The organism is Pseudomonas sp. 9_2_1 (assembly GCF_059295275.1).
In genome coordinates this window covers 1-111,447 of record NZ_CM181239.1, presented here as the reverse complement: position 1 = coordinate 111,447, position 111,447 = coordinate 1, and the positions used below count along the sequence as shown (strand labels likewise).

At 62.3% G+C, this 111,447-nt stretch carries 105 protein-coding genes and 1 pseudogene (1 of these 106 only partly in view); 48 read left to right on the top strand and 58 right to left on the bottom strand.

Features of this window, described 5'->3' with window-relative positions:
- Positions 1-678, top strand: the final stretch of a protein-coding gene (locus AC5O5I_RS00530) for a DUF7844 domain-containing protein (protein WP_172221807.1). 1,278 nt of this gene lie to the left of the window's left edge; 678 of the gene's 1,956 nt are visible here — the last part of the coding sequence; the start codon falls outside the window, past its left edge; the stop codon is at positions 676-678.
- A gap of 24 nt (positions 679-702) precedes the next feature.
- Here the strand turns inward: AC5O5I_RS00530 and AC5O5I_RS00525 are convergent, their stop codons facing one another.
- Positions 703-1,104: a GFA family protein gene (locus tag AC5O5I_RS00525; RefSeq protein WP_172221810.1), complete on the bottom strand. Its 402-nt coding sequence runs from the start codon at positions 1,102-1,104 to the stop codon at positions 703-705.
- Positions 1,105-1,371: 267 nt separating this feature from the next.
- Here AC5O5I_RS00525 and AC5O5I_RS00520 point away from each other — a divergent pair, with 267 nt between their 5' ends.
- The 9 genes from AC5O5I_RS00520 to AC5O5I_RS00480 all read left to right on the top strand — a co-directional run bounded on the left by AC5O5I_RS00520 (position 1,372) and on the right by AC5O5I_RS00480 (position 11,567).
- Entirely contained in the window at positions 1,372-2,679 is a 1,308-nt protein-coding gene (locus tag AC5O5I_RS00520) for a CitMHS family transporter (protein ID WP_172221813.1), read from the top strand.
- Between the two features lie 70 nt (positions 2,680-2,749).
- Positions 2,750-3,520, top strand: coding sequence for a TerC family protein (locus AC5O5I_RS00515; RefSeq protein ID WP_172221816.1), 771 nt, complete (start codon positions 2,750-2,752; stop codon positions 3,518-3,520).
- A gap of 195 nt (positions 3,521-3,715) precedes the next feature.
- Positions 3,716-5,374 carry a Na/Pi cotransporter family protein gene (locus tag AC5O5I_RS00510; protein WP_172221819.1) on the top strand — a complete coding sequence of 553 codons (1,659 nt, stop codon included), beginning with the start codon at positions 3,716-3,718 and terminating at the stop codon, positions 5,372-5,374.
- A gap of 29 nt (positions 5,375-5,403) precedes the next feature.
- On the top strand, positions 5,404-6,810 hold the full coding sequence (locus AC5O5I_RS00505; protein ID WP_172221822.1) for a M16 family metallopeptidase: 1,407 nt from the start codon (positions 5,404-5,406) through the stop codon (positions 6,808-6,810).
- Between the two features lie 125 nt (positions 6,811-6,935).
- Positions 6,936-7,958, top strand: a complete 1,023-nt coding sequence (locus AC5O5I_RS00500; protein ID WP_172221825.1) for a DUF5924 family protein — start codon at positions 6,936-6,938, stop codon at positions 7,956-7,958.
- A gap of 113 nt (positions 7,959-8,071) precedes the next feature.
- Positions 8,072-9,205, top strand: a complete 1,134-nt coding sequence (locus tag AC5O5I_RS00495) for an ABC transporter permease (protein WP_172221828.1) — start codon at positions 8,072-8,074, stop codon at positions 9,203-9,205.
- On the top strand, positions 9,202-9,993 hold the full coding sequence (locus AC5O5I_RS00490; RefSeq protein WP_172221831.1) for an ABC transporter ATP-binding protein: 792 nt from the start codon (positions 9,202-9,204) through the stop codon (positions 9,991-9,993). The genes AC5O5I_RS00495 and AC5O5I_RS00490 overlap by 4 nt, the downstream gene beginning before the upstream one ends.
- A 3-nt stretch (positions 9,994-9,996) precedes the next feature.
- On the top strand, positions 9,997-10,935 hold the full coding sequence (locus AC5O5I_RS00485; RefSeq protein WP_172221834.1) for an MlaD family protein: 939 nt from the start codon (positions 9,997-9,999) through the stop codon (positions 10,933-10,935).
- Positions 10,932-11,567, top strand: a complete 636-nt coding sequence (locus tag AC5O5I_RS00480) for an ABC-type transport auxiliary lipoprotein family protein (protein ID WP_172221836.1) — start codon at positions 10,932-10,934, stop codon at positions 11,565-11,567. The genes AC5O5I_RS00485 and AC5O5I_RS00480 overlap by 4 nt, the downstream gene beginning before the upstream one ends.
- On the opposite strand, the gene AC5O5I_RS00475 is transcribed toward AC5O5I_RS00480, so the two are convergent.
- The 7 genes from AC5O5I_RS00475 to AC5O5I_RS00445 all read right to left on the bottom strand — a co-directional run bounded on the left by AC5O5I_RS00475 (position 11,549) and on the right by AC5O5I_RS00445 (position 18,948).
- Positions 11,549-12,778, bottom strand: a complete 1,230-nt coding sequence (locus AC5O5I_RS00475; protein WP_172286867.1) for a nucleoside recognition domain-containing protein — start codon at positions 12,776-12,778, stop codon at positions 11,549-11,551. The genes AC5O5I_RS00480 and AC5O5I_RS00475 overlap by 19 nt on opposite strands.
- A gap of 245 nt (positions 12,779-13,023) precedes the next feature.
- On the bottom strand, positions 13,024-14,445 hold the full coding sequence (gene ltrA / locus AC5O5I_RS00470; RefSeq protein WP_494511905.1) for a group II intron reverse transcriptase/maturase: 1,422 nt from the start codon (positions 14,443-14,445) through the stop codon (positions 13,024-13,026).
- Positions 14,446-14,920: 475 nt separating this feature from the next.
- Complete coding sequence (gene gltP, locus AC5O5I_RS00465; RefSeq protein ID WP_172226574.1) at positions 14,921-16,249, bottom strand: glutamate/aspartate:proton symporter GltP; 1,329 nt, start codon at positions 16,247-16,249, stop codon at positions 14,921-14,923.
- A 743-nt stretch (positions 16,250-16,992) separates the two neighbouring features.
- Positions 16,993-17,463: an inhibitor of vertebrate lysozyme family protein gene (locus AC5O5I_RS00460; protein ID WP_494511904.1), complete on the bottom strand. Its 471-nt coding sequence runs from the start codon at positions 17,461-17,463 to the stop codon at positions 16,993-16,995.
- Positions 17,464-17,465: 2 nt separating this feature from the next.
- Positions 17,466-17,627, bottom strand: coding sequence for a DUF1328 domain-containing protein (locus tag AC5O5I_RS00455; protein ID WP_003252966.1), 162 nt, complete (start codon positions 17,625-17,627; stop codon positions 17,466-17,468).
- 34 nt (positions 17,628-17,661) lie between these two features.
- Positions 17,662-17,952, bottom strand: coding sequence for a hypothetical protein (locus tag AC5O5I_RS00450; RefSeq protein ID WP_172226580.1), 291 nt, complete (start codon positions 17,950-17,952; stop codon positions 17,662-17,664).
- 174 nt (positions 17,953-18,126) lie between these two features.
- On the bottom strand, positions 18,127-18,948 hold the full coding sequence (locus AC5O5I_RS00445; protein WP_494511903.1) for a BON domain-containing protein: 822 nt from the start codon (positions 18,946-18,948) through the stop codon (positions 18,127-18,129).
- 212 nt (positions 18,949-19,160) lie between these two features.
- On the opposite strand from AC5O5I_RS00445, the gene algB reads away from it, so the two are divergent.
- Together algB and AC5O5I_RS00435 are read left to right on the top strand one after the other, a co-directional pair.
- Positions 19,161-20,507 carry a sigma-54-dependent response regulator transcription factor AlgB gene (gene algB, locus AC5O5I_RS00440; protein ID WP_172226586.1) on the top strand — a complete coding sequence of 449 codons (1,347 nt, stop codon included), beginning with the start codon at positions 19,161-19,163 and terminating at the stop codon, positions 20,505-20,507.
- Positions 20,508-20,518: 11 nt separating this feature from the next.
- The gene (locus AC5O5I_RS00435) at positions 20,519-22,285 is read left to right on the top strand and encodes a KinB sensor domain-containing domain (RefSeq protein ID WP_172226589.1); all 1,767 of its coding nucleotides are present in this window, start codon (positions 20,519-20,521) and stop codon (positions 22,283-22,285) included.
- A gap of 184 nt (positions 22,286-22,469) precedes the next feature.
- Here AC5O5I_RS00435 and AC5O5I_RS00430 read toward each other — a convergent pair whose 3' ends face one another.
- The 7 genes and pseudogenes from AC5O5I_RS00430 to AC5O5I_RS00400 form a co-directional block, all read right to left on the bottom strand.
- A complete protein-coding gene (locus AC5O5I_RS00430; protein WP_172226592.1) occupies positions 22,470-24,074 on the bottom strand; it encodes an EAL domain-containing protein in 1,605 nt (534 codons plus the stop codon).
- Positions 24,075-24,161: 87 nt separating this feature from the next.
- On the bottom strand, positions 24,162-24,950 hold the full coding sequence (locus AC5O5I_RS00425; protein ID WP_494511902.1) for an N-acetylmuramoyl-L-alanine amidase: 789 nt from the start codon (positions 24,948-24,950) through the stop codon (positions 24,162-24,164).
- 79 nt (positions 24,951-25,029) lie between these two features.
- On the bottom strand, positions 25,030-26,970 hold the full coding sequence (locus AC5O5I_RS00420) for a GGDEF domain-containing protein (RefSeq protein WP_172226605.1): 1,941 nt from the start codon (positions 26,968-26,970) through the stop codon (positions 25,030-25,032).
- Positions 26,971-26,997: 27 nt separating this feature from the next.
- Positions 26,998-27,830: pseudogene (locus tag AC5O5I_RS00415) on the bottom strand (endonuclease/exonuclease/phosphatase family protein).
- 34 nt (positions 27,831-27,864) lie between these two features.
- Positions 27,865-28,500, bottom strand: coding sequence for a thiol:disulfide interchange protein DsbA (dsbA, locus tag AC5O5I_RS00410; protein WP_172226611.1), 636 nt, complete (start codon positions 28,498-28,500; stop codon positions 27,865-27,867).
- A 284-nt stretch (positions 28,501-28,784) separates the two neighbouring features.
- Positions 28,785-29,402, bottom strand: coding sequence for a c-type cytochrome (locus tag AC5O5I_RS00405; RefSeq protein WP_172226614.1), 618 nt, complete (start codon positions 29,400-29,402; stop codon positions 28,785-28,787).
- Between the two features lie 31 nt (positions 29,403-29,433).
- Positions 29,434-29,736, bottom strand: a complete 303-nt coding sequence (locus AC5O5I_RS00400) for a c-type cytochrome (protein ID WP_172288388.1) — start codon at positions 29,734-29,736, stop codon at positions 29,434-29,436.
- Between the two features lie 193 nt (positions 29,737-29,929).
- On the opposite strand from AC5O5I_RS00400, the gene yihA reads away from it, so the two are divergent.
- Positions 29,930-30,562, top strand: a complete 633-nt coding sequence (gene yihA / locus AC5O5I_RS00395) for a ribosome biogenesis GTP-binding protein YihA/YsxC (protein WP_172232757.1) — start codon at positions 29,930-29,932, stop codon at positions 30,560-30,562.
- Between the two features lie 426 nt (positions 30,563-30,988).
- Here yihA and polA read toward each other — a convergent pair whose 3' ends face one another.
- Complete coding sequence (gene polA, locus AC5O5I_RS00390) at positions 30,989-33,736, bottom strand: DNA polymerase I (protein ID WP_494511901.1); 2,748 nt, start codon at positions 33,734-33,736, stop codon at positions 30,989-30,991.
- A 75-nt stretch (positions 33,737-33,811) separates the two neighbouring features.
- On the opposite strand from polA, the gene AC5O5I_RS00385 reads away from it, so the two are divergent.
- Entirely contained in the window at positions 33,812-34,099 is a 288-nt protein-coding gene (locus AC5O5I_RS00385; RefSeq protein WP_010951520.1) for a DUF2782 domain-containing protein, read from the top strand.
- 69 nt (positions 34,100-34,168) lie between these two features.
- Complete coding sequence (locus AC5O5I_RS00380; protein ID WP_172231757.1) at positions 34,169-35,119, top strand: homoserine kinase; 951 nt, start codon at positions 34,169-34,171, stop codon at positions 35,117-35,119.
- Positions 35,120-35,279: 160 nt separating this feature from the next.
- On the opposite strand, the gene AC5O5I_RS00375 is transcribed toward AC5O5I_RS00380, so the two are convergent.
- Together AC5O5I_RS00375 and AC5O5I_RS00370 are read right to left on the bottom strand one after the other, a co-directional pair.
- Complete coding sequence (locus AC5O5I_RS00375; RefSeq protein ID WP_494510981.1) at positions 35,280-36,530, bottom strand: IS256 family transposase; 1,251 nt, start codon at positions 36,528-36,530, stop codon at positions 35,280-35,282.
- A gap of 122 nt (positions 36,531-36,652) precedes the next feature.
- Positions 36,653-37,609: a zinc ABC transporter substrate-binding protein gene (locus AC5O5I_RS00370; protein ID WP_172288885.1), complete on the bottom strand. Its 957-nt coding sequence runs from the start codon at positions 37,607-37,609 to the stop codon at positions 36,653-36,655.
- Positions 37,610-37,627: 18 nt separating this feature from the next.
- On the opposite strand from AC5O5I_RS00370, the gene zur reads away from it, so the two are divergent.
- From zur to AC5O5I_RS00350, 4 genes are all read left to right on the top strand, one after another.
- Positions 37,628-38,113: a zinc uptake transcriptional repressor Zur gene (gene zur, locus AC5O5I_RS00365; protein ID WP_172287023.1), complete on the top strand. Its 486-nt coding sequence runs from the start codon at positions 37,628-37,630 to the stop codon at positions 38,111-38,113.
- Positions 38,110-38,883 carry a zinc ABC transporter ATP-binding protein ZnuC gene (gene znuC / locus AC5O5I_RS00360; protein ID WP_172232158.1) on the top strand — a complete coding sequence of 258 codons (774 nt, stop codon included), beginning with the start codon at positions 38,110-38,112 and terminating at the stop codon, positions 38,881-38,883. The genes zur and znuC overlap by 4 nt, the downstream gene beginning before the upstream one ends.
- Complete coding sequence (znuB, locus tag AC5O5I_RS00355) at positions 38,876-39,658, top strand: zinc ABC transporter permease subunit ZnuB (RefSeq protein ID WP_172232155.1); 783 nt, start codon at positions 38,876-38,878, stop codon at positions 39,656-39,658. The genes znuC and znuB overlap by 8 nt, the downstream gene beginning before the upstream one ends.
- A 127-nt stretch (positions 39,659-39,785) precedes the next feature.
- Positions 39,786-40,493: a PA5502 family lipoprotein gene (locus tag AC5O5I_RS00350; RefSeq protein WP_172232152.1), complete on the top strand. Its 708-nt coding sequence runs from the start codon at positions 39,786-39,788 to the stop codon at positions 40,491-40,493.
- A 62-nt stretch (positions 40,494-40,555) separates the two neighbouring features.
- Here the strand turns inward: AC5O5I_RS00350 and katE are convergent, their stop codons facing one another.
- The gene (gene katE, locus AC5O5I_RS00345; protein WP_172287021.1) at positions 40,556-42,700 is read right to left on the bottom strand and encodes a catalase HPII; all 2,145 of its coding nucleotides are present in this window, start codon (positions 42,698-42,700) and stop codon (positions 40,556-40,558) included.
- A 226-nt stretch (positions 42,701-42,926) separates the two neighbouring features.
- Between katE and AC5O5I_RS00340 the strand changes: the two genes are divergently transcribed.
- The 3 genes from AC5O5I_RS00340 (at position 42,927) to AC5O5I_RS00330 (ending at position 45,440) form a co-directional block, all read left to right on the top strand.
- Complete coding sequence (locus AC5O5I_RS00340) at positions 42,927-43,934, top strand: methionine ABC transporter ATP-binding protein (protein WP_172287020.1); 1,008 nt, start codon at positions 42,927-42,929, stop codon at positions 43,932-43,934.
- Positions 43,934-44,605 (top strand): methionine ABC transporter permease, encoded by a 672-nt coding sequence (locus AC5O5I_RS00335; protein WP_010951513.1) that lies wholly within the window; start codon positions 43,934-43,936, stop codon positions 44,603-44,605. Before AC5O5I_RS00340 ends, AC5O5I_RS00335 begins: the two co-directional genes overlap by 1 nt.
- A 64-nt stretch (positions 44,606-44,669) precedes the next feature.
- Complete coding sequence (locus AC5O5I_RS00330; protein ID WP_172287019.1) at positions 44,670-45,440, top strand: MetQ/NlpA family ABC transporter substrate-binding protein; 771 nt, start codon at positions 44,670-44,672, stop codon at positions 45,438-45,440.
- A gap of 128 nt (positions 45,441-45,568) precedes the next feature.
- Here the strand turns inward: AC5O5I_RS00330 and AC5O5I_RS00325 are convergent, their stop codons facing one another.
- Genes AC5O5I_RS00325 through AC5O5I_RS00305 form a run of 5 tightly spaced genes read right to left on the bottom strand, consistent with a single transcriptional unit; the run spans position 45,569 to position 49,452 of the window.
- On the bottom strand, positions 45,569-46,201 hold the full coding sequence (locus AC5O5I_RS00325) for an SCO family protein (protein WP_172232691.1): 633 nt from the start codon (positions 46,199-46,201) through the stop codon (positions 45,569-45,571).
- Positions 46,198-47,091, bottom strand: coding sequence for a heme o synthase (gene cyoE, locus AC5O5I_RS00320; RefSeq protein WP_172287017.1), 894 nt, complete (start codon positions 47,089-47,091; stop codon positions 46,198-46,200). The genes AC5O5I_RS00325 and cyoE overlap by 4 nt, the downstream gene beginning before the upstream one ends.
- The gene (locus tag AC5O5I_RS00315) at positions 47,076-48,155 is read right to left on the bottom strand and encodes a COX15/CtaA family protein (protein WP_172232291.1); all 1,080 of its coding nucleotides are present in this window, start codon (positions 48,153-48,155) and stop codon (positions 47,076-47,078) included. The genes cyoE and AC5O5I_RS00315 overlap by 16 nt, the downstream gene beginning before the upstream one ends.
- A gap of 9 nt (positions 48,156-48,164) precedes the next feature.
- Entirely contained in the window at positions 48,165-48,746 is a 582-nt protein-coding gene (locus tag AC5O5I_RS00310) for a PA_0111/PP_0108 family redox-active disulfide protein (protein WP_172232294.1), read from the bottom strand.
- Complete coding sequence (locus AC5O5I_RS00305) at positions 48,715-49,452, bottom strand: SURF1 family protein (protein WP_172287015.1); 738 nt, start codon at positions 49,450-49,452, stop codon at positions 48,715-48,717. Before AC5O5I_RS00305 ends, AC5O5I_RS00310 begins: the two co-directional genes overlap by 32 nt.
- A 63-nt stretch (positions 49,453-49,515) precedes the next feature.
- Here AC5O5I_RS00305 and AC5O5I_RS00300 point away from each other — a divergent pair, with 63 nt between their 5' ends.
- The gene (locus AC5O5I_RS00300; RefSeq protein WP_054902213.1) at positions 49,516-49,719 is read left to right on the top strand and encodes a twin transmembrane helix small protein; all 204 of its coding nucleotides are present in this window, start codon (positions 49,516-49,518) and stop codon (positions 49,717-49,719) included.
- Between the two features lie 110 nt (positions 49,720-49,829).
- Here the strand turns inward: AC5O5I_RS00300 and AC5O5I_RS00295 are convergent, their stop codons facing one another.
- Genes AC5O5I_RS00295 through coxB form a run of 4 tightly spaced genes read right to left on the bottom strand, consistent with a single transcriptional unit; the run spans position 49,830 to position 54,071 of the window.
- A complete protein-coding gene (locus AC5O5I_RS00295) occupies positions 49,830-50,717 on the bottom strand; it encodes a cytochrome c oxidase subunit 3 (RefSeq protein ID WP_172287014.1) in 888 nt (295 codons plus the stop codon).
- Positions 50,718-50,733: 16 nt separating this feature from the next.
- Complete coding sequence (locus AC5O5I_RS00290) at positions 50,734-51,300, bottom strand: cytochrome c oxidase assembly protein (protein ID WP_494511900.1); 567 nt, start codon at positions 51,298-51,300, stop codon at positions 50,734-50,736.
- Positions 51,301-51,310: 10 nt separating this feature from the next.
- Complete coding sequence (ctaD, locus tag AC5O5I_RS00285; protein WP_172226565.1) at positions 51,311-52,900, bottom strand: cytochrome c oxidase subunit I; 1,590 nt, start codon at positions 52,898-52,900, stop codon at positions 51,311-51,313.
- A 43-nt stretch (positions 52,901-52,943) separates the two neighbouring features.
- Complete coding sequence (coxB, locus tag AC5O5I_RS00280) at positions 52,944-54,071, bottom strand: cytochrome c oxidase subunit II (protein WP_172226562.1); 1,128 nt, start codon at positions 54,069-54,071, stop codon at positions 52,944-52,946.
- Positions 54,072-54,439: 368 nt separating this feature from the next.
- Between coxB and AC5O5I_RS00275 the strand changes: the two genes are divergently transcribed.
- Positions 54,440-55,081 (top strand): hypothetical protein, encoded by a 642-nt coding sequence (locus tag AC5O5I_RS00275; RefSeq protein WP_172226559.1) that lies wholly within the window; start codon positions 54,440-54,442, stop codon positions 55,079-55,081.
- A gap of 133 nt (positions 55,082-55,214) precedes the next feature.
- Here AC5O5I_RS00275 and AC5O5I_RS00270 read toward each other — a convergent pair whose 3' ends face one another.
- From AC5O5I_RS00270 to prlC, 6 genes are all read right to left on the bottom strand, one after another.
- Complete coding sequence (locus AC5O5I_RS00270; RefSeq protein ID WP_172226556.1) at positions 55,215-56,747, bottom strand: SulP family inorganic anion transporter; 1,533 nt, start codon at positions 56,745-56,747, stop codon at positions 55,215-55,217.
- A 190-nt stretch (positions 56,748-56,937) separates the two neighbouring features.
- Complete coding sequence (locus AC5O5I_RS00265) at positions 56,938-57,657, bottom strand: carbonic anhydrase (RefSeq protein ID WP_172226553.1); 720 nt, start codon at positions 57,655-57,657, stop codon at positions 56,938-56,940.
- A 302-nt stretch (positions 57,658-57,959) separates the two neighbouring features.
- Positions 57,960-59,018 (bottom strand): PA0069 family radical SAM protein, encoded by a 1,059-nt coding sequence (locus tag AC5O5I_RS00260; RefSeq protein WP_494511899.1) that lies wholly within the window; start codon positions 59,016-59,018, stop codon positions 57,960-57,962.
- Positions 59,019-59,098: 80 nt separating this feature from the next.
- Positions 59,099-61,108, bottom strand: coding sequence for a M3 family metallopeptidase (locus AC5O5I_RS00255; protein ID WP_494511898.1), 2,010 nt, complete (start codon positions 61,106-61,108; stop codon positions 59,099-59,101).
- Between the two features lie 104 nt (positions 61,109-61,212).
- Complete coding sequence (locus AC5O5I_RS00250) at positions 61,213-61,494, bottom strand: YheV family putative zinc ribbon protein (protein WP_172226545.1); 282 nt, start codon at positions 61,492-61,494, stop codon at positions 61,213-61,215.
- The gene (gene prlC, locus AC5O5I_RS00245) at positions 61,491-63,578 is read right to left on the bottom strand and encodes an oligopeptidase A (RefSeq protein ID WP_494511897.1); all 2,088 of its coding nucleotides are present in this window, start codon (positions 63,576-63,578) and stop codon (positions 61,491-61,493) included. Before prlC ends, AC5O5I_RS00250 begins: the two co-directional genes overlap by 4 nt.
- Positions 63,579-63,644: 66 nt before the next feature.
- Between prlC and AC5O5I_RS00240 the strand changes: the two genes are divergently transcribed.
- Entirely contained in the window at positions 63,645-64,193 is a 549-nt protein-coding gene (locus tag AC5O5I_RS00240) for a gamma carbonic anhydrase family protein (RefSeq protein ID WP_172226539.1), read from the top strand.
- A gap of 114 nt (positions 64,194-64,307) precedes the next feature.
- Positions 64,308-64,958, top strand: a complete 651-nt coding sequence (locus AC5O5I_RS00235) for an HAD family hydrolase (RefSeq protein ID WP_172286172.1) — start codon at positions 64,308-64,310, stop codon at positions 64,956-64,958.
- A gap of 132 nt (positions 64,959-65,090) precedes the next feature.
- Here the strand turns inward: AC5O5I_RS00235 and AC5O5I_RS00230 are convergent, their stop codons facing one another.
- Entirely contained in the window at positions 65,091-66,164 is a 1,074-nt protein-coding gene (locus tag AC5O5I_RS00230; RefSeq protein ID WP_494512795.1) for an aminopeptidase, read from the bottom strand.
- An 85-nt stretch (positions 66,165-66,249) separates the two neighbouring features.
- Here AC5O5I_RS00230 and AC5O5I_RS00225 point away from each other — a divergent pair, with 85 nt between their 5' ends.
- Positions 66,250-66,663, top strand: coding sequence for a PA0061/PA0062 family lipoprotein (locus AC5O5I_RS00225; protein ID WP_172231985.1), 414 nt, complete (start codon positions 66,250-66,252; stop codon positions 66,661-66,663).
- 55 nt (positions 66,664-66,718) lie between these two features.
- Entirely contained in the window at positions 66,719-67,132 is a 414-nt protein-coding gene (locus AC5O5I_RS00220) for a PA0061/PA0062 family lipoprotein (protein WP_172231982.1), read from the top strand.
- A 36-nt stretch (positions 67,133-67,168) separates the two neighbouring features.
- Here AC5O5I_RS00220 and AC5O5I_RS00215 read toward each other — a convergent pair whose 3' ends face one another.
- Both AC5O5I_RS00215 and AC5O5I_RS00210 read right to left on the bottom strand, forming a co-directional pair.
- Complete coding sequence (locus AC5O5I_RS00215) at positions 67,169-67,402, bottom strand: DUF1161 domain-containing protein (protein ID WP_172231979.1); 234 nt, start codon at positions 67,400-67,402, stop codon at positions 67,169-67,171.
- Between the two features lie 73 nt (positions 67,403-67,475).
- Positions 67,476-67,901 (bottom strand): OsmC family protein, encoded by a 426-nt coding sequence (locus AC5O5I_RS00210; protein WP_172231976.1) that lies wholly within the window; start codon positions 67,899-67,901, stop codon positions 67,476-67,478.
- A 152-nt stretch (positions 67,902-68,053) separates the two neighbouring features.
- On the opposite strand from AC5O5I_RS00210, the gene AC5O5I_RS00205 reads away from it, so the two are divergent.
- Complete coding sequence (locus AC5O5I_RS00205; RefSeq protein ID WP_172286171.1) at positions 68,054-69,058, top strand: LLM class flavin-dependent oxidoreductase; 1,005 nt, start codon at positions 68,054-68,056, stop codon at positions 69,056-69,058.
- Positions 69,059-69,095: 37 nt separating this feature from the next.
- Here AC5O5I_RS00205 and AC5O5I_RS00200 read toward each other — a convergent pair whose 3' ends face one another.
- On the bottom strand, positions 69,096-69,317 hold the full coding sequence (locus AC5O5I_RS00200; protein WP_172228927.1) for a DUF1161 domain-containing protein: 222 nt from the start codon (positions 69,315-69,317) through the stop codon (positions 69,096-69,098).
- 100 nt (positions 69,318-69,417) lie between these two features.
- Positions 69,418-69,633: a dodecin gene (locus AC5O5I_RS00195; RefSeq protein ID WP_086976505.1), complete on the bottom strand. Its 216-nt coding sequence runs from the start codon at positions 69,631-69,633 to the stop codon at positions 69,418-69,420.
- A gap of 150 nt (positions 69,634-69,783) precedes the next feature.
- Here AC5O5I_RS00195 and AC5O5I_RS00190 point away from each other — a divergent pair, with 150 nt between their 5' ends.
- Positions 69,784-70,107 carry an ElaB/YgaM/YqjD family protein gene (locus AC5O5I_RS00190; protein ID WP_172228925.1) on the top strand — a complete coding sequence of 108 codons (324 nt, stop codon included), beginning with the start codon at positions 69,784-69,786 and terminating at the stop codon, positions 70,105-70,107.
- Here AC5O5I_RS00190 and AC5O5I_RS00185 read toward each other — a convergent pair.
- Positions 70,104-71,000, bottom strand: a complete 897-nt coding sequence (locus AC5O5I_RS00185; protein WP_494511896.1) for a LysR family transcriptional regulator — start codon at positions 70,998-71,000, stop codon at positions 70,104-70,106. The two genes, AC5O5I_RS00190 and AC5O5I_RS00185, sit on opposite strands and share 4 nt — an antisense overlap.
- A 110-nt stretch (positions 71,001-71,110) precedes the next feature.
- Here AC5O5I_RS00185 and trpB point away from each other — a divergent pair, with 110 nt between their 5' ends.
- The gene (trpB, locus tag AC5O5I_RS00180) at positions 71,111-72,328 is read left to right on the top strand and encodes a tryptophan synthase subunit beta (protein ID WP_494511895.1); all 1,218 of its coding nucleotides are present in this window, start codon (positions 71,111-71,113) and stop codon (positions 72,326-72,328) included.
- Positions 72,325-73,134: a tryptophan synthase subunit alpha gene (gene trpA / locus AC5O5I_RS00175; RefSeq protein WP_172228919.1), complete on the top strand. Its 810-nt coding sequence runs from the start codon at positions 72,325-72,327 to the stop codon at positions 73,132-73,134. The genes trpB and trpA overlap by 4 nt, the downstream gene beginning before the upstream one ends.
- Positions 73,135-73,252: 118 nt before the next feature.
- Here trpA and AC5O5I_RS00170 read toward each other — a convergent pair whose 3' ends face one another.
- Together AC5O5I_RS00170 and AC5O5I_RS00165 are read right to left on the bottom strand one after the other, a co-directional pair.
- A complete protein-coding gene (locus AC5O5I_RS00170) occupies positions 73,253-73,585 on the bottom strand; it encodes a DOPA 4,5-dioxygenase family protein (protein ID WP_172228917.1) in 333 nt (110 codons plus the stop codon).
- A gap of 205 nt (positions 73,586-73,790) precedes the next feature.
- A complete protein-coding gene (locus AC5O5I_RS00165; protein ID WP_494511894.1) occupies positions 73,791-74,690 on the bottom strand; it encodes a choline sulfate utilization transcriptional regulator in 900 nt (299 codons plus the stop codon).
- A gap of 108 nt (positions 74,691-74,798) precedes the next feature.
- Here AC5O5I_RS00165 and betC point away from each other — a divergent pair, with 108 nt between their 5' ends.
- From betC to AC5O5I_RS00150, 3 genes are all read left to right on the top strand, one after another.
- Positions 74,799-76,316, top strand: coding sequence for a choline-sulfatase (gene betC, locus AC5O5I_RS00160; protein ID WP_494511893.1), 1,518 nt, complete (start codon positions 74,799-74,801; stop codon positions 76,314-76,316).
- A gap of 14 nt (positions 76,317-76,330) precedes the next feature.
- A complete protein-coding gene (gene choX / locus AC5O5I_RS00155) occupies positions 76,331-77,260 on the top strand; it encodes a choline ABC transporter substrate-binding protein (RefSeq protein ID WP_172228911.1) in 930 nt (309 codons plus the stop codon).
- 115 nt (positions 77,261-77,375) lie between these two features.
- The gene (locus AC5O5I_RS00150; RefSeq protein WP_172286168.1) at positions 77,376-78,941 is read left to right on the top strand and encodes a SulP family inorganic anion transporter; all 1,566 of its coding nucleotides are present in this window, start codon (positions 77,376-77,378) and stop codon (positions 78,939-78,941) included.
- 31 nt (positions 78,942-78,972) lie between these two features.
- Here the strand turns inward: AC5O5I_RS00150 and aroE are convergent, their stop codons facing one another.
- The gene (aroE, locus tag AC5O5I_RS00145; RefSeq protein WP_172229395.1) at positions 78,973-79,797 is read right to left on the bottom strand and encodes a shikimate dehydrogenase; all 825 of its coding nucleotides are present in this window, start codon (positions 79,795-79,797) and stop codon (positions 78,973-78,975) included.
- 25 nt (positions 79,798-79,822) lie between these two features.
- Positions 79,823-80,734, bottom strand: a complete 912-nt coding sequence (hemF, locus tag AC5O5I_RS00140; RefSeq protein ID WP_172229397.1) for an oxygen-dependent coproporphyrinogen oxidase — start codon at positions 80,732-80,734, stop codon at positions 79,823-79,825.
- A 135-nt stretch (positions 80,735-80,869) separates the two neighbouring features.
- Between hemF and AC5O5I_RS00135 the strand changes: the two genes are divergently transcribed.
- A complete protein-coding gene (locus AC5O5I_RS00135) occupies positions 80,870-81,847 on the top strand; it encodes an NADPH:quinone reductase (protein WP_494511892.1) in 978 nt (325 codons plus the stop codon).
- Positions 81,848-82,292: 445 nt separating this feature from the next.
- On the opposite strand, the gene AC5O5I_RS00130 is transcribed toward AC5O5I_RS00135, so the two are convergent.
- From AC5O5I_RS00130 to dprA, 3 genes are all read right to left on the bottom strand, one after another.
- Positions 82,293-82,601, bottom strand: a complete 309-nt coding sequence (locus tag AC5O5I_RS00130) for a hypothetical protein (RefSeq protein ID WP_172229407.1) — start codon at positions 82,599-82,601, stop codon at positions 82,293-82,295.
- 459 nt (positions 82,602-83,060) lie between these two features.
- The gene (gene tsaC / locus AC5O5I_RS00125; protein ID WP_172229401.1) at positions 83,061-83,618 is read right to left on the bottom strand and encodes an L-threonylcarbamoyladenylate synthase type 1 TsaC; all 558 of its coding nucleotides are present in this window, start codon (positions 83,616-83,618) and stop codon (positions 83,061-83,063) included.
- A gap of 42 nt (positions 83,619-83,660) precedes the next feature.
- Positions 83,661-84,758: a DNA-processing protein DprA gene (gene dprA / locus AC5O5I_RS00120; RefSeq protein ID WP_172229403.1), complete on the bottom strand. Its 1,098-nt coding sequence runs from the start codon at positions 84,756-84,758 to the stop codon at positions 83,661-83,663.
- A 206-nt stretch (positions 84,759-84,964) separates the two neighbouring features.
- On the opposite strand from dprA, the gene def reads away from it, so the two are divergent.
- The 5 genes from def to AC5O5I_RS00095 are packed head-to-tail and all read left to right on the top strand — an operon-like array spanning position 84,965 to position 89,487.
- Positions 84,965-85,471: a peptide deformylase gene (def, locus tag AC5O5I_RS00115; protein ID WP_051097836.1), complete on the top strand. Its 507-nt coding sequence runs from the start codon at positions 84,965-84,967 to the stop codon at positions 85,469-85,471.
- Between the two features lie 60 nt (positions 85,472-85,531).
- On the top strand, positions 85,532-86,464 hold the full coding sequence (fmt, locus tag AC5O5I_RS00110) for a methionyl-tRNA formyltransferase (RefSeq protein WP_172286917.1): 933 nt from the start codon (positions 85,532-85,534) through the stop codon (positions 86,462-86,464).
- A complete protein-coding gene (rsmB, locus tag AC5O5I_RS00105) occupies positions 86,461-87,771 on the top strand; it encodes a 16S rRNA (cytosine(967)-C(5))-methyltransferase RsmB (protein WP_494511891.1) in 1,311 nt (436 codons plus the stop codon). The genes fmt and rsmB overlap by 4 nt, the downstream gene beginning before the upstream one ends.
- Positions 87,772-87,793: 22 nt before the next feature.
- Positions 87,794-89,167: a Trk system potassium transporter TrkA gene (gene trkA / locus AC5O5I_RS00100; RefSeq protein ID WP_016712794.1), complete on the top strand. Its 1,374-nt coding sequence runs from the start codon at positions 87,794-87,796 to the stop codon at positions 89,165-89,167.
- 11 nt (positions 89,168-89,178) lie between these two features.
- Positions 89,179-89,487, top strand: coding sequence for a tetratricopeptide repeat protein (locus AC5O5I_RS00095; RefSeq protein WP_172232063.1), 309 nt, complete (start codon positions 89,179-89,181; stop codon positions 89,485-89,487).
- Positions 89,488-89,665: 178 nt separating this feature from the next.
- Here AC5O5I_RS00095 and AC5O5I_RS00090 read toward each other — a convergent pair whose 3' ends face one another.
- The gene (locus AC5O5I_RS00090; protein ID WP_172232060.1) at positions 89,666-90,553 is read right to left on the bottom strand and encodes a lysophospholipid acyltransferase; all 888 of its coding nucleotides are present in this window, start codon (positions 90,551-90,553) and stop codon (positions 89,666-89,668) included.
- A gap of 41 nt (positions 90,554-90,594) precedes the next feature.
- On the bottom strand, positions 90,595-91,146 hold the full coding sequence (locus AC5O5I_RS00085) for a DNA-3-methyladenine glycosylase I (protein ID WP_172286915.1): 552 nt from the start codon (positions 91,144-91,146) through the stop codon (positions 90,595-90,597).
- Between the two features lie 83 nt (positions 91,147-91,229).
- On the opposite strand from AC5O5I_RS00085, the gene glyQ reads away from it, so the two are divergent.
- Genes glyQ through AC5O5I_RS00065 form a run of 4 tightly spaced genes read left to right on the top strand, consistent with a single transcriptional unit; the run spans position 91,230 to position 95,587 of the window.
- Positions 91,230-92,177 carry a glycine--tRNA ligase subunit alpha gene (gene glyQ / locus AC5O5I_RS00080; RefSeq protein ID WP_043198565.1) on the top strand — a complete coding sequence of 316 codons (948 nt, stop codon included), beginning with the start codon at positions 91,230-91,232 and terminating at the stop codon, positions 92,175-92,177.
- A complete protein-coding gene (gene glyS, locus AC5O5I_RS00075; RefSeq protein WP_172231281.1) occupies positions 92,174-94,225 on the top strand; it encodes a glycine--tRNA ligase subunit beta in 2,052 nt (683 codons plus the stop codon). Before glyQ ends, glyS begins: the two co-directional genes overlap by 4 nt.
- A gap of 3 nt (positions 94,226-94,228) precedes the next feature.
- Entirely contained in the window at positions 94,229-94,756 is a 528-nt protein-coding gene (gene gmhB / locus AC5O5I_RS00070; protein WP_494511890.1) for a D-glycero-beta-D-manno-heptose 1,7-bisphosphate 7-phosphatase, read from the top strand.
- A gap of 45 nt (positions 94,757-94,801) precedes the next feature.
- Complete coding sequence (locus AC5O5I_RS00065) at positions 94,802-95,587, top strand: lysophospholipid acyltransferase family protein (RefSeq protein WP_494511889.1); 786 nt, start codon at positions 94,802-94,804, stop codon at positions 95,585-95,587.
- Between the two features lie 177 nt (positions 95,588-95,764).
- On the opposite strand, the gene AC5O5I_RS00060 is transcribed toward AC5O5I_RS00065, so the two are convergent.
- On the bottom strand, positions 95,765-97,384 hold the full coding sequence (locus AC5O5I_RS00060) for an MFS transporter (RefSeq protein ID WP_494511888.1): 1,620 nt from the start codon (positions 97,382-97,384) through the stop codon (positions 95,765-95,767).
- Positions 97,385-97,481: 97 nt separating this feature from the next.
- Positions 97,482-99,128, bottom strand: coding sequence for a GMC family oxidoreductase (locus AC5O5I_RS00055; protein ID WP_172286498.1), 1,647 nt, complete (start codon positions 99,126-99,128; stop codon positions 97,482-97,484).
- 141 nt (positions 99,129-99,269) lie between these two features.
- Here AC5O5I_RS00055 and AC5O5I_RS00050 point away from each other — a divergent pair, with 141 nt between their 5' ends.
- Positions 99,270-100,157, top strand: coding sequence for a LysR family transcriptional regulator (locus tag AC5O5I_RS00050; protein WP_172286499.1), 888 nt, complete (start codon positions 99,270-99,272; stop codon positions 100,155-100,157).
- Here the strand turns inward: AC5O5I_RS00050 and AC5O5I_RS00045 are convergent.
- The 3 genes from AC5O5I_RS00045 to AC5O5I_RS00035 are packed head-to-tail and all read right to left on the bottom strand — an operon-like array spanning position 100,146 to position 103,155.
- Positions 100,146-100,964: a sulfite exporter TauE/SafE family protein gene (locus AC5O5I_RS00045; RefSeq protein ID WP_494511887.1), complete on the bottom strand. Its 819-nt coding sequence runs from the start codon at positions 100,962-100,964 to the stop codon at positions 100,146-100,148. The genes AC5O5I_RS00050 and AC5O5I_RS00045 overlap by 12 nt on opposite strands.
- The gene (locus AC5O5I_RS00040) at positions 100,961-102,232 is read right to left on the bottom strand and encodes an NAD(P)/FAD-dependent oxidoreductase (protein ID WP_494511886.1); all 1,272 of its coding nucleotides are present in this window, start codon (positions 102,230-102,232) and stop codon (positions 100,961-100,963) included. The genes AC5O5I_RS00045 and AC5O5I_RS00040 overlap by 4 nt, the downstream gene beginning before the upstream one ends.
- A gap of 38 nt (positions 102,233-102,270) precedes the next feature.
- Positions 102,271-103,155 (bottom strand): MBL fold metallo-hydrolase, encoded by an 885-nt coding sequence (locus tag AC5O5I_RS00035; RefSeq protein ID WP_172228418.1) that lies wholly within the window; start codon positions 103,153-103,155, stop codon positions 102,271-102,273.
- A gap of 221 nt (positions 103,156-103,376) precedes the next feature.
- Here AC5O5I_RS00035 and AC5O5I_RS00030 point away from each other — a divergent pair, with 221 nt between their 5' ends.
- Together AC5O5I_RS00030 and AC5O5I_RS00025 are read left to right on the top strand one after the other, a co-directional pair.
- Positions 103,377-104,669, top strand: coding sequence for a sigma-54 interaction domain-containing protein (locus AC5O5I_RS00030; protein WP_172228420.1), 1,293 nt, complete (start codon positions 103,377-103,379; stop codon positions 104,667-104,669).
- 122 nt (positions 104,670-104,791) lie between these two features.
- On the top strand, positions 104,792-105,166 hold the full coding sequence (locus AC5O5I_RS00025) for an RcnB family protein (RefSeq protein ID WP_494511885.1): 375 nt from the start codon (positions 104,792-104,794) through the stop codon (positions 105,164-105,166).
- Positions 105,167-105,227: 61 nt separating this feature from the next.
- On the opposite strand, the gene gyrB is transcribed toward AC5O5I_RS00025, so the two are convergent.
- The 4 genes from gyrB to dnaA are packed head-to-tail and all read right to left on the bottom strand — an operon-like array spanning position 105,228 to position 111,447.
- Positions 105,228-107,648: a DNA topoisomerase (ATP-hydrolyzing) subunit B gene (gyrB, locus tag AC5O5I_RS00020; protein ID WP_172286502.1), complete on the bottom strand. Its 2,421-nt coding sequence runs from the start codon at positions 107,646-107,648 to the stop codon at positions 105,228-105,230.
- A 4-nt stretch (positions 107,649-107,652) separates the two neighbouring features.
- Positions 107,653-108,756: a DNA replication/repair protein RecF gene (gene recF, locus AC5O5I_RS00015; protein ID WP_172225088.1), complete on the bottom strand. Its 1,104-nt coding sequence runs from the start codon at positions 108,754-108,756 to the stop codon at positions 107,653-107,655.
- Positions 108,757-108,770: 14 nt separating this feature from the next.
- Positions 108,771-109,874, bottom strand: coding sequence for a DNA polymerase III subunit beta (gene dnaN / locus AC5O5I_RS00010; RefSeq protein WP_016712777.1), 1,104 nt, complete (start codon positions 109,872-109,874; stop codon positions 108,771-108,773).
- A gap of 40 nt (positions 109,875-109,914) precedes the next feature.
- Entirely contained in the window at positions 109,915-111,447 is a 1,533-nt protein-coding gene (dnaA, locus tag AC5O5I_RS00005; RefSeq protein ID WP_172225091.1) for a chromosomal replication initiator protein DnaA, read from the bottom strand.

Below are 111,447 nucleotides of genomic sequence, written 5' to 3'. Positions count from 1 at the left end.
CTGAACGACCTCGACAGCATCATGCCCAATGGCTTGCTGGCGGTGCTCAAGGGCAGGGGGCTGGCCGATACCAGCGTGCTCGACGACCCGCGAGAGGCCCTGCGCCTGGGCTACCGCTTCGACTCCTACCGAGATCGCTACCAGGCCATGTTCGAGGTGCTGAAGAAGCAGTTGCCGATCAAGCAAGCGCTGGTGGAAGACTGGCTGGCCCAGGACGCCGAACAACGCCGCCCCTGGTTCGCCCAGGCCGACCTGCGCACCAGCGCGGCCTTGCTGCTGCTCGAGCAGGCCAGCTTGCGCCGGCAACTGCTGCTGGCCCAGGACGAGGTGAAACAGCGCTACCTGAATGCCGCCGCGCTGAAAGACGGCAGCATCAACAAAGCCGACGCGACGCTCAAGCAGATGCTTGCCAACAGCGGCTTCCTCAGCCGCCCGGCAGAATTGCTCGATGCCAAGGGCTATGGTTTGCCGCAGCCAGAGGAGCGCAAGCACCTGGAGAAGGTGAGCAGCGAGCGCCAGGCGCAGCTGTTGCGCTTGAGCACCAGCCTGGACAAGGAGGTGAGGGCGCTGCTGGAGCCTTCGCGCGCCAAGGAAATTGCCGCGGTCGAAGCCAATGTGAAGCAGATCGGCGAGCATTTACGGGCGCTGCATAAAGCCGCGGGTGGCCTGCAGTTGTAAGTATGGCTGTACCGGCACAATCCCTTACTGGATTTCGCCGTCCTCTTCTGGCAGATCCTCATCCAGATGCAACCACGGCAACCGGCTGCTTACCCAGATATGCCGGTTGGCCCGTACCCGCTCCGGGTGGTCCAGCGTCGCCACCGTCACATCGACCGTCTCCGGGCTGTGCGTGGTCACCAACGCCACATGCGCCCCGCAATGCCCACAGAAGTACCGGCTGCAACTGGCCGGCGCCACATAGCACCCCGGTTCACCTTGCAGCCACTGGAAACCTGAGCGGGGCAGGGTGAGCCAGGTCACCACCAGCCCGCCGCTCACCCGCCGGCAGATCGAGCAATGGCAATGGGCAATATCGGTCAGCTCACCCACCAACCGGTACCGCAATGCGCCGCAATGGCAGCCACCTTCGGTTACATCGTGCATCACCTACCTCTCGTCGCCTTTGCATCAGCGAAAGCTGGCTGAAAGCTTGTGCTCATAGGATAGCCCCCACTACCGGCACAAGACCGGTCAGCCAGGGCACCCGGTAAACACCGCGCCCGGCCCAATCAACAACAACAATGGTGATTCTGATGTATTCCTGTGCCCGCCTTTTCGCAGTCCCCCTTCGCATGCTCCCTGCACAGCGCCCCACGCGCTGATCCGCCCGAATCGACTTACCTTTCGCCGCGCCACGCCTGGAGTATTGCCATGCTGACCTTCCTCGGCTTTGCCATGGTCATCACCTTCATGTACCTGATCATGACCAAGCGCCTGTCGGCCTTGATCGCGCTGATCCTGGTACCGATCCTGTTCGCCCTGTTCGGCGGCTTTTCCGCCAAGATCGGCCCGATGATGCTCGAAGGCATCAGCAAGCTTGCGCCGACCGGCGTGATGCTGATGTTCGCCATCCTCTACTTTGCCCTGATGATCGACTCCGGCCTGTTCGACCCGGCCGTGCGCAAGATCCTCAAGCTGGTCAAGGGCGACCCGCTGAAAGTCTCTGTCGGTACCGCCGTGCTGGCCCTGGTGGTCTCGCTGGACGGTGACGGCGCCACCACCTACATGATCTGCTGCGCCGCCATGCTGCCGATGTACAGCCGCCTGGGCATGAGCCCGCGGATCATGGCCGGCCTGATCATTCTCGCCGGCGGGGTGATGAACATGACCCCCTGGGGTGGCCCCACAGCCCGCGCCGCCAGCGCCCTGCATGTCGACCCGTCGGACATTTTCGTGCCGATGATCCCGGCCATGCTGTTTGGCGTGCTGGCGATCCTGGCCATTGCCTACCTGTACGGCAAGCGTGAGCGGGCCCGCCTGGGCGAACTGCACCTGCCTACCGACGACATCGACCACAGCAAAATCAGCGTATCGCAGTACCCGGAAGCACGCCGGCCCAAGCTGCTGTACTTCAACGGTGCCCTGACTGCGGCGCTGATGGTGGCGCTGATTGCCGGTGTGCTGCCGCTGCCAGTGCTGTTCATGATCGCCTTCAGCATCGCCATGATCGTCAACTACCCGTGCCTGCAGCAGCAAAAGGACCGCATCGCCGCCCACGCCGGCAGCGTGCTGGCCGTGACCGGGCTGATCTTCGCCGCCGGTATCTTCACCGGTATCCTGTCGGGCACCGGCATGGTCGACGCCATGTCCAAGAGCCTGCTGGCAGTCATCCCCGAGGCACTGGGCCCGTACCTGGCGGTGATCACCGCGATCGTGAGCATGCCGTTCACCTTCTTCATGTCCAACGACGCCTTCTACTACGGCGTATTGCCGGTACTGGCCGAGGCCGCCAGCCACTACGGCATCACCCCGGTGGAAATGGCCCGTGCGTCGATCGTCGGGCAGCCGGTACACCTGCTCAGCCCCTTGGTACCCTCCACCTACTTGCTGGTGGCACTGGCCGGCATCGAGTTCGGTGACCATCAGCGCTTCACCTTGAAGTGGGCAGTGCTGGTGTGCCTGTGCATAATGCTCGCCGCATTGCTGATGGGCATTTTTCCGCTGTTCAGTAGTCTTTAATAAACGCGTATTACCTACCGCGACGCGCCCTGGTTAGGGCGCGTTGCCATTACCGCTTGAAGGAAAACACATGGAATGGCTGACCAGCCCGGAAATCTGGGTTGCCTTTTTTACCCTTACCGCGCTTGAGATCGTGCTCGGCATCGACAACATCATCATGATCTCGATCCTGGTCAGCCGCATGCCCAAGCACATGCAGCCTCGCACCCGGATCTTCGGCCTGGCCCTGGCCATGGTCACCCGCATCATGCTGTTGCTGTCGATCACCTGGGTCATGCGGCTTACCGCCGACCTGTTCGTGGTGTTCGGCGAGGGCATCTCCGGACGTGACCTGATCCTGTTCTTCGGTGGCCTGTTCCTGTTGTGGAAAAGCTCGCAGGAGATCTACCACGGCCTGGAGGGCGAGGACGAAAACGCCGACACGCCCAAAGGCGCAGGTGGCAAGTTCTTCTACACCATCATCCAGATCGCCATCATCGATATCGTGTTCTCGCTGGACTCGGTGATCACGGCGGTGGGCATGGTTTCCCACGTACCAGTGATGATCGCAGCCATCGTCGTGGCTGTGCTGGTGATGATGCTGTGCGCCGGTGCCATCAGCAACTTCATCGACAAACACCCGTCGCTGAAGATGCTCGCGCTTTCGTTCCTGATCGTGGTGGGTACCGTACTGATCGCCGAGGCTTTCGACGTGCATGTGCCGAAAGGCTACGTCTACTTCGCCATGGCCTTCTCGCTGGCGGTAGAGGCCATCAACATCCGCATGCGCACTGCGCTGGCCCGCAAGGACGGCAAGGAGCAAGACCCGGTGAAACTGCGCAAGGACATCCCGGGTCAGTAAGATCACGGAGCGCAGCATCTTGAGGGCCCTTCGGGGCCCTTTTCATTTTTGCCGTGTTTCAAATGGAAGACCTTCGTGCGAAGCTGGCGACAGCTGTGCAAAACAACTAAAGCTTTGAGTGAGCACTGAAAATTCTTCAACCGCTCACGCTTCTTCTCTTGGCCCGCTGGGCCTATGCAACAGGGGGCCTTCGCCATGCTGACCCTGCTCAACCTGCTTTCAGCCGTGACACTTCTGGTCTGGGGCACCCATATCGTGCGTACCGGCATCCTCCGGGTATTCGGCTCGGACCTGCGGCGCATCATCAGCCAGAACATGAACAAGCGACCGCTTGCGTTCATTGCCGGCATCCTCGTCACCGCCATGGTGCAGAGCAGTAACGCCACCGCCATGCTGGTCACCTCATTCGTCGGCCAGGGCCTGATGGCCATGACCCCGGCGCTGGCGATCATGCTCGGGGCCGATGTGGGTACCGCGCTGATGGCCCGAGTACTGACCTTCGACCTGTCCTGGCTGTCGCCGCTGCTGATCTTCCTGGGAGTCATCTTCTTTCTCTCGCGCAAGCAGACGCGCGCCGGGCAACTGGGCCGGGTAGGCATAGGGCTTGGCCTGATCATCCTGGCACTGGAGCTGATCGTGCAGGCAGCTGCGCCGATCACCCATGCCCAAGGGGTAAAAGTACTGTTCGCGTCGCTGACCGGCGACATTCTGCTCGATGCCCTGGTCGGCGCACTGTTCGCCATGGTTTCCTATTCCAGCCTCGCCGCCGTGCTGCTCACCGCGACGCTGGCCGGCGCCGAAGTGATCAGTCTGCCGGTAGCCATCGGCCTGGTGGTCGGCGCCAACATCGGCAGCGGTCTGCTGGCCTTCATCAGCACCAGCATGCAGAACGCCGCCGGGCGGCGAGTCGCCCTGGGCAGCCTGCTGTACAAGCTGATCGGCCTGCTACTGATAATCCCGGTACTGCATCCGCTGGTCGAATGGATGGACTCGCTGAGTTTCAGCCCGCAGGAACTGGTCATCGGCTTCCACCTGCTCTACAACACGCTGCGCTGCGTGATCATGCTGCCCACGGTCAAGCCCATGGGCCGGCTGTGCAACAGCCTCTTGCCGGAGCGGGAAGCCAGCAATGGCCAGGTGCGCCCGCGCCACCTCGACACCTCGGCGCTGGAAACGCCCAGCCTGGCACTGGCCAACGCCGCGCGCGAGACCCTGCGCCTGGGCGATATCGTCGACAACCTGCTCGAAGCCATGCTCGGCGCTTTGCGCGGCACCCAGACCGCGTTGCCGCAGCAGGTCCGCGCCCTGGGCGAGGATGCCGAAGCCCTCTACAGCGCGATCAAGCTGTACCTGGCGCAGATGTCGCGCGAAGACCTCAGCGAACAGGACAACCGCCGCTGGGCCGAAATCATCGAACTGGCAATCAACCTCAAGCTGGCCTGCGACCTGATCGAACGGATGCTGCGCAAGGTCCAGCAGCAGAAAACCAGTCAGCGCCGCGACTTTTCCCAGGTGGGGCTGGAAGAGCTGACCGGCCTGCAGGAACAATTGCTGGCCAACTTGCGCCTGGGCCTGTCGGTGTTCCTCAGTGCCGATCCGGAAAGCGCCCGTTTGCTGCTGCGCGAAAAACGCCGTTTCCGCGCCCAGGAACGGCGGCTTGCCCACGCCCATGTCAGCCGCCTGCAACGCAAGGTGGTGCAAAGCATCGAGACCAGTTCGCTACACTTGGAGCTGATCGCCGACATGAAGCGGTTGAACTCTTTGTTCTGTAGCAGTGCCTATGTGGTACTGGGCGGCTCGGACACGGGCGGGCTGATGCTCGACAGCGTGCCGGACGAAGCCCGATTGCCGTGATTTCTCCACCCGAGGACCTAAGCTCGCCCATGCGTTGCCTGATGTTCGTTTGCCTGCTGATCTGCAGCCTGCCCTCACTGGCCCTCGACCGCTCGCGGGTTGAGGGTTACTTGTTGCCCAACGGCCTGCAGGTCATCCTGAAAGACGGTTACGAGCGTGACCATGTGGCGATTCGCCTGGTGGTCGGGGTTGGCCTGGATGACTTTGACTGCGCGCAGAAAGAGCTGCCGCACCTGCTTGAGCACCTGCTGTTCAGCGGCATCGACGAAACCGGCGAAGGAGGCCTGGAAGAACGCCTGCAAGCACTGGGTGGCGAGTGGAATGCCTTTACCAGCAGCGCCGATACCACCTTCGTCATCGAGGCCCCGGCGCGTAATCAGCGCAAGGTACTGGACCTGCTGCTGGCGGTGATTCGCGACACCCGCATCGATGCCAAGGCCCTGGCCACCGCCAAGCGCATTATCGAGCGTGAGGATGGCGGCCATTATGGCCACCTGCAGCGCTGGCTCGACCGCCAGGACATCGGCCACCCCGCCAGCGACCAACTGGCCACCGAGCTGGGCCTGAAGTGCCCGGAACGCTCCGATGTCGACGACATGACCCTGGAGCAGGTACAAGCCTTGCGCGAGCACTGGTACGCGGCCAACAACATGACCCTGATCCTGGTCGGTGGCCTCGATCGCCTGCTGCCGGCCTACCTCGAGCGGACCTTTGGCGAGCTGCCGGCAACCGAGCCGGAAGAACGTCGCAACCTGGAAAGCATCACCCATCAGGCCGAGCAACGCCGCGACCTAAGCCGCGGCTGGCTGGGCGACAGCGTGAAGCTGCACTGGCTGTTCATCGAGCCGGTGCTGGACAACGACCACCAGGCCACCCTCGACCTGCTCTCGCGCTACCTTGACTGGGCGCTGTATGACCAGCTGCGCCTGCGCAACGGGCTGTCCTATGGCCCGTCGGTGCAACGCGAAAGCTTCGGCGACACCGGCCTGCTCAGCCTCAATGCCGACCTGGAACGTGACGATGTCGACAAGGCGGTCCAAGTCATGCAGGCGCTGTTCGACCACCTGCGCAAGGACGGCCTCGACCCGGACACCTTTGCCCGCATCAAGTACGCCAGCGCAGCCAAGGAAAGCTGGAGCACCCAGGGCAATAGCGCGCTGGCCGACTACTACTGGGGCGCGCTGAACGACTACACGGACGGGCGTTTTGCCAACCCGGTGCGCAAACTGCGCCAGGTCAGCCTGGAGCAGGCCAATGCGGCGTTGAAAGAGCTGCTCAAGGAACAGGGCTATGTGCGCATCGAGAAGCCGCTGTTGGGTTATGACGAGCTCTATGGGCTGGTCGCCTTGCTGGTCGGGCTGATTCTGGCTGCGGGCCTGTTGCGTTGGCGCCGCCAGGGCCCTCAACGGCCCAGTGGTGCTACACGGAAGCGGTGAATCGGCGGTATCCTTTTGCCAGTACCGGCCTCTTCGTGGGGTAACTCGCTCCTGCGCCACCTGCAGGGGCGGGTTTACCCGCGAAGGGGCCGGCACAGCCACCTCCTTCTTTGTTGTAGCCCCCAATGCCCCAGATCCCCCGCATCGTCCAGCGCATCATCGAACTGCTCAAACGCTACCCCGGCATCATCGCGCTCGGCGGTTTTCTCTCCGGCGTCGGCAGCTTCATCCTGGTTGACCGCCAAGCCGGCCTGGCCAGCTGGGTGGCCGTGCTCATGCTGGTCAGCTGGGTCTGGCTGATGCTGGAAAACACCCTCACCGGCCTGTTCGCTCGTACCTTCAACCGCGAAATCCCACAGCCACTGTTGCGCTATGCGACGCAGATGATCCACCAGGAAACGCTGTTTTTCGTGCTGCCGTTCTTCTTCATCACCACCACCTGGAACAGCAGCCAACTGGTGTTCACCGGGCTGCTGGGTGCCGCCGGGCTGGTTTCGATCATCGACCCGCTGTACTACAAGTGGCTGGCACCGCGGCGCTGGCTGTTCCTGGCATTGCACACCCTGACCCTGTTCGCCGCACTGCTGACCGCGCTGCCGATCATCCTGCACCTGACCACCGCGCAGAGCTTCAAGCTGGCCTTGATCACGGCGATGGCCTTGTCGTTCCCCAGCCTGGCGAGCAGCTTTCCGGTCAACAGCTGGCGCCGCGGCGTGGCTCTGGTGCTGGTGACCTTGTCGGTCGGCGCCGGCGGCTGGCTGCTGCGTTCCTGGGTGCCGCCAGCAACTTTATGGATGACCGAGGTGGCAGTGAGCACCGAAGTACTCAACCGCCAGCCTGGCGATTCGCTGGACGAAATCGCTGCCAGCCGCATCCGCAGCAGCGGGCTGTATGCCTACACCGCAATCAACGCGCCACGCGGCCTGAACGAGCGCATCTACCACGTGTGGCAGAAAGACGGTAAGGAAGTCGACCGCATTGCCCTGGACATCCATGGCGGGCGCAAGGAAGGCTACCGGGCCTGGACCCACAAGCAGAACTTCCCGCCCAACCCGGCGGGCAAGTGGCAGGTGAGGGTGCTGACCGAGGACGGGCAGGTGATTGGCGTGTTGCGCTTCAAGGTGGTCGACGACAACCCGACACAATGATTGAAAGGGGCTGCTTTGCGGCCCCAGCCCCTTCTAGACAGCACATAATCACCAAACAGCCCATGCCCGCTGCGCTATGATCAGCCCCTAAGCCTTAGCGCCGAGTCAATCGCATGGAGCCAATGACCACCCCCAGCGCCACCCTGGATACCAGCAGCCAGCCGGCTTGCCTGCGCATTACCGGTGACTGGACCCTGGCGCATTACGCCAGCCTCAAGCGCGAAAGCGAGCGCCTGCGCGCGCAATCCAGTACCGATACTGTTGCCGACCTCAGCCAGCTAGGCCGCCTGGACACCGCCGGCGCCTCGTTGCTGGCCGAACTGCTCGGCTCCGAGCGCCTGTCGCGCTGCACGGACGAGCTGCCCGAAGCCAGCCGCGCGTTGCTCAAGAACGTCTATTGCTCGGTCCAGGACTACTGTATTCCGGTCAAGGAGCCAGAGCGCAACGTGCTGCTGCTACTGCTGGAGCGCATCGGCCGCGCCGTCGGCACGCTGTGGCAAGACACCATGCAGTTGCTCGGCTTTATCGGTGTGATCCTCGAGACCGTGCTGCGCCGTGCCTTGCAACCCCATCGCTGGCGCTTGACCCCGGTCGTGGCGCACATCGAACAGACCGGCCTGGACGCCGCACCCATCGTCGCCCTGCTGACTTTTCTGGTCGGCGCAGTGGTGGCCTTCCTGGGTGCCACGGTACTGGCCGACTTTGGCGCAACCGTGTTCACCGTCGACCTGGTGGCATTCTCGTTCCTGCGCGAATTCGCCGTACTGCTCACCGCCATCCTGATGGCCGGGCGCACCGCCAGCGCCTTCACCGCGCAGATCGGCTCGATGAAGGCCAATGAAGAAATCGACGCCATCCGCACCCTGGGCCTGAACCCCATGGAGCTGCTGGTAGTGCCACGGGTGCTGGCCCTGCTTATTTCGCTGCCCTTGCTAACCTTCCTGGCGATGATCTGCGGCATCGTCGGCGGCGCGGTGGTGTGTGCCCTGTCGCTGGGCATTTCACCGGCTATGTTCCTGTCGTTGCTGCAAAGCGACATCGGTGTGCAGCACTTCCTGGTCGGCCTGGCCAAGGCGCCGTTCTTCGCTTTCCTGATCGCCGCCATCGGCTGCCTGGAAGGCTTCAAGGTCAGCGGCAGCGCCGAATCGGTAGGCGCGCACACCACCTCAGCGGTAGTGCAGTCGATTTTCGTGGTCATCGTGCTGGATGCGGTGGCCGCCTTGTTCTTCATGGAGATGGGCTGGTGAGTGGCAAGGAAACCGTGATCGAGGCCCGCGGCATCTGCAACCGTTTCGGTCGTCAGGTTGTGCATGAAAACCTGGACCTGGACCTGTATCGCGGCGAGATCCTGGCCGTGGTCGGCGGCTCAGGCAGTGGCAAATCGGTACTGCTGCGCAGCATCATCGGCCTGCGCCGGCCCAATGAGGGGCAGATCAAGGTATTCGGCCAGGACCTTGTCGGCCTCGGTGAACAGCAGCGCTCGCTGGTTGAACGGCGCTTTGGCGTATTGTTCCAGAAGGGCGCGCTGTTCTCTTCGCTGACGGTGACCGAGAACGTGGCCTTGCCACTGATCGAGCATGCAGGGCTGTCCCGCGCCGATGCCGAACACCTGGCCGGGGTGAAGCTGGCCTTGGCCGGGCTGCCGATCTCGGCCGCCGACAAGTACCCGTCCTCGCTGTCAGGGGGCATGATCAAGCGCGCGGCGCTGGCCAGGGCCCTGGCACTGGACCCCGATATCCTGTTCCTCGACGAGCCCACCGCCGGCCTGGACCCGATCGGCGCCGCTGCATTCGACCAGTTGATCCTGACCTTGCGCGACGCCCTGGGCCTGTCAGTGTTCCTCATCACCCACGACCTCGACACCCTGTACACCATCACCGACCGCATCGCGGTGCTGTCGCAGAAAAAGGTCCTGGTGGCCGGCCCGCTGGCCGAGGTCGAACAGACCAACGACGCCTGGATTCAAGAATACTTTCACGGCCCCCGCGGGCGCGCAGCCGAACAGGCTGCCACCCGTGCCGGGCAGGAGCGCTGAGCAATGGAAACCCGAGCCCATCACGTTCTTATCGGCCTGGTCACCGTTCTGGTAGTGGCTGGCGCCATGCTGTTCGGCCTGTGGCTGGCCAAGTCCAGCGTCGACGACGCTTTCAAGGATTACGAAGTGGTATTCAACGAGGCGGTGTCCGGCCTGTCGCGCGGCAGCCCGGTGCAGTACAACGGCATCAAGGTCGGTGACGTGTCCACCTTGCGCCTGGACCCGAAAGACCCACGCCGGGTACTGGCACGGGTGCGCCTGAGCGGCGACACCCCGGTAAAGGAAGATACCCAGGCCAAGCTCACCCTGGCCGGTGTTACCGGGAACTCGTTCATCCAGCTCAGCGGCGGCACCCCGCAAAGCCCGGAACTGAAAGGCAAGGATGGCAAGCTGCCGGTGATCATTGCATCACCCTCGCCAATCTCGCGCCTGCTCAATGACAGCAGCGACCTGGTGACCAATATCAACCTGCTGCTGCACAACGCCAACCAGATGTTCTCCGAGGACAACATCGGCCACCTCAGCAACACGCTGGCCAACCTCGACAAGACCACCGGCGCCTTCGCCGGCCAGCACGGCAGCATCGGCGAGGCCATCGAACAGCTGGTGCAGGTGGGCAAGCAGGCCAGCGCCACCCTGGCAGAAACACAAACGCTGATGCGCAATGCCAACGGCCTGCTGGGCACCCAGGGCAAACAGGCCATCGGCAGCGCCGAGCAGGCCATGCAGTCGCTGGCTGAAAGCACCGCCACCATCAACAGCCTGCTCAAGAACAACAGCGAGGCTATCGGCGACGGTGCCCAGGGCCTCAACCAGCTGACCCCAGCCATTCGCGAACTGCGCGAAACCCTCAACGCGCTCAAGGGCATTTCCCGGCAACTGGAGGCCGACCCCAGCGGCTACCTGCTCGGCCGCGACAACAACAAGGAGTTCCAGCCATGAAACCGTCGCTGCGCCTGCTGGCCCTGGCGGCCGCCCTGAGCCTGGCCAGTGCCTGCTCTATCCTGCCGCAGGCCGAACCTGTCGACCTCTACCGCCTGCCGGTGAACCAGGCCAGCCGCACCGTGGCGCCGCTGGACTGGTCGTTGCGCCTGAACAAACCACTGGCCAGCGAAGCGCTGGCCGGTCCGCGGATTGCCGTGATTCCGCAGGGCGATGTGATCAGCAGCTACAAGGGCGCCCGCTGGAGCGACGCGGTGCCGGTACTGCTGCGCAACCGCCTGCTCGACGGTTTCCAGCGGGACGGCCAGGTACAGCGGCTGAGCGCCGACGACAGCAACCTGCAGGCCGACTACGAGCTGGCGGGTGAGCTGCAGGCGTTCCAGAGTGAATACCGCCCGGACGGAACGGTGGAGGTGGTGATCCGCTACGACGCGCGCCTGGTGCAGGGCCGCACCCAGCGTATCCTCGCCAGCAAGCGCTTCGAAGTGCGCCAGCCGCTGGCCGACAGGCAAGTTTCAGCGGTGGTCGCCGGGTTCGGCTCGGCCAGCGACCAGTTGGTGGGGCAAGTGGTGGGATGGACCGTCACCCAGACCAATCAGGTGCCACGGCAGGCTCAGGCAAAGAACCAGTAGCAGACGAAGATCGCCGCGATCACCCCGGACAGCTCGGCCAGCAGTGCGCAACCAACCGCGTGGCGCACGCGCTGGATACCGACCGCGCCAAAGTACACCGCCAGCACATAGAAGGTGGTCTCGGTACTGCCTTGCACCGTCGCCGCTACCAGGGCCGGAAAACTGTCCACGCCCTGTGTCTGCATGGTCTCGATCAGCATCGCGCGCGCCGCGCTGCCGGAAAACGGCTTCACCAGCGCGGTGGGCAGGCCCTCGACGAAGCGGGTATCCAGGCCCATCCAGCCGACGGCATGGCGGATACCGTCCAGGGCCAGCTCCAGGGCGCCTGAAGCGCGCAGCACACCGACCGCCACCAGCATCGCCACCAGGTAGGGCAACAGGTTTTTGGCCACGTCGAAGCCTTCCTTGGCGCCTTCGACAAAGGCTTCATACACCTTCACCCGCTTCAAGGCGCCAATCACCAGGAACAACATGATCACGCCAAACAGCGTGAGGTTGCCCAGGATCGACGACAGGCTGGCCAGCGCAGCGGCCGACAATGTGCCGAGAAACGCCATGAAGCCACCCAGCAGCAAGGCGCCGGGGATGAAATAGGCAAGCACCACCGGGTCCCACAGGCGCAGGCGCTGCATTACCGCGACCGACAGCAGGCCGACCAGGGTCGAGACACTGGTGGCCAGCAGAATCGGCAGGAACACCATGGTCGGGTCCGGCGCCCCTTGCTGGGCCCGGTACATGAAGATGGTCACCGGCAGCAGGGTCAGCGATGAAGCGTTGAGCACCAGGAACAGGATCTGCGCGTTGCTCGCCGTGGTGCTGCTGGGGTTCAGCTCCTGCAGCGCGCGCATGGCCTTGAGGCCAATCGGGGTGGCGGCGTTGTCCAGGCCCAGGCCGTTGGCAGCGAAGTTCATGGTGATCAGGCCCAGGGCCGGGTGGCCGGGCGGCACTTCCGGCATCAGGCGGGCGAATAACGGGCCCAGCACCTTGGCCAGCCATTCGACGATGCCGGCCTTTTCGGCAATCTTCAGAAAGCCCAGCCACAGGGTCAGCGTGCCGAACAGCAACACCATCACCTCGACCGACAGCTTGGCCATGGCGAAGATGCTTTCGACCATTGAGGCGAAGATACCGGCATTGCCACCAATCACCCATTGGGCCAGGGCAGACACCGCCGCCACCAGGAAAAAGCCGAGCCAAAGGCCGTTGAGCATCCGCGTGTTCCCCCTGAAAAATGCCCGAATGATAGCGGAAGTTGCCTGCACCGGCCTCATCGCCGGCAAGTCAGCTCCCACAGGGGTATCACAAGGGCCGAGGCCAGCGGGTTACCGGTTGGAGCTGGCTTGCCGGCGATAGGGCCGGTGCAGGCCCCCGTGATCCTTACAGATATCGAGTAGGAGGCGGGCTCACACCCGCCGTCCTCTCACACCACCGTGCGTACGGTTCCGTACACGGCGGTTCAAGCTATGCGGCTAAGCCGGTTGATCGTATCCAGTATCGAGACCAGTCCGAGTCGATCCCATAGCTTCTTCGGCAGCGCCTGATTCATATGTGGCGCCCCCGAGTTCCACCACGGGCCTCGGCCGTTACAGACCGATTTACAGGCACGCTCTTCGCTCAAGCCCAGACGCATCAGGTTGCGCGCCCTCGTAGAGGGCTGCTTCCATTGGCGCCAGATGGCACAGCGGAGTTTGTGCCTGATCCAGCCATCCAGTTCCTCAAGTGGCCGTTTGCTCTGGCTAAGCTTGAAGTAACCCGCCCAGCCTCGCAGGACAGGGTTTATCCGCCCGATGGTATTCGTCATCTTGCGACCCCGTGCACCGCGTAGCAGCTCTGCGAGCCGGTCGCGCAGGCGACCCAGGCTCGTCGTTGCCACCCGCAGCCTTGGCTGCTGATGCCAGCTCATCCCATAGCCCAAGTAGTCACACTTCCAGGCTCTCGCGACTCGACTCTTCTTCTGATTCACCGTCAGTTTCAAACGTTGATTCAGGAAGCGTTCGACACTGGCCAGTACCCGTTCGCCAGCCCGAGGGCTGCGTACATAAATGTTCGCGTCATCGGCATAGCGCACGAAGCGGTTACCCCGCCGTTCCAGTTCGCGGTCAAGTTCGTCGAGCAGGATATTCGACAGCAGCGGCGAGAGCGGGCCGCCTTGCGGCGTCCCCTCCTGCCGTGGGCTGACGACACCGCCTGACATGACTCCCGCTTCAAGGTAGCGGCGGATAAGCCTGAGTACGCACTTATCTTTGACCCGGCGCTCGATACAGGCCATCAGGATGTCGTGGTTGACTCGATCGAAGAACTTCTCCAGATCGATTTCCACGCACCAGCGGTGTCCCGCGGTCACATGAGCACGAGCCATCTCGATGGCTTGATGCGTACTTCTGCCCGGACGAAAACCATAGCTGTAGTCCGAGAACAGTGGGTCGAAGATAGGTGTGAGCTGCTGCTGCAGTGCTTGCTGGATCAGGCGATCCACGACGGTGGGGATTCCCAGTTGCCGTGTGCCGCCCTGCGGCTTGGGAATTTCAACCGCTCGCACTGCTTGGGGATGGTATTCACCGGCCAGCAACCTGGCCTTGAGGGTTGGCCAATACTGTTTCACGTAGCCCGCCAAGTCAGCGACCGTCATGCCATCAGCACCCGGAGCCCCCTTGTTGCTAACCACGCGTTGATACGCACGCCTGAGGTTGGCCGGTGCAAGCACCCGCTCCATCAGCGTGTCCGGCTCTGCGTTCGTCCACGTCGCTGACGCCGCCGGCACCTTTGCACTGTCAGGCATCACCCTCGGCTTCTGGCCGGGATTCGGAGTGACAGATTCCGTTGTAGGAAATTTCTGCATTACGGCTACCAACGAGACAGTGACGCCTACTAGCGGCATAACCTGTTCGGCCCTTGGTGGCGCGGTTAACCGCCACTTACTACGGCTTCGGCTGACTTCTGCACGCTCATCCCGTCGCCTCTCGACGCTCGGTAGCACTATGGCAAGCGTACAGATCTCCCAGGGTAATTCGCGCGACCTTCCTGCTTATGCCTGTCGGATTTACGTCACAGCGCTCCGTGCAAGTATTGGGCTTTGGCGATTGTTGCCGCCTGACCCCGCTGTGCCGCCTGATCCGCTTCCTGTTCGTCAGGCCAGCATTTTGCCTCGGGCTTCCTTCAGATTCGCAGTCGCCCGCGACACCCTTGCCTCCGGCTAACACTTCCCCTTGCCGGGTGTGTAGAGGACTTTCACCTCCAAGTCACCCGCTCGGCCACCACAGCCAAGCAGGTTGCGCTTACGCGCAACGCGCCATGCCTGGCGCACAACAAAAAGCCCCGACAAGTCGGGGCTCTTGGTCAATCAGCCATCAGGCTCAGCGCTTGGCAGTTTCGCCAACCACCGCAGCTTCCTGCTTGTCGGCCATCAGCGAGGCGTAGTACTTCTCGCCCTTGGCCGCATCGTACATGCCTTCCCAACGGGAAATGACCAGTGCCGCCAGGGCGTTGCCGATCACGTTCAGCGCAGTACGCGCCATGTCCATGATGCGGTCGACACCGGCGATGAAGGCCAGGCCTTCCAGCGGGATGCCAACGCTGCCCAGAGTAGCCAGCAGCACCACGAACGATACACCCGGCACGCCAGCGATGCCCTTGGAGGTGACCATCAGGGTCAGCACCAGCAGCAGCTGCTGGCTCCACGACAGGTCGATACCGTACAGCTGGGCAATGAAGATGGCCGCGATGCTCTGGTACAGGGTCGAGCCGTCGAGGTTGAAGGAGTAGCCGGTCGGTACCACGAACGAGCAGATCGACTTCGGCGCGCCGTACTTTTCCATCTTCTCGATCACACGCGGCAGCACGGTTTCCGAGCTGGAAGTGGAGTAGGCCAGGATCAGCTCATCTTTCATGATGCGCATGATCTTGATCACCGAGAAGCCGAACAGGCGGGCGACCAGGCCCAGCACCATGAAGGCGAAGAAGGCGATGGCGAAATACACCAGCAGCACCAGCTTGGCCAGCGGCAGCAGCGAGCTGAAACCGAAGTTGGCCACAGTCACGGCGATCAGGGCGAACACGCCGATCGGGGCGTAGTTCATGATCATGTGAGTGACCTTGAACATGGTTTCCGAAACGGCCTGGAAGGTACGCACCAGCGGGTCGCGCAGCTCTGCCTGCAAGCTCGAAAGGCCCAGGCCGAACATCACCGAGAAGAAGATGATCGGCAGCATTTCGCCACGCATCAGCGCTGCGAAGATGTTCGACGGGATCAGGTTGAGCAGGGTTTCGATGAACGCGTGCTCATGCTGCACTTCGGCCGCAGTCGCCTGGTACTTGGAGATGTCCACGGTACCCAAGGTGCTCATGTCGATGCCGGCGCCCGGGTGGAACAGGTTGGCCAGCACCAGGCCCACAACGATGGCGATGGTGGTCACCACTTCGAAGTAGAGGATGGTCTTAAGGCCGATGCTGCCGAGTTTCTTCGCATCGCCAACCCCGGCGATGCCCACGATCAGAGACGAAATCACGATCGGGACGACGATCATCTTGATCAGGCGAATGAAGATGTCACCGGCGGGCTGGAGGACGTTACTGATCCACCAGGCCTTTTCCGCACTGAAGTGGTTCAGCAGCGCGCCGATTGCAACGCCAAGCACCAGACCGATAACGATCTGCCAGGCGAGGCTCAGTTTTGCCTTCTTCATGTCTTTACCCTTTGTTCTAGTGGTCATGGCACCGATGGAAAGGCGCGTAACAGAGCCGTTGGCCAGGTCACGGGCAGCAGATGCATCCATCCGGCGACTTCATGTAAGGACACCGCAGGCGAGCGACAGGGCGCTCAGGCCAGCGAAAAAGGCGGCAACTATTGCGATGGCAAGGGGGGAAATCTAATGCCGGAAACGCATGGCCCATGCCCATAATGCATAACGTTTTCGACCAACTCGATAGGTTCGCAAGTGCTTGATTTATAACGTTCGGAATCCCGAACAAGACCAAACCGCCATATTTCGGCAGATTTGACTGTAGGAAAAGGAGACAGAAGATGGCTTGTTCGACAATCCGAATGGCCGAAATGTCACTTGTACAAGCATCAGGGGATTTGAAAAAAAGTTGATGTACGGTCAAGACAAAATGTGTCTCGGAGGAAAAAACGCGCAAGGGAAGCGGCGTTTCGATATGGCTCCTCGGAAGTCAGGTCTGGCCAGGTGCCCCTATGACACCGCCGACCTGATACTTCCGATTCCGCCTTTCCTGACCCGGCCCATTGCTGGAGGCACTCCCTGTACCCCTAGGCCACTCCGATCCGGTAACAATCAGAACAGCCCGGCCCCTTGGTCATGTGCTGCCCCTCCTCGGGGCGGCGCATCATAGAAGGCTGAAATATAGAAAGGTTCAGCTTCTATTACGTGACAGTGCGTAACCTTTCGTCCGTACCGGCTGAAAAAGCTCAGTACCAGTTCGGGTCACGCTTGAGCTGCTCCTGCAGCATTCCCTTCATGCCGTCGTCCGGCTCGCCCAGCCACCGGTATTGCGCATGGCGGGTAGGCGACTTGTCGCTCGGCAACCCCTCGGGTACTTCGACGAGCATGCCGTAGGCATCTTCCTTGTCCCAGCTGAACGCCACGATCAGCCGCTTATAGGTACATTTTTCCTGAGCCTCGCACAGCGGGCCAACCAGGTATTTGTCGCCGTCCTCCGTAACGGCAGACATCTGTTGCTCGGCACTGCCGGTCAGGTTGACCACCCAGTCGGGCAGGCGTTCCTCGCCTTTGATCGCGTCCTGCCAGGCTTGCCGGTACTCAGGGTCCGACCCCAACAACTGGTCGGCCCGGACCTGGCCGTCATTGGCCGCCATCGCCGCTGCACTGCCACCCAGAAGCAGGGCGGCAGCCAGGGCAGTCGGGAGCATCCTGCTCATTTTCAACCTCGACCGCGTCCGAAGAAGAAGGAAGCTACGAACAGGACCAGGAAGACGATGAACAGAATCTTCGCAATACCTGTGGCAGCGCCGGCGATACCACCGAAGCCCAGAACGGCAGCGACAATGGCGATGATGAGGAAAGTGATAGCCCAGCTCAGCATGGTGTTTCTCCTTTCTTTTTCAAAACAGTCCGGCTCAGAACACCCAACGGTCCTGAGGCACGACATGTTCCAGAGTGGCCGGCGACGCGGCGTGGGTATCAGAAGGCAACGGCTCGGCTGCCTTGACGAAATTGTTTGTACGGGTCGACTGAATTTGCGCCAGCAGGGCGGTCTGCGCCGCTACCTGATCCGCAAGCCGCGCAGTCTGCAAGCTGTAATAAAACAGCCCGGCTGCCAAGGTCAGCAGCAGCGCCATGCCGAGTGTCAGCATCTGGCGCAGGGGCAGTGCGGCGACTTGCGAACGGTTGACGGATTGGCGATTCATGCCGGCTCCTCCTGCTGTAATTTTTGTTCAAACCTGAACAGGTAATTGCAGCCTGCATGCCAGCCTGGCGAATAAAATAAAATCCTCAAAAATCAATAGCTTATATAAGCGGCGTAGTGCACCTGAGGACGTATCCTGCACGATGGCACCCAAGCGCTCGTGCGAATTGCACGATCAGCCCTCGACCTTGGATGCTATTTTGAGCATGTCGGCATCCACCCCGCGCACGCCGATGATCTGGCGGGCGATCTCCTGGGCGATGGTCTTCTGCTCTGCACTGACGACTTCACCCGACAGCCGCACCATGCCTTCTTCACTGGCTACCTTGAGGTTCAGGCCATCCAGATTGCGACTGAAGCGGTAGCTGTTCTGGATCTTGTCGACGATCCAGCTATCACTGGGTTGCGGCCCGGTTGGCGCCCCGACCGGGGTTTCCCTGGCCTTGGCCATGGCAGCTGTATCAAGGCTGACAAGGTTGTTGACCAGGTGCACGCCATCGGTGGTCCGTGCCACCACACCCGCCAGTTCCTTGGCCTCGACACTGTCGACCCTGCCGCGAAGCGTCACCACGCCTTCACTGCTCTGGACTTCTATAGGCGCTTTCTCAGTGGTACGGCTCCACAACAGCCGTGCACGAATCACTGCTGCCAGGGTGGCATCCTCCAGGCGCCGGGCGTAGGCACGCAGCTCCAGCGGGCGCTCCACCAACTGGGCATTGACCTGCAGCTGGTTATCCACCTGCTCGATGCCCCGGGTGGCCAAGGCAACATGTTCGGCCAGTTGGCGTTCGACGTCGTTTTCTACCTCGCCGACAAGCCGCGCCTGCTTGCCCTCCACTTCGACCTTGATGCGGAACGGGTTGAGCATGCGGTTTAACGAAAGGGCGGTTTGCAGCGCGCCTTCAAGGCGGGCGTCTTGCACCGGGTCGGCAAACGCCGGGTTGATCAAGGGCAGCAAAACAGCAGCCACAACGGCTGTACGAAAGGAAGTGGACATGGCGAAGCCTCCTTTTTGTAGGCAAAAGCTGAAAATCGTCGCAACCAATGTGCCACCGCATGTCTCTAAGCAAATCATCGGAATATCGCGGCGTTCCGCCGTTATTTGGCCATTGGCTAGCATGCAAAGGACAGAATCCTTCAGAATTGACCATGCAACTTGCCCGATTTTTCCCACACTAATTGAAGATCTACCCTAAGGAGCGCAGGAAAATGGAATCAGCCCAGGACAACCAAGGCCGCATTCTGCTGGTGGATGACGAGTCCGCGATCCTGCGCACCTTCCGCTATTGCCTCGAGGACGAGGGCTACAGCGTGGCGACGGCAAACAGCGCGACTCAGGCCGAATCCTTGCTGCAGCGTCAGGTGTTCGACCTGTGTTTCCTCGATTTACGCCTGGGGGAAGACAACGGCCTCGACGTGTTGGCACAAATGCGTATTCAGGCGCCTTGGATGCGGGTGGTAATTGTCACCGCGCACTCGGCCATCGACACGGCCGTCGACGCCATCCAGGCCGGCGCCGCCGATTACCTGGTCAAGCCCTGCAGCCCGGACCAGTTGCGCCTGGCCACCGCCAAGCAGCTGGAAGTGCGTCAGCTTTCGGCGCGCCTGGAAGCCCTGGAAGGCGAAGTGCGCAAACCCAAGGACGGCCTCGACTCGCACAGCCCGGCGATGATGGCGGTGCTGGAAACCGCCCGCCAGGTCGCCACCACCGACGCCAACATCCTCATCCTGGGCGAGTCGGGTACCGGTAAGGGCGAGTTGGCCCGGGCCATCCACGGCTGGAGCAAGCGCGCGCGCAAAGCCTGTGTGACCATCAACTGCCCGTCGCTGAACGCCGAACTGATGGAAAGCGAGCTGTTCGGCCACACCCGCGGGGCCTTCACCGGCGCCAGCGAAAGCACCCTGGGGCGGGTCAACCAGGCTGACGGTGGCACACTGTTCCTCGACGAGATCGGCGATTTCCCGCTGACCCTGCAGCCGAAACTGCTGCGCTTCATCCAGGACAAGGAATACGAGCGTGTGGGTGACCCGGTCACCCGCCGCGCCGATGTACGTATTCTGGCCGCGACCAACCTCAACCTCGAAGAGATGGTGCGCGAAAGCCGCTTCCGCGAAGACCTGCTGTATCGCCTCAACGTCATCACCCTGCACCTGCCGCCCCTGCGCGAGCGCAGTGAAGACATCCTCACCCTGGCTGACCGCTTCCTCGCCCGCTTCGTCAAGGAATACTCCCGACCGGCCCGGGGTTTCAGCGATGAAGCCCGTGCGGCCCTGCTCAATTACCGCTGGCCCGGCAACATTCGCGAACTGCGCAACGTGGTGGAGCGGGCGAGCATCATCTGCCCGCAGGAGCGTGTCGAAATCAGCCACCTGGGCATGGGCGAGCAACCTGCCGGCAACGCCCCGCGGGTGGGCGCCGCGCTAAGCCTGGATGAGCTGGAGCGCGCCCATATCGGCGCCGTGCTGGCCGCCAGCGACACGCTGGACCAGGCCGCCAAGACCTTGGGCATCGATGCCTCAACGCTGTATCGCAAGCGCAAGCAGTACAACCTGTGAAGTGGCCACCCATGAAGCTGCGCACGCGGCTGTTCCTGAGCATCTCGGCGCTGGTCACGGTGGCCCTGCTCGGGCTGCTGCTGGGTCTGGTCAGCGTGCTGCAGATGGCCACGGTGCAGCAACAACTGGTACGCGAGACCACCCACGCCCTGGAAGTGGGGCTCAAGTTGCGCCAGAATCTGGGCGAGCAGCTTACCCTGATTCTCGACGAAGGCACCGCCCCGGAAAACCTGCGGCTGCTGCAGGAAAACTTCCAGGGCTTGCTCAACCAAGGGTTGGAACAAGGCGGCGAGCGCACCGGTTTCAGCAAGGCCAGTAGCCACTACCAGACCTTTCTCCAGGCTTACCGGGACAGCCCCGCGCCGGCTCGCAGCATGGCCGCCGATCAACCGCTTGGGGCCGCGTTCAACCAGGTTCGTACCGACCTGATCGATTCCCACAAACAGGCCCTGGACCTCATCACTCGCAACGAGGAAAACAGCCGTGATCAGGCCCTGCTGGTCAGCGGTGTGCTCGGCCTGATGGGCCTGGTGGTGCTGGTACTGGGCTTTATCACTGCGCACAACATCGCCCGGCGCTTCGGCCAGCCGATCGAAGCCTTGGCCAAAGCCGCCGACCAGCTGGGCAAAGGCAATTTCGACGTCACCCTGCCGGTCACCCAGGCGTCCGAACTGAACCAGCTGACCCGCCGCTTCGGCCTCATGGCAGATGCCTTGCGCAAGCACCAGGCCACCAATGTCGATGAACTGCTGGCCGGCCAGCAGCGCCTGCAGGCCGTGCTCGACAGCATCGACGATGGCTTGCTGATCATCGACCGCCAGGGCCGCCTGGAGCACCTCAACCCGGTAGCCCATCGCCAACTGGGCTGGAATGACAGCCGGGTTGGCAGCAGCCTGGCCGAAGCCCTGCAGCGACCAGAGCTGGAGCACCAGCTGCGCCAGGTGCTGCGCGGCGGTAGCCTGGACCGTGCGCCAGACGACCTGAGCATCGAGGTCGACGAGGAAACGCGCCTGCTCACCTATAGCCTGACCCCGGTCAGCCACCCGCAAGGCCCGATCCTTGGCGCGGTGATGGTGCTGCATGACGTAACCGAACAGCGCGCGTTCGAGCGCGTGCGCAGCGAATTCGTACTGCGTGCCTCACACGAGCTTCGCACCCCGGTCACCGGTATGCACATGGCCTTCGGCCTGTTGCGCGAGCGGGTCAAGTTTCCCGCCGAAGCGCGGGAAAACGACCTGCTGGAAACCATCGGCGAGGAAATGCAACGCCTGACCCAGCTGATCAACGACCTGCTCAACTTCAGCCGATACCAGAGCGGGCTGCAGAAGCTCGAGCTGGCGCCTTGTGCCATCGACGAGTTGCTGGAGCGCGCGCAGCTGCGCTTTGACCAGCAGGCGGCGCACAAGCAGATCGAGTTGATCAATGCCCTGGAGCCGCCGCTGCCGCGCATCCAGGCCGACGTTGCGCAACTGGACCGGGTACTGGACAACCTGTTGCACAATGCCATCCGCCATACCGCCAACGGCGGGCGCATTCGCCTGCATGCCCGGCGCCATGCGGAGCGGGTGATCATCAGCGTGGAAGACAATGGCGAAGGCATTGCCTATGGACAGCAGGGGCGCATTTTCGAACCCTTCGTGCAGGTAGGCCGCAAGAAGGGTGGCGCGGGGCTGGGGCTGGCGTTGTGCAAGGAGATCGTGCAGTTGCACGGCGGGCGCATGGGCGTGTTTTCCCGGCCAGGGCAGGGCACGCAGTTCTATATGGCACTGCCGGTATGAGTTTCTCCTGTGCCGGCCTCATCGCCGGCAAGCCAGCTCCCACAGGGATAGCGCCGCACTTGGCAGCTGTGCGGTACCTGTAGGAAATTCCATGGGCTTTGGCAAGTTGCATCAGGGCTGACAGGTGCTTGCCGCTAGGTGTGCAGGGCCTGTGAGCCCAGATGCGATCCCTGTGGGAGCTGACTCAATGCTCGACCCGCCGCGGCAGCTGTCCGCGGGTCACCAGCTCGGCGAATTGCCGGGCGTTCAATGGCCGGGCAAACAGCCAGCCCTGGCCATAGTTGACCCCTTCGCTGTTCAGCAGCACCGCCTGGTCCTCGCACTCGATGCCTTCGGCAATCACCCGCAGGTGCAGGTCATGGGCCATGCGGATGATATGCGGGGCGACACCGCTGCTGGCGGCATCATGCCCTAGCGCATCGATGAACGCCTTGTCGATCTTCAGGCAGTCCACCGGCAGGGTTTGCAGGTATGCCAGGCTGCAATAGCCAGTACCGAAATCATCGATCAGCACCTGGTGCCCAACGGAACGCAGCGCCTGCAGGTTATCGCGGGCGACCACCACGTCGATCAGGCCGCGCTCGGTCACTTCGAAGGCAATCTGGGTTGCCGATACCCGGTGAAGCGCCAACAGGCGCGCCGCCACCCGGCCAATCCGCGGCACCATCACATCGCACGCCGCCAGGTTTACCGAGATGTACAACTTGGGGTGCGAGCGCAGCAGCTGCCCCAGCTGCTCGAGCACGCGCTGCAGCACAAAGTCGGTGATCTGCCGAATCTGCCCGGTGTTTTCAGCCAGCGGGATGAACAGGTCCGGGCTGGTCAGGGTGCCGTCCGGGCGGCGCCAGCGCACCAGTGCTTCGGCCCCCACGCAGCGCCGGCTGTCGAGCTCGAAAATCGGCTGATACAGCACCTGCAGTTCTCCACGACGCAAGGCGTGCTGCAGTTCCGAGCTCATCGAGCGCCGTTGCAGGATCAACTGCAACACCAGCCAGCCAATGCAACAGGCCGCGAGCACGCTACCGGGGAACAGCAGCCAGAGCATGCCGTTCATTCTCAGCGGCAGGCTTGCCCGCGGCGCAATCAGTACCAGCTGGTAATCCGGTGACTTGGTGGGCATGCGGTAGATCAGTCGATCGCTGAGTTCGAGCAGCGACTTGTCGCTGTTGGACCAGGCCGAGGGCGGCGGCCATACCTGTGGCGGGCCCAGCACGGGAATGGCGCGCGCGCCGTTATCCAGCACCACTACCAGGCTGCCGCCCGGTGGCAGGTCCACCACATCGGTCAGGTGCCCACGGGATGTGGAAACCAGAAATTTGCCCCGACCCAGCATCAGTGCCGCCAGGTTCTCGTTCGGTTCGGTGGTGGTATTAAGCCAGTAGCTGTATGTCGGGCCCTGGATATCGGGGGCCCGCAGCGGCACGAACGCGCGCTCGTCACCCCGGTTGGAGCAGGCCACATCGCCATCTACATAGGCGGCTTCATAGATGAAGCGAGAACTCAGGCCGACTTGCTGCAAAGCCGTCAGCATTGCCGGGCTGCAGCCCCGCAAGGGCTGCGCCTGCAAAACATCCACGCCTTCGCGCAACTGGCCGAACACCTGCTCGAGGCGATCGAGAAACCGCTCGCCCTGGGCATTCATCTGTTCGCTTTCACTTTGCTTCATCTGTTGCAAGGCAATGCCGATGCTGGCAGACAGCAACAGAGCGGCGCTGGCCAATGCTGCCAAGGTGGCCAGCATCCAGGGGCGGTAGAAAATTTGGCGCAGCAAGGTGATGAGTGCTGACATCAAAGGCATCCAGTTGATTACTAAGGTATAGCAACTGAATCAATAATCACCCTCACCGTTTAGCGCCTCGCTTGGGCTGCTGCCGGCTCAACGCATCCGGTTGAGCACCTGCAACATCGCAGCGGTCTGGGCGTCAGGCATGCCGTCGAAGCGTTGTGGGCGGAAACGCATCTGGAACGCTGCAAGCGTATGGCGGGTGGCCACATCCAGCACCCCAGTCTGCTCGATGGCGTAGCCAAACCGGCGCAGCTCCTGCTGGTACCAGCCAATGCCTGGTGGGTTGACGCTGAAGTAAGCCTGCTGGCGTGCCACGGCATTGGCGTCCGGCCAGACACCCAGCCCGGCATCTGCCAAACGCTTCCAAGGGAACAACGGGCCTGGGTCCAGCTTGCGCGACGGAGCAATGTCGCTGTGGCCGATGATGTGCCGTGGTTCGATGTTGTTGCGCTTGACGATGTCCTTGAGCAGCGCGATCAGCGACTGCACCTGGGCCTCGCTGTAAGGGTGCCAGACCCGACCACTCGGCGTGTCGGTGAACCCCGGGTTGACGATCTCGATACCGATCGACGAGGAGTTCAGCCAGGTGCGCCCCTGCCATTGGCTATCACCGGCATGCCAGGCGCGGCGGCTTTCATCCACCAGTTGGTAGACCGTCGCCGGACCATCGCCGATCAGGTAATGGCTACTGACCTCACCCTGGGTAAGCAAGGCGAGGGAGCGCTCCAGCGAGGCATTGGTGTAATGCAGGACAACGAACTGGATGCGGTTGTCGTGGTTGGCGGAAGGGTGGCTGCGGTCTATTCGCAGGCCCGTGGAGCAACCTGCTACAAACAGCAGCAGCAAGGAAATCAGGGTTTTTTTCAGCGTGGAAAACACGTCGGTGGCCTCAGCGTATGAGCGCTACAGTATAACGTGCTGGCCGAGGGCGCGCTTGCCACGGGCCAGCCGCTTTGGGTCAACCCTGCTCGACGCGATTGCGCCCCTGCTCCTTGGCCCGGTACAACGCCGCATCGGCGCGTTTCAGCACCTGATCGCCGCGCTCGCCCGAACGGAACGCAGCCAGCCCGATGGAGGTGGTGATCACCACCCGTTCGCCCTTGAAGTGGAACGGGCATGCCTCGACGGCTGCGCGCAGCACCTCGGCCATCTGGGCGGCGGCGGCTGGCGGCGTCTGTGGCAGCAGCAGGACGAACTCCTCGCCGCCAAAGCGGGCGATGAAGTCACGGCCGCGCAAGCGCTTGCGCAGTTGGTCGGCGACAATCTTCAACACCTTGTCCCCGGCCAGGTGCCCGTAGCTGTCGTTGATGCGCTTGAAATGGTCAAGATCGAGGATCGCCATCGCCAGATGGCCGCCGTTTTCCTGCCATTCGAGCATTTCGCGTTCAACTCGTTCGCTCCAGGCCGCACGGTTAGGCAAGCCGGTAAGCGGGTCGAGCAAGGCTTTCTGGCGCTGCTCCTCGAGGTGCTCACGGTAGCCCAGCGCTTCTTGCTCCATGTTCGCCACCCGCTCCGACAACCCATGCAGGCGCCCCGCCAGTTCCAGCTCGCGGCGGTCACGTTCGTGCTTGTGCTCGTCCATGGTCACCAACAGGCCTTCCAGGCGGTTTTCCAGAATGTGCTTCAGGCTGTCCACGTCGGCGGCACCCTGCACGCTGCTCTGCAGGCCGTCGACGTGCTCACGCAGCTGCGTATCCAGCTCACGCGCAGCGCTACTGTTGTCAGCGTGGCCGGCGCTGGCCTCTTGCAGATGGCTCTGAAAACCCTCAAGGCGTTCGTTGATCTGCTGCAGGTAGGTTTCGAATTCGTGCTGGCCGCTGTCGTTGATTGCCAGCAGCAGCACTGCCAGGTCATCCAGTACCGGAATCAGCTCATACCAGTTCAAACCGCGGGCGACCCGCTCGCGCATTTCCAGGGCCTGGGCCTTGTGCCGCTCGGGCAAGCTGAGGTCGTCAAGCAGGCCGATCAAAGTCTGCTCGATGTGCGCGGCAACCTGACTGTACGGCGGCTCCACCGCGTAGGGCAGGGCGTAGGGCCCGTCTTCACCGAAGGTTTCTTCGAGGGTTGATAGAGGCTCTGCCGAAGGTTCGTCGTCGGCGCCAATCTGTAGCGCTGGCACTTCTGCCTGTGACGGCTGCGACTGCGAGGCTGACGGCATCTCCACCGACTCGATCAATGCCGGGCCTGCTGGCTCCAGCTCGGGGTCGCGGGTAACGACCAGCGCTTCTGCGGGGGCTGATGGGGCGGGCAGTGGCTGAAGCACATCGACGTCTTCGGGCTGCAATACCCCGATATTGGCTGGTGTGGCCTGGGGATGTGTGTCGGCAGCAGCCGGCACCACCGTTGCCAGTTCTGCCTCACCTTGGCCGTCGTCCTCGCGGCTGCCGAACAAGCGCTGCAAAAAACCAGGCCGGGCTTCCTCCTCCGGCTTGCCGAGGGCGGACAACGCGCGACCCTGCAAGCCGCTCAATTCGCCCAGCAACGGCGGCAGGTCGCGTGACTGGGCAACCCCGCCGTCGAGCTTCTTCGCCAGCTTTTTCAGGGGCCGGGAGATATCGTTGGGCAGCGGCAGGCCTTGCAGCTGGCCCACCAGTGCGGTCAACGCATCGCCGACCTGGTGCATGCGGTTTTCCCGGCGCTGTTCAGAGTCCAGCACGGCTTTTTCAAGGCGCGGGATCAACCCGGCGAGGCCGGCGTCCATGTTGTCGCTGCGGATGACCTCGCGCATTTCCTTCATGCACTCGTCCACCACCTTGTCACTGCCTTCGGCAGCCAGGGTGCTGCGCACCAGGCCGCGACGCAGCAGGTCGAGACGGGCGTCCCAGCGGCGCTCCAGCTTTTCCTGCTGCTCGATGCTCTTGAGGTATTTCTCTTTCCAGCGCTCAGCGTCTTCAGTCATGCCCGGGTCCGCAAACGGTGATGGCAATTAGCTCAAAACCGGCAGCGTATCCACAGTCAATGCATCAGGCAATCGAATCTCGACGGCAACGGGAAGGTGGTCTGAAATTGGCTGCGCCAACACCTCGACACGCTCCAGCGTGAGGCTTGGGCTGAGCAGGATATGGTCCAGGCAACGCTGTGGTCGCCAACTCGGGAAGGTGGCTTCGACCTGAGGCGCGATCAGGCCCAGGTCGCGCAGCGGCGAGTGCTGCAGCAGGTCGGTGGCATGGGTATTCATGTCGCCCATCAGCACCTGATGGCGGTAGCCGCCGATCAGCTCACGAATGTAGCCCAGCTGCAGGGCGCGGGTCTTGGCGCCCAGTGCCAGGTGCATCATCACTACGATCAGCGCATCTTCGCCCTCGCCAAACCGCACCAGGATCGCACCGCGGCCAGCCGGGCCCGGCAACGGGTGGTCTTCGAGCAGTTGCGGCTTCAGGCGGCTGAGCACGCCATTGCTGTGCTGGGCGAAACGGCCGAGGTTACGGTTGAGCTGCTGATACCAATAGGGGAAGGCGCCCAGATGAGCCAGGTGTTCGACCTGGTTGATGTAGCCCGACCGCATGCTGCCGCCGTCGGCCTCCTGCAAGGCCACCAGATCGAAGTCACCCAGCAACTTGCCGATCTTCTGCAGGTTGCCGGCCCGCCCGGTATGCGGCAGCAGGTGCTGCCAGCTGCGGGTCAGGTAGTGCCGGTAGCGCTCGGTGCTGATGCCCACCTGGATGTTGAAGCTAAGCAGCCGCAGGCGACCATCCTCGGGCAGGCCCGAGGCCTGCAGGTGATGCTCGTTGACCTGCGGCTGGTGCAGGCCAATGCCACGCGTGGTTCTGAAGCGGGGCATGGGTTACGCCGCCTACTTGGCGGCGCGCTCCTTGTCGATCAGTTGGTCGGCGACGTTCAGCACGCCTTCCGGCCCGCCAGCAGTGCCCAGGTCGAAACGGTACTTGCCGTTGACCACCATGGCTGGCACACCAGTAATTTCGTATTTTTTCGCCAGCTCTTTGGCCTTCTGTACCTGGCCCTTGATGGCGAACGAATCGAAGGTCGCGAGGAACTTGTCCTTGTCCACGCCTTGGGTTGCGAGGAAATCGGCCATGTCATTCTTGTCGGTCAGACGCTTGTGCTGGTTCTGGATGGCGTCGAACACCGCCGCGTGCACCTTCTGCTCGACGCCCATGGCCTCGAGGGTCAGGAACATCTGGCCGTGAGCGTCCCAAGGGCCGCCGAACATGGCAGGAATACGCTTGAAATTGACGTCGGCCGGAAGCTTATCGGCCCATGGATTGATGGTCGGCTCGAAATGGTAGCAATGAGGGCAGCCATACCAGAACAGCTCGACCACTTCGATCTTGCCAGGCACGGACACCGGAACAGGGTTGCTCAGCTCGATATATTCCTTGCCAGCCGTGGCAGGCTCGGCTGCCTGGACGGCAGCCATACCGAATACGCTGGCAGCGACCAGCGCAGCGCTGAGAATCAGTTTACGCATGCTTTACTCCTGAGCAGTCATGGGTCACCTCGACGCGACCTGAATTGAGACAGGCCGGGAAGGGCTCGAGTTCTGTAGTGTACCGGCAGCGGACGGAAAAAAGGGCAGCCCGGCCACCCTTTCATCATTGGCCTACAACATTAACTGAAAGTTAATGCAGTGCCCTTGACGGCCCTATCGCCGGCAAGCCGGCTCCCACAGGGATGGCGCAGGGCTTGAGGGCGGCGCGGTCCATGTGGGCGCTGGCTTGCCGGCGATAGGGCCATCACAGGCGGTCGAAAGCCTCAGTGCAGGCCCTGGATGTAGCTGGCCAACGCTTCGATATCATGGTTGCTCAGCTTGCCGGCGATGGTCCGCATGGTCATCGCATCGCCATCGTTGGTGCGCACACCCTCGCGGAACTCGGTCAACTGTTTGCTCACGTACTGGGAGTGCTGCCCGCCCAGGTGCGGGAAGCCAGCCAAGGCGATACCCGCGCCGTTCGGCGAGTGGCAGCCGGTGCAGGCAGGCATGCCTTTCTCCAGGTCGCCACCGTTGAACAGCGCACGGCCACGTTCCACCAGCTTGGGATCGGCGGCACCCACGCTGCCTTTCTGGCTGGAGAAATAGGCGGCGATGTCGGCCAGGTCCTGATCGCTGAACGCGGCCAGCATCCCGGTCATTTCCAGCACGGTACGCTTGCCGGACTTGATATCGTGCAGTTGTTTTTCAAGGTAGCGCTCGCCCTGCCCAGCCAGTTTCGGGAAGTTCGGTGCCAGGCTGTTGCCGTCGGGGTTGTGGCAGGCGCCACAGACGGCCGTCTTGGCCTGGCCGGCGGCGGCATCGCCTTTGACAGTTTGCGCAGCAGTGGCCGCACCCGCGACCCCCAGGGTCAACAGCAGACTCACGACTAGTTTGTTCATCAGCTAATCCAACACGGCTAAGGGTGAAATGTTATGTATCGGGACTGCCGCTCATCCAAAGGATGACCAAACGGTAGTCCTCGGCACTGCAGTCCATGCACAATCCACGCGGCGGCATAGCCTTGAAACCCTGATTCACATGCGCCATGAGTACCTCCATGCCTTGCGCCAGCCTTGGTTCCCAGGCTGCCCGGTCACCCTTCTTGGGCGCCTGCGGCAACTGCCCGGCGTGACAGGCCGCACACGTGCGGTTGTACAACGCCTCGGGATCCTGTGTAGCCTGTGCGCTGAAAAACGGCAGGAACATACCGACAGCTAGCAGCCATTTCGCCAGGCGAAACGACCTGACAGGGTTGGGGGACGCGCTGCGTTCTGATGCGCAAGCTATAGTTCGGCACCCCATGCCCGTTCTCCTTCGCTGGGAGAATGGGCACACAAAAACTGGGGCATTATATACTTCTGTCAGCCAAACGGAAATGACACCGCTTGCCGGCCTAGGCTTTGGCAACACCCACATCGGATATCCCATGCAAGTCAAGAACCCCATCCTCGGCCTCTGCCAGAAAGCCACATTCGCCCTTAGCGCAGCCAAGGTCGAACAATGCCCGGACGACCAGGGTTACGAGGTGGCTTTCGCCGGCCGCTCCAACGCCGGCAAATCCAGCGCCCTCAATACCCTGACTCATGCCAGCCTGGCGCGTACCTCGAAAACCCCCGGTCGCACCCAGCTATTGAATTTCTTCAGTCTGGACGATGAACGGCGTTTGGTCGACCTGCCGGGCTACGGTTATGCAAAAGTGCCGATTCCGCTCAAGCAACACTGGCAGAAGCACCTGGAAGCCTACCTGGGCAGCCGTGAGTGCCTGCGTGGCGTGATCCTGATGATGGACGTCCGCCACCCAATGACCGATTTCGACAAGATGATGCTGGACTGGGCCAAGGCCAGCCGCATGCCGATGCACATCCTGCTGACCAAGGCCGACAAGCTGACCCACGGCGCAGGCAAGAACACCTTGCTGAAAGTGCAGTCGGAAATCCGCAAGGGCTGGGGCGATGGCGTGACCATCCAGCTGTTCTCGGCACCCAAGCGCCTGGGTGTGGAAGACGCCTACCGGGTGCTGGCGGACTGGATGGAGCTGGAAGACAAGCCAGTTGCCTGAGGGCCTGCATGAATCCTTGTAGGAGCAGCCTTTGTGCTGCGAAGAGGCCACGACAGGCTGTAGACATCTATTGCTCATGCCGGCCATTTCGCAGCACAAGGCTGCTCCTACAGGTGTGAGCAGCAACTGCCGACCCAAATTCCGGGCAAAAAAAACCCCGGACTTCGTATGGGGAGGGGGAAGTTCGGGGTCCAAGTCCGGACCGCTAGGGCGGGGTCCAGATATCTGCCAACACTTAACACAACATAGGAGCATCGAAGGGCTTCACCAGCCATTCAGTTACTCTGAGTTCCGCTTCACTGGTTTAGTTCCGAAGCCCTGAAAACTATTTGCGATAATTTCAGGAATCTTCAGCACCAATGGCACTGGGCAGTGCCAGGATCCGCGTCCCTACGTCGCAGATCCTACACAGCTTTCCCCGTTCAATCAGTGAGCTTCATCCCAATTCGCGCCAATTCCTGCCTCGACCAGCAGCGGAACATCCAGCTGCGCGGCCTGGCTCATGTGCTGGCGAATTTCATCTTTGACCTGCTCCACCAGGTCTTCGCGCACCTCCAGCACCAGTTCATCGTGTACCTGCAGGATCACCCGTGCATCCAGCCCGCTCTCGCTCAGCCAGTTATCCACATTGACCATGGCCCGCTTGATGATGTCGGCCGCCGTACCCTGCATCGGCGCGTTGATCGCCGTACGCTCGGCGCCTTTGCGCAGGGCCGGGTTCTTGGCGTTGATGTCGGGCAAGTACAGGCGGCGACCAAACAGGGTTTCGACAAAGCCTTGCTCGGCCGCCTGGGCTCGGGTGCGCTCCATATAGGCCAGCACGCCCGGGTAGCGGGTGAAGTAACGGTCGATGTAGTCCTGCGACTGCTTGCGATCGACGCCGATCTGCTTGGCCAGGCCGAACGCGCTCATGCCGTAGATCAGGCCGAAGTTGATGGCCTTGGCGCTGCGCCGCTGGTCGGTGGTGACGTCTTCCAGTGCCACGCCGAACACTTCGGCTGCCGTGGCACGGTGCACGTCCAGGTCGTTGCGGAACGCATGCAGCAAGCCTTCGTCCTTGGCCAGGTGGGCCATGATGCGCAGCTCGATCTGCGAGTAGTCCGCCGCCAGCAACTTGTAACCCGGGCTGGCGACAAACGCCTGGCGAATGCGCCGGCCTTCGGCAGTGCGAATCGGGATGTTCTGCAGGTTAGGGTCGCTCGACGACAGCCGGCCGGTGGCGGCCACCGCCTGCTGGTATGAGGTGTGGATACGCCCGGTGCGCGGGTTGATCTGCCCCGGCAGCTTGTCGGTATACGTGCTTTTGAGCTTGCTCAGGCTGCGGTACTGCATCAGTACCTCGGGCAGCGGGTAGCCTTGCTCGGCCAGCTCGTCGAGCACCGCTTCGGCGGTGGATGGCTGGCCCTTGGCGGTCTTGCTCAGCACCGGCATGCCCAGCTTGTCGTAAAGAATGGCACCCAGCTGCTTGGGCGAGCCGAGGTTGAACTCCTCGCCGGCCAACGCATACGCGCGCTGCTCCAGCTCGGCCATCTTCACCCCCAGTTCACCGCTCTGCACCCGCAGCAGCGCGGCATCGACCAGCGCACCCTGGCGCTCGATCCTGGCCAGCACCGGCACCAACGGCATTTCGATGTCCATCAGCACCGGCTGCACGCTCGGCGTTTGCGCAAGGCGAGCCTGCAGTGCCTGGTGCAGGCGCAAGGTGATGTCGGCGTCCTCGGCGGCGTAGGGGCCGGCCTTGTCCAGGTGGATCTGGTTGAAGGTGAGCTGCTTCGCGCCCTTGCCGGCAATGTCTTCGAAGGCGATGGTGGTGTGGTCGAGGTACTTCTGCGCCAGGCTGTCCATATCGTGACGTGTGCCGGTGGAGTTCAGCACATACGACTCGAGCATGGTGTCGTAGGCCACGCCGCGCATTTCGATGGCAGGCGAGGCATTGGCGAGGATGTTGATATCGTACTTGGCGTTCTGCCCGACCTTGGCCTTGGACGGGTCTTCCAGCAGCGGCTTCAGCGCCAGCAGCACCGCCTCGCGGTCCAGTTGGGCGGGCGCGCCTTCGTAATCGTGGGCCAATGGCACATAGGCCGCCGCATGCGGCTCGACAGCGAACGACAGGCCCACCAGCTTCGCTTTCTGGGCGTCCAGGCCGGTGGTTTCGGTGTCGAAGGCGAACAGCGGCGCCTGGCGCAGCTTCTCCAGCCAGGCATCGAAACGGTCCTGGTCGAGGATGGTTTCGTACTTCGGCTCGACCTTGGCTGCCGGCTCCTCGACCGCTGCGATGGCCTCACCGGCCCGCGCCGCTTCGCGCTGTACATCCGCAACCCAGCTCTTGAACTCCATCTCGGTATACAGCGCCAGCAGCGCGTCGCGGTCAGGCTCGCCGCAGACCAGCGCCTCGACCTCGACGTCCAGCGGCACGTCGACCTTGATGGTGGCCAGCTCGTAGGACAGGAACGCCGCGTCGCGGTGTTCCTCCAGCTTGGCCGGCAGGGTCTTGGCGCCACGGATGGCCAGTGCAGGCACCTTGTCCAGGTTGGCATACAGGTCGCTGAGGCCACCGCCGATGCCGGTCAGCAGGCCCACCGCGGTCTTTTCGCCGACGCCGGGCACGCCAGGAATGTTGTCGACCTTGTCGCCCATCAGGGCCAGGAAGTCGATGATATGTTCCGGGCCGACGCCAAATTTCTCGTGCACGCCAGCCACGTCCAGCACGGTGCCGGTCATGGTGTTGACCAGGGTAATGTGCCCGTCCACCAACTGCGCCATGTCCTTGTCACCGGTCGAGATCACCACCGGACGGCCTTGGGCGGCACTGCTGCGGGCCAGGGTACCGATCACGTCGTCGGCCTCGACGCCCTCGACGCACAGCAGCGGGTAGCCCAGCGCCTTGACGCTGGCGTGCAGCGGCTCGATCTGCACGCGCAGGTCGTCCGGCATGCTGGGCCGGTTGGCCTTGTACTCGGCAAACATGGCATCGCGGAAGGTGCCGCCCTTGGCATCGAACACCACCGCAAACAGGCTGTCGGGGTATTGCTTGCGCAGGCTCTTGAGCATGTTCAGCACGCCCTTCACCGCACCGGTTGGCATGCCCTTGGACGTGGTCAACGGGGGCAGCGCATGGAAGGCGCGGTACAGGTAGGAGGAACCGTCCACCAGGACGAGGGGCGCTTGGCTCATGAGCAGAATCAACCTTTTCGACGGGTCCGGCGCTAGAATAGCCAGAATCATTGACGACAAAGGGACTAGGTTATCATGCGTACACTCAATCGCCTGTTACTGCTCGGCCTGTTGGCAACCATGCCTGTCGTCACCCTGGCGGCGGACGACGCGCCCTCGGCCGATCCCGAGGTAACCATTCGCACGGAAGGCGACAAAACCATCCAGGAGTACCGGCAGAACGGGTTCCTGTATGCGATCAAGATCACGCCGAAAAACGGCAAGCCTTATTTCCTGGTACGCGCCGATGGCACCGACGCCAATTTCATTCGATCCGACCAGCCGGACATGCTGATACCGTCCTGGAAGATCTTCGAGTGGTAATCTGACGCGCACCGTTCACATCAACCCGGCACTTCCCGGCGGAAGTGCCCGTATGGGCAATTTTTCATCATGTCAGTCTTCACCCCCGTGACCCGGCCTGAGCTGGAAACCTTTCTGGCGCCGTACGAGCTGGGCCGTCTGCTCGACTTCCAGGGCATTGCCGCCGGCACCGAGAACAGCAATTTCTTCGTCAGCCTCGAACAGGGGGAGTTCGTCCTGACGTTGATCGAGCGCGGGCCCAGCGAGGACATGCCGTTCTTCATCGAGCTGCTGGACACACTGCACGAAGCCGACATGCCGGTGCCCTATGCGATTCGTGACCGCGACGGCAACGGCCTGCGCGAGCTGTGCGGCAAGCCGGCATTGCTGCAGCCACGGCTGTCGGGCAAGCACATCAAGGCCCCGAACAACCAGCACTGCGCCCAGGTGGGCGAGCTGCTGGCGCACATCCACCTGGCCACCCGCGAGCACATCATCGAACGCCGCACCGACCGCGGCCTGGACTGGATGCTGGCTGCGGGGGCCGAGTTGCTGCCACGGCTGACTGCCGAGCAGGCTGCACTGCTGCAGCCGGCCCTGGCCGAGATTACCGCGCACAAGGCGCAGATCCTGGCGTTGCCGCGGGCCAACCTGCATGCCGACCTGTTCCGCGACAACGTGATGTTCGAAGGCACCCACCTGACAGGTGTGATCGACTTCTACAACGCCTGCTCCGGGCCGATGCTGTATGACATCGCCATCACCGTGAACGATTGGTGCCTGGATGAGCACGGCGCGATCGACATGCCCCGCGCTCAGGCGCTGCTGGCAGCGTATGCCGCGCTGCGGCCGTTCACTGCAGCCGAAGCCGAGCTGTGGCCAGAGATGTTGCGGGTAGGCTGCGTGCGCTTCTGGCTGTCGCGGCTGATTGCGGCGGAGTCGTTTGCCGGGATGGATGTGATGATCCATGACCCGAGCGAGTTCGAAGTGCGTTTGGCACAGCGGCAGCAGGTGGCTTTGCGCCTGCCGTTTGCTCTCTAGGGCCCGCCGACTGGATTGTGTGAGGGCTGACAGGTGCCCGCCTTGATGCTTTCTGCGCCTGTGAAATCGAGCGCCGCGCGGGCGGCGCTCGGTTTCACAGGGAGTGTCAGGTTTTTTGTGTGCGGGCCGGTAACGGCCTGCCGCCCGGCAGGCCTTGATTTCACCAGGTTGGCCTGATGAACCGATCTCCGTACAGAATCGCAAATTGATTCATCGCACTTTTCCAGTCATGCGCCGCTGACCCCCAGTTCGCTGTGATGTTGCGCAGCCCCAGCCAGATCAGTTTGGTCGCCGCGTCGTCGTTCGGGAAGTGACCGCGGGTTTTGATGATCTTGCGTAGCTGAGCGTTGATACTCTCGATGGCGTTGGTGGTGTAGATCACCTTCCGGATGGCCGGTGGGAAAGCAAAGAACGGAATCACTCGATCCCACGCCCGTCGCCAGGCAGTCACCACTGTTGGATATTGCGTGCCCCAAGGCCCGCTTTCAAACTCATCCAGTGCCTGTTCAGCCGCCTGGGCGTTGATGGCCTGATAGATCGGTTTGAGAGCCTTGGCCAAGGCTCGACGCTTGTCCCAGGCCGCATAAGCGAGGCTGTTGCGGATCAGGTGGACGATGCAGGTCTGCAGTGTCGTCTCCGGAAATACTGCACTGAGCGCTTCCGGCATGCCTTTGAGGCCGTCGGTTACGGCAATCAGCACATCCTCGACGCCGCGCGTCCTGAGGTCATTGAACACCTTCATCCAGAACTTCGCACCTTCGGTGTTCTCAATCCAGATGCCAAGAATATCGCGCGTTCCATCTGGCAAAACGCCCAGTGCCAAGTAGATCGCTTTATTGCGAACCAAGCCTTCTTCGCGAATTTTGACCCGCAGAGCATCAAAGAAAATGACCGGATACATCGGTTCCAGAGGCCGCTGTTGCCACGCGCCAATCTCCTCCATGACCTCGTCGGTCACGGAACTGATGAAGTCGGGCGAGACCTCTGTTCCATACTGCTCGGAGAGAAAGGCACGGATTTCTCTGACCGTCATACCGCGGGCATACATGGCGATGATCTTGTCGTCAAAACCGGTGTAACGGCGCTCATGTTTGGGGATCAAAATGGGCGAAAAGCTGCCATCCCGGTCACGAGGGATATCCAGCCTTAGCGGGCCATCACCAGTGAGTACCGTTTTGCCGCTCTTCCCATTTCGCTGGTTTGTTTCATCCTCCGGGCGCTGCGCGCCCGGTGGATAGCCCAGGTGATGACCCAGTTCGGCATTCAAGGCTCGCTCTATCAGCGCCTTCTTGAATGCCGCAGAGGCCTCTTCGATGGCTTCTGCGGTCATCAGCGGAACAGCGGAAAACTGTTCCAGCAGCTCTTGCGGAACCTTTGGTAACTCTCGGAGCGGTTTTTTTTTGGTTGGCATACATGCACCTCTTACTCATGTTATGCCCGAACACAAAATTTCTGACACCCTCGTTTCACAGGCGCTGCAAACCTTACGGCGAACACCTGGCCGCCCTGATGCAATCTCCTGCAAAACCCGGCTTACAACTGCTCCAAGCACCCAGCCAGGTCGCCACCCAGCTTCTCCAGCAAGCGCTCATAACCCTTGGCATCCACCGGGTCGGTACCACCCAGTGCATCCAGCTCAGCCAAGCGCACCGGCAGCCCGGCAGTCAGGGTCTCAGCCAACCGCGGCCGCAGTGGCGGCTCACTGAACACACAGGTCTTGCCCACTTCCTGCAGGCGCTTGCGCATCGCAGCCACATGCTGCGCCCCCGGCTGAACCTCGGATGCCACGCTGAACACGCCGGTGTGCTTCAGGCCATACTCCGCCTCGAAGTAATCGAACGCCTCGTGGAACACGAAGTACGGTTTGCTGGCAATACCGGCTACCCGCGCCTTGATACGTCCATCCAGTGCATCCATGCGCTCATTGAAAGCCTTCAGGTTGCTCTGGTAGCGGGCAGCATTGGCCGGATCGACCTGGGCCAGATCCGCAGCCATCTTCGCCGCGATTACCCGCGCGTTGACCGACGACAGCCACAAGTGCGCGTCCAGGCTGCCCGGGCGGTGATCATGATCGTGGTCGTCATGGTCTGCTTCCTCATGGGAGTGGCTGTCCTCGCCAAAGCGGCGCAGCTTCATGCCCGCCAGCGACTGCACGGCCACCGTGGGCTTGCTGCGGCTGCCCAGCACGCGCGGCAGGAAGCTCTCCATGTCCGGGCCAATCCAGTACAACAGGTCGGCATCGCCCACCCGCCGCACGTCGGACGGACGCAGCGCGTAGTGGTGCGGCGAGGCGCCCGGCGGCAGCAATACCTCGGGGCTGCCCACGCCGTCCTGCACGGCAGCAGCAATTTGCTGCAGGGGCTTGATAGTGGTGAGCACGCGCACATCGGCCTGGGCTGAAAATGCGATGAAAGCGACAAACAGAGCTAGGAATCGGGACACGGTGGATACTCGAGTCATCAGAAACAGGTAACATAATAACGTCTCCATCCAGAACCGTCGCTGCCCATGTCCATCACGCCGCTGGCCAACCGTCCCCACGATCACTCCCACTGCGTACACAGCGCACTGGCTGAAGCCGACGCCTTGTGCACCCGCCAGGGCCTGCGCCTGACCGCGTTGCGCCGCCGGGTGCTGGAGCTGGTGTGGCAAAGCCACAAGCCGCTGGGTGCCTACGACATCCTCGCCGTGCTCAGCGAGCAGGACGGCCGCCGCGCCGCGCCGCCGACGGTGTACCGCGCTCTGGACTTCCTGCTGGAAAACGGCCTGGTGCACCGTATCGCCTCGCTCAACGCCTTCATCGGCTGCAGCCACCCCGAGCATGTGCACCAGGGCCAGTTCCTGATCTGCCGCGTCTGCCACGTGGCCATCGAGCTCGAACAAAGCAGCATCAGCGACGCCATCATCAACAGCGCCAAAGGCGTAGGCTTCACCGTCGAGACCCAGACCGTCGAAGTGGTCGGCCTGTGCGGTACCTGCCGGAGCGCGGCATGAGCGACGCACTGATCCGCCTGGAGCAGGTCGGCGTCACGTTTGCCGGCGAAGCGGTGCTCGACAGCATCGACCTGTCGGTCGCACCCGGCCAGATCGTCACCCTGATCGGCCCCAACGGGGCAGGCAAGACCACCTTGGTACGCGCCGTGCTCGGGCTGCTCAAGCCGCACCGTGGCAAGGTCTGGCGCAAGCCCAGGCTGCGTATCGGCTACATGCCGCAAAAAATTCAGGTAGATGCCACGCTGCCGCTGTCGGTGCTGCGCTTTTTGCGCCTGGTGCCCGGAGTAGACCGTGCGGCAGCCCTGTCGGCGCTGCAGGAAGTGGGCGCCGAGCAGGTCATCGACAGCCCCATCCAGACCATTTCCGGTGGTGAGATGCAGCGCGTGCTGCTGGCCCGGGCACTGCTGCGCGAGCCCGAACTGCTGGTGCTGGACGAACCGGTGCAAGGCGTCGACGTGGTCGGTCAGACCGAGCTGTACAACCTGATCACCCGCTTGCGCGACCGCCACGGCTGCGGTGTGCTGATGGTCTCCCACGACCTGCATCTGGTGATGAGTGCCACCGACCAGGTGGTTTGCCTGAACCGCCATGTCTGCTGTTCCGGCCACCCCGAGCAGGTCAGCAATGACCCGGCCTTCGTCGAACTGTTTGGCCAGAACGCCCCAAGCCTGGCCGTCTACCACCACCATCACGACCACAGCCACGACCTGCACGGTTCGGTGGTTGCGCCTGGCACCCATGTTCACGGAGAGCATTGCAAGCATGGCTGATTTTCTTCTTTACGCCTTGCTCGCAGGCTTGTCCCTGGCAGTAGTCGCGGGCCCGCTCGGCTCGTTCGTGGTGTGGCGACGCATGGCGTACTTCGGCGACACCCTGTCGCATGCCGCGCTGCTGGGTGTGGCCATGGGCTTTGTGCTGGACGTCAGCCCGGCGCTGGCGGTAACCGTGGGCTGCCTGTTGCTGGCGATCTTGCTGGTGACCTTGCAGCAACGCCAGCCGCTGGCCTCTGACACCCTGCTCGGCATCCTTGCCCCCAGCACCTTGTCGCTGGGCCTGGTGGTGTTGAGCTTCATGCACGACGTGCGCATCGACCTGATGGCCTACCTGTTCGGCGACCTGCTGGCGATCAGTCCCACCGACCTGGCCTGGATCCTGGGCGGCAGCGCGCTGGTCCTGCTGCTGCTTGCGGCGCTGTGGCGGCCACTGCTGGCGGTGACCGTGCACGAAGAGCTGGCGATGGTCGAAGGCCTGCCCGTGGCCGGCCTGCGCATGGCATTGATGCTGCTGATTGCGGTGGTGATTGCCGTGGCCATGAAGATTGTCGGTGTACTGCTGATCACCTCGCTGCTGATCATTCCTGCCGCTGCGGCGCAGCGGCACGCCCGCTCCCCCGAGCAGATGGCTCTGGGCGCCAGCTTGCTGGGCGTGACGGCGGTTTGCGGCGGCCTGGCCATGTCCTGGTTCAAGGACACCCCTGCCGGCCCATCGATCGTGGTCTGCGCGGCGGTGCTATTCTTGCTGAGCCTGGCCCTGCCAAAACGCTGAAAAACCGGGCGTGTGATGGCACGCCCTGCAACCTTTGGCCGGGTAAAGGGTCTGTAAGACCTGTTTTCGAGCGTGCGCACCTGGGTGTAGACTTGCTCGCTTTTTGCGCAAATAGAGAGTCGCAGGAATGAAGCCGTTTGCCTCCCGTTATCTGCTTGTCGCCGCGTTTTCCCTGTTACTGGCTGCCTGTTCCAGCGCGCCGGTCGAACAGGCCACCGCACCTGCCCAAGCCGATGCCTGGCAGCAGTTGCAACAGAATATCGCCAGCAACGAGCTGGCCACCGCCGAAGACCAGCTGGCTGCGCTGCAAGCCCAGTCGCCGGATGACGCGCGCGTGGAACAATACCAGCGCCAGTTGGCCGAAGCCTACCTGCAGCGCAGCCAGATCGTGCTGCAGAAGGGTGATGTGAACGCGGCGGCCACCGCCCTGTCCCGAGCCCGTGCACTGATGCCGCAAGCCCCGGCAGTAACCGGTGGCGATGCCGTGACGCAGGCACGCAAGGCCGAGCTGGAAAAGGCCGAGGCGGCGCTGAAGGCTGCAGAAGCCAAGCCCAGGGCACGTATCATCGACCCGACGGCGCCAAGCACCGTGGTCGCCTTGAAGACCACCGACAGCCGCGCGCTGCGCCGCCAGCTCGATGATATTGCAGCGGATGTGGTGAGCTATGACTGCGAGGTGGTGTTCCAGGTGCCGCGCACCGAGGACGCGCCCTGGTTGAAGACCTTGCTGGAAAAGCGCGTGCGCAAACTCGACAGCGGCTTCGAGCTGCAGCAGAAACATCAGATCCAGCGTTCGCTACCGGCGCAGGTGGTGCTGGTCCCGCATCAGCGTTGATGTCTTCGCAGGTAAACCCGCCACATTCCTGTGGGAGCGGGTTTACCCGCGAAGAGGCCCGATCAGGCGGGAACAGATTCCGCAGCCGCCTCCCGCTCCCACACCCGATGCCCTTCGACAGCCTTGACGAAGGCGTCCACGGCGTTCTGGTCATCCCCCAGCAACAGCCCCTTGTCCTCCTTCAGCCCCAGCGCATCCACCAGCACCTTGCCCTCTTTGGCAAAACCTATCGCCTTCAGGTGCTTGTAAGCTTCGAGCAGGAAGTGCTTGGCCAGGCCACTGGCCCCCAGTGCATCCAGTGCCGCCTTACCAGCCGGCACCAGCACCCCGTCGAACATGATCGAAGGCATGCCTTCCATTGACGCGTCCACCGGCAGCGCCTTGCCATCGGCCGCCTTGACCGGCGCCGATGTGGGGCCAAGCAGCAGAATCCGAGCACTATGGGCCTCGAGGGCTTTGACCAGCCGGTCGACACTGCCGCCATCCACGCCATCGGCCAGCAGCACGGCGATCTTGCGCCCCTTGATGCCCACAACGCCCGGGTGGTTCATCTGGCTCAAGGCCGGCGAGGCGGCAAGCTTGCTGCCCTTGACCTTGACGGTACCTGCCTTGGGCGCTGGCAACCCGAGGTTCGCGGCCACGGCGGCGGCCAGCTTCAGGTCGATGTTGGCCAGAATTTCGTTCACCTCCCGTGCACGAATCGCCTCCCGCTCGACCTTGCCCAGTTCAAAGCTGTAGGCCTTGATGATGTGCTGCTGCTCGGTCGGGCTCATGCTCTGGAAGAACAGCCGCGCCTGCGAGAAGTGGTCGCCGAACGACTCGCTGCGCTGGCGGATCTTGTGCGCATCAATGCGTTCCTGGTAGCTCTCGAAGCCACCATCCTGCGCTGCAGGAGGCGTTTCCTTCGGCCAGCCGCCGTCGATGGAGTTCGGTTCGTAGGAGGCGCGGCCCTTGTGCACGACATGCTGGTGCAAGGCATCGCGCTGGTTGTTGTGGTTGGGCGCGACAGGGCGATTGATCGGGATCTGGTGGAAGTTCGGCCCGCCCAGTCGGCTTAGCTGGGTGTCGGTGTAGGAGAACAGCCGGCCCTGCAGCAACGGGTCATTGGTGAAGTCGATACCCGGCACGATATGGCCAGGGCAGAAGGCCACCTGCTCGACCTCGGCGAAGAAGTTGTCCGGGTTGCGGTTGAGCACCATCTTGCCCAGCGGGGTCACCGGTACCAGTTCTTCAGGAATGATCTTGGTCGGATCCAGCAGGTCGAAATCGAACTTGTGCTCGTCCGCCTCAGGCACGATCTGCACGCCCAGCTCCCATTCCGGGTAGTCGCCCGTTTCTATGGCCTCCCACAGGTCACGGCGCTGGAAGTCGGTATCCTTGCCGGCCAGCTTCTGCGCTTCGTCCCAGAGCAGCGAATGCACGCCATGGCTCGGCTTCCAGTGGAATTTCACGAAGCTCGCCACCCCTTCGGCATTGATAAGGCGGAAGGTATGCACGCCGAAGCCTTCCATCATGCGCAGGCTGCGCGGGATGGCACGGTCCGACATGGCCCACATCACCATGTGCGCCGACTCCGGCACCAGCGAGACGAAATCCCAGAAAGTGTCGTGAGCCGACCCGCCGGTGGGCATCTCGTTATGAGGCTCCGGTTTTACCGCATGCACGAAATCGGGAAACTTGATCGCATCCTGGATGAAAAATACCGGCATGTTATTGCCAACCAGGTCGAAGTTGCCTTCATCTGTATAAAACTTGACCGCAAACCCGCGCACATCCCGCACCGTGTCCCCCGAACCGCGTGGGCCCTGCACCGTGGAGAAACGCACGAATACCGGGGTGATCTTCTCCGGGTCCTGGAGGAAGCCGGCCTTGGTCAGTTCGGCGTGGTTGCCATAGCTCTGGAAGAAGCCGTGTGCACCGGTACCCCGGGCATGCACGATGCGCTCGGGGATGCGCTCGTGGTCGAAGTGGGTAATCTTCTCGCGCATGATGAAGTCTTCAAGCAGCGAGGGGCCACGGTCACCCGCCTTGAGCGTGTTCTGGTTGTCGGCGACCCGCACACCCTGATTGGTACGCAGGGCGTGACCAGTGGCATCGCTGCGCACGTCCTCGAGGCTCTGCAGCTTGGCATTGGTGTTGGCCCGGTCGGGGGTCTGGGTTCCGGCGGCCTCGCTGTGCTTGGGCGCGTCCGTGTTCTTGTTGGGCATGATCGGCTCTCCTCGTCAGTCTTCAGGCGTGCCCTGTTCGGGCTTGTTTCATTAGTGACTGGAGGGCTTTGACAAGCGTTCAATCAGGATTACCGGTTGTCGCGATATGCCTGAAGGATTGGTGCATTACGAAATAAATGCTAAGAACAGCTATGGGAAAAGGCTAAAATGCGCGACCCCAGCTAACCGCTGACCCAAATTCCATGCGCCCCACAAGGTTCGCTACGTGATCGAGTTCCAACATGTCCACAAGACCTACCGCGTCGCCGGTAGGGAAATCCCCGCACTGAATCCGACCAGCCTGACCATCGAGAATGGCCAGGTGTTCGGCCTGATCGGCCATTCGGGTGCCGGCAAAAGCACCATGCTGCGCCTGATCAACCGCCTGGAAGAGCCCTCCGGCGGCAAGATCATCGTTGACGGCGAAGACGTCACCGCCTTCAACGCCAGCCAACTGCGCGGTTTCCGTCAGCAGGTCGGCATGATCTTCCAGCACTTCAACCTGCTGGCGTCCAAGACCGTCGCCGACAACGTTGCCCTGCCACTGACCCTGGCCGGTAAATTGTCGGGCAGCGAAATCGACAAGCGGGTCACCGAGCTGCTGGCCCGCGTAGGCCTGTCGGACCACGCCAGAAAGTACCCGGCACAGCTGTCGGGCGGCCAGAAGCAGCGCGTCGGCATCGCCCGCGCCCTGTCCACCAACCCCAAGATCCTGCTGTGCGACGAAGCCACCAGCGCCCTCGACCCGCAAACCACGGCGTCGGTCCTGCAATTGCTGGCCGAGATCAACCGTGAGCTGAAGCTGACCATCGTGCTGATTACCCACGAAATGGACGTGATCCGCCGGGTCTGCGACTGCGTGGCGGTGATGGACGCCGGCCAGATCGTAGAGCAAGGCTCGGTGGCCGACGTGTTCCTGCACCCGCAGCACCCCACCACCAAGCGCTTCGTCCAGGAAGACGAGCAGGTCGACGAAGGCGAGCAGCGTGATGACTTCGCCCACGTGCCGGGCCGCATCGTGCGCCTGACCTTCCAGGGCGACGCCACCTATGCACCGCTGCTGGGCACCGTGGCCCGCGAAACGGGCGTGGACTACAGCATCCTCGCCGGGCGTATCGACCGCATCAAGGATGTCCCCTATGGCCAGCTCACCCTCGCCCTGATCGGCGGTGACATGGAAGCGGCGTTCGCCCGCTTCAAGGCAGCTGACGTACATATGGAGGTACTGCGTTGATGGACGCCCTGAATTTCTTCGCCAACGTCGACTGGGCCGAAATCTGGCTGGCCACCGTCGATACCATGATCATGCTGTTCGGCTCGCTGTTCTTCACCGTGCTGCTGGGCCTGCCGCTGGGCGTGCTGCTGTTCCTCTGCGGGCCGAAGCAGATGTTCGAGCAGAAGGGCGTGTATGCGCTGCTGTCGCTGGTGGTCAACATCCTGCGGTCGCTGCCGTTCATCATCCTGCTGATCGTGATGATCCCGTTCACCGTGCTGATCACCGGCACCTCGCTGGGCGTCGCCGGTGCCATTCCGCCGCTGGTGGTGGGTGCCACGCCGTTCTTTGCACGCCTGGTCGAAACCGCCTTGCGTGAAGTGGACCGCGGCATCATCGAAGCCACCCAGTCGATGGGCGCCACCACCCGCCAGATCATCACCAGCGCGCTGTTGCCAGAGGCCCGCCCGGGCATCTTCGCCGCGATCACCGTAACTGCCATTACCCTGGTTTCGTACACCGCGATGGCCGGTGTGGTCGGTGCCGGCGGCCTGGGCGACCTGGCCATCCGCTTCGGCTACCAGCGTTTCCAGACCGACGTGATGGTGGTCACCGTGGTGCTGCTGCTGGTGCTGGTTCAAGTGCTGCAGAGCGTGGGCGACAAACTGGTCGTGCATTTTTCCCGTAAGTAACCCCAATGGGGTCGGCCCGGCCGACCCGTTCGGGGGCCGTCGCGGCCCTCACAAGGAGTGATTCATGAAGAAGCTGCTTGCTGTTGCTGCCGCTGTTGCGGCCTTCTCGGCCCACGCCGATACCCTGACCGTTGCCGCCACCCCAGTGCCGCACGCCGAGATCCTCAACTTCGTCAAACCGCAGTTGGCCAAAGAGGGCGTGGAGTTGAAGGTGAAGGAATTCACCGACTACATCCAGCCGAACGTACAGGTTGCCGAAAAGCGCCTGGACGCCAACTTCTTCCAGCACCAGCCGTACCTGGATGAGTTCAACAAGGCCAAGGGCACCCAGCTGGTGAGCGTGGCCGGCGTGCATATCGAGCCGCTGGGCGTGTACTCGACCAAGATCAAGAAGCTCGACGAGTTGTCTTCCGGCGCCACCGTGGTCATCCCCAACGATGCCACCAACGGCGGCCGCGCCCTGCTGCTGCTGGACAAGGCCGGCGTGATCAAGCTCAAAGACAACAAGAACATCCTGTCCACCGTGAAGGATGTTGCCGAAAACCCGAAGAACGTGAAGTTTCGTGAGCTGGAAGCGGCCACCATCCCGCGCGTGCTGACCCAGGTCGATGCCGCCCTGATCAACACCAACTATGCGCTGGAAGCCAAGCTGAACCCTGAAAAAGACGCCTTGGCCATCGAAGGCAGCGATTCGCCTTACGTGAACATCCTGGTTGCCCGCCCGGACAACAAGGACTCGGACGACATGAAGAAGCTGGCGGCTGCACTGCACTCGCCTGAGGTGAAGCAGTTCATCATCGAGAAGTACAAGGGCGCTGTGGTTCCGGCGTTCTGATCCCACATCCCCGGGGCCGCTTTGCGGCCCATTCGCCGGCAAGCCAGCTCCCACAGGTACAGCGCCAACCTCAGGTTCTGTGAGGCCCCTGTGAGAGCTGGCTTGCCGGCGAAGCTTTCAGAGCCACATCAATCCCGTTTAACCAGCCCAGGCAACTGCGCCACCAGCTTCTGGTTGTTGAACGGCGCCCGAATGAACCCGCGCTGACGCCCGTCCGGCCCGACGATCGCCAGGTTGCCGCTGTGATCCACGGTATACCCCGGCTTGCTGGTATCCGCCGGAATGAACGGAATGCTCAAGGCATTGGCCAGTTTCTGGGTATCTTCGATCGACCCTGCCACGCCGACAAAATCCTTGTCGAAATAGCCCAGGTACTGCTTCAGCTGATTCGGCGTATCGCGATTCGGATCCACGCTCACCAGCACCACCTGCAGCCGGTCGACAGCTTCCTTGGGCAGTTCGCTCTTCACCTGACGCAGCTGGGCCAGGGTAGTCGGGCAGATATCCGGGCAATAGGTGTAGCCAAAGAACAACAGCGACCATTTGCCTTTCAGGTCATCCAGCTGCACCGGCTGGCCGTCCTGGTTGGTCATGCTTACATCCGCCACGGTGCGGCTCTGCGGCAGCAGGATAATGCCGGCGTCGATCAGCTCGGTGGGGTTGGGCTGGTCGCGGCCATTGAGCACCTTGTTGACGGTCAGGCCCATGATCAACGCGACCAGGGCGACGAGGATGAAGACGGTTTTCTGGGTTCGGGTCATAGGTTCAACAACAGGTAGTGGTCTAGAAGCAACGCGATGAACAGCGCGAACAGGTAGCCGATAGAGTACTTGAAGGTGCCGATCGCTGCGTGCGGCCGGCTGCCACGGTACAACACCCAGGCCCATTGCAGGAAGCGCAGCCCCAGCACCAGTGCACAGCCCAGGTACAGCGGGCCGCTCATGTGAATGGCATACGGCAACAAGCTCACCGCCAGCAATATCAAGGTGTACAGCAGGATATGCAGCTTGGTGTAGCGCTCGCCGTGGGTCACCGGCAGCATCGGGATCTCGGCCTTGGCGTATTCCTCCTTGCGGTGGATGGCCAGGGCCCAGAAGTGCGGCGGGGTCCAGGCGAAGATGATCAGTACCAGCAGCAACGGCTCGGCGCTGACATGGCCACTGACCGCGACCCAGCCCAGCAGCGGCGGCGCGGCACCGGCCAGGCCACCAATGACGATGTTCTGCGGCGTGGCACGTTTGAGGAAGCCGGTGTACAACACCGCGTAGCCCAGCAGCGAGGCCAGGGTCAGCCAGGCGGTGAGGGCGTTGGTGAACACCAGCAGCAAGGCCATGCCCAGCAACGCCAGCGCCAGGGCAAACAGCAGCGCCGGCAGCGGCTCGACGCGGCCTTGGGCCAGGGGCCGCTTGTGGGTGCGCGCCATCAGCGCGTCGATGCGCCGGTCCACCACGTGGTTGACCACCGCCGCGCCGCCGGCGCACAAACCTATGCCCAGGTTGCCGAACAGCAGCACGTTCCAGCTCACACCCGCGCGGGTGGCGAGGAACATGCCTGCGAGCGAGGTGATCAGCATCAGCACCACCACCTTGGGCTTGGTCAGCTCCAGGTAATCGCGCCAGCTGGCCCGCCGTGTACTCAGAAGCGTCGCCACGAGTCGTTCCTCATGTGATGGGAAATGCCCACGCCGACAACCGGCCGCAGGCGCCAGCCTTGGCCGACACCGACCCGAACCTTGTCGACCACGCGGATGCGGTAGTTCACCAGCACCATGCTCAGCAGCAACAGCGCCCCGCCGGCGTTGTGCGCAACGGCCACAGCCAAGGGCAGGTGCAGCAGCACATTGCTGATGCCCAGGCCGATCTGCACCGCCAGCGCCAGCAACACCAGCCGCCCCAGGCCGGGAAGGCCGCAGCGGTGCAGCTTCCAGCTGAGCATCATTAGCACACCGGTAACCAGCAGCGCGCCCAGGCGGTGGCTGATGTGGATGGCCGTGCGCGCATCACTGTCCAGTTGCCCACCCAGGTAATTGGGGCCGACATGCTGGGTAAGGTGGAAGCCGTTGCTGAAATCCGCCGCAGGCCACCATTGGCCATGGCAGGTAGGCAGGTCGATACAGGCGACGGCTGCATAGTTGGCGCTCACCCAGCCGCCCAGGGCAATCTGGCCGATCACCACCAGCAGGGCCAGGGCCGCAATGCGGCGCAGGCTCAACGGCAGCTTGGGCAATGGCGCAAAGGCCCGGGACAGCCGCAGGGACAACAGGAACAGCAGGCTCAATGTGGTGAAGCCACCAAGCAGGTGCGCCGTGACCACCTGCGGCCACAGTTTCAAGGTGACCGTCCACATGCCGAAGGCCGCCTGCGCCAGCACCACCCCCAGCAACAGCACGGGCAGGCGATAGGGCTGGCCGTCGCGGGCGTGCCGGCGCACCGCTTGCAAGGCAAGCAGGGCAATGACCATAGCCAGGGTGCCGGCGAAGTAGCGGTGAACCATCTCGGCCCAGCCCTTTGCGGCTTCCACGGGGTGCTCGGGGAAGTGCAGCTCGGCATGCGCCAACTGTGCTTCGCTCTTGGGCACGCTGATGAAGCCATAGCAACCCGGCCAGTCAGGGCAGCCGAGGCCGGCGTGGGTCAGGCGGGTATAGGCACCGAGCAGGACAACCACCAGTGCCAGCAAGGTGGCGAACACAGCTATGCGGAATCCAGGTCTGGCCATGGCAGGCTCCTAGCCGATATTGGACAGCTTGAGCAGGTGGCGCAGGTCGTCCAGCACGTGCTTGCCGTTGACCTTGCCGTCATAGCGCAGTACCAGGTTGCCGTGCGGGTCGACGATCCACAGCTTGGGGCCGGGCTCGCCGACCTTCTGCAGGTAGCGCGGAGCGTCCAGCGGGTAGCGTTGCAATTGTGGATATTCGCGACCGAGCAACGCCTGGTAGTCAGCGCTCAGCGGCTGGGCGGCAGCCAGCGCATGGCTGGCACGGCTGGCATCCCGGCCTAGCCCGACCTGGATCTGCCGGGCCAGGTAGACCAGGCGCTGGCAGTCCTCGGCACAGGCCTGGGGTGCGCTCACCAACAGCTGCCAGCGCTCGTCGTGGCCCGCCACGCCGAGGTCGGTACGGCTCTCGCCATTGCCGATCATGGCGCCGTGGTAGCTGCGGCCTTCCGGTACCCAGAACTTGAGCTTGTACATGCTGGTGGCCAGGATCATCGGCCCGAGCACCACCAGCAGAATCAACAACAGCTGCAAACGCCCGCGGGCTCTGGGTTTGCCGGGTTCAGGCAGGTCCAGTGGAGTGGCGGTGGCCATGGCGTTTCTCCTTGTTGTGGTGCCAGCCGAAATAGAGGTAAAGCAGCAGCAGGGCAGCCGCCAGGGCAAACCACTGCACGGCGTACCCCAGGTGTTTTTCCGGGCCCATGGCGACTACTGGCCAGTCCAGGCGATAGGTCGCCGGCCCTGGTTCCAGGCGCAGTTCATGGGCATAGCCTTCGCGGTCGAGCTGCTGCCACAGCTGGGCGGCGTCGACGGCAGTCAGCAGGTGCGGCCATTGGCCGCCGAGCGGATCGGGATGTAGCTGGAAGGTGTGGCCCGGCGATACATACACCGCAGCGTCCAGCGCCAACGCCTGGGTTGGGGTGCCGAAATGCACCGGCACGCGGCGGTCTGGCCATGGCAGCCAGCCACGATTGACCAGCAGCCACTGCCCGCTGGCCTGGTCATGGAAGGGTTGCAGCAATTCGACCCCGGCCTGGCCGTCGCGCATGCGGTTGTCCAGCAACACGCTGTGCCCGGCGTCGAAGCGACCGAATAGATGCACACGGCGGAAGGCATTGTCTTCATCCGCCGTCAGCTGGGTGGTGGCCAATGGCACCTCGACCCGCCGTTCGGCATAGCTGGCCAGCAGTGCGCGCTTTTCTTCGGCACGGCCGAGTTGCCAGCAGCCAAGCGCGACCAGCCCCGGCAGCAGTGCAAGCACCACCAGGGTGGGTACCCAGCCTGGGCGAAACGGCTTCATCGCAGCCTCGCCCGGTCGATCGCTATACTTATCCACATCACCGCATCCCCCCGGAGTGTCGCCATGCTCAAGGCCGCGATTGTCCTGATGCTGTTGGCCACGGTTGCCAGCCTGTTCAGTGGCCTGGTGTTTCTGGTCAAGGACGATGAAAACTCGACCCGCTTGCTCAAGGCGCTGACCGTGCGCGTGACCCTGGCTGCCCTGACCATCGGCCTGGTGGCCTGGGGCTTCATCAGTGGTCAGCTGGTTTCACACGCCCCCTTCTGAATCTGCATTTGCTTTGATGGCCTCATCGCCGGCAAGCCAGCTCGCACAGGAACCCCACATGCGCCAGGTCCAGTGGGCCCCTGTGAGAGCTGGCTTGCCGGCGATTGGCCCTAGAGCACATAGACAAAGATGAACAACCCCACCCACACCACATCGACGAAGTGCCAGTACCAGCTCGCCGCCTCGAAGCCAAAGTGTTTCTCCGGGTTGAAATGCCCGCGCAGGATGCGCACGAACATGACGATCAGGATGATCGTGCCCAAGGTCACGTGGGCGCCATGGAACCCGGTAAGCATGAAGAATGTCGCCCCGTAGATCCCCGAACCCAGTGTCAGCCCCAGCTTGGTGTAGGCCTCGTGGTACTCGTAGGCCTGCAACGTGATGAAGCAGATGCCCAGCAAGATGGTCAGCGCCATCCACAGTTTCAACGGGCCGCGGTGGTCCCGACGCAAAGCATGGTGGGCAATGGTGATGGTCACGCTGGAGCTGACCAGCAAGATGGTATTGATCAGCGGCAGATGCCACGGGTCGATCACTTCCTTGGGCGGCGGGAACAGCTTGGGGTCGGGCGTATGCAGCAGCGGCCAGGTGAACTCGAAGGTGGGCCACAGCATGTGCGCCACGCCCTTGGCACCTTCGCCCCCCAACCACGGCCCGGCCAGCACGCGCACATAGAACAGCGCGCCAAAGAAGGCCATGAAGAACATCACCTCGGAGAAGATGAACCAGCTCATGCCCCAGCGGAACGAGCGGTCCAGCTGCGGGCTGTACAACCCCGCGCGGCTCTCCTTCACCACCGCACCAAACCAGCCAAACAGCATGTAGGCCAGGAACAACGCGCCGACGAAGAAAATCAGCGGCCCGTGCGAGTCGGGGTGGCCGGCCTTCATGTCGTTGAACCAGGTGCCCAGGCCGAACACCGTGATGAACATACCGATGGTGGCGATGATCGGCCACTTGCTCTGCGCCGGAACATAGTAGTGCTGATGACTTGCCATTGCTGTTCTCCTTCCCTTAACGGGCGCCCTGGACGTCCTGGGCCGCAACATACGCGACCGGCGGGTGGCGAGCGGTGATGTCGAACAAGGTGTAGGCCAGTGTCAGGTGCTTCACGCTGGCCGGCAGGTCGCGGTCGACGATGAAGCGCACCGGCATCTCGATGCGTTCGCCGGGTTGCAGCACCTGCTGGGTAAAGCAGAAGCACTCGGTCTTGTGGAAATACGCCGCAGCCTCGGCCGGGGTGATGCTGGGAATGGCTTGCGCGCTCATCGGCCGGTCCGTCGGGTTGTGGGCAATGAAGATCATCTGGTTCACCGCCCCCGGGTTGACCTCCAGCTGGTCGGCGGTGGAGTAGAAATCCCAGACCATGTCGCTGGCATTGGTCGACATGAACTGCACCCGCACTGCGCGCGTCGGGTCGCTGACCTGGCTGCCCTCGTACTGCCCACCGGTCTTGCCGTTGATGCCGAAGGCCTTGCACATCACGTCGTAGATTGGCACCAGCGCAAAGCCGAAGGCGAACATCACCACCGTCAGCATCAGCAGGCGCGTTACCAGGCGTTTCAGCGACAGGCCGTTCATGGCAGGTTTCCTATTTCACTTCCGGCGGTGTCTGGAAGGTGTGGTAAGGCGCGGGCGAGGGGATCGACCACTCCAGGCCCTCGGCGCCATCCCAAGGTTTGGCCGGTGCCGGCGCCCCGCCACGGATGCACTTGATGACGATGAACAGGAAGAAGATCTGCGTGGCGCCGAACATGAAGGCACCGATCGAGGACACCATGTTGAAGTCGGCGAACTGCAGGTTGTAGTCGGGAATACGCCGCGGCATGCCGGCCAGCCCTACGAAGTGCATGGGGAAGAAGGCCATGTTCATGCCGATGAACGACAGCCAGAAGTGCAGCTTGCCGAGGGTTTCGTCGTACATGTAGCCGGTCCATTTCGGCAGCCAGTAGTAGGCCGAAGCGAAGATGCCGAAAATCGCCCCGGGCACTAGCACGTAATGGAAATGCGCCACCACGAAGTAGGTATCGTGGTACTGGAAGTCCGCCGGGGCGATCGCCAGCATCAGCCCGGAAAAGCCGCCGATGGTGAACAGGATCACAAAGGCGATGGCGAACAGCATTGGCGTCTCGAAGGTGAGCGAGCCTTCCCACATGGTGCTGACCCAGTTGAACACCTTCACCCCGGTGGGCACGGCGATCAGCATGGTGGCGTACATGAAGAACAGCTCGCCCACCACCGGGATACCGACCACGAACATGTGGTGGGCCCAGACGATGAACGACAGGAAGGCGATGGCGCCGGTGGCGTACACCATCGAGGTGTAGCCAAACAGCGGCTTGCGCGAGAAGGCCGGAATGATCGAGCTGACCGCGCCGAAAGCCGGCAGGATCATGATGTACACCTCGGGGTGGCCGAAGAACCAGAACACATGCTGGAACAGCACCGGGTCACCGCCACCTGCGGCACTGAAGAAGCTGGTGCCGAAATGAATGTCCATCAGCATCATGGTCACCACGCCCGCCAGCACCGGCATTACCGCAATCAACAGAAACGCGGTGATCAGCCAGGTCCAGACGAATAGCGGCATTTTCATCAGGGTCATGCCGGGTGCACGCAGGTTGAGGATCGTGGCGATCACGTTGATCGCGCCCATGATCGAGCTGATGCCCATCAGGTGAATGGCGAAGATGAAGAAGGTGACGCTGGCCGGTGCGTAGGTAGTGGAAAGCGGTGCGTAGAAGGTCCAGCCGAAGTTGGGCCCGCCACCCGGGCTGAACAGCGTCGAGACCAGCAGCAGGAAGGCCGCCGGCAACAGCCAGAAGCTGAAGTTGTTCATCCGCGGCAGGGCCATGTCGGGCGCGCCGATCATCAGCGGGATCATCCAGTTGGCCAGGCCGACAAAGGCCGGCATCACCGCGCCGAACACCATGATCAGCCCATGCATGGTGGTCATCTGGTTGAAGAACGCCGGCTCCACAATCTGCAGGCCGGGCTGGAACAGCTCGGCACGAATCACCATGGCGAACGAGCCACCCAGCAGGAACATCAAGAAGGCGAACCACAGGTACAGGGTGCCGATGTCCTTGTGGTTGGTGGTCAGCACCCAGCGCATCAGGCCCTTGGCCGGGCCGTGCGCGTGGTCATCGCCGTGGGCGTGGTCGTCGATCACTGCACTCATGTCCTGTCTCCTGCAACCCATTGATTGCCGCGAGTAACCCGGTTCACTTGGCTTGCGCCTGCTTCAGCGCCAGCACGTCCTTCGGCGTGACCATGTCACCTTTGTTGTTACCCCAGGCGTTGCGCTCGTAGGTGATCACTGCGGCGAGGTCGACTTCCGACAGCTGTTTGCCGAAAGCGGCCATTGCTGTGCCGGGCTTGCCGTGGAACACGATATTCAGATGGCCTTCCTTCGGCCCGGTGGCGATCTTCGAGCCTTTGAGCGCCGGGAACATCGGTGGCAGGCCCTGGCCTTCGGCCTGGTGACAGGCCACGCAGGTGGTGTGGTAGACCTTGTCACCACGTGCCACCAGTTCCTCCAGGGTCCATTCCTTGCTGGTCAGCTCCTTGAGCTTGGCGGCCTCGGCCTTGCGCTCGCCCAGCCAGGTGTCGTAATCAGCCTTGGACTTGACCTCGACCACCACCGGCATGAAGCCGTGATCCTTGCCGCACAGCTCGGTGCACTGGCCGCGGTAGATGCCGGGCTTCTCGATGCGGGTCCAGGCTTCGTTGACAAAGCCGGGAATGGCGTCGCGCTTGACCGCAAAGGCTGGCACCCACCAGGAGTGGATCACGTCGGCGGCAGTCACCAGGAAGCGCACCTTGGCGCCCACCGGCAGCACCAGAGGCTGGTCCACTTCGAGCAGATAGTGCTCGTCCTTGGGGGCTTGGTTGTGGATCTGCTCGGCAGGGGTGGCCAGGTTGCTGAAGAACTCCACATCCTGGCCCAGGTATTTGTAATGCCACTTCCACTGGTAGCCGGTGACCTGAATGTCGATGTCCGACTCGCTGGCGTCGTAAATGTCGATCAGGGTCTTGGTCGCCGGAATGGCCATGACCACCAGGATCAGGAAGGGCACCACGGTCCAGAGGATTTCCACCCAGGTGTGCTCGTGGAAGTGCGCGGCCTGCTGGCCGGTAGAGCGGCGGTGGACCACCATCGACCAGAACATCGCGCCGAACACCACGATGCCGATGATCACGCAGATCCAGAAGATGGTCATATGCAGATCGAAGACGGCGTTGGAGACCTCCGTCGCCCCCGGGTGCATGTTCACGGTCCAGGCTGCGTTGGCCTGACCAAAAACCGACCACAACAGGAGGCCCATCCAGACATGTGGATGTCGCATCATTGCGGGTTCCCCTTCTCGTTCTTGTTGTCCCGGAGGCGTGGCCTGCGGCAAGAGGGAACGGCGGTCAAGACTACCTGGCTTCGACGACCGAGCCCCTGCAAAAGCAGCTGGGCCTCATCAACGAATCACGTTCATCGGGAGTATAGTCAGCGACCAATGGCACGCAATGAAGCTAGTGAAATGAACTTCACCAAATGGCCAGATGCCCGGAAAAGCGCGTGTTTGATAGGGTATGGCCCAATAATGGCCACCCGATATGCCTGAGGATGCACACGTTTGCGCGACTTATAACAAATACGTCTTAGGTATTCTGTATACCGAGCTAATTTAGTGTCTTCCGTTTGAAACGTAATGTCCCTGGAGTTGTCATGAACATCGCTGCTGTACGCGAGCAGGTAAGCCAAGCCCATCAACACGAAGGCCAGACCGGCCAATTGAAAGCGCGTCTCGAGCTGCAACTGCCGCACCTGCACCCCTCGATCCAACTGCCTGAGCAGGACGCCCAGGGTACTTTGGCGCGCTTCGTCAGCGCCTACATCGAACAGGTCCCGGAACTGCTCGAGGCTGCCCACGAGGTTGCCCTGGAAGCAGGGATCGAATCGCAGATCAAACCTGTACTGAAAATTGCCGAGGCCTATTTCCTGCAGCCGCCAGAGGTCATGGACGGGCATGTCGGCCTGGACTGCCTGCTGGATGAGGCGTATCTGGCGCACCGGCTGGTGGAGGAGGTGAACGACCTGTACATCCGTCACTTCCAGCAGCCGCTGATTCCGTTCGATACCACCATGGCCAACCTGATTGCTCACCAGTTGATCGGCGAAGAATTTGCCAACCAGCTGGATGAAGTGGTGCACCACTCGGTGGATGAGATGCTCAATGAGCAGAGCTTTGCGGTGGAATCGGTAGAGGCATACCGCGAGAAATTGAGCAGCCCGGCAACGGGTGAGGCTTGGAAACGCTGGCCATGCCTGTCGCGCCAGCTGGGTGTTGAGCTGGGTCAACCGGCCTGATACTCCTGTCCCGGTCTCTTCGCGGGTGAACCCGCTCCCACAGGTACTGCACCGGCCTGTAAACCTGTGTTGAACCTGTGGGAGCGGGTTTACCCGCGAAGAGGCCAGTTCAGGCGATACAAAACTTCCGGCTTTAGGCCCCAACCCCCGCCGTAGTCCGCAACCGCCCCTCGATGCGCCGTTTCAACCGCCGCTGCTCGATCAGCAACCGCGACCCATGGGCTGCATTGCTGCGCCCCCAGTCCTCCAGCAACTCAAGGCACGAGTGGTCGATATAGCTCAGGTTGCCCAGCGGGACATGCAGCGTGGTCCCCGCCGGCACACCGTCCAGCACCTGGGTCAGCGCCGGCACCTTGAGGAACGTGGCCGCACCACTGAGCCGCAGCTCCATGTGCCCGGCCTTCTCCAGGCTGACCAAATTGATTTTCAGCCGCGCCGCCTTGAACGCCAGCTTGAGCAAGGTCAGGGCGAAGCCCAACAGCACCCCGGTCAGCAGGTCGGTGAAGATGATCGCTAGCGCAGTCGCTGCGTAGGTCAACATCGGCATGCGGCCATAACGACCCAGGCCACGAAACGCCTTGAAGTCGACCAGCTTGACCCCGGTAAACACCAGTACCCCCGCCAGGCTCGCCACCGGGATCTGCTGCAGCACGCTGCTCAACACCACCACGAACGCCAGCAACCAAAGGCCATGGAAGATCGCCGAAGCCCGCGTCTGTGCACCTGCCTGGACGTTGGCCGAGCTGCGCACGATCACCCCGGTCATCGGCAATGCACCGAGAATCCCGCAGAGCATGTTGCCGATGCCCTGTGCGGACAACTCACGGTCGAAGTCCGAGCGCTGGCCGCTGTGCATTCGGTCGACTGCCGCCGCCGACAGCAGGGTTTCAGCGCTGGCAATGAACGCCAGGGCAAAAGCGGCGACCAACAGCGTAGGGTCGGCCAGCTTCATCAGGTCATCCGGGCGCAGCCAGTCGATGGCTTCGGACAAGTCTGCCGGCACCTGCACGCGGTTCACCGGCAACGCCAGCCACATGGCGATGGCGGTCATCGCCGCCACACCCAGCAAGGCGCCTGGCACAAAGCGCAGCCGCTGCGGCCGCAGGCGCTCCCAGCCCCACATGATGACGATGGTACCCAGTCCCAGCGCACCGGCCATCCAGCCTGAGCCTGCGCTTTCCTGCGGCAGGGCGGCGGCCAGGGTAGCCGGGAACTCCAGCAGGTTCTGCAGGCCCGACGGCTGTGGCGCCGTGTCGAACATCACATGTACCTGGGACAGCACGATCAGCACGCCAATGCCGGCCAGCATGCCGTAAACCACTGCAGGCGCCGTAACCCGAAACCAGCAACCCAGCCGCAGGCGGCCAGCCAGCAACTGCAATACCCCGGCCAGCAGCAGGATCGGCCCGAGCATGGCCATGCCGTGCTGGCGCACCAGCTCGAACACCAACACCGCAAGGCCGGCAGCCGGACCACTGACCTGAAGCGGCGAACCTGCAAGGAAACCTACGACAACGCCGCCGATAATGCCGGTAATCAAGCCTTTTGCCGGCGGCATGCCGGAGGCAATGGCGATACCCATGCACAAGGGCAGGGCCACCAAAAAGACCACTACCGACGCCAGCAACTCTCGCGGCAGGGCCGCTTTCAACTGTGTAATGTTCACCGTGTATCTCCTTTTTTTGTCGCACGGCCGTTCCTCTGGCCGTGGGCACGTTGGCCCCTGACAAGCGCGCAGGCGCAGCCCGCCAGCGAAAATGCCGGCACGGCAGTCAGGGAATTCAGGGCAGCCGAAGGCCGCGCCACACCCTGCAGGGTGCGGCCGGCTATCAAGGTTCTAGTTGTGGACGGGTCGCTTAGTAGCGGCCTCTCGGAGTAGCGCAGGGGACCGGCTCGCCAGCAGCCAGGGGCAGGAAGCTGTCGCTGGCGGCGTCGTAAGCTTCGATCTTGCTGGTCTCGATGTCGTACACCCAGCCATGGATGTACAGCTCACCGGCTGCCAGGCGCGAGGCCACCGAAGGGTGGGTACGCAGGTGATGCAGCTGGGCGATGACGTTTTCCTTGGTCAGCACCTGCATGGTTTCGTGTTCGCTGCCGCAAGAGCAGTTGTTTTCAACAACGGTGCGAGCTACTTCAGCGTGGCGCAACCAGGCAGAAACGGTCGGCATCTTGGTCAGCGATTGCGGATTGAGCACGGCACGCATGGCGCCGCAGTCGGAGTGGCCGCAGACGATGATGTGGTGCACGCCCAGTGCCAGCACGGCGTACTCGATGGCGCTGGAAACGCCGCCGTTCATCTGGCCGTAAGGCGGTACCACGTTACCCACGTTACGGGTTACGAACAGGTCGCCTGGCGAGCTTTGGGTGATCAGCTCGGGGACGATGCGCGAGTCGGCGCAGGTGATGAACATGGCGCGTGGTGTTTGCGCAGTGGCGAGCTTCTTGAACAGCTGTTGCTGTTCGGGGAAGACGTCATGGTGAAAGCGCAGAAAGCCATCGACAATGTGCTTCAGGGCGGCATCGGCGCTCTCCGCGGGGACCTGCGGTACGGCCTTGGATGGGTCCTTGACGGGCATGATTCATCCTCTTGACGGTGTGTAGGTAAATCCATTTTACCGGTGAAAGATTCTGGCTATGCAGGGATTTAGATGACACGCACGGGCCATAGATCACAGTCGGTGTGGACTGATTTCCTACGCTAGCGGGGGAAACTTAACTGAAACTTAATTCGCAGGCTCTAGAACGGGTGTTCCAGATGAAATAGGCGGGAACTGGATAATAGCAAAAAAACATCAACTGCCAATATGTATTAGCGTCGTTATTGGCTGCTATTAGTTGGGTTGTGAGCAAAGAGCTGGGCCTGGGCAGGATCCGAATATCAGAACAGGGCCATCTGCCCACCGGGTACACAGAACGCAGAGCAATCCAGCGCCTGCGCTTCCCGCCCCTCGAACTCCAGGCGTTTCATGGCCTTGGCAAACCGCTGCGCCAGCAACTCGGCAAACACGCCTTCACCGCGCATGCGGGCGCCGAACCGACTGTCATACAGTTCGCCGCCCCGGCTCTGGCGGATCAGGCTCAGTACATGCGCGGCCCGCTGCGGGTAATGGTCTTGCAACCACTGCTCGAACAACGGCGCCACCTCCAGCGGCAGGCGCAACATCATGTAGGCCGCGCTCTGAGCGCCCGCCTCTCTGGCTGCCTCCAGCAAGCGCTCCAGTTCACTGTCATTGATCATCGGAATCATGGGCGAGCACAACACCCCAACCGGTACACCCGCCTCGCGCAACACCCGAATCGCCCGCAGCCGCGCTGAGGGTGACGCCGCACGTGGCTCCAGCACCCGCTTCAGGTCATCGTCCAGCGTGGTCAGGCTGATCATTACTCGCGCCAACCGTTGCCGTGCCATCTCGGCCAGCAGATCAAGGTCGCGCAGCACCAACGAACCTTTGGTAACGATGGTGACCGGGTGGCGAAAACGCAGCAGCACTTCAAGCAGACGCCGGGTCAGCAAGTGCTCACGCTCGATGGGCTGGTACGGGTCGGTGTTGGAGCCTAGGTTGATCGGCGCGCAAACGTACCCCGGCTTGCTCAACTGCTGGGCAAGCACCTCGGCAGCGTTGGTCTTGGCGATCAGCTTGGTCTCGAAATCCAGGCCCGGGGAAAGGTCCCAGTATGCATGCGAGGGACGGGCGTAGCAGTAGATGCAGCCATGCTCACAACCCCGGTACGGATTAATGGAGCGATCGAAGGGCAAATCGGGAGAAGTGTTGCGGCTGATGACTGTCTTGGCAGTCTCGATTCGCACTTCGGTCCCTTGGGTCGCCGGCACCTCCTGGTACCAACCATCGTCCTCAGCCGTCGACTGATGCAATGCAAAACGGTTATGCGGATTATGCGCAGTGCCGCGACCTTTCCGGGGTGCTGGAGTGAACATGGCTTGAGCCTCATACTGTATTTACATACAGTAATCACATGGCAGCTTTTTCTCCAGCACCACTGGTCATCAGATGGGCATCAAAGCAGCCCGTTGTGCTTCAAAAACCGCGAATTGTCCAAGGGCCGCCCGAGAAATGCTTCGTGACTCTGGGCGAATGGTCGCGAGGCGGCGGGCTCGAAGAATGTTTCAAGCAGCGACCTTCCGGCTGCTGCGTCAAGCAGCCCTGCTGACTCAAAACGTGTGAACAGGTCCCAGGCATGAGCATCGGCCCAGAGATAGGCGTAGAACCCGGCATCGTAACCCGCCACAAGGTAGTCGAAGCCGTGCAGCGGCTTTTCGAACCCGGCCAGCGGCCAGCGCCCCGCGCGGTTATTGGCATCCCGAACTCGGTCATCGAGGCTGCGGCCATCCCGGGGTGTCAGGTGCAAGTCGAAATCGAGAAGCGACAGGCTCAAGGTCCTGGCACAGGCGCGACTATGGTCGGCCCGCAATTGCACAAGAAGCGAGCGCAAGGCTGCCACCTCCAGCCGCTGGCCAGATTGATGATGAGCGGAGATGCTGGCGAGGTAGTCGGCATCCCATACCCAGCATTCGAACAGTTTGCCGGCTGCCTCAACGCCATCGTTGCCGAGCCGGCGAATATCGGACAAGACATGGTTGCTCGTGCGCACCAGCAGTGAATGCAACGCATGGCCAAACTCGTGGAACAGCTTTCTCAGCGCCAAGTGATCAAGCAGCGGAGGAACCCCGTCGGTACCCATGCGTACATCGCTGATCATCGCCACCACTGCACCATGGTACCGCCCCTCTGCATCTGTACGTCTATGCCTGTAGGCAAGGGTTTGCACAGTGTCTGGCTGCTTGTATTCATGCAGGAGAGCATCGAGATAAAGGTAGCCCAAGGAGGCATGGTCCTGGATGACCTCGAAGGCGCTCACACTTGGGTGCCAGGCTTTGGGCTCGTCAATTTTTTTCAGCTGCACACCAAACAAGTGCCTGGCTAAATCAATCAGCGCAGCAACCACCGTTTCGAGCGGGAAGTATTCCTGCATCTGGCTTTCGGTGAGCGCGCGTTCGCCACCGCGACCAACCTCATGCAGGTACTCCACGTCCCACGGCATGATCTGATCAATGCCTTGCTCGGCAGCCAGGCTATGCAGTCGGCTGTTTGAAGCCTCGATAACAGGCTTGATACGTTGCTCCAGCCCTCCAAGAAACGTCTGCAAATCAGCAACAGTGCCGATGCTCTTGCTGGCCAGGCTGAATGCCATGTGGCTGTCAAAGCCCAACAATCGGGCCCTGTCACTGCGGGCTTCGGCGATTTTCTGAATGACAGCACCGTTGTCAGTCTTAGTGTCACTGGCGCCACGGGTCAGGTAGGCGCGGTAGATATCTTCACGAAGTGATCTGTCCTCGGCGTATTTCAACACAGTAGTAAAATTGGCGAGGTCGCAGGTGATCAACCAGCCCGCGAGCGATGCCGCCTTGGCATTGTCTTCCAACTGGGTGACCAGGTAGTCGGGCAGACCCGTGAGCCGCCCCTTGTCTTCGACATGTACCGACAGGGACGATACAGAATCAGTGAAGTTGTACTGAAACTGGCCGATCAGCGCCTGAAGCTGTGCCTCCAGCGCCTGTACTTGCACCTTGACTTCGCTGCTCAACAGCACGCCCCCGCGGTGGTACTCCTTTAGAATCAGGGTCAAGGTAGCCTTCTTCTGAGTATCCAGGTTCTGACCGATAGCGCTGTCGGTCAGACGCTTGTACAGGGTGTAAAGCTCAAGGTTCTTGAACTTGTCCGTGAAACACGCTTCAACTTCGCCAAACGCCTGGCCCATCACGTCCTGCCACTGCTGATCGCGGTCGGCCATAGGCAGGAAGGCATAGAATGCACCTTGCAAGTCAGCATCAAGTTCATCTACGGCAAGCACGAGGTCGTCCCAGGTAGGGAGATCAGCCTGGTGCTTTATGACTCGCTCGATACCTTGCTGGTAGCGAGCAACACTGGCCTGGATTGCTGCCAGAGCGAGCTCGGGAGTGGTTTGCTCGTAATTCAGCAGCTGTTGGGAATTCAGCAGAACGTTCATGGTGCCGGCCTTTACGATTGCGAAAGAAGGCCAGGAATATCCGGCTTTCTTTCGCAACCACGGCGCGCAACATCTACCACCCATTGCAGGTGGCCTGAAACCCGTCACTCGGTCGGTTTTTTCAACTTCGGGTTCGGAAAGAACTGCACAGTCTGCACCTTGGCCGGCGCCGCCTTCGGCGCCAGGTGATTGACCCGGGTACCCAGCTCCTTGGGCACGGAAAGGCCCTGCTCGTTAAGCGTATCGGTGAAGCCGCAGGCCACGCACTCACGGTGCGGGACACCGTCCTCGTTCCACATCATCAGCTTGTCCGGCTCGCTGCACGCCGGGCATACCGCCCCGGCGATAAAGCGCTTCTTGGTCTTGTTCACAACTACCTCGCTCATGCTGCCGCAGCCTCGCTCAGGCCACAGTGACGCAGCAACGCATCGATGGAAGGTTCACGGCCACGGAAGTCGACGAACAGCTCCATTGGCTCGCGCGAGCCACCGCGGGCCAGGATCGCTTCACGGAAGGCACGGCCAGTCTCGGCATTCAGCACGCCTTCTTCCTCGAAGCGCGAGAAGGCGTCAGCCGACAGCACTTCGGCCCACTTGTAGCTGTAGTAGCCTGCTGCGTACCCACCAGCAAAAATGTGCGCGAAGCTGTTGGGGAAGCGGTTGTAAGCAGGCGGGTGCATGACCGACACCTCGTCGCGCACGCCTTCGAGCACCTGCAGCACGCTGCGGCCGTCACCGTGGCTGGCGTGCAGCTCGAAGTCGAATAGCGAGAACTCCAACTGGCGCACCATCATCATGCCGGACTGGAAGTTCTTCGCCGCCAGCATCTTGTCCAGCAAGTCCTGGGGCAGGGCGGCAGCGGTTTCGAAATGGCCGGAGATCAACGCCAGGCCTTCTGGCTCCCAGCACCAGTTTTCCATGAACTGGCTTGGCAGCTCGACCGCATCCCAGGCCACGCCGTTGATACCGGATACACCGGCATGTTCGATGCGGGTCAGCATATGGTGCAGACCATGGCCGAACTCGTGGAACAGGGTGGTGACTTCATCGTGGGTCAGCAGCGCCGGCTTGCCTGGGGCGGCCGGGGTGAAGTTGCACACCAGGTTGGCCACCGGGCTCTGCAACTCGCCGGCAGCGGTACGGCGACGGTCGCGGGCACCGTCCATCCAGGCGCCGCCACGCTTGTTGGCGCGGGCGTACAGGTCGAAGAAGAAGCGGCCCACGTGCTGGCCGTTTTCCTTGATCTCGAACAGGCGCACGTCCGGGTGCCAGGTGTCGAAGCCCTTGAGCTCCGCGATTTCGATGCCATAAAGGCGTTGCACGATGCTGAACAGGCCGCCCAGCACCTTGTCGATCGGGAAGTAGGCGCGCAACGCTTCCTGCGACACGCTGTAGCGCTGTTCACGCAGCTTCTCGCCGAAGTAACCGGCGTCCCAGCTGGCCAGCTCAGGGCAACCCTGCTCGGCGGCGTACGCCTGAAGCTGCTGCAGGTCCTGGGCGGCAAAAGGCTTGGAACGCTTGGCCAGGTCACGCAGGAAGCTAAGCACCTGGTCGCTGGACTCGGCCATCTTGGTGGCCAGGCTCAGCTCGGCGTAGTTCTTGTAGCCCAGCAGCTGTGCCAGCTCCTGGCGCAGGTCGAGGATTTGCTCCATCACCGGGCCGTTGTCGAACTGGCCGGCATTCGGGCCCTGGTCCGAAGCGCGGGTGCAATAGGCGGCGTACAGCTCTTCGCGCAAGGCGCGGTCACTGGCGTAGGTGATCACCGCGTAGTAGCTGGGGAATTCCAGGGTGATCAACCAGCCGTCGAGGCCCTTGGCCTGGGCTGCGGCAGCCATCTGCGCCTTGGCCGAATCGGTCAGGCCGGCCAGCGAGGCTTCGTCGGTAACGTGCTTGGTCCAGGCCTGGGTGGCATCCAGCAGCTGGTTGGAGAAGCGGCTGCCCAGCTCGCTGAGCTTGCTCTGCACCTCGGCATAACGCTGCTGCTGGTCCGCCGGCAGGTCGATACCCGACAGGCGGAAGTCACGCAAGGCGTGCTCGAGAATGGTCTTTTGCGCCACGTCAAAACCGCCGGCTTCCGGGCTGGCGATCAGCGCCTGGTACGCTTCGAACAGCGCACGATTCTGGCCCAGTTCGGTAGAGTAGGCGCTCAATGCTGGCAGGCAGGACTCGTAGGCCTCGCGCAGCTCGGCGCTGTTGCACACCGCATTGAGGTGGCTGACCGGGCTCCAGGCAGCGCCCAGGCGGTCATTGAGTTCGTCCATGGCCAGCACCAGGCCGGCCCAGGTGGGGTTCTTGCCCTGGTTTTCGAGGATCTCGGCAATGGCTTTACGGTTGTCGGCCAGGATCGCTTCGATCGCCGGCAACACGTGTTCGGCACGGATTTGCGAGAAGGGCGGCAGATCGTAGGATTGCAGAAGCGGGTTGTTCGCACTCACGGTTCGGATACCTTGGCAGAAGAAACACTTCCCCATCTTAATTACAATCGACGCCGACCGCAGCAGGCAGCCTGCCTATCGGCACAGATGAGAGACGCTATCATGGCCATCCGAAGCTTCCAGCAACACACTCCGAAAGTTGGACCACGGGCTTTCATCGACCGTTCGGCGGTAGTACTGGGCGACGTGGAAATCGGTGAAGACAGCTCTGTATGGCCCTTGACCGTGGTCCGCGGCGACATGCACCGCATCCGCATCGGCGCCCGTACCAGCGTGCAGGACGGCAGCGTGCTGCACATTACCCACGCCGGCCCGTTCAACCCGGACGGCTACCCGCTCATCATCGGCGATGAAGTAACCATCGGCCACAAAGTCATGCTGCATGGCTGCACCCTCGGCAACCGCATCCTGGTTGGCATGGGCAGCACTGTCATGGACGGCGCCATTGTCGAGGACGAAGTGATCATCGGCGCTGGCAGCCTGGTGCCGCCGGGCAAGCGCCTGGTCAGTGGCTACCTGTACATGGGCAGCCCGGTGAAGCAGGCCCGGCTGCTGAACGACAATGAACGCGCATTCTTTTCCTACAGCGCCGGCAACTATGTGAAGCTCAAGGACCAGCATCTGGCCGAAGGCTACGATCAACCTGAATGACCGCATTCGCGGGTAAACCCGCTCCCACAGGGATACCTCAGCCCCTGTGATGCCCAGTGGGAGCGGGTTTACCCGCGAATGCTGGCCACAGAGAACTCAAGTGGAACCCCGTACATGCATCAGCAAAACATCCTGTTCGACCTCGACGGCACCCTGACCGACCCGCGCCTGGGCATCACTCGCTCGATCCAGTACGCGCTGGCCAAGCTGGGCATCGACGAGCCGGACCTGGCCCGCCTCGAACACTTCATCGGCCCACCGCTGCTGCAGGCGTTCATGCAGTTCTACAGCTTCGACGAAGCCAAGGCCTGGGATGCGGTGAACTTCTACCGGGAGCGCTTTCGGGTCACCGGCCTGTACGAAAACCTGGTGTTCGAGGGCGTGCCCGAGCTGCTCGAGGCTTTGAACGGCCAAGGCCGCACTCTGTATATCGCCACCTCCAAACCGTGGGAGTTCGCCCGCGAAATCGCCCGCCACTTCGCCTTCGACCATCACTTCAAGGTGATCTACGGCAGTGAGCTGGACGGCACGCGCACCAACAAGGTCGAGCTGATTCGCCACCTGCTGGCTGAAGAAGGGCTGGACCCGGCGCAGACGCTGATGATCGGCGACCGCAAGCATGACCTGATCGGTGCCCGCAGCAATGGCGTGCAGGCAGTGGCTGTGGGGTACGGGTTTGGTAGCCAGGAAGAGTTGGTGGCGCAGGAGCCGGCATTCCACTTTGCCACCTTGGCCGAGATGCATCAGGCATTCGTCAAGGCTTGATAGCCATGGGGCTGCTTTGCAGCCCATCGCCGGCAAGCCCAACTCCCACAAGTACTGCATCCATCGCAAATCCTGTGCGGTCCCTGTGGGAGTTGGCTTGCCGACGATGGGCCGCAAAGCGGCCCCATAATCTCAAAGGCTTATCATCAACCGCTGCAACGCCACTTTCCTTTCTGCAATCGGCAATTTCCCCAGTTGCTCAACCCGCTGATAAAACTGCCCCCAATCCCCATCAACCTCGCGAAACACCGCCGCAAACGCCGGCACCCACTGGTCATACAGCCCGAATGGCAACAACTTGGCATTGTTCATCGGCCCATATATCCAGGTGTCATAGCGCTTGTCCCCGCCCCACTGACCATCCCGAACCTGCCGGTATTCCCGCCTCAGCCGCTCGAACTCCGCCCGTTTGGCCAGGCGCTTGTGCCCATCATCCAACGGCCCGGCATAGATCGCCTGCAACCGTTCACGGCTGGCCAATACCAAGCGGATGAATTCGTCACGCTGCTGCCCCTGGTCCCCGCCAACCGGCGCCAGCCCACGCGCCAAGCGCCATTGCCGGGTTCCCTCCTGCTCGACAAAGGAGGCAAACGACTCGTTGAACTCGGTATCGTCCTGCACGTAGAAACGCTGGTGGGCCAGTTCATGGAAGATCAGCGTGGCCAGCCGCTCGTCCCCCCAGCCCACCATCGACGACAGTATCGGGTCATCGAACCAGCCCAGGGTCGAATACGCTTCAACCCCACCCACATACACATCCAGGCCGTTCTGGCGCATCAGCGCCGCCGCGCCACGTGCCGCACCCTGCTGGTAATACCCGCGGTACGCCACGCATCCTGCAATCGGAAAACAGTGCGTGACTGGCTGCAACGACAGCTCTGGCGTGGCGAAGACATTCCACACCACATACGGGCGGCCGAGGTCGGCATAAACCCGATAACTGCGATTGTCCGGCAGTTTCAAATGCTGGCTGGCAAAAACCCGTGCCTGCTCGGCATGCTGCAGATGCGCACGCAATTTCGCCGGCGTGGTCGGGTCGGCCACTACCTGCTCCACGGGTTGCCGCGCCCGCAGCAGCTGCCACTGGCCCTCGGCCAACTGCCCATAGTAGGCAGCACCGCTGCAACCGTTCAGCAGAAGCGTCGCCAGCAGCGGAACCAATCGGGTGAAAACGCGGTCGAGTGCCCGATGGCCTGAGCGCTGCACAAGAAAAAGTCGAAGCATCCGGGACTGTCTGACTCGCTCAAGGTCGATTCGCTCCAAGACTATCTCGCCAAGGGGGAGTTTCGCCATGCGTGCATTGCTGGTCGCCGGCTCACTGCTGCTGATTTCCGCCTGTTCGACCCTGCCAGACGCAGACCCGAATCAGGCCTGGATCGACCTTACACCCTACGAAAACAGCTCGCTGGACGCCGTGCAGGTCGACGAACGCGACTGGGCTGACAGCCGCTACTTTGAGGTACAACCTGGTAGCCATGAATTGACCGTGCGTTACCAGTTCCCGGTCACCCCCAGCAATATCGGCCCGGTCGACGAGCCGCTGTGGCGCGATTGCCAGGTCAAGCTGACCTTCAAGGACTTCAGCGCCGGGCAGCGTTATCAGCTGCATGCTGGCAGCATTGGCTTCCGGCCCTGGATCAAACTCTATGACCACCAGCAAAGACTGCTTGGCCAAGGCCTGCCGGCGGGCTGCCAGCGCACCTGAGCCACGCAAACGGCGCTATGCTTGTAGGGTGTAAATCGCAAGTGGGAGTTTTGCCATGCGCCAGCCCATGATGCTGATCGCCCTCAGTGCACTGGGGGCCTGCGCCAGCCCCTTGCCGCCCGTCGACCCCAAGCAAGCGTGGATCGACCTTTACACCATGACCCCCGGCAGGGTGATCATGGCCGACCGCCTGGACGGCAAGCGCCTGGAGGACGGCCGCTACTTTCAGGTGACGCCGGGCAAGCACGAACTGGTGGTGCGTTTCGATTATGAAATCTACTCGGGCGGGATCATGTCCGAGCCCAGGGACCGTACGTGCTACCTGACCGTACGCTTTGACGACTTCAAGGCTGGAGAGCGCTATCGCCTGGAAGCGCGGGCGCCAGTCATGCAGCCGCAAGTGCTGCTGTACGACGCAAGCCGCACGGTGGTGGTGAACGAGCCTAGCGAAGTGTTCTGCATTCCGTGAATCCTGGGGCTGCATTGCAGCCCCAGGATTGCGAACCTAGCGATCATTCTTCTGATAAATGATCTTCTTGGTGCCGCCATCGCAAGTCCCGACCACCATGTTCTGGTCCTTTACCTCACTGTTCGGCACGATTTCCAAGGTATAAGAGGCAACCCCCTGCGCCTGGATCTTGGCCTCGATCTCGGCTTTGAGCTCTTCGCACGGCTTGACCGCCGCCAGCGCAGAGGTGGCAACCAGGGAAGCCAATACAGCGATTGCTACGCGGATCATGGAACGGCTCCTCAAAGGGCAGCGTGCTGCCGACGCTGTTTAGACTACCGCAAACTGCCCCTGTTGCACCGCTTCAGCCCACCAAGGCGGCATCCAGGCTGATTTTGGCGTTCAATACCTTGGACACCGGGCAACCTTCCTTGGCCTTGTTGGCGATTTCCAGGAACTGCGCCTCACTTGCCCCAGGCACCTTGGCCCTGAGCACCAGATGCACGGCGGTAATGGCAAAGCCATCTGCCAGCTTGTCGAGCGTCACCTCGGCAGCGGTATCGATCCGCTCTGCGGTCAGCCCCGCTTCGCCGAGCATCATCGACAGCGCCATCGAGAAACAGCCGGCATGCGCCGCGCCGATCAGTTCTTCCGGGTTGGTGCCGGGCGAACCCTCGAAACGGGTGTTGAAGCCATACGGGTTCTGCTTGAGCGCGCCGCTTTCCGTGGAAAGCAGGCCTTTGCCATCCTTCAGGCCACCTTGCCAGATCGCCGATGCTGTCTTTTTCATGATGCCTCCTGGTCGTGGTTTACATGCGTATGAGTTCAGAGGCCAGCCGCCTACGGCAAGTTCAGACCAATCGCACGGCAAACATTGAATCTGCCGAATATGCCCATACAGAGTTCAAAAGGCCGTTGGCCAACCACCTTTGCGGAGGCTCCATGACGCAGCTGCGTGACCTGAAGATTTCCACCCTCGACCTGGTACCGGTGCGTGCCGACGCCGGCCCGGCGCAGTCACTGCGCAACTCGCTGGACCTGGCACAACACGTCGAGCGCTTTGGCTACAACCGCTTCTGGGTGGCCGAGCACCACAACATGGACGGCATCGCCAGTTCGGCCACCTCTGTGCTGATTGGCTACCTGGCCGGTGGCACCTCGAGCATTCGTGTGGGTTCTGGTGGGGTGATGTTGCCCAACCATGCGCCGCTGGTAATCGCCGAGCAGTTCGGCACGCTGGCCAGCCTGTACCCTGGCCGTATCGACCTGGGCCTGGGCCGCGCGCCGGGCTCCGACCAGATGACCGCTCATGCCCTGCGCCGCGAACGCTCGGGCAGTGCCGACGATTTTCCCGACGATGTCGAGGAATTGTCGCGCTACCTGGGCCCGCGCACCGATGATCAGAAAGTGATCGCGGTACCGGGCCACGACACCGACGTACCGATGTGGTTGCTCGGCTCCAGCCTGTTCAGCGCGCAGTTGGCCGGCATGCGCGGCATGCCCTACGCCTTTGCCTCACATTTTGCGCCGCGCTACATGCACGAGGCCATCCGGGTATACCGCAACCACTTCAAGCCCTCCACCACGCTGGACAAGCCGTATGTGATGCTGGGCATTCCCATGGTGGTGGCGGAAACGGATGAGAAGGCCGAGTACCTGGCCACCTCCGTGTACCAGCGAATCCTTGCGCTTATTCGCGGCCAGAGCCTGATGCAGAAGCCGCCGGTAGAAACCATGGATGGCTTGTGGCTGCCCCATGAGCGCGATGCAGTGAGCAGTTTCCTGGGCCTGGCGATGATCGGCAGCCCGCAGAAGGTGCGAGCGAAGGTGGAAGTGCTGCTGGAGCAGACCGGCGCGGATGAGCTGATCTTCACTTGTGACCTGTATGAGCATGCGGACCGCATCCGGTCCTATGAACTGTTGGCGCAGGCCCTCAAGACCGCGTGACCGTCTTCGCGGGCTTGCCCGCGAAGAAGCCAGCACATCAGCCGCGGCGGTACACAATCTCCTTGGTCCCTGCCTCGCAGCTACCGATCACCTTGCCCGCGGGGTCGCCTTTGTTGACGATCTCAAGCTTGTAGCCTTTGACCCCTTTGGCATCCAGCTTGGCCGCAATTTCCGCCTTCAGCTCTTCACACGGCTTGCCTGCTGCCAGCGCACCGCCGGCCAGGGTCATCAGGCCGAGCGCCAGAATCAGTTTGTTCATCATTCGCTTTCCTTGTGCAGATGAAATCAGAAAGGGCGCCAGCCAAGGCGCCCTCTTCGTAATACCGCATCACGCCGGAATCATCCAGCCCGCTGGTGTTTCAGCTGTTGGCAATACGGAAGCCGACCTTCAGCGTGACCTGGAAGTGCGCCGCCTTGTTGTCGCGGATGTGGCCACGGGTATCGATCACTTCGAACCACTCCAGATGCTTGATGCTCTTGCCGGCTTCGGCCAGGGCGTTGTTGATCGCATCTTCGATACTGGTGGGCGAGGACCCTACCAGTTCGATCTTCTTGTAGGTGTGATGATCGGTCATGAGTGCTCTCCTTGGATGACAGTGAGATTGAGCCTAGCAGCGCAGGCCTGGTTTACCTGCGAGCCGTCAGCAAGCGCTAAAGTTCGATCGCACTTTCCCGCAGTTGGCAGGTCGCAACCCTTACAGCCCATACTGCAAAGGAGAGTCAACATGCACCGCAACTCGCTGCGTAAAACGTCCCTGGAAAGCATGGAAGCAGAGATCGAGAGCCTTCTGAAAAGCTTGGAGAACCTCAAGCACGATGCATCGGAAGAATCCCAGAAGTCGGTGAAGGCAATCCGCAGCAACGCCGAGAGCGCCCTTCGTCATTCGCGCAGCCTGCTGAGCGACGCCTACGAGGAAGTGAAGCAACGCACCCGCCAAACCGGCATCGCCACCCGTGATTACGCTCAGGAACACCCGTACACCACCGCCGGCGTTGCCATCGGCGCCTTGGGCCTGCTGGCGGCTTACCTGCTGACCAAACGCAACTAAGCGCCTTGGCGTGCCAGTTCGGCACGCAACCACTGGGCCAACTGCTCGGCGCGCCCATCTGCGGCGCGCCTGGGCACCCACAGAGCCAGCGCCGCCGGCGTCGGTGAAAAGCCCCACGGTGCACTCAAGCGGCCCGCACGCAGGTCATCGGCGACCAGCGGCTGCGGCGCAATCGCCACACCTAGTCCGGCCACGGCAGCTTCCAGCAGGTAATACAGGTGCTCGAAGGCTTGCCCGTATTGCATGGCCGTCGGCTCCAACCCCTGTTCCAGCGCCCAGGTCGGCCAGGCCTGCGGGCGCGAGGTAGTGTGCAGCAAGGCCTCACCCAGCAAGGCCTTGGGGGGTGCATCCTGCAAACGCTCGAAGTCGGCATAACGCGGGCTGAGCACGGGCCCGATACGCTCCTCTGCCAGTACATGCACCTGCATGTCCGCCGGCCACGGCGGCTCGGCATACACAAGAAGCGCATCAAGCCCGGGTCGCCGGGGGTCGAGGTCGCCTTCACCCGCCGACAAGTGCAGGCGCAATTCGGGCAAGTCCGCCTGTAGCCGCCCAAGTCGCGGGATGAACCAGCGCGCCAGCAGGCTACCCGAGCAGCCCAGCACGAACGGGGCTTGGCTGACATCACGGCTCAGTTCGGCACACACGCTGCGCAGGCGGTCGAAGGCTTCGCCACTGGCGTCACGCAGGCGCACACCGGCATCTGTGAGTTTGATGCCGCGCCCATCCTTCACGAACAGCGCAACGCTCAGGTGCTCTTCCAGCACTTTGATCTGCCGGCTGACTGCACCATGAGTGACATGCAGCGCTTCGGCTGCCTGGCTGACGCTGTTTAGCCTGGCGGTCGCCTCGAAGGCTCGCAGGGCATTCAGGGGAGGGAGGTCGTGGGCCATGATACCTGTGAGTTTTTCTGACAAGTGTTCGCAATCTTATCGGTTTTCAGCCGGCCTTGCCCTGTTTACAGTAAAGCCCATCACTCATTCATTACGCCCTGGAGCGACCCATGACCCAGTCCCAATACCGCCCCGGCCCCGACGCCAACGGCCTGTTCGGCTCGTTCGGCGGCCGCTACGTGGCCGAAACCTTGATGCCACTGGTGCTGGACCTGGCCCGCGAATACGAAGCGGCCAAGGCAGACCCCAAGTTCCTCGAAGAGCTGGCGTACTTCCAGCGCGACTACATCGGCCGCCCCAACCCGCTGTACTTCGCCGAGCGCCTGACCGAGCACTGTGGCGGCGCCAAGATTTTCTTCAAGCGTGAAGAGCTCAACCACACCGGCGCGCACAAGGTGAACAACTGCATCGGCCAGGTGCTGCTGGCCAAGCGCATGGGCAAGAAACGCCTGATCGCCGAGACCGGCGCCGGCATGCACGGCGTGGCCACTGCCACCGTGGCCGCGCGCTTCGGCCTGCCTTGCGTGATCTACATGGGCGCCACCGACATCGAGCGCCAGCAGGCCAACGTGTTCCGCATGAAGCTGCTGGGCGCCGAGATCGTTCCGGTCACCGCCGGCACCGGCACCCTGAAGGACGCCATGAACGAGGCCCTGCGCGACTGGGTCACCAACGTCGAAGACACCTTCTACCTGATCGGCACCGTAGCCGGCCCACACCCGTACCCGGCCATGGTGCGTGACTTCCAGTCGATCATCGGCAAGGAAACCCGCGCCCAGCTGCTCGAGAAGGAAGGTCGCCTGCCAGACAGCCTGGTTGCCTGCGTCGGCGGCGGCTCCAACGCCATGGGCCTGTTCCACGAGTTCCTCGAAGAGCCGAGCGTGGAAATTATCGGCGTCGAAGCCGGTGGCCACGGCGTGCACACCGACAAGCACGCAGCCAGCCTGAACGGCGGCGTGCCAGGCGTGCTGCACGGCAACCGCACCTACCTGCTGCAGGACGAAGACGGCCAGATCACCGATGCCCACTCGATTTCCGCCGGCCTGGACTACCCGGGCATCGGCCCGGAGCACGCCTACCTGCACGAAGTGAAGCGCGTGGAGTACGTCAGCATTACCGACGACGAAGCCCTGGACGCCTTCCACGCCTGCTGCCGCCTGGAAGGCATCATCCCGGCCCTGGAAAGCTCGCACGCCCTGGCCGAAGCCATCAAGCGCGCACCGAAGCTGCCCAAGGATCACCTGATGGTCGTGTGCCTGTCGGGCCGCGGCGACAAAGACATGCAAACCGTCATGAGCCACATGGCCGCCCAGGAGAAACAGGCATGAGCCGTCTTGAACAACGCTTCGCCGAGTTGAAGGCCGAAGGCCGCTCGGCACTGGTCACCTTCGTCACCGCAGGCGACCCGGGCTACGACGCCTCGCTGCAGATCCTCAAGGGCCTGCCAGCCGCTGGCGCCGACGTGATCGAGCTGGGCATGCCGTTCACCGACCCGATGGCCGACGGCGTGGCCATCCAGCTGGCAACCCTACGCGCCCTGGAAGCCGGCCAGACCCTGGCCAAGACCCTGCAGATGGTTCGCGAATTCCGGGTAGATAACCAGACCACGCCGATCGTGCTGATGGGCTACTACAACCCGATCCACCGCTTTGGCGTGGACAAGTTCGTGGAGGATGCCAAGCAAGCAGGTGTCGATGGCCTGATCATCGTCGACCTGCCGCCAGAGCATGACGCCGAACTGGCCACCCCGGCGCAGGCTGCCGGCATCGACTTCATCCGCCTGACCACCCCGACCACCGACGATGCGCGCCTGCCGCGCGTGCTGGAGCGCAGCTCCGGGTTTGTCTATTACGTGTCGGTGGCAGGTGTGACCGGAGCCGGCTCGGCAACCACCGAGCACGTCACCGAGGCCATTGCCCGCCTGCGCCGGCATACCGATTTGCCGATCAGCGTCGGTTTCGGCATTCGCACGCCAGAGCAGGCGGCGAATATTGCCCGCCTGGCAGATGGCGTGGTGGTGGGGTCGGCGCTGGTCGACAAGATTGCCCAGGCCAAGACTGCCGATCAGGCGGTGAACGAGGTATTGAGCCTGTGCTCGGCACTGGCTGAAGGGGTGCGCGGCGCCCGGCGCTGATCCGCGCCGCCTGCTTCGCGGGTAAACCCGCTCCTACAGGTCCCCACAGTTTCAGCATCTGTGCGGTCCCTGTGGGAGCGGGTTAACCCGCGAAAAGGCCGGTACAGGTTATAAAATTCTATCCACCGAAAATAGACAGCTTCAAAGGCCTCACAGCCCCCATCCAGATCGCATGATCCCGGTGGTCCGCCAGTTCATCCCCGGTTTCCGGGTGCATGAACACCACCAACCCCTTCCGGTACAGCGCCAGCCAAGGCAACACCACCCCAACCACCTCTGGCCCGAACGCCAGCTGACAGCTCCAGTCCGGGTGTGGCCCTACCGGTTTCTGGTGCATGCGCCCCATGGTCACCGGAAACAGCCGCGCCGCCTCCTCGCACAGTTCCCGGGCCTGCTCCATGGTCGATGCGTCGTAGTAAACGTGGGCGTGGTAACCCTTGATCCTCTGCACGGTAACTCCTGATTGCGGTCGAACCATCACCACCTGCCTGCAGGGGTGATGCAGTTGAAAAGGTGGGCGAACAGCTTAACTTCGTAGTCTAGATTGCCGGGGCTGCTGCGCAGCCCATCGCGACACAAGGCCGCTCCTACAGGGGCAAGCGATCTGTGTAGGAGCGGCCTTGCGTCGCGATGGGCCGCAAAGCGGCCCCAGAATCTCAAAGGCTGCGCTCATGCTCCAGCCACCCCACAAACCGGTCGATCAACGCACTACGCCGCTTGCGCGGTGGCAGCACCACATAATACCCCCGGGCCGAGCGCAAACTGCCGTCCAGCGGCCGACACAGCAGCCCTTGCTCGACTAGCCCATCCACCAGGTGCCCCCAGCCAATCGCCACCCCCTGGCCCGCAATCGCCGCCTGGATCAGCAAGGTGTAGTTATCAAATCGCAGTTGCCCCGCCGGCGGCGGGCTGGCCACGCCGAACCCGCGAAACACGCCAGCCCAATCGAACCAGCGGCTGGCCAGCTCGCCCTTCAGATGCAGCAATGGCAAACGTTGCAAAGCCACGGCTGACAAGGGTTTGCCATGAATCAGCCGGGGGCTGCAAACCGGGAACACTTCTTCATCGAATAGCCATCGGCTTTCGCCCTGGTGAAAGCGCCCGTCGCCAAACAGCACTGCCACATCGATGTCCGGGCGCAGCATGCCCTGGCTGCGCTCGCCGGTGACCAGGCTCACATCCACCTGTGGATAAGCCTGGTGAAAACGTTGCAGCCGTGGCATCAGCCAGAACGCGGCAAAGGCAAAGTCAGTGGCCACCTGCAGCACCTCGCGCTGGCCGCGCCCGCTGGCCAGGGCGATGCCGTCGTCCATGGCCTGCAGGCCCTGATGCACCTGTTCGAACAGGACCTGGCCGGCCTCGGTCAGCTCGATGCCCCGATAAATTCGGTCGAACAGGCGCGTACCCAGTTGCGCCTCCAGACGCTTTACCTGCTGGCTCACCGCCGGCTGTGTGGTGCCCAGCTCCAAGGCCGCTGCGGTGAAGCCGCGCAGGCGCGCTGCGGCCTCGAACACCCGCAGGGTATCCAGCGACACCTGCGCAAGCTGATCAAACATAAGTGTGGCTAATCCCAGTCATTGCCCGCCGTGGGCTTTACCCATGTTATCCACAGTCGCATCTTGGTAGGCAAGCGATTCGCATAATCCTCAACGATGGAAGCCAGCATGACGCGCCCGAATATCCTGTTCATCATGGCCGACCAGATGGCCGCACCCTTGCTGCCGATCTACGCCCCTTCGCCAATCCAGATGCCGCACCTCAGCCGCCTGGCCGAGCATGCCGTGGTGTTCGATTCGGCCTACTGCAACAGCCCGCTGTGCGCGCCATCGCGCTTCACCCTGGTCAGCGGCCAGTTGCCCAGCCGTATCGGTGCCTACGACAACGCCGCCGATTTCCCGGCTGACGTACCCACCTATGCCCATTACCTGCGGCGCATGGGCTACCGCACGGCACTGTCGGGCAAGATGCACTTCTGCGGGCCCGACCAGCTGCACGGCTACGAGGAGCGCCTGACCAGCGATATCTACCCGGCCGACTATGGCTGGGCGGTGAACTGGGATGAACCCGACGTGCGCCCAAGCTGGTACCACAACATGGCCTCGGTGCTGCAGGCCGGCCCGTGCGTGCGCACCAACCAGCTGGATTTCGACGAGGAAGTGGTGTTCAAGGCCCGTCAGTACCTGTACGACCATGTGCGTGAAAATGATGGCCGGCCGTTCTGCCTGACGGTATCCATGACTCACCCGCACGACCCCTACACCATCCCCAAACGCTACTGGGACCGATACGAAGGTGTGGATATCCCCATGCCAAGCGCCGAGTTCAGTCAGCAACAACTCGACCCGCACTCGCAGCGGCTGCTCAAGGTCTACGACCTGTGGAACAAGCCGCTGCCTGTGGACAAGATTCGCGACGCCCGCCGGGCCTACTTCGGCGCCTGCAGCTACATCGACGACAACATCGGCCAGTTGCTGCAGACCCTGGAAGAATGCAACCTGGCCGACGACACGCTGATCGTGTTCTCCGGTGACCATGGCGACATGCTTGGCGAGCGCGGCCTCTGGTACAAGATGCACTGGTTCGAGATGTCGGCACGGGTACCGCTGCTGATCCACGCGCCGAAACGCTTTGCCCCCGCCCGGATCGGCGCCTCGGTCTCGACCTGCGACCTGCTGCCAACCCTGGTCGAACTGGCCGGCGGGGCTGTGGATAACCACCTGCACCTGGACGGTCGCTCGCTGCTCGGCCACCTGCAAGGGCAGGGCGGCCACGACGAAGTGATCGGCGAGTACATGGCAGAAGGCACTGTCGGCCCGCTGATGATGATCCGCCGCGGGCCGTACAAGTTCGTGTACAGCGAAGACGACCCATGGCTACTCTATGACCTGAGCCGCGACCCGAACGAGCGGGAGAACCTCACCGGCAGCCCGGACCACCAGGCGCTGCTGCAGGCATTTGCCGATGAAGCCAGGCAGCGTTGGGATATCCCCAGTCTGCGCCAGCAGGTTCTCGCCAGCCAGCGCCGACGCCGCCTGGTGGCCGAGGCATTGGCCATCGGCAAGCTGAAAAGCTGGGACCACCAACCGCTGGTGGACGCCAGCCAACAGTACATGCGCAACCATATCGATCTCGATGACCTCGAGCGCAAGGCACGTTATCCACAGCCCGCACCCATGGATTGAGAAGAGAGGCCGCCATGCACAAGTTCCCCGCCACCGTGTTAGCCCTGGCCCTTAGCCTGGCCGCCATTACGGCCAATGCCGCCGACAGCGACGCGCAATGCAGCACCGTGAAAATGGCCGACCCCGGCTGGAGCGACATCGCCACGACCAATGCCATAGCCCGCCTGTTGCTGGAAAGCCTGGGCTACCAGGTAAAAATCGACAGCCTGGCCGTGCCGATCATCTACGGCGGACTCAAGGATGGCCGGATCGATGCCTTTCTCGGCAACTGGATGCCGGCGCACCAGGGGTTCCATGACAAATTCATTGCCAATGGCGACGTGCAGCAGCTGTCGCGCAACCTGGAAGGCACCGAGTTCACCCTGGCGGTGCCCGACTATGTGTGGAACGCGGGGGTGAAGGACTTCGCCGACTTGCAGAAACATGCCGATCAGTTCGACAAGAAACTGTACGGGATCGGTTCTGGCGCGCCCGCCAACCTCTCGCTGAAGCAGATCATCGACAACAATGAATTCAATCTCGGCCAATGGAAGCTGGTGGAATCCAGCGAACAGGCGATGCTCACCCAGGTAGACCGTGCCGCCAAGAAGCAGCAGTTCATTACCTTCCTCGGCTGGACACCGCACCCGATGAACGTGAAGCTGAAGATGCATTATCTGACTGGCGGCGAAAAATGGTTCGGCAGCAAGGGCGAGGTTTTCACCCTGACGCGCAAAGGATATCCACAAGCCTGCCCGAACGCGGCAAAGCTGCTGGGTAACCTGAAGTTCACCCTGGACATGGAAAACACCATCATGGCCGAGGTTGTGGACCAGAAGATAAGTTTCGATGACGCGGCCAGGGCCTGGGTAAAGACGCACCCTGAATTGCTGGAAGGATGGCTGGCTGGGGTGACTACCAAAAGTGGCGGGGATGCTAACGAAGCAGTAAAAACCAAGCTGTAAACCAATCCTGTGGGAGCGGGTTCACCCGCGAATGCGGCAGTGAGGCTACCGACGCATTCGCGGGTGAACCCGCTCCCACAGAGGGACAGTGCAACTTAAGGAATGTGGATAACCCATGCATCGCCTCACTCACCTGCTGCCCTTCCTCTCCTGGCTCCCGCGCCAATCGGGCCGCAGCCTGCGCCAGGACCTGCTGGTAGGCCTGAGCGGTGCCATCCTCGCCCTGCCGCAGTCCATCGCCTATGCCCTGATCGCCGGCCTGCCCGCCGAATACGGCCTCTACGCCGCCATCGTGCCAGTGCTGATCGCTTGCCTATGGGGCTCGTCCTGGCACCTGATCTGCGGCCCGACTGCCGCCATTTCCATCGTCCTCTACGCCAGCATCAGCCCGCTGGCCGTGGCCGGCAGCAGCGATTACGTCACCCTGGTGCTGCTGCTGACGTTCCTCGGCGGCATCTTCCAGTTACTGCTGGGGCTGTTGCGCTTCGGCGCACTGGTCAATTTTGTTTCCCACTCCGTCGTGCTGGGGTTCACGCTCGGCGCGGCCATCGTCATCGCCCTGGGCCAGCTGCCCAACCTGCTGGGCATGAACCTGCCAAGCCAGGCCACGGCGCTGAAAACCGTGCAGGACCTGGCCAGCCATGCCGGTGAGGTCGACTGGCCAGCGCTGGCCCTGGGCCTGGCTACTGTAGCGATCGGCATAGCGTGCAAGCTTTGGCGCCCACGATGGCCCAGCCTGTTGATAAGTCTGATTCTGGTCAGCGTGGTGGCCTGGCTGCTGCCAGGCTGGTTTGGCCATGTGCCGCGGGTGGCAGCCTTCACCGGGCAGCTTCCGCCCTTCAGCCCGCTGCCGTTACTGGACCTGGAACTCATGCTGCGCCTGCTGCCCAGCGCCGTGGCGGTGGGCATGCTGGGGCTGGTGACCAGCCTGTCGATTGCCCGCTCGCTGTCGGCACGCTCTGAACAGCTGATCGACCCTGATCAGGAAATACGTGCACAGGGCCTGTCGAACATCGCCGGGGCTTTTTTCTCGGGTTATTTGTCTGCCGGGTCCTTCACCCGCTCGGGCCTGAGTTATGAGGCAGGCGCCCGCTCGCCCATGGCCGGGGTGTTTTCGGCGCTGTGGGTGGCCTTGTTCGCGGTTACCGGGGCAGGGCTGATCGCGCACCTGCCGATCCCGGCCATGGCCGGGAGTATCCTGCTGATCTGCTGGGGGCTGGTTGACCATCGGGGGATTCGGGCATTGTTCCGCGTCAGCCGCTCGGAGTTTCTGGTCATGCTGCTGACAGCGGCGGCGACCCTGCTGCTGGAGTTGCAGACAGCAATTTATGCCGGGGTGCTGGCTTCGCTGTTCTTCTACCTCAAGCGAACCTCACGGCCACGGGTGCAGCAGAGCCGTGAAGGGGAAGCGGACGTGCTGCGGGTGGGCGGGTCGATCTTCTTTGGCGCGGCGCATTACCTGCAGGTCCGCTTGCAGCGCTGCCAGGGGCCGCATGTGGTGATCGATGCGCGGCAGGTGAATTTTATCGACTACTCGGGTGTGGATATGTTGCATCGCGAGGCGCGGCGGTTGATGCGCTCTGGCGGAAGCCTGACCTTGCATCGGGCCAGGCCGCAGGTCATCGAGGAGTTGCAGAAGCTGGAAGGGGTGGCGCTGTGTCCGATACGGTTTGAGGAGTGAGCCGTGGGGCCGCTTTGCGGCCCCGGCAATCTCAGCCTCGAGCAAGCTGCCGGCGCAATTCAGCCAACACCGGCGCCGTATCCGGCCGCACCCCACGCCAGATAAAGAACGCCTCAGCCGCCTGCTCGGCCAGCATCCCCAACCCATCCAGCACCTTGGCCGCACCCAGGTTCGCAGCCCACTGGCAAAACGGTGTCGGCTGCTTGCCATACATCATGTCGTAGCAGACCGTTCGCCCCGCCTCGACCAGGCTGTCGGCAATCGGCGGCATCTCGCCTGCCAGGCTCGCCGAAGTGGCATTGATGATCACGTCCACCGGCTCCTGCAACCAGGCAAACCCGCTGGCCACCACTGGCCCCAGCTCGTCGAACTCGCGCGCCAGCTGCTCGGCCTTTTCCACGGTACGGTTGGCGATCACCAGCGATTGCGGGTTGTGCGCCAGAATTGGCTCCAGCACGCCCCGCACAGCACCACCGGCCCCGAGAATGAGAATGCGTTTGCCCGCCAGCTCGACCCCGGCATTGACGGTGAGGTCGCGCACCAGGCCTGCACCGTCGGTGTTGTCACCCTGCAAGGTACCGTTGGCCAGTTTGCTCAGGGTATTCACCGCGCCAGCGCGCTGGGCACGCGGGGTCAGGCTGTCGCACAGGCGGTAGGCCTCTTCCTTGAACGGCACGGTGACGTTGCCGCCACTGCCTTGCTTGAAGAAACCACGCGCGCAGTCGCTGAACTCGTCCAGCGGCGCCAGCAACGTGGCGTACTCCAGGTCCTGGCCGGTCTGCTCGGCGAACAGGCGATGGATCAGCGGCGACTTGCTATGGCCGATGGGGTTACCGAAAACGACGTACTGGTCCATGACGATTCCTTGGTTGTCCACAGGCTTACTGGCCAAGCCAGTCGCGGTCCTGCAGGAAGTACTCGGTCAGGCGCGCTTCTTCGCTGCCCGGCGCGGCCTTCCAATCGTAGCCCCAGCGGACTTGCGGCGGAAGCGACATCAGAATCGACTCGGTGCGGCCACCGGACTGCAGCCCGAACAGGGTGCCACGGTCGTAGACCAGGTTGAATTCCACGTAGCGGCCGCGGCGGTATTCCTGGAACTCGCGCTGCGCCGGGGTGAAGGGCGTGTCCTTGCGACGCTGGACAATCGGCAGGTACGCGTCGACGAAGGCATCGCCGATGGCGCGGATAAAGGCGAAGCAGGTGTCGAAGTCCCACTCGTTCAGGTCATCGAAGAACAAGCCACCGATGCCGCGTGGCTCGCCACGGTGCTTGAGGTGGAAGTAGCGATCGCACCAGGCCTTGTAACGCGGGTACACATCGGCGCCGAACGGCGCGCAGGCCTGCTCGGCCACGCGGTGCCAGTGGATGCAGTCTTCTTCATTGCCGTAGTAAGGGGTCAGGTCGAAACCGCCGCCGAACCACCACACGGCCTCTTCACCTTCCTTTTCGGCAATGAAGAAACGCACGTTGGCGTGCGAAGTGGGCACATGCGGGTTGTGCGGGTGAATCACCAGCGACACGCCCAAGGCCTCGAAGCCACGGCCTGCCAGTTCGGGGCGATGGGCACTTGCCGAAGGCGGCAAGCCACTGCCGAACACATGGGAAAAGTTGACCCCGCCCTTCTCGATCAGCTTGCCTTCGCCAATCACCCGCGTACGGCCCCCGCCACCGGCTTCGCGCACCCAGGCGTCCTCGACGAAGCGGGCACCGCCGTCTTCGGCTTCGAGGGCAGAGCAGATGCGGTCTTGCAGGTCGAGCAGGTAGGCTTTCACGGCCTCGGTGCGGCTAGTCATCGGGTCACCAGGAACGGGCGGGGAAGAATTCGCCGCGTAGCATACCACCGCCAACCCGCGCGCCGCAGTTGACGGCGATCAAGCAAAGGCGTCCGATAGAAGGCCTTTTCCCGATCCCGAGTACAGGAGTGCGAGATGGCCAAGCGTATCCAGTTCAGCCAGCATGGCGGCCCGGAAGTGCTGCAGTTTGTGGAATTCGAACCCACCCCGCCCGGGCCACAGCAGGTACGTGTGCGTAACCATGCGATCGGCCTGAACTTCATCGATACCTACTTCCGCAGCGGGCTGTATGCGCCGCCGTCCCTGCCTTCCGGCCTGGGCACCGAAGCGGCCGGTGTGGTCGAGGCTGTGGGCGAGGGTGTGACCCGGCTCAAGGTCGGCGACCGCGTGGCCCATGCCGGCGGCCCGCTGGGCGCGTACAGCGAAGTGCATACGCTGCCTGAGGCCAACCTGGTCAAGCTGCCCGACAACATCAGCTTCGAGCAGGCGGCGGCGGTGATGCTCAAGGGTTTGACCGTGCAGTACCTGCTGAAGCAGACCTATGAGGTAAAGGCAGGTGACGTGATCCTGTTCCATGCCGCAGCGGGTGGTGTGGGTTCGCTGGCGTGCCAGTGGGCCAAGGCGTTGGGGGCCAAGTTGATCGGCACCGTGAGCTCTGCCGAAAAGGCCGAGCGGGCCAAGGCGCTGGGCGCGTGGGCGACCATCGACTACAGCCATGAAGACGTGGCCAAGCGGGTGCTGGAGCTGACCGATGGCAAGAAATGCCCGGTGGTGTATGACGGCGTCGGTGCCGATACCTGGCTGACCTCGCTGGACTGCCTGCAACCGCGTGGGTTGATGGTGAGCTTTGGCAATGCCTCGGGTGCGGTGAGCGGAGTGAACCTGGGGATTCTGGCGCAGAAGGGCTCGCTGTATGTCACCCGGCCGACGTTGGCAACCTATGCCAACAATGCCGAGAACACCCAGGCCATGGCCGATGACCTGTTTGCGATGATTGGCAGTGGCAAATTGGTTGTGGATATCCAGCAGCGGTATCCGCTGAGTGAGGCGGGGAAGGCGCAGGCGGAGCTGTCGGCGCGGCGGACTGTTGGATCGACTGTACTAATTCCCTGAGCCACACACGTTCCCTGTGGGAGCGGGTTTACCCGCGAAGAAGCCACCGCGATGGATGGCACCGGCTCTGCCGGTGTTCGCGGGTGAACCCGCTCCCACAGGTACTGCACCGATCTTGAGTGCAACGCCATCCCTGTGGGAGCGGGCATGCCCGCGAAGCAGCCGCCGCGGTGGATGGCACCGGCTTTGCCGGTGTTCGCGGGCGCGCCCGCTCCCACAGGTACTGCGTAGGCCTCCAGTACAGCGCTATCCCTGTGGGAGCCGGCTTGCCGGCGATTGCGTCAGTAAAAGCATTGAAGATTCAACGAGCAGCTCACACGGCGTTTTTTCACGAACACTTTTGAGCTGCGCGATAGAAGCACGAAGCCGGCTTGCGTTTCTTCCACCTGCAAGTAAGTGCGCGGTCTCATCCAGGTGATGGTTGAAACCAGAGTGGCTTTTCATTTCAGACACCCTTTGTCGCTGGTGGAGTCGACTCGATGCCATCGAGTATCGCCTCAATCACACCTTCTGCCATTTCAATTGCATGCAGGTTCGACCAGAACATGCCACGGCCTTCTTCGCGCATGTAGTCCAGGGCTTTGTAGCCGGTCTCGTAGGCGCTGCGCAGGTACAGGGCTACGTGGACCAGAGCGTCCTCGGCGGAAATGTTCGGGTTTACGGTGAAGAGCGGGTCATGGCCGGCGTCGCAGCGGCCAAAGGGGCGGGTGGAGGTGCAGGGAAGGGGTGGATCGGGGACTATTTTCTTCATCATTGGAAAATGCTCCTCAATGCCGCCAACCATCACTACCACGTGAATGGGTGGCGACTGTACGCGAGGTGGTAGACCCGGGCATTTTCCAATCCAGGCAGGCTCAAGAGCCTCCCACGCACAGCCGCCATAGACTGCCATGGAAAAAATGCATCCGGGCTACCACACCCGATCGCCAAGGTATTCAGCGATGGATGAAGCCTAGAGACACTGGTTCCCACTGAGAAGGTGATGGCAGGGGACGCGGCTCGTAGGATATTTCCCAATCCGCAAGCTGGACAGCCTTTCAAGAAAAAATCAGAAAAATCTGCAGAGCCACTGGGGCCGCTTTGCGGCCCAATCGCCGGCAAGCCAGCTCCCACACCGATCGCGCCGGTTTCAAGTCTTGTGCAGTACCTGTGGGAGCTGGCTCGCCGGCGATCGACCGGGGCGCGCACGCCGGCGAAGCCCTCGCCAGCGATATCAGCCCGGGCGCACAACCTCACCAGTAGCCAAGTTCCGAATCACACTCGGATTCTTCCGCCCCCCCAGCGCCCCACCCAGCACCAGGTCCAGCTGGCCATGGAAGTACTGCTCCACCCGCAACCGCGTCTTCGCCGCCGGGCGCCCGCCCGGGTTGCACGAGGTGGAAATCAAAGGCCCCACCAGCGCGCACAAGTCACGCACCACCGGGTGATCGCTGACCCGCAACGCCACGGTGTCATGCTGCCCGGTCACCCACTCGGGCAACAGGTTCTGGTGCGGCACCAGCCAGGTGTTCGGCCCCGGCCAGGTGCTGCCCATGCGGTCGATCCAGTCTTCGGGGAAATCCTCGAACAAAAAGTCGAACTGGCGAATGTTGTCGGCGATCAGGATCAGGCCTTTATCCACAGGGCGCGATTTCAGCGCCAGCAACCGATACACCGCGTCCTCGTTCCACGGGTCGCAGCCCAGGCCCCAGACCGCTTCCGTCGGGTAGGCGATCACCGCGCCCGCCCGGATCTCACGTGCGGCTTGTTGCACACGAAAACTGCTCACCATTTGTGTCTCCCCGCCTATATACCTTGCTTGTGAGCAGTGTACTTAGCCCGCGCGGGCAAACCAACGCCCGGCTTCATTGCTGACCCGGCCCTCCAGCTCCAGCTCGGTAAGCTGCGCCAATACGGCGGCCAGCGGCTGCTCGCTGCAATGGGCCAGGCTTTCGCTGGTCTGTGGCGCGGCGTGCAGCAGGGCGAGCAGGGGATGGTCGAATTTTTCCGCAACGTCGGGCGGCAGGTTCTGCCAGCCCTGCAGCGTTTGCAGGATCTGCTCCACCGTCTCTACCAGCAGCGCGCCGTCACGAATCAGCTGGTGGCAGCCCTTGGCGCCTGGATGGTGAATGGAGCCCGGTATGGCATACACCTCGCGGCCTTGGTCCGCCGCCAGGCGCGCCGTAATCAGCGAACCACTGGCCAGACTGGCCTCGACCACCAGCACGCCCAGCGACAAACCACTGATGATGCGATTGCGCCGGGGGAAGTTGCCGGGCAGCGGCCCGGCATCCAACGGGTACTCGGAAACCAGCGCACTGCCGGTCTCGATCATGGCCTGGGCCAACTCGCGGTGGCGCTGTGGATAAAGTTTTTGCAACCCCGTGCCGAGCACACCAATCGTGCTCCCTCCGGTCTTCAATGCGGCCCGATGAGCGGCGCCATCAATGCCAACGGCCAACCCGCTGGTAATGGTGAAACCGGCTTGCGCCAGATAGCGTGCAAAAGCGCCAGCCGTATCCAGGGCCGGCGGTGTGGCACGCCTGCTGCCCACAATTGCCAACTGGGGACGGTTTAACAGCGCCGGTTCGCCGGCGACGAAAAGCAGCGGCGGTGCGTCATCGATTTCAGCCAGCAGGGCAGGGTAGTCCGGGTCGTCCCACATCAGTAAATGCTGGCCCGGACGCTCTAACCAAGCCATTGCAGCCAACGCGCCATCGCGCACTTCGGCACTGCGCCGAGCATCGATAGTAACTTGGGGAATGCCCAGTGCACGCCAGGCCGAACCCGGTGCAGATAGTGCCGAGGAGGCCGAGCCAAACGCATCGATCAGGTTACGAAAGCGTCTCAACCCGGTTTCTGGAAGGCGGTGCAAACGCAGCCGGGCTTCCAGCTCGGCAGGCGGGCAAGGCGACGAATGGTAAATCGACATTAAGATCATCCTTGATCAAAGCAGGGCCATTTACGTGGCACAAACTGTGGATAACTTTGTGGGTAACACTTTGAAAAGCTGTCCATTGACTGGGGGCTATTACGCCCATAGACACCCTAGACGAGGTTGCCAGGTGCTGAAATCGCCGTTTCCCTTTATTATGTGTGCTCAGTTTTCAACCGACCGCACAGTGACTGCCTGACCTTATGGCCATCTTGAACATTCTCGAATTCCCGGACCCGCGCCTGCGCACCATCGCCAAACCGGTGACGGAGTTCGACGACGCCCTGCGTCAGCTGATCGACGACATGTTTGAAACCATGTACGAAGCCCCTGGCATCGGCCTGGCCGCGACCCAGGTCAACGTGCACAAGCAGGTTGTGGTCATGGACCTCAGCGAAGACCGCAGCGAACCGCGGGTCTTCATCAACCCCACGGTGGAAGAGCTGACCCACGACATGGGCCAGTACCAGGAAGGTTGCCTGTCGGTGCCCGGCTTCTACGAGAATGTCGACCGCCCGCTGCGGGTACGGGTCAAGGCCCAGGACCGCGACGGCAAGCCTTACGAGCTGGAATGCGAAGGCCTGCTGGCGGTCTGCGTTCAGCACGAATTCGATCACCTCAACGGCAAGCTGTTCGTCGACTACCTGTCGCAGCTCAAACGCGACCGGATCAAGAAGAAGCTGGAAAAGCAGCACCGCCAGCAAGCCTGATCCCCACCTTCCAGAAGGCTTGCTCCGGCAAGCCTTTTTCTATTTTGAAGCGAGAACTCCATGCGCATCGTCTTTGCAGGCACTCCAGAGTTTGCCGCCGAACACCTCAAGGCCCTGCTCGACAGCCCTTACGACATCGTGGCCGTCTATACCCAGCCCGACCGCCCTGCCGGCCGTGGCCAGAAGCTGATGCCCAGTGCAGTCAAAGCGCTTGCCGTGGCCCATGACATCCCGGTGTTCCAGCCGCAAACCCTGCGCAATGCCGACGCCCAGGCCGAACTGGCCGCGCTCAAGCCAGACCTGATGGTGGTGGTTGCCTATGGCCTGATTCTGCCGCAGGCGGTGCTCGATATCCCGCGCCTGGGGTGCATCAACAGCCACGCCTCACTGCTGCCACGCTGGCGCGGTGCGGCGCCGATCCAGCGCGCCGTGGAAGCCGGTGACGCCGAAAGCGGCGTCACCGTGATGCGCATGGAAGCAGGCCTGGACACCGGCCCGATGCTGCTGAAGGTGGTCACCCCGATCAGCGCCGACGACACCGGCGGCAGCCTGCACGACCGCCTGGCCGAAATGGGCCCGCCTGCCGTGGTGCAGGCCATTGCCGGCCTGGCCGACGGCTCGCTGCAAGGTGAAGTGCAGGACGATGCCCTCGCCACCTACGCCCACAAGCTGAACAAGGACGAAGCGCGCATCGACTGGAGCCGCCCGGCCGTCGAGCTGGAGCGCCTGATCCGTGCGTTCAACCCGTGGCCGGTCTGCCACAGCACCCTCGATGGCGAAAGCGTGAAGGTGTTGGCCGCCAACTTGTCCACAGGCACGGGCGCCCCTGGCGAGATCCTGTCTGCCAGCAAGGACGGCCTGGTGGTCGCCTGCGGTGACCAGGCGCTCAGCCTGACCCGCCTGCAACTGCCTGGCGGCAAGGCGCTGAGCTTCAGCGACCTGTTCAACAGCCGGCGCGAGAAGTTCGCCGCTGGCAAGGTGCTGGGCCAATGAACCCGCGCCTCGCCGCCGCCCGTGCCCTTGCCGCTGTGCTCAGCGGCAAGGCCTCGCTCAACAGCTCGCTGCCAACGCAGCTGGACAAGGTCGATGAGCGTGACCGTGGCCTGACCCAGGACCTGGCGTTCGGCACCGCGCGCTGGCAGCCACGCCTGGACTTGCTCGCCGCCCAGCTGTTGCAGAAGCCGTTCAAGGCCGCCGATGCCGATGTACAGGCGCTGCTGCTGGTCGGCCTGTACCAGCTGTTTTACACCCGCATCCCGGCCCACGCCGCCATCGGCGAGACCGTAGGCTGCGCTGACAAGTTGAAAAAGCCGTGGGCCAAGGGCCTGCTCAATGCGGTATTGCGCCGTGCTCAACGCGAAGGCGAAGAATTACTGGCCGGCATGGAGCGCGACCCGGTGGTACGTACCGCCCACCCACGCTGGCTGCAGAAGCAGCTGAAGGCGTTCTGGCCCGAGCAGTGGGAAGCCATCTGCGCTGCCAACAACGCCCACCCGCCGATGATCCTGCGGGTCAATCGCCGCCACCACAGCCGCGACGCCTACCTGGCGCTGCTGGCCGAAGCAGGGGTGGGCGCCAGCGCCTGTCGGTACAGCCGTGACGGCATCGTGCTGGCCGAAGCCTGTGACGTGCGCGGCCTGCCAGGCTTCGCCGAAGGCTGGGTAAGTGTGCAGGACGAAGCCGCGCAACTGTCTGCCGACTTGCTCGAACTGGCCCCCGGCCAGCGCGTGCTCGACGCCTGCTGTGCCCCGGGTGGCAAAACCTGCCACCTGCTGGAGGCCGAAGCGGGCCTGGGCCACATGGTGGCGATCGACCTCGAAGCCAAGCGCCTGATCCGCGTGCGCGAGAACCTCGACCGCCTGCAGTTCGACGCCGAGCTGATCGCCTGCGATGCCCGCGACACCGCCAGCTGGTGGGACGGCACGCCGTTCCAGCGCATCCTCCTGGACGCGCCCTGCTCGGCCACTGGCGTGATCCGCCGCCACCCGGATATCAAGCTGACCCGCCAGGCCGACGATATCCCGGCCCTGGCCACGCTGCAGGGCGAGCTGCTCGATGCCCTGTGGCCGACCCTGGAAGTGGGTGGCATGCTGCTGTACGCCACCTGCTCCAGCCTGCCGACCGAGAACACCGAAGTGATCGAGGCGTTCCTTGCCCGTACCGCGGGCGCCCGTGAGCTGGACCTGGCTACCGAAGCCGGCCTGCGCCAGCCCCACGGCCGCCAGCTGCTGGCCCAGGAAGGCGGCCACGACGGCTTCTACTATGCCAAGCTGATCAAGATCGCCGCCTCGCGCGGATAAGACCAAGGGTAGGGAGTAACGGATGAAAATCATCATCCTCGGCGCAGGCCAGGTAGGCGGGACGTTGGCAGAGCACCTGGCCAGCGAGGCCAACGATATTACCGTGGTCGACACCGACGGCGACCGCCTGCGCGACCTCGGCGACCGCCTGGACATCCGTACCGTGCAGGGCCGTGGCTCGCTGCCTACGGTGCTGCGCCAGGCCGGTGCCGACGACGCTGACATGCTGGTGGCAGTGACCAACAGCGACGAAACCAACATGGTCGCCTGCCAGGTGGCCTATTCGTTGTTCCACACCCCGACCAAGATCGCCCGGGTGCGCGAGTCCGCCTACCTGACCCGCGAGGAGCTGTTCGACAACGACCATATCCCGGTCGACGTGCTGATCAGCCCCGAGCAGGTGGTGACCAATTACATCAAGCGCCTGATCGAACACCCGGGCTCGCTGCAGGTGATCGACTTCGCCGAGGGCAAGGCCCAGCTGGTGGCCGTGAAGGCCTACTACGGCGGCCCGCTGGTCGGCCAGCAGCTGCGCCAGATCCGCGCGCACATGCCCAACGTAGACACCCGCGTGGCAGCCATCTTCCGCCGCGACCGGCCGATCACCCCACGGGGCGATACGGTGATCGAGGCCGACGACGAGGTGTTCTTCATTGCCGCGAAGAAGGACATTCGCGCCGTGATGGGCGAACTGCGCCGTATTGATGAAACCAACAAACGCATCGTCATCGCCGGGGGCGGGCAGATTGGCGAACGCCTGGCCGAAGCCATCGAAAGCCGCTACCAGGTGAAGATCATCGAGATGAGCCCGGCCCGCTGCCGGCACCTCTCCGATACCCTGGAGAGCACCGTGGTGCTGCAGGGCAGCGCTTCGGACAAGGACCTGATGCTGGAAGAGAACATCGCCGACGCCGACATCTTCCTGGCGCTGACCAACGATGACGAAGCCAACATCATGTCCTCGCTGCTGGCAAAGCGCCTGGGCGCGGGCAAGGTGATGACCATCATCAACAACCCGGCCTATGTCGACCTGGTGCAGGGCGGTGATATCGACATCGCCATCAGCCCGCAGCTGGCCACCATCGGCACCCTGCTGGCGCACGTACGCCGTGGCGACATCGTCAGCGTGCACTCGCTGCGACGCGGCGCGGCCGAGGCCATCGAGGCGGTGGCGCACGGCGACTCGAAGTCGAGCAAGGTGGTGGGCAAGGCCATCGAGGACATCGCCCTGCCGCCGGGGACCACCATCGGTGCGATCATCCGTGACGAAGAGGTGATGATTGCCCATGACGACACCATGATCGAATCAGGCGACCATGTGATCCTGTTTGTTGTGGATAAAAAGCATATTCGGGATGTGGAGAAGCTATTCCACGTCGGCTTGAGTTTCTTCTAGGAGAAGAAGGCATGCGCGAATCGCTGGAGAAGATGCTGGCCAAGGGTGTGGATAACCCGCTGTTGCGGTTTGGCCTGGGCAAGGCCTGGCTGGACGAGGGCAACGGAGCGGAAGCGGCTGTGCACCTGGCACGCTGCGTAGAGCAGGACCCGAAGTATTCGGCGGCATGGAAGCTGCTGGGCAAGGCGTATCAGCTGCAGGGTGACCTGGCGGCAGCGCGCAAGGCCTGGGAAGACGGGATCGTGGCGGCACAAGCTCATGGCGACAAGCAGGCCGAGAAAGAGATGACCGTTTTTCTTAAAAAACTGAACAAAGCTTGAGATTGCCGGGGCTGCTTTGCAGCCCATCGCCGGCAAGCCAGCTCCCACAGGGACCAGGTAGGCTATTGGACCCAGCGCAAAACCCTGGCTCCCCCAGGTTGAAGCACAGCCCCAGGCCTGCGCGGTCAATGTGGGAGCTGGCTTGCCGGCGAAAGGGGCGCGGAGCGCCCCCAAGATCTCAGTACCAGCGCGGCTCGCCGGGTGGGCGCTTCTTGAAGCGCTTCATGCTCCACATGTACTGACTCGGGTACTCACGCACATAGCGCTCGACCACCTTGCTCATGGCAGCAGCCGATTCGGTCACATCGGTGCTGTACATCGCCTCGGGCGCCGCCTCCAGGATCACCCGGAAGCCCGACCCATCCGGCAGCCGCAGGGCATGCAGGAATACCCCGACCGCCTTGCCGCCCGCCAGCATGTTCGGCACGAACTTGCTGGTCAGTGCCTGGGTACCGAGGAACGGCACGAACACGCCCGCCGACTCCGCCGGCTCCGGGTCGGCCGGGATACCCACCTGGCCACCGCGGCGCACTTCCTTGATCACGCTGAGGATGCCTTCCTTGGTCGAAGGTGCCACGCGGTTGCCCATCTGCACCCGCTGCTCGCGCAGCAGGTCATCCACAGCCTTCAGCTTTGGCGGACGGTAGAAGATGATCGGTTTGCACTGGTTGCAGTAGAAGTGGTTGAGCACTTCCCAATTGCCCAGGTGGCTGGTGATGCCGACCACACCCTTGCCCGAGGCCAAGGCCTGCTCCAGCACTTCCAGGCCGTGCACTTCCTTGACCAGATCCAGCGAACGCTGCGGCGGCCAGATCCAGGCACAGGCGCTTTCTACAAAGGATTTACCGATATCCCGCAGCGCGCGGCCCACCAGCTGCTCGCGCTCGGCCGGGTCCATCTCCGGGAAGCACTTGGCCAGGTTGATGCGCACCACATTGCGCGAACCGTTGGGCACCTTCCACATCAACCAGCCGATACCGGCGCCGACGCGCTGCACAGCGCCCCAGGGCAGCTTGGCAAACAGACGCAGCACCCCGACCATCAGGGCGCCCTTGAACTTTTCCACAGGCCAATTCCTTATTTCAGCGAGGCGCGCATTGTAACCCCTCAGCGCAGCAAGGCGGCGTAGCGATCGCAATCGGTGGTGTGGTCCATGACCATGCCGGTGGCCTGCATGAAGGCGTAGCAGATGGTCGGGCCGACGAAGGTGAAGCCGGCTTTCTGCAGGGCCTTGCTCATGGCCTTGGCTTCGTCGGTCACCGCTGGCACTTCGCTGCGGCCCTTGAAGTGATTGATCTTTGGCTCACCGCCAACGAACGACCACAGCCATTCGCCAGGGTTGTCCACAGCCAGCCAGGCCTGGGCGTTGCGCCGGGCGGCCTTGAGCTTGAGGCGGTTGCGGATGATGCCGGCGTCCTGCATCAGTTCCTCGATGCGTTCGTCGGTCATGTGCGCAAGTGCCGCCGCGTCGAAGCCGTGCATCACCTGGCGATAACGCTCGCGTTTGCGCAATACGGTGATCCACGACAGGCCCGCCTGGAACCCTTCGAGCAAAAGCATCTCGAAGAGCAACGCCGGATCACGCTGCGGCGTTCCCCATTCCTGGTCATGGTAGGCCTGGTACAACGGATCGTCGGTACACCAAAAGCAGCGTGGCATAAGGCTCCAATGAGTAGAGGGCGAGGCGAATCAGGTTATACTCCCGCTCTTTACATCCGCATCCCCAGATACAGGTGAATTTCGTGAGCCAGCCTACGCCAGCCGTGCGTACCTTCCAAGACCTGATCCTCGCCCTGCAGAACTACTGGGCAGCTCAAGGTTGTGTGGTGCTTCAGCCCTACGATATGGAAGTAGGCGCCGGCACTTTCCATACCGCCACGTTCCTGCGTGCCGTCGGCCCAGAAACCTGGAACGCTGCCTACGTGCAGCCTAGCCGTCGCCCCGCCGACGGGCGGTATGGCGAAAACCCCAACCGCCTGCAGCACTACTACCAGTTCCAGGTGGTGCTCAAGCCGAACCCGGCCAACTTCCAGGAGCTGTACCTCGGCTCGCTGAAAGCCATTGGCCTGGACCCGCTGGTGCACGACATTCGCTTCGTCGAAGACAACTGGGAATCGCCGACCCTCGGCGCCTGGGGTCTGGGCTGGGAAATCTGGCTCAACGGCATGGAAGTCACCCAGTTCACCTACTTCCAGCAGGTGGGCGGTATCGAGTGCTACCCGGTCACCGGTGAAATCACCTACGGCCTCGAGCGCCTGGCCATGTACATCCAGGGCGTCGATTCGGTGTACGACCTGGTGTGGGCCGACGGCCCGTTCGGCAAGGTCACCTACGGCGACGTGTTCCACCAGAACGAAGTGGAGCAGTCGACCTACAACTTCGAGCACGCCAACGTCGAGAAGCTGTTCGAACTGTTCGACTTCTACGAAAGCGAAGCCAACCGCCTGATCAAGCTGGACCTGCCGCTGCCGACCTACGAAATGGTCCTGAAGGCCTCGCACACCTTCAACCTGCTGGACGCCCGTCGCGCCATCTCGGTAACCGAGCGTCAGCGCTACATCCTGCGCGTACGTACCCTGGCCCGGGACGTGGCGCAAAGCTATCTGCAAGCCCGCGCACGCATGGGCTTCCCGATGGCCACCCCTGAACTGCGTGACGAAGTGTTGGCTAAGCTGGAGGCTGCACAATGAGTGCTCAAGATTTCCTGGTAGAACTGGGCACCGAAGAGCTGCCACCCAAAGCTTTGGCTACCCTCGGCGACGCCTTCCTGGCCGGCATCGAGAAAGGCCTGCAGGCCGCCGGCCTGAACTACACCGGCAAGCAGGTGTACGCCGCGCCGCGCCGCCTGGCCGTGCTGATTCGCCAGCTGGACGTGCAGCAGCCTGACCGCAGCATCAACATCGATGGCCCGCCCCTGCAGGCTGCTTTCAAAGACGGCGAGCCCACCCAGGCTGCCTTGGGCTTTGCCAAGAAATGCGGTGTAGAGCTGGCCGAAATCGACCAGAGCGGCGCCAAGCTGCGCTTCTCCCAGCACATCCCGGGCAAGGCTACCGCTGGCCTGCTGCCGACCATCGTCGAAGATTCCCTCAACGACCTGCCGATCCCCAAGCGCATGCGCTGGGCGGCCAGCCGTGAAGAGTTCGTGCGCCCGACCCAATGGCTGGTGATGCTGCTCGGCGACCAGGTGGTCGACTGCACCATCCTTTCGCAAAAGGCCGGCCGTGAATCCCGCGGCCACCGCTTCCACCACCCGGAAAACGTGCTTGTCACCACCCCGGCCAACTACGTCGAAGACCTGCGCAAAGCCTACGTGCTGGCTGACTTCGCCGAGCGCCGCGAACTGATCAGCAAGCGTACCGCCGAGCTGGCCATGCAGCAGGAAGGCAGCGCCATCGTGCCGCCGGCGCTGCTGGACGAAGTGACTGCCCTGGTCGAGTGGCCGGTGCCGCTGGTGTGCTCGTTCGAGGAGCGCTTCCTCGAGGTGCCGCAGGAAGCCCTGATCACCACCATGCAGGACAACCAGAAGTACTTCTGCCTGCTGGACAGCGAAGGCAAGCTGCTGCCGCGCTTCATCACCGTGGCCAACGTCGAAAGCCGCGACCCGCAGCAGATCGTGCAAGGTAACGAAAAGGTCGTGCGCCCACGCCTGACCGACGCCGAGTTCTTCTTCAAGCAGGACAAGAAGCAGCCGCTGGAAACCTTCAACGAGCGCCTTAAAAACGTGGTGTTCCAGGCTCAGCTGGGTACCGTGTACGACAAGGCCGAACGCGTTTCCCGCCTGGCCGCGTTCATTGCCCCGCTGATCGGCGGCGACGCCCAGCGCGCTGGCCGTGCCGGCCTGCTGTCGAAATGCGACCTGGCCACCGAAATGGTCGGCGAATTCCCCGAGATGCAGGGTGTTGCCGGTTACTACTACGCGCTCAACGACGGTGAGCCGCAGGACGTTGCCCTGGCCCTGAACGAGCAGTACATGCCGCGCGGTGCTGGCGCCGAGCTGCCGCAGACCCTTACCGGTGCTGCCGTGGCCATCGCCGACAAGCTCGACACCCTGGTCGGCATCTTCGGTATCGGCATGCTGCCCACCGGTAGCAAAGACCCGTATGCCCTGCGCCGCGCCGCCCTGGGCGTGCTGCGTATCCTGATCGAGAAGCAGCTGGACCTGAACCTGACCGGTGCAGTGGAGTTCGCCGTCAAGCAGTTCGGCGCCAAGGTCAAGGCTGCCGGCCTGGCCGAGCAGGTGCTGGAGTTCATCTTCGACCGCCTGCGTGCACGTTACGAAGACGAAGGCATCGATGTGGCTACCTACCTGTCGGTACGTGCCCTGCAGCCAGGTTCTGCGCTGGACTTCGACCAGCGGGTACAGGCTGTGCAGGCCTTCCGCAAGCTGCCGGAAGCCGAAGCACTGGCTGCGGTGAACAAGCGCGTGTCGAACCTGCTGAGCAAAGCCGAAGGCGCCATCGCCGAACAGGTCGAGCCCAAGTACTTCGACAATGCCAACGAGTTCTCCCTGTACTCGGCCATCCAGCAGGCCGACCAGGCCGTGCAACCAATGGCTGCTGCACGCCAGTACAGCGAATCGCTGGCCCGACTGGCAGCACTGCGTGACCCGGTCGACGCCTTCTTCGAGGCGGTGATGGTCAACGCCGAAGACGCCAAGGTACGCGCCAACCGTTATGCCCTGCTCAGCCGCCTGCGCGGTCTGTTCCTGGGCGTGGCCGACATTTCGCTGCTGGGGTAAGCCTTGAAACTGCTGATTCTCGACCGTGACGGGGTGATCAATTACGACTCCGACGCCTACATCAAGACGCTGGAAGAGTGGGTACCGATCCCGGGCTCGATCGAAGCGATCGCGCAGTTGAGCAAGGCGGGCTGGACGGTGGCCGTGGCCACCAACCAGTCCGGTATTGCCCGTGGCTATTATTCGCTGGCAACCCTCGAGGCCATGCACGCGCGCCTGCGCGCGCTGGTGGCCGAGCAGGGCGGCGAGGTGGGCCACATCGTGTATTGCCCGCACGGGCCGGACCAGGGCTGCGACTGCCGCAAGCCCAGGCCCGGCATGCTGCAGGCGATCGCCGAGCATTACCAGGTCGGCCTTGCAGGCGTCTGGTTTGTTGGCGACAGCACAGGTGACCTGGAGGCCGCCCTGGCCGTCGGTGCACAACCCGTGTTGGTAAAAACCGGCAAGGGCGAGCGAACCCTGGAAAAGGGCGTTGCGAAAACTACACTGATTTTCGACGATCTGGCAGCTATCGCCAGAGAACTAATTTAAACAGTGCGCCCCCGGGCGCATTTTTCTCAGGCGGGCACGCCCGCAATGGTACAAGCCACTATGTCGATCCTGCAGGCGATCAGAATCTTTCTTTTTTACCTGCTGCTGGGCACCAGTTCGTTGCTGTGGTGCTCGCTGAGCTTCTTCATCGCGCCGTTCCTGTCGTTCCCCAAGCGCTACAAGTTCATCAACGTGTACTGGTGCCGCTGCGCGCTGTTCCTGGTGCGGACGATTCTGGGCATCGACTACAAGATCACCGGCGCCGAAAACGTGCCGGCCGAGCCTTGTGTGATCCTGTCCAACCACCAGAGCACCTGGGAAACATTCTTCCTTTCCCAGTACTTCTCGCCGCTAAGCCAGGTGCTCAAGCGTGAGCTGCTTTACGTGCCGTTCTTCGGCTGGGCAATGGCCATGCTGCGGCCGATCGCGATCAACCGCGACAACCCCAAGGAAGCCCTGCGCCAAGTGGCGAGCAAGGGTGATGAACTGCTCAAGCAGAAGACCTGGGTGCTGATCTTCCCGGAAGGCACCCGCGTACCGTTCGGAACGGTTGGCAAGTTTTCCCGTGGCGGTACTGCACTGGCGGTCAACGCCGGGCTGCCGGTGCTGCCGATTGCCCACAACGCTGGCAAGTACTGGCCCAAGACAGGCTGGGGCAAGCGCGCGGGCACCATCGAGGTGGTAATTGGCGCGCCGATGTACGCCAACGGCACCGGGCCACGTGCCATTGCCGAGCTCAACGACCGCGCTGCGGCATGGAACGAGGCGACCCAGCGGGCCATGGGTTCGCTGCCACCGGTGGATGAAAAACCCCAGGAGCAGCTGGCTTGAAATTCTGTGGATAACTTGTTAGCAGTTTTTCCAGTCAATGCTCCAAGTCGTCGCTAAGTAACTGTATTTATTGTTAATTTCTTCGTATGACATTTTTCTTGAAAACGTGCATAAGTTTTTTCGAGGCATAAAAAAACCGGCTTTTACAGCCGGTTTTTTTATGGCATGTGGACAGCATCAGACCTTGTCGATATCCACATCCTTGGTCTCTTTCAAGCAGAAGATTCCTACCACCAGGCTGATCCCGGTGACCAACACCGGGTACCACAGCCCGTAGAAGATATCTCCCGTGTAAACCACCAGGGCGAACGACAAGGTTGGCAGGAAGCCGCCGAACCAGCCGTTACCAATGTGGTAGGGCAACGACATCGAGGTGTAGCGTATGCGGGTCGGGAACAGCTCGACCATTACTGCCGCCAGCGGTCCATAGGTCATGGTCGCGATCAGGATCATCGCCACGATCAGCACCACCACCATTACCTCGTTGACCTGCGCCGGATCAGCCTTGGCCGGGTAGCCAGCCTGTTCCACTGCGCTGCGCATGGCGGCTTCGTCGAAACCATTGATGGTCTTGTCACCAATGTTCACCACCACATCGCTGCCCGCCACGCTTACCGAGCTGTAGGGCAGGCCTTGCTTGACCAGGAAGGTCTTGACCTTGTCGCATGGGCTGTCGAAACGCGCCTTGCCGACCGGGTCAAACTGGAAGGTGCAGCTTTTCGGGTCGGCGGTGACCACGATCGGCGCCTGACGGCTGGCGGCGTCGATCTGCGGGTTGGCGTAATGGCTAAGCGCCTTGAACAGTGGGAAGTACAGTACCGTGGCCAGCAGCAGGCCAAGCATAAGGATAGGTTTGCGGCCGATACGGTCCGACAGCCAGCCGAAGAACACGAAGAACGGCGCACCGATTACCACGCTGATGATCAACAGGGTGTTGGCCTGGGCGGGGTCCATCTTCAACATCTGGGTCAGGAAGAACAGCACGTAGAACTGCGCCGTGTAGAAGGTCACGGCTTGCCCGGCGTTGATGCTGAACAGGGCGGTGAGCACTACTTTCAGGTTTGGCCAGGAGGTGAACGACTCACGGATCGGCGATTTGCTGATCTTGCCTTGGGCCTTCATTTTCACGAAGGCCGGCGACTCGTGCATGCTCATGCGGATCCAGGTGGAGATCGCCAGCAGGAAGATCGACAGCAGGAACGGCAGGCGCCAGCCCCAGGTTTCGAACTCATCACCGCTGATGTAGCGGCTGCCCAATACCACCAGCAGGGACAGCAGCAAACCAAGCGTGGCGGTGGACTGGATGAAACCGGTGTGGAAACCACGCTTGCCGTGCGGCGCATGCTCGGCCACGTAGGTGGCGGCACCACCATATTCACCGCCCAGCGCCAGCCCCTGCAGCATGCGCAGGACCACCAGGATGATCGGCGCGGCGATGCCGATGCTGGCGTAAGTCGGCAACAGGCCCACTGCAAAGGTGGACAGCCCCATCAGCACGATGGTGACCAGGAAGGTGTACTTGCGCCCGATCATGTCCCCCAGGCGCCCGAACACCAGCGCGCCGAACGGCCGTACCAGGAAGCCTGCAGCGAAGGCCATGAGGGCAAAGATGAAAGCGGTGGTGTCGTTCACGCCAGCGAAGAACTGCTTGCTGATGACCGCTGCCAGCGCGCCATAGAGAAAAAAGTCATACCACTCGAAAACCGTCCCGAGGGATGACGCGAAAATGATCTTGCGTTCTTCACGGCGGCTGGAGCTGCTGGCCGCCGCACCCTGTTCCTGGATGTAATCCGACATCGTTGCTGTCCTCGGCCCGCAGGCCACAGTGATTATTCTTGTTGTTCCACTGCCGGTGGCTTTCGACCGCAAGCTACCGCTATTGCACGCTCCCGGGTCAGGGGGTCGGTATCGCGTCTTCGTTCAAGTAGGTCTGGGTGGCAGCTCCTTTGAGGATCAACTGGGCCGCCTTCTCGGCGATCATCAGCGTGGGTGAACAGGTATTGCCCGAGGTGATCTGCGGCATGATCGAGGCGTCCGCCACACGTAGCCCGGGGATGCCACGCACGCGCAGCTGGTTATCCACAACATCCATTTCGCCATGGCCCATGCGGCAGGTACCAACGGGGTGGAATATGGTGGTGCCGATCTTGCCGGCGGCTTCGAACAGGTCCTCCTCGGTGTGCAAGGCTGAACCCGGCAGATACTCCCTGGGATCAAAACGGGCGAGGGCAGGGGCCTGGACAATGCGCCGGGTCAGGCGGATGGCGTCAGCGGCGACGCGCAGGTCCTGCGGGTCGCTGAGGTAGTTGGGGTCGATCGATGGCGTGCTGTTCATGTCGGCGCTGCGGATATCGATGCGCCCGCGGCTGACCGGGCGCAGGTTGCACACCGATGCGGTAAAGGCCGGAAACTGATGCAGCGGCTCGCCAAAGCGCTCCAGCGACAGCGGCTGCACGTGATATTGCAGGTTGGCGGTGGCCTGCTCCGGACTGGAACGTGCGAAGGCACCCAGTTGGCTTGGCGCCATGGCCAGCGGGCCGCTGCGGTCATACAAGTAGCGCAAGCCCATGCCCATCTTGCCCCATAGGCTGTTGGCCATCTGGTTAAGGGTGCGGGTGTTGCGGATCTGGTAGATCAGCCGCAGTTGCAGGTGGTCCTGCAGGTTGCCACCAACGCCGGGCATGTCATGGCGTACGCCTATCCCCAGGCTTTCCAGCAGCTGGCGCGGGCCGATACCGGAGCGCTGCAGAATACCCGGCGAGCCCACGGCCCCCGCACAGAGAATGATCTCGCGACGCGCCGCAAACTCATGCCAGCTGCCTTGCCAGGATGCCTTCACAGCCCGGGCCCGGGTGTTGTTCAGCAGCACCTGGTCGACCTGCACACCCGTCAGTACAGTCAGGTTGGGGCGCTGCGCGATAGGCCGCAGGAAAGCCTTGGAGGCATTCCAGCGCACACCGCTGCGCTGGTTGACCTGAAAGTATCCACAGCCCAGGTTGTCGCCGGTGTTGAAGTCATCGACCTTGGCAATGCCGCTTTGCTCGGCGGCATCGCGGAAGGCATCGAGGATCGGCCAGCTGTAGCGCTGCCGTTCGACCCGCCACTCGCCATCACCACCATGGTGCTCGCTGGCGCCCGCAAAGTGATTCTCGCTGGCCTTGAACAGCGGCAGCACATCGTTCCAGGCCCAGCCCTCATTGCCTTGCTCGGCCCAACGATCATAGTCGGCGGCCTGGCCGCGCATGTAGATCATGCCGTTGATCGACGAGCAGCCACCCAAGACCTTGCCGCGCGGGTAACCCAACGCACGGCCACCCAGGCCTGTTTGTGCCTCGGTCTTGAAGCACCAGTCGGTGCGTGGGTTGCCGATGCAGTACAGGTAACCGACGGGGATGTGGATCCAGGGATAGTTGTCGCGGCCACCCGCTTCCAGCAGCAGCACGCGGCAGGAAGGGTCGGCGGACAAACGATTGGCCAGCAGGCAACCGGCGGGACCGGCGCCCACAATTACGTAGTCGAAGACAGAATCGGCTGATGGCATGTGCAACCTCGGGCCTGTTTTTTATTCTTGTCCCGATCCATCTTAGTGAGTATTTTCGCAGGGGAAACACGAGATTTCGCGCAGCCGTTGTGCGTTTTAGCACAGTGGCAAGCTTGCACCGAACTGCCAAAAAGGATCAGCATGTTCGACTGGAACGATCTGCGGTTTTTCCTCGAGTTGCAGCGCAGTGGCCGCCTGCTCACTGCCGCCAAGCGTCTTAACACCACTCACAGTACCGTTGCCCGGCATATCGAGAGCATCGAGCAAAGCCTGGGCACTGCGCTGTTTGTGCAGCATGCCCAGGGCTACGAGTTGACGCCCTCCGGTCAGGCCCTGCTCAAGCACGCCGAAGCCATGGAGAACGTCGCCCTGCTGGCGCAGGAAGAAATCACCCAGGCCATCACCCCATTGGGCAAGATTCGCCTGGGGGTTACCGAAGGCATCGGCATCATGTTCTTCACCCCGCGCATGAATGCACTGTTCGAGCGCTACCCAGGCCTGGAGGTGGAGCTGGTGGCCGTGCCGCGCTTTGTCAGCATTCTCAACCGCGAGGCGGAGATCAGCATCCACCTGGAACGGCCCAACGCCGACCTGCTGATAACCCGCAAGCTCACCGACTATCGCCTGGCCCTTTACGCCAGCCAGGCCTACCTCGATCGCGCACCGCCACTGCGTACCCGCGAGGACCTGGCCCGGCACAGCTGGATCGGTTACGTCGACGACTTGCTGTTCAGCCAGGAGCTGCTGTTTCTCAACAGCTTTTGCCGGGCGCCCAACGTGGTGTTTCGCAGCACCAGCGTGATCGCCCAGCAAGCCGCCGCCCGCGCCGGCCTGGGCATCGCCGTGCTGCCCAACTACATGGCCCGCCACGACCCGACGCTGGTGCGCGTGCTACCCGGCGAAACCATCCAGCGCAGCTACTGGATCTGCACCCGCCGCGAACTGCACAAATCGGTGCGCCTGCGGGTGGTGTGGGACTACCTGTTGGCGCTGTGCGATGCAGAACAGAGCGAGCTGTTAGCCCAATAGCGCTTTGCCAGCCAGCAGCAGCGCGGCCACAAAACCTGCCACGGCAAACATCTGCTGCAGGCGCGGCCCGGCCAACCTGGCTACCAGTGGCCGCGCCAGCAACAGGCCGGCTACCGCACCGACGGCGAACGGAGCGCCGACCTGCCAGTGCATCACCCCAGCCAGGCTGGCGCTGACCACACTGCCGGTAGAGACCAGGGCGATGACCGCCAGCGAGGTGGATACGATGCTGGCCATGCGCAGATTGGTGTAGCGATTGAGGGCCGGGATGATGACGAATCCTCCGCCGACACCGAGCAAGCCCGAAAGCAGCCCGGATAACCCGCCAGTGAACGCCAGAGCCCGCGCGCAGGGCAGGGTCCAGCGCAAACGGCCCTGCAACGGGTTCAGTACACAGGGTTCGATATAGCGGTGGGCGTCATTCGCTTCCCCGCGCAGCTCCCTGGCGGCCTTGCGCCAGATGCGCAGGCAGGCATAAATCAGTACTCCGGCGAACACCAACTGCAAGGGTGTATTCGGCACACGGTGCGCCAGCATTAGCCCGAACGGCGCCGCTGCCACCCCCACCAGCGCAATGAACAGCGCCGCCCGGTAACGCACCAGACCCTGACGCAAGCCCAGCACCGCGCCAACCGCCGCGGCCATGCCGACCGCAAGAAGGCCGACCGGAGCGGCCTCGACCATCGACAGCCCCAGGCCGAACACCAGCAAAGGGACCGCAAGAATGCCACCACCGGCACCGGTCAGGGCCAATACAGCGCCGATGATCGCGCCCAGTCCGGCCCCCAGCAACTGATGCTCGATCACCGCCCACCCTCGGTTACCAGCGGCTGCGGCCGTGCCAGCCACTCACGGCCCTTGAGCATGGCTTGCCAGTACAACGGTGGCAGCGCCTGCGCCTTGAGCAGCCAGGCCAGGCGAGTCGGCTTGCGGCCATCCAGCAACCAGCCGGGAAAGCTTGGTGCCAGTTTGCCGCCATAGGTGAATTCGGCCAGCACGATCTTGCCGCGCTCGACGGTGAGCGGGCACGAGCCATAGCCATCGTATTGAGCCAGGGTAGGCAACCTGCCTAGCGCTACCAGGACGTTGTTTGCCACTACCGGTGCCTGCTTGCGAGCAGCTGCGGCAGTCTTGGCATTGCTGGTATTGGCAACATCCCCAAGTGCATGAACGTTGCTGAAGTTGCGATGCCGGAGCGTGTACGGGTCTACATCAACCCAGCCAGCGGTGTCGGCCAACGGGCTCTCGCGAATGAAATCCGGTGCCACCTGCGGCGGTACCACATGCAGCATGTCGAAGGCTTCGATGCAGGTTTCGCTGCTGCCATCGGCTAGCGTGCGGACAAAAGTGGCGAGCTTGTTCGGGCCGTCCACGGCGATCAGTCGGTGGCTGAACTTGAGGTCCACGGCGTACTTGTCGATGTACTTCATCAGTGCCGGCACGTAATCCGCCACACCGAACAGCACCGCGCCTGCATTGAAGAAGCTGGCTTTGACTGCACCCTGGTGGCCGTTACGCAGCCAGTGGTCGCAAGACAGGTACAAGGCCTTCTGCGGCGCGCCTGCGCATTTGATCGGCATGGGTGGCTGGCTGAACAGGGCGCGGCCCTGCTTGAGCTTCTGCACCAGCTCCCAGGTATAGGGCGCCAGGTCATAGCGATAATTGGAGGTCACGCCGTTACGCCCCAAGGTCTCGCTTAGCCCGTCAATGGCCGCCCAGTCAAGCTTGAGGCCGGGGCAGACCACCAGCTGCTCATAGCTGATGGCGCGGCCGTCTTCCAGCTTGACCAACTGAGCCGACGGGTCGAAGCACTGTACTCGCGCCTTGATCCAGCGCACACCACGCGGAATGGTCGAGGCCATGGTTCGGGCAGTGCTCGGCGCCTTGAACACACCGGCCCCGACCATGGTCCAGCCAGGCTGGTAGTAGTGCACTTCGGCGGGGTCGATCAAGGCCACGTCCAGCGACGGGTCACGGCTGATCAGGCTGGAAGCGGTGGCGATACCGGCGGCACCGGCACCGACGATGACCACTTTGTGGTGGTCGGAATTGGCAGGGGACAACAAGGCAGGCATGGCGGTAAATCCTGGGATCTGGTTATGGGGCAGTACGCTCACAGCTTGTTCAGCGGGATTTTCAGGTAACGCACACCGTTCTCTTCCGGTGCCGGGAGTTGGCCGCTGCGCATGTTTACCTGCACCGAAGGCAAGATCAGCACGGGCATATCAAGGGTTTTGTCGCGAGCTTCACGCATGGCGACGAAGTGGTCCTCGTCGACGCCCTGATGGATGTGGATATTGCTGGCGCGCTGCTCGGCGACAGTGGTGACGTACTGCATGTCGCGGCCACCGGGCAGGTAGTCGTGGCACATGAAAAGCCGGGTCTGGTCGGGGAAGGCCAGCAGTCGGCGGATCGAGCGGTACAGGGTGCGCGCATCGGCCCCCGGGAAATCGCAGCGGGCGGTGCCGTAGTCGGGCATGAACAGGGTATCGCCAACGAACAGCGCAATTTCGCCGGCATCCTCGAACATGAAGCTCATACACGCAGGCGTATGCCCCGGGGTGTGCAGGGCTCGCGCGTGCAGGTTACCTATGCGGAAACCTTCCTCGTCTTCGAACAGCACATCGAACTGGCTACCATCGCGCGCGAATCCGGGCTCGGCATTGAACAAGGCACCGAACACTTTCTGCACTTGCTTGATGTGCGCACCTATGGCGGTATGGCCGCCGAGCTTTTCCTTGAGGTAGGCAGCTGCCGAGAGGTGGTCGGCGTGCACATGGGTTTCCAGCACCCATCGCACGGTGGCCTTCAGTTCTTCCACGCGCGCGATCAGGCGGTCCGCCGAGGCGGTGTTGGTGCGTCCGGATTTGGGGTCGTAATCCAGCACGCTGTCGATCAAAGCACACTGCCGGGTTTCACGGTCCATGACCAGGTAACTGATCGTCGAGGTCGCCGCATCGTAGAAGGCGTCCACGTGAATGTTGTTGCCTATGATCATTACGTTCTCCAATTTATCCGCCCCGCCTTTTCAGGCGCAGGCAGTGACAGGAGGTATATCAAGATGCGTGCCAGCGTTTTTGAGGTTTGCACGCCAATGAAACCGAGCTTTGGCTGAACGCTGCCAGCGACGATGGCAGCCAGGCTGGCAGTCGACTGTCAGCCAATGGCAGTGTTTGGCAGTCCTTGTTACCCTGCGTCTGTCATCCAAACGGTGCCGTCATGCCAGAAGCCCACCCCCTCATCCTAGCTCTGGTTTCCTACCTTGAGCACGATGCCCTGCCAACTATCGTGCTGGACACCGACTACAACATCCTGGCGGCCAACGCTGCCTATCGCCGCCAGTTCGGTAGCCACGGCTTGGCTCCGCTGGGTGAGAAATGCCACAAGGTGTCCCACCACTACGCCGTGCCTTGCGACCAGGCGGGCGAGCATTGCCCGATGCGCAAGGCGTGGGACAGCAAGGTGCCGGAGCGGGTGTTGCACATTCATCACACGCCGCGCGGGCCTGAACATGTTGATGTCGAACTGCGTCCGATACTGGATGAGCAGGGCAGGGTGGTGGCATTTGTCGAGCGCCTGACCACCATCACCCTTGCTGCGGCTCAGCCTCAGGAACAAGGGCTGGTCGGCCGGGCGCCAGCCTTCAAGGCTGCCCTGGCCAGCCTGCAGCGAGCGGCGCCAGCGCAGATCCCGGTATTGCTGCAAGGCGAGTCGGGTACCGGCAAGGAACTGTTCGCCCGCGCGGTGCACATGGGTAGCCCCAGGGCCAACGGTCCGCTGGTGGTAGTGGACTGCACCAGCCTCACCGAGTCGCTATTCGAAAGCGAGTTGTTCGGCTACGAGAAAGGCGCATTCACCGGCGCCAATCAGCGCAAGATCGGCCTGGCCGAAGCAGCCCACGGCGGCACCCTGTTCCTCGATGAAATTGGCGAAGTGCCGCTGGCGATGCAGGTGAAGCTGTTGCGCCTGATCGAGTCTGGCAGCTTCCGCCCGGTGGGGAGCCTGCGTACAGTGCACTCGGACTTCCGCCTGGTGTCGGCGACGCACAAACCGCTCCGGCAGATGGTCGCAGAGGGAAGCTTCCGCGAAGACCTGTATTACCGCATCAGTGGCTTCCCGATCCGCCTGCCGGCACTACGCGAGCGGGTTGAGGATTTGCCCTTGCTCGCGCAGAGCTTGCTGCAGCGTATGGCAGGCAAGGCGACAGCCAGACTTGGCGAAGCTGCGTTACAGCAGCTTGGGCTGCATCCGTTCCCGGGCAACATTCGCGAGCTGCGTAACATTCTGGAAAGGGCGCGGTTGTTTGCCGACGATGGGCTGATTCGGCCTGAGCACCTGCCGGAGGATGTCGGCCCGCCGAGCCAGATCCAAGCGGGCGGTCGCCGCAACAACCTGGGTGAGTTGGCGCAGGCGTTGGAACAGTTCAAAGGCTCGCGCAGCGAATTGGCCAGCCATCTTGGGTTGAGCGAGCGCACGCTCTATCGCCGGTTGAAGGCGCTCGGGGTGTCGTAGCCACCTTTACCGGACCTTTACTCAAGCCCTGACATTACGCGGCAAAAACCGTGGTCTCATCAGTTAACCGAACCCGGCACCCACACAGCTCCACCGGGCGTTAACATGCAGAGGACCCGCAAATGAAAAAAGCCCTAACCGTGATCTGCGCCGCGCTCCTGTTCAGCGCACCGCTGGCCAGTTTCGCGCAGCCAGGCCCTCCTGACCGGCATGACAACGGCCCATCGCACCAAGGCCGACATGACAATGGCCGTGGCCCCGCTTACCGCAACCCGAACTACAGACCGCAGCAAGGTATGCCGGTACCCCATCAGCAGTGGCAACGCGGCCATGTTGTGGACCCGCATTACCGTGGCGACCGTTACTGGGTGACGGACTGGAAAGCACGCCACCTGTATGCGCCGCCGCGTGATCACCGCTGGTTGTCTGTGAACGGCGACTATGTGCTGGTGGCAATCGCCAGTGGTGTAATCGTCAACATCCTTAGTGGTTACTGATTTCTCAGGCACTAAAAAGCCCGCATCAGCGGGCTTTTCAGTGGGTGCTGTCTACACCTGATCAGAAGTCCAGGTTCGACACCGACAGCGCGTTGCTTTCGATAAATTCACGACGCGGTTCGACTGCATCACCCATCAGGGTGTTGAAGATCTGGTCGGCGGCGATGGCATCTTCGATGGTGACCTTGAGCATGCGGCGGACGGTTGGGTCCATGGTGGTTTCCCACAGCTGATCAGGGTTCATCTCACCCAGCCCTTTGTATCGCTGGATAGTGTGGCGCTTGGTGGTTTCGTTCATCAGCCAGTCCAGGCCTTCCTTGAACTCGACAATCGCCTTGCGGCGTTCGCCGCGCTGCACATAGGCACCTTCACCCAGCAGGCTGGACAGCTTGGTACCGACGTTGACCACCGTGCGGTAGTCATTGCTGCCGAAGAAGTCGCGGTTGAACGTGATGTAGCTGGCCAGACCGTGCGAGGTAATCTCGACTTCCGGCAACCAGACATTGCGTTCCTTGTCTTCACGCAAGCTCGCCTTATACGCCAGGCCAGACTTCTGGCTGTTGTTCAAGCGCTCCTGGAATTTGCTCAACCAGGCCTGCATGGTCGCGTGATCGCCGAGCTGATCCAGGGTGACTTCCGGCAGGTAGATGAAGTGCTCGGTCAGCTCTTCCGGGTACAGGCGCGACAGGCGCTTGAGCGTCTTCATCACGCTGCGGAACTCGTTGACCAACGCCTCCAGCTGCACGCCGGAAACAGCTGGCGCAGACTCGTCCAGGTGCAGGCTGGCATCTTCGAGGGCCGACTGGGTCATGTATTCTTCCATGGCCTCGTCGTCCTTGATGTACTGCTCCTGCTTACCTTTTTTCACCTTGTACAGTGGCGGCTGGGCGATGTAGATGTAGCCGCGCTCGACCAGTTCCGGCAGCTGACGGAAGAAGAAGGTCAGCAGCAGGGTACGGATGTGCGAACCGTCGACGTCAGCATCGGTCATGATGATGATGTTGTGATAACGCAGCTTGTCGATGTTGTACTCTTCGCGGCCGATACCGCAGCCCAGCGCAGTGATCAGCGTGCCCACTTCCTGGGACGAGATCATCTTGTCAAAGCGCGCCTTCTCCACGTTGAGGATTTTGCCCTTCAACGGCAGGATCGCCTGAGTGCGACGGTTGCGGCCTTGCTTGGCCGAGCCACCTGCGGAATCACCCTCCACCAGGTACAGCTCGGACAGGGCAGGGTCCTTTTCCTGGCAGTCGGCCAGTTTGCCCGGCAAGCCGGCGATATCCAGCGCGCCTTTGCGGCGAGTCATTTCACGGGCTTTACGTGCAGCTTCACGGGCACGGGCAGCGTCGATCATCTTGCCAACGACGGCCTTGGCCTCGTTCGGGTTTTCCAGCAGGAAGTCGGAGAAATACTTGTTCATCTCCTGTTCCACGGCGGTTTTTACCTCCGAGGAAACCAGCTTGTCTTTGGTCTGCGAGCTGAACTTTGGGTCTGGAACCTTCACCGAAATGATCGCGGTCAGGCCTTCACGGGCATCGTCACCCGTAGTGGCTACCTTGTTCTTCTTGGCCAGGCCTTCCTGCTCGATGTAGTTGTTCAGGCTACGGGTCAGCGAAGAACGGAAGCCCACCAGGTGGGTGCCGCCGTCGCGCTGAGGAATGTTGTTGGTGAAGCACAGCAGGTTTTCGTTGAAGCTGTCGTTCCACTGCAGGGCGACTTCAACACCTACGCCATCCTCACGCTGGATGTTGAAGTGGAACACCTGGGAGTTGACTGGCGTCTTGTTGGTGTTCAGGTACTCGACGAATGCACGCAGCCCGCCTTCGTACTTGAAGAACTCTTCCTTGCCGCTGCGTTCATCCTTCAAAAGGATGCCGACACCCGAGTTGAGGAACGAGAGCTCACGAATACGCTTGGCCAGGATGTCCCAGCTGAAGTGAATATTCTTGAAGGTTTCAGCAGAAGGCTTGAAGTGGATGTGGGTACCGGTGGTTTCGCTTTCACCCACAACTGCCATGGGTGCCTGTGGAACACCGTGAACGTAGGTCTGCTCCCAGATCTTGCCGCTACGGCGAACGGTGAGTACCAGCTTCTCGGACAAGGCATTCACAACGGAAACACCTACACCGTGCAGACCGCCGGAGACCTTGTACGAGTTGTCGTCGAACTTACCGCCGGCGTGCAGCACGGTCATGATGACCTCGGCTGCAGAAACGCCTTCTTCTTTATGCACGTCGACCGGAATGCCGCGACCGTTGTCGCGAACACTGATGGATTCGTCCGTGTGGATGATGACGGTAATGTCATCGCAGTGACCGGCGAGGGCTTCGTCGATCGAGTTGTCGACCACCTCGAAGACCATGTGGTGCAGGCCGCTACCATCATCGGTGTCGCCAATGTACATGCCGGGACGCTTGCGCACGGCATCCAAACCTTTCAGCACCTTGATGCTGGAGGAATCGTACGTTTGATTTTCGCTCATGCCTTCACTCCCGATGGTCGTGGGTCTGGGTGATACGGCCTTGTTCCACGTGGAACAAAGCAACTGGCGTTTCCGTCTGCCAGCCTTCCCTCAGTAATTCTTGATCTACACAGGTGATGAACACCTGGCAGCGTAATTCTTCTAGCAAGCGGCATAGCGCGCGGCGGTGCTGGTCGTCCAGCTCGGACGGCAAGTCATCCACCAGATAAATACAGTGACCGCGGCGAGCCTGACTAACCAGGTGCCCTTGGGCAATACGCAAAGCGCACACCACCAGTTTTTGCTGACCACGCGACAGGATGTCGGCTGCGTTGTTGGCAGCCAGACGAAGACGCAGATCAGCACGCTGCGGACCGGCCTGGGTATGGCCCATCTGCTGATCGCGCAGGAGAGAGGAGGCGAGTACTTCTTGCAGTTCGCGGTCCTTGTCCCAGCCTCGGTAGTAGCTAAGGGTCAACCCGTCCAGCTCGACCAGTTCACTCAGGGTTTGCTCGAAGACAGGCTTCAAGGCCTTGATGTAGTTGCGGCGGTATTCATCTATTTCCGCGCTGGCCAGGCACAATTCCCGGTCCCAGGCGGCTTGCGAAGCTGGGTCAAGTGTACCATGACGCAACCATGAGTTCCGCTGCCGCAGCGCCTTCTGCAGGCGTTGCCATGCTGGCAGGAAACGAGGTTCCACGTGGAACACCCCCCAATCCAGAAACTGCCGGCGGATTTTCGGGGCACCTTCCAACAGCCGGAAACTGTCTGGGTTGATGAGCTGAAGCGGGAGCAATTCTGCAAGTTGCGCCGCGCTGCGCGCATTTTGCCCATCGATGCGAATAGTGAACTCCCCTTGCCGCTCCCTGGACACGCCCAGGTTGCTGGTGCCACCCTCGGCCAGCTGTACTTCGCCAAACACGGTACAGGCCGGCTGCTCATACTGAATGACAGGGTTCAGGCGAGTGCTGCGGAATGAGCGCGCCAGCCCGAGCAAGTGTACGGCCTCAAGCACGCTGGTCTTGCCGCTGCCGTTGGCGCCGTAAAGGATGTTGATACGGGGGGAGGGTAAGAGTGTCACCGGGTGCAGGTTGCGCACCGCGGTGACCATGATACGTCGAAGGGACATTTCGCCAGCTACGGTTACAGACGCATCGGCATGACAACGTAGGAAGAATCGTCGTTGCCAGCTTCCTGCAGCAGAGCGCTGCTGTTGGAATCAGACAGGATCAGACGAACTTGCTCGGTAGTCATCACGCCCAAAACGTCCAGCAGGTAGCTGACGTTAAAGCCGATTTCCAGCGAGCTACCTTCGTAGTCAACGCTGATTTCTTCTTCGGCTTCTTCCTGCTCGGGGTTGTTCGCCTGAATTTTCAGTTGGCCAGCAGCCAGCTGCAGACGGATGCCGCGGTACTTTTCGTTGGACAGGATCGCCGTACGGCTAAAGGCTTCACGCAGCGCCTGACGATCGCCCACCACCAGCTTGTCACCGCCCTTGGGCAGCACGCGCTCGTAGTCCGGGAACTTGCCGTCCACCAGCTTGGAGGTGAAGGTGAACTCGCCGGTAGTGGCGCGGATGTGGTGCTGTCCAAGCACAATACTGACCATGCCTTCCGGGTCGGTCAGCAGGCGTGCCAGCTCCAGGATACCTTTGCGCGGCACGATCACCTGATGGCGATCATCTTGCTCGATAGGCGCGGTCATGGAGCACAGCGCCAGGCGGTGACCGTCGGTAGAGACCGCACGCAAGGTGTTGCGGGAAACCTCCAGCAGCATGCCGTTAAGGTAGTAGCGCACATCCTGCTGAGCCATGGCGAAGCTGGTGCGCTCGATCAGACGGCGCAGCTTGCTTTGCTCCAGGTTGCAGGTCAGCGAGCCAGGGCCTTCTTCCACGGTCGGGAAATCATTGGCGGGCAGGGTCGACAGGGTGAAACGGCTGCGGCCGGCCTTGACCAGCAGTTTCTGCTCGTCGACCTTGATATCGATCAGGGCGTCGTTCGGCAGGCTTTTGCAGATGTCCATCAGCTTGCGCGCCGGCACAGTGATTTCGCCAGGCTCGGCCGGCTCTTCCAGTTGCACGCGGCCTACCAGCTCGACTTCCAGGTCGGTACCGGTCAACGACAGTTGCTGGCCCTGTACGACCAGCAATACGTTGGACAGGACCGGCAAGGTCTGACGGCGCTCGACGACACCGGCGACCAGTTGCAGGGGTTTCAACAGGGCTTCGCGTTGAATGGTGAAATGCATGGTCTAGTCCCTTGCCTTCAATTAGCTGCGCAGACGGCCATCAGGTCGTCAGCGTCCGCAGCAGGTTCTTGTAGTCCTCGCGGATGTCCGCGTCGGATTCCTTCAGTTCGTTGATTTTGCGGCACGCGTGCAGCACGGTCGTATGGTCGCGACCACCGAACATGTCGCCGATTTCCGGCAGACTGTGGTTGGTCAGCTCCTTGGACAGGGCCATTGCCACCTGGCGTGGGCGCGCGACAGATCGCGAACGCCGCTTGGACAACAGATCGGAGATCTTGATCTTGTAGTACTCGGCCACCGTCCGCTGGATGTTATCCACACTCACCAGCTTGTCCTGCAGCGCCAACAAGTCCTTCAGCGACTCACGGATCAGCTCGATGGTGATGTCGCGGCCCATGAAGTGCGAGTGGGCAATCACCCGCTTCAGTGCACCTTCCAGCTCACGGACGTTGGAGCGGATGCGCTGGGCGATGAAGAAGGCTGCATCGTGTGGCAGCTCGACCTTGGCCTGATCGGCCTTCTTCATCAGGATGGCAACCCGGGTTTCCAGCTCCGGCGGCTCGACCGCCACCGTCAGACCCCAACCAAAGCGCGACTTCAGGCGCTCTTCGAGGCCTTCGATCTCTTTCGGATAACGGTCAGACGTGAGGATTACCTGCTGGCCACCCTCAAGCAAGGCGTTGAAGGTGTGGAAAAACTCTTCCTGCGAGCGCTCTTTGCGGGCAAAGAACTGGATGTCGTCGATCAGCAGCGCATCCACCGACCGGTAGAAGCGCTTGAATTCGTTGATGGCGTTGAGCTGCAGCGCCTTGACCATATCCGCAACGAAGCGCTCCGAATGCAGGTACACAACCTTGGCGTTCGGGTTTTTCTTCAGCAGGTGGTTACCCACAGCATGCATGAGGTGGGTTTTACCCAGACCCACACCACCATAAAGGAACAGCGGGTTGTAGCCATGCTTGGGGTTATCGGCGACCTGCCAGGCGGCCGCGCGGGCCAACTGGTTCGATTTACCTTCGACGAACGTGTCGAAGGTAAAGGTACGGTTCAGGTAGCTGGTGTGCTTGAGGGCACCTTCAACCTGGACAGTGCGCTGTTCGGTGCGGGTATTGGCGGCTGGCGCAGAAACGGGCTCGGCCATGGCATCGAAGCTGTTACGCGAAGACGGCAACGCCTGCTCATCGACCAACACGGGCTCGGCAGACGTTGCAATGACAGGCTCGACTGCGGCAACTGCAGGCGCAGCCTTCTGCGTCTGGGTTTGCGCCAGCGAGGCAGCCACCGCAGCACTGACCGGCGCATTGGGTGCGGCCCGGGGTGCAGAACTGCGACGGCTACCGATCAACAAGGACAGGGCAGGCGCAATCCCGCTGCCGTTTTCACCCAACAGCTCGAGCAAGCGACCCAGGTACTTTTCATTGACCCAATCGAGAACGAAACGGTTAGGCGCATAGACGCGCAACTCGTCGCCTTCGGCTTCGACCTGTAGCGGACGGATCCAGGTGTTGAATTGCTGGGCAGGCAGTTCATCGCGCAGAAGCTCCACGCACTGCTGCCAAAGTTCCACTGACAC

What these genes read in the sequence shown, in the direction of transcription:
- AC5O5I_RS00380 (WP_172231757.1), top strand. Translation starts at nt 34,169, where the DNA reads ATGTCAGTCTTCACCCCCGTGACCCGGCCTGAGCTGGAAACCTTTCTG.
- dsbA (WP_172226611.1), bottom strand. Translation starts at nt 28,500, where the DNA reads ATGCGTAAACTGATTCTCAGCGCTGCGCTGGTCGCTGCCAGCGTATTC.
- AC5O5I_RS00305 (WP_172287015.1), bottom strand. Translation starts at nt 49,452, where the DNA reads ATGAAGCCGTTTCGCCCAGGCTGGGTACCCACCCTGGTGGTGCTTGCA.
- AC5O5I_RS00035 (WP_172228418.1), bottom strand. Translation starts at nt 103,155, where the DNA reads ATGATCATAGGCAACAACATTCACGTGGACGCCTTCTACGATGCGGCG.
- katE (WP_172287021.1), bottom strand. Translation starts at nt 42,700, where the DNA reads ATGCCCAACAAGAACACGGACGCGCCCAAGCACAGCGAGGCCGCCGGA.
- AC5O5I_RS00235 (WP_172286172.1), top strand. Translation starts at nt 64,308, where the DNA reads ATGCATCAGCAAAACATCCTGTTCGACCTCGACGGCACCCTGACCGAC.
- AC5O5I_RS00405 (WP_172226614.1), bottom strand. Translation starts at nt 29,402, where the DNA reads ATGAACAAACTAGTCGTGAGTCTGCTGTTGACCCTGGGGGTCGCGGGT.
- AC5O5I_RS00210 (WP_172231976.1), bottom strand. Translation starts at nt 67,901, where the DNA reads ATGAAAAAGACAGCATCGGCGATCTGGCAAGGTGGCCTGAAGGATGGC.
- AC5O5I_RS00150 (WP_172286168.1), top strand. Translation starts at nt 77,376, where the DNA reads ATGCATCGCCTCACTCACCTGCTGCCCTTCCTCTCCTGGCTCCCGCGC.
- AC5O5I_RS00040 (WP_494511886.1), bottom strand. Translation starts at nt 102,232, where the DNA reads ATGCCTGCCTTGTTGTCCCCTGCCAATTCCGACCACCACAAAGTGGTC.
- choX (WP_172228911.1), top strand. Translation starts at nt 76,331, where the DNA reads ATGCACAAGTTCCCCGCCACCGTGTTAGCCCTGGCCCTTAGCCTGGCC.
- AC5O5I_RS00200 (WP_172228927.1), bottom strand. Translation starts at nt 69,317, where the DNA reads ATGAACAAACTGATTCTGGCGCTCGGCCTGATGACCCTGGCCGGCGGT.
- tsaC (WP_172229401.1), bottom strand. Translation starts at nt 83,618, where the DNA reads ATGGTGAGCAGTTTTCGTGTGCAACAAGCCGCACGTGAGATCCGGGCG.
- AC5O5I_RS00420 (WP_172226605.1), bottom strand. Translation starts at nt 26,970, where the DNA reads ATGACTGAAGACGCTGAGCGCTGGAAAGAGAAATACCTCAAGAGCATC.
- AC5O5I_RS00205 (WP_172286171.1), top strand. Translation starts at nt 68,054, where the DNA reads ATGACGCAGCTGCGTGACCTGAAGATTTCCACCCTCGACCTGGTACCG.
- AC5O5I_RS00060 (WP_494511888.1), bottom strand. Translation starts at nt 97,384, where the DNA reads ATGTCGGATTACATCCAGGAACAGGGTGCGGCGGCCAGCAGCTCCAGC.
- trpB (WP_494511895.1), top strand. Translation starts at nt 71,111, where the DNA reads ATGACCCAGTCCCAATACCGCCCCGGCCCCGACGCCAACGGCCTGTTC.
- AC5O5I_RS00260 (WP_494511899.1), bottom strand. Translation starts at nt 59,018, where the DNA reads ATGTTCACTCCAGCACCCCGGAAAGGTCGCGGCACTGCGCATAATCCG.
- AC5O5I_RS00130 (WP_172229407.1), bottom strand. Translation starts at nt 82,601, where the DNA reads ATGATGAAGAAAATAGTCCCCGATCCACCCCTTCCCTGCACCTCCACC.
- AC5O5I_RS00300 (WP_054902213.1), top strand. Translation starts at nt 49,516, where the DNA reads ATGCTCAAGGCCGCGATTGTCCTGATGCTGTTGGCCACGGTTGCCAGC.
- AC5O5I_RS00265 (WP_172226553.1), bottom strand. Translation starts at nt 57,657, where the DNA reads ATGCCCGTCAAGGACCCATCCAAGGCCGTACCGCAGGTCCCCGCGGAG.
- dnaN (WP_016712777.1), bottom strand. Translation starts at nt 109,874, where the DNA reads ATGCATTTCACCATTCAACGCGAAGCCCTGTTGAAACCCCTGCAACTG.
- AC5O5I_RS00375 (WP_494510981.1), bottom strand. Translation starts at nt 36,530, where the DNA reads ATGCCAACCAAAAAAAAACCGCTCCGAGAGTTACCAAAGGTTCCGCAA.
- algB (WP_172226586.1), top strand. Translation starts at nt 19,161, where the DNA reads ATGGAATCAGCCCAGGACAACCAAGGCCGCATTCTGCTGGTGGATGAC.
- AC5O5I_RS00135 (WP_494511892.1), top strand. Translation starts at nt 80,870, where the DNA reads ATGGCCAAGCGTATCCAGTTCAGCCAGCATGGCGGCCCGGAAGTGCTG.
- AC5O5I_RS00290 (WP_494511900.1), bottom strand. Translation starts at nt 51,300, where the DNA reads ATGAACGGCCTGTCGCTGAAACGCCTGGTAACGCGCCTGCTGATGCTG.
- aroE (WP_172229395.1), bottom strand. Translation starts at nt 79,797, where the DNA reads ATGGACCAGTACGTCGTTTTCGGTAACCCCATCGGCCATAGCAAGTCG.
- yihA (WP_172232757.1), top strand. Translation starts at nt 29,930, where the DNA reads ATGCAAGTCAAGAACCCCATCCTCGGCCTCTGCCAGAAAGCCACATTC.
- AC5O5I_RS00165 (WP_494511894.1), bottom strand. Translation starts at nt 74,690, where the DNA reads ATGTTTGATCAGCTTGCGCAGGTGTCGCTGGATACCCTGCGGGTGTTC.
- AC5O5I_RS00295 (WP_172287014.1), bottom strand. Translation starts at nt 50,717, where the DNA reads ATGGCAAGTCATCAGCACTACTATGTTCCGGCGCAGAGCAAGTGGCCG.
- AC5O5I_RS00510 (WP_172221819.1), top strand. Translation starts at nt 3,716, where the DNA reads ATGCTGACCCTGCTCAACCTGCTTTCAGCCGTGACACTTCTGGTCTGG.
- AC5O5I_RS00315 (WP_172232291.1), bottom strand. Translation starts at nt 48,155, where the DNA reads ATGGCCAGACCTGGATTCCGCATAGCTGTGTTCGCCACCTTGCTGGCA.
- AC5O5I_RS00500 (WP_172221825.1), top strand. Translation starts at nt 6,936, where the DNA reads ATGCCCCAGATCCCCCGCATCGTCCAGCGCATCATCGAACTGCTCAAA.
- AC5O5I_RS00225 (WP_172231985.1), top strand. Translation starts at nt 66,250, where the DNA reads ATGCGTGCATTGCTGGTCGCCGGCTCACTGCTGCTGATTTCCGCCTGT.
- AC5O5I_RS00435 (WP_172226589.1), top strand. Translation starts at nt 20,519, where the DNA reads ATGAAGCTGCGCACGCGGCTGTTCCTGAGCATCTCGGCGCTGGTCACG.
- fmt (WP_172286917.1), top strand. Translation starts at nt 85,532, where the DNA reads ATGCGCATCGTCTTTGCAGGCACTCCAGAGTTTGCCGCCGAACACCTC.
- AC5O5I_RS00240 (WP_172226539.1), top strand. Translation starts at nt 63,645, where the DNA reads ATGGCCATCCGAAGCTTCCAGCAACACACTCCGAAAGTTGGACCACGG.
- rsmB (WP_494511891.1), top strand. Translation starts at nt 86,461, where the DNA reads ATGAACCCGCGCCTCGCCGCCGCCCGTGCCCTTGCCGCTGTGCTCAGC.
- AC5O5I_RS00255 (WP_494511898.1), bottom strand. Translation starts at nt 61,108, where the DNA reads ATGAACGTTCTGCTGAATTCCCAACAGCTGCTGAATTACGAGCAAACC.
- AC5O5I_RS00475 (WP_172286867.1), bottom strand. Translation starts at nt 12,778, where the DNA reads ATGCTCAACGGCCTTTGGCTCGGCTTTTTCCTGGTGGCGGCGGTGTCT.
- trpA (WP_172228919.1), top strand. Translation starts at nt 72,325, where the DNA reads ATGAGCCGTCTTGAACAACGCTTCGCCGAGTTGAAGGCCGAAGGCCGC.
- znuB (WP_172232155.1), top strand. Translation starts at nt 38,876, where the DNA reads ATGGCTGATTTTCTTCTTTACGCCTTGCTCGCAGGCTTGTCCCTGGCA.
- AC5O5I_RS00455 (WP_003252966.1), bottom strand. Translation starts at nt 17,627, where the DNA reads ATGCTGAGCTGGGCTATCACTTTCCTCATCATCGCCATTGTCGCTGCC.
- AC5O5I_RS00485 (WP_172221834.1), top strand. Translation starts at nt 9,997, where the DNA reads ATGGAAACCCGAGCCCATCACGTTCTTATCGGCCTGGTCACCGTTCTG.
- znuC (WP_172232158.1), top strand. Translation starts at nt 38,110, where the DNA reads ATGAGCGACGCACTGATCCGCCTGGAGCAGGTCGGCGTCACGTTTGCC.
- AC5O5I_RS00330 (WP_172287019.1), top strand. Translation starts at nt 44,670, where the DNA reads ATGAAGAAGCTGCTTGCTGTTGCTGCCGCTGTTGCGGCCTTCTCGGCC.
- AC5O5I_RS00050 (WP_172286499.1), top strand. Translation starts at nt 99,270, where the DNA reads ATGTTCGACTGGAACGATCTGCGGTTTTTCCTCGAGTTGCAGCGCAGT.
- AC5O5I_RS00495 (WP_172221828.1), top strand. Translation starts at nt 8,072, where the DNA reads ATGGAGCCAATGACCACCCCCAGCGCCACCCTGGATACCAGCAGCCAG.
- AC5O5I_RS00215 (WP_172231979.1), bottom strand. Translation starts at nt 67,402, where the DNA reads ATGATCCGCGTAGCAATCGCTGTATTGGCTTCCCTGGTTGCCACCTCT.
- AC5O5I_RS00095 (WP_172232063.1), top strand. Translation starts at nt 89,179, where the DNA reads ATGCGCGAATCGCTGGAGAAGATGCTGGCCAAGGGTGTGGATAACCCG.
- AC5O5I_RS00515 (WP_172221816.1), top strand. Translation starts at nt 2,750, where the DNA reads ATGGAATGGCTGACCAGCCCGGAAATCTGGGTTGCCTTTTTTACCCTT.
- ltrA (WP_494511905.1), bottom strand. Translation starts at nt 14,445, where the DNA reads ATGCCGCTAGTAGGCGTCACTGTCTCGTTGGTAGCCGTAATGCAGAAA.
- AC5O5I_RS00505 (WP_172221822.1), top strand. Translation starts at nt 5,404, where the DNA reads ATGCGTTGCCTGATGTTCGTTTGCCTGCTGATCTGCAGCCTGCCCTCA.
- gltP (WP_172226574.1), bottom strand. Translation starts at nt 16,249, where the DNA reads ATGAAGAAGGCAAAACTGAGCCTCGCCTGGCAGATCGTTATCGGTCTG.
- recF (WP_172225088.1), bottom strand. Translation starts at nt 108,756, where the DNA reads ATGTCCCTTCGACGTATCATGGTCACCGCGGTGCGCAACCTGCACCCG.
- AC5O5I_RS00525 (WP_172221810.1), bottom strand. Translation starts at nt 1,104, where the DNA reads ATGCACGATGTAACCGAAGGTGGCTGCCATTGCGGCGCATTGCGGTAC.
- AC5O5I_RS00220 (WP_172231982.1), top strand. Translation starts at nt 66,719, where the DNA reads ATGCGCCAGCCCATGATGCTGATCGCCCTCAGTGCACTGGGGGCCTGC.
- AC5O5I_RS00065 (WP_494511889.1), top strand. Translation starts at nt 94,802, where the DNA reads ATGGTACAAGCCACTATGTCGATCCTGCAGGCGATCAGAATCTTTCTT.
- AC5O5I_RS00335 (WP_010951513.1), top strand. Translation starts at nt 43,934, where the DNA reads ATGGACGCCCTGAATTTCTTCGCCAACGTCGACTGGGCCGAAATCTGG.
- AC5O5I_RS00520 (WP_172221813.1), top strand. Translation starts at nt 1,372, where the DNA reads ATGCTGACCTTCCTCGGCTTTGCCATGGTCATCACCTTCATGTACCTG.
- AC5O5I_RS00325 (WP_172232691.1), bottom strand. Translation starts at nt 46,201, where the DNA reads ATGACCCGAACCCAGAAAACCGTCTTCATCCTCGTCGCCCTGGTCGCG.
- coxB (WP_172226562.1), bottom strand. Translation starts at nt 54,071, where the DNA reads ATGATGCGACATCCACATGTCTGGATGGGCCTCCTGTTGTGGTCGGTT.
- AC5O5I_RS00310 (WP_172232294.1), bottom strand. Translation starts at nt 48,746, where the DNA reads ATGGCCACCGCCACTCCACTGGACCTGCCTGAACCCGGCAAACCCAGA.
- betC (WP_494511893.1), top strand. Translation starts at nt 74,799, where the DNA reads ATGACGCGCCCGAATATCCTGTTCATCATGGCCGACCAGATGGCCGCA.
- AC5O5I_RS00250 (WP_172226545.1), bottom strand. Translation starts at nt 61,494, where the DNA reads ATGAGCGAGGTAGTTGTGAACAAGACCAAGAAGCGCTTTATCGCCGGG.
- AC5O5I_RS00185 (WP_494511896.1), bottom strand. Translation starts at nt 71,000, where the DNA reads ATGGCCCACGACCTCCCTCCCCTGAATGCCCTGCGAGCCTTCGAGGCG.
- AC5O5I_RS00450 (WP_172226580.1), bottom strand. Translation starts at nt 17,952, where the DNA reads ATGAATCGCCAATCCGTCAACCGTTCGCAAGTCGCCGCACTGCCCCTG.
- hemF (WP_172229397.1), bottom strand. Translation starts at nt 80,734, where the DNA reads ATGACTAGCCGCACCGAGGCCGTGAAAGCCTACCTGCTCGACCTGCAA.
- dprA (WP_172229403.1), bottom strand. Translation starts at nt 84,758, where the DNA reads ATGTCGATTTACCATTCGTCGCCTTGCCCGCCTGCCGAGCTGGAAGCC.
- glyS (WP_172231281.1), top strand. Translation starts at nt 92,174, where the DNA reads ATGAGTGCTCAAGATTTCCTGGTAGAACTGGGCACCGAAGAGCTGCCA.
- AC5O5I_RS00195 (WP_086976505.1), bottom strand. Translation starts at nt 69,633, where the DNA reads ATGACCGATCATCACACCTACAAGAAGATCGAACTGGTAGGGTCCTCG.
- zur (WP_172287023.1), top strand. Translation starts at nt 37,628, where the DNA reads ATGTCCATCACGCCGCTGGCCAACCGTCCCCACGATCACTCCCACTGC.
- polA (WP_494511901.1), bottom strand. Translation starts at nt 33,736, where the DNA reads ATGAGCCAAGCGCCCCTCGTCCTGGTGGACGGTTCCTCCTACCTGTAC.
- AC5O5I_RS00085 (WP_172286915.1), bottom strand. Translation starts at nt 91,146, where the DNA reads ATGCCACGCTGCTTTTGGTGTACCGACGATCCGTTGTACCAGGCCTAC.
- def (WP_051097836.1), top strand. Translation starts at nt 84,965, where the DNA reads ATGGCCATCTTGAACATTCTCGAATTCCCGGACCCGCGCCTGCGCACC.
- AC5O5I_RS00460 (WP_494511904.1), bottom strand. Translation starts at nt 17,463, where the DNA reads ATGAGCAGGATGCTCCCGACTGCCCTGGCTGCCGCCCTGCTTCTGGGT.
- AC5O5I_RS00480 (WP_172221836.1), top strand. Translation starts at nt 10,932, where the DNA reads ATGAAACCGTCGCTGCGCCTGCTGGCCCTGGCGGCCGCCCTGAGCCTG.
- AC5O5I_RS00350 (WP_172232152.1), top strand. Translation starts at nt 39,786, where the DNA reads ATGAAGCCGTTTGCCTCCCGTTATCTGCTTGTCGCCGCGTTTTCCCTG.
- AC5O5I_RS00275 (WP_172226559.1), top strand. Translation starts at nt 54,440, where the DNA reads ATGAACATCGCTGCTGTACGCGAGCAGGTAAGCCAAGCCCATCAACAC.
- ctaD (WP_172226565.1), bottom strand. Translation starts at nt 52,900, where the DNA reads ATGAGTGCAGTGATCGACGACCACGCCCACGGCGATGACCACGCGCAC.
- AC5O5I_RS00055 (WP_172286498.1), bottom strand. Translation starts at nt 99,128, where the DNA reads ATGCCATCAGCCGATTCTGTCTTCGACTACGTAATTGTGGGCGCCGGT.
- AC5O5I_RS00385 (WP_010951520.1), top strand. Translation starts at nt 33,812, where the DNA reads ATGCGTACACTCAATCGCCTGTTACTGCTCGGCCTGTTGGCAACCATG.
- AC5O5I_RS00445 (WP_494511903.1), bottom strand. Translation starts at nt 18,948, where the DNA reads ATGTCCACTTCCTTTCGTACAGCCGTTGTGGCTGCTGTTTTGCTGCCC.
- AC5O5I_RS00030 (WP_172228420.1), top strand. Translation starts at nt 103,377, where the DNA reads ATGCCAGAAGCCCACCCCCTCATCCTAGCTCTGGTTTCCTACCTTGAG.
- AC5O5I_RS00025 (WP_494511885.1), top strand. Translation starts at nt 104,792, where the DNA reads ATGAAAAAAGCCCTAACCGTGATCTGCGCCGCGCTCCTGTTCAGCGCA.
- AC5O5I_RS00370 (WP_172288885.1), bottom strand. Translation starts at nt 37,609, where the DNA reads ATGGAGACGTTATTATGTTACCTGTTTCTGATGACTCGAGTATCCACC.
- AC5O5I_RS00190 (WP_172228925.1), top strand. Translation starts at nt 69,784, where the DNA reads ATGCACCGCAACTCGCTGCGTAAAACGTCCCTGGAAAGCATGGAAGCA.
- prlC (WP_494511897.1), bottom strand. Translation starts at nt 63,578, where the DNA reads ATGGGGAAGTGTTTCTTCTGCCAAGGTATCCGAACCGTGAGTGCGAAC.
- trkA (WP_016712794.1), top strand. Translation starts at nt 87,794, where the DNA reads ATGAAAATCATCATCCTCGGCGCAGGCCAGGTAGGCGGGACGTTGGCA.
- gyrB (WP_172286502.1), bottom strand. Translation starts at nt 107,648, where the DNA reads ATGAGCGAAAATCAAACGTACGATTCCTCCAGCATCAAGGTGCTGAAA.
- AC5O5I_RS00430 (WP_172226592.1), bottom strand. Translation starts at nt 24,074, where the DNA reads ATGTCAGCACTCATCACCTTGCTGCGCCAAATTTTCTACCGCCCCTGG.